The 115343-nt window shown below is 69.4% G+C and carries 93 protein-coding genes and 2 tRNA genes (1 of these 95 running past the window's edge); 66 read left to right on the top strand and 29 right to left on the bottom strand.

The annotated features are described in order from the left end of the window. From ACO0LU_RS13885 to ACO0LU_RS13855, 7 genes are all read left to right on the top strand, one after another. On the top strand, nucleotides 1-501 hold the 3' portion of the coding sequence (locus ACO0LU_RS13885) for a metal ABC transporter substrate-binding protein (RefSeq protein WP_424791940.1). It extends 477 nt beyond the left edge of the window; only the last 501 of its 978 coding nucleotides appear in the window; its start codon lies beyond the left edge, outside the window; its stop codon occupies nucleotides 499-501. Between the two features lie 10 nt (nucleotides 502-511). Continuing rightward, on the top strand, nucleotides 512-1267 hold the full coding sequence (locus ACO0LU_RS13880; protein ID WP_424791939.1) for a metal ABC transporter ATP-binding protein: 756 nt from the start codon (nucleotides 512-514) through the stop codon (nucleotides 1265-1267). Nucleotides 1268-1317: 50 nt separating this feature from the next. Then, a complete protein-coding gene (locus tag ACO0LU_RS13875; protein ID WP_424792118.1) occupies nucleotides 1318-2124 on the top strand; it encodes a metal ABC transporter permease in 807 nt (268 codons plus the stop codon). 92 nt (nucleotides 2125-2216) lie between these two features. Beyond that, entirely contained in the window at nucleotides 2217-2729 is a 513-nt protein-coding gene (locus ACO0LU_RS13870; RefSeq protein ID WP_424791938.1) for a hypothetical protein, read from the top strand. Nucleotides 2730-2811: 82 nt separating this feature from the next. Continuing rightward, the gene (locus tag ACO0LU_RS13865; protein ID WP_424791937.1) at nucleotides 2812-4011 is read left to right on the top strand and encodes a Gfo/Idh/MocA family protein; all 1200 of its coding nucleotides are present in this window, start codon (nucleotides 2812-2814) and stop codon (nucleotides 4009-4011) included. A 32-nt stretch (nucleotides 4012-4043) separates the two neighbouring features. Beyond that, on the top strand, nucleotides 4044-4454 hold the full coding sequence (locus ACO0LU_RS13860; protein ID WP_424791936.1) for a ubiquinol-cytochrome c reductase iron-sulfur subunit: 411 nt from the start codon (nucleotides 4044-4046) through the stop codon (nucleotides 4452-4454). A 146-nt stretch (nucleotides 4455-4600) separates the two neighbouring features. Continuing rightward, nucleotides 4601-5470 carry a DUF4282 domain-containing protein gene (locus ACO0LU_RS13855; RefSeq protein WP_424791935.1) on the top strand — a complete coding sequence of 290 codons (870 nt, stop codon included), beginning with the start codon at nucleotides 4601-4603 and terminating at the stop codon, nucleotides 5468-5470. Nucleotides 5471-5502: 32 nt separating this feature from the next. Here the strand turns inward: ACO0LU_RS13855 and ACO0LU_RS13850 are convergent, their stop codons facing one another. Next, on the bottom strand, nucleotides 5503-8214 hold the full coding sequence (locus ACO0LU_RS13850; protein WP_424791934.1) for an ATP-dependent DNA ligase: 2712 nt from the start codon (nucleotides 8212-8214) through the stop codon (nucleotides 5503-5505). Between the two features lie 251 nt (nucleotides 8215-8465). Between ACO0LU_RS13850 and ACO0LU_RS13845 the strand changes: the two genes are divergently transcribed. The 7 genes from ACO0LU_RS13845 (at nucleotide 8466) to ACO0LU_RS13815 (ending at nucleotide 18935) form a co-directional block, all read left to right on the top strand. Further along, complete coding sequence (locus tag ACO0LU_RS13845) at nucleotides 8466-9272, top strand: Ku protein (protein WP_424786241.1); 807 nt, start codon at nucleotides 8466-8468, stop codon at nucleotides 9270-9272. Nucleotides 9273-9366: 94 nt separating this feature from the next. Beyond that, entirely contained in the window at nucleotides 9367-11376 is a 2010-nt protein-coding gene (locus ACO0LU_RS13840) for an ABC transporter ATP-binding protein (protein ID WP_424791933.1), read from the top strand. Then, entirely contained in the window at nucleotides 11373-13232 is a 1860-nt protein-coding gene (locus ACO0LU_RS13835) for an ABC transporter ATP-binding protein (RefSeq protein WP_424791932.1), read from the top strand. Before ACO0LU_RS13840 ends, ACO0LU_RS13835 begins: the two co-directional genes overlap by 4 nt. Nucleotides 13233-13267: 35 nt before the next feature. Beyond that, entirely contained in the window at nucleotides 13268-13927 is a 660-nt protein-coding gene (locus ACO0LU_RS13830; protein WP_424791931.1) for a hypothetical protein, read from the top strand. Nucleotides 13928-14065: 138 nt separating this feature from the next. Beyond that, nucleotides 14066-16075, top strand: coding sequence for a hypothetical protein (locus ACO0LU_RS13825; RefSeq protein ID WP_424791930.1), 2010 nt, complete (start codon nucleotides 14066-14068; stop codon nucleotides 16073-16075). Between the two features lie 2 nt (nucleotides 16076-16077). Continuing rightward, nucleotides 16078-18222, top strand: a complete 2145-nt coding sequence (locus tag ACO0LU_RS13820) for a metallophosphoesterase (RefSeq protein ID WP_424791929.1) — start codon at nucleotides 16078-16080, stop codon at nucleotides 18220-18222. Between the two features lie 59 nt (nucleotides 18223-18281). Then, nucleotides 18282-18935 (top strand): vitamin K epoxide reductase family protein, encoded by a 654-nt coding sequence (locus tag ACO0LU_RS13815; RefSeq protein ID WP_424791928.1) that lies wholly within the window; start codon nucleotides 18282-18284, stop codon nucleotides 18933-18935. A 3-nt stretch (nucleotides 18936-18938) separates the two neighbouring features. On the opposite strand, the gene ACO0LU_RS13810 is transcribed toward ACO0LU_RS13815, so the two are convergent. The 4 genes from ACO0LU_RS13810 to ACO0LU_RS13795 form a co-directional block, all read right to left on the bottom strand. Continuing rightward, nucleotides 18939-20000, bottom strand: coding sequence for a hemolysin family protein (locus ACO0LU_RS13810; RefSeq protein ID WP_424791927.1), 1062 nt, complete (start codon nucleotides 19998-20000; stop codon nucleotides 18939-18941). Beyond that, complete coding sequence (locus ACO0LU_RS13805) at nucleotides 19997-21406, bottom strand: hemolysin family protein (protein ID WP_424791926.1); 1410 nt, start codon at nucleotides 21404-21406, stop codon at nucleotides 19997-19999. Before ACO0LU_RS13805 ends, ACO0LU_RS13810 begins: the two co-directional genes overlap by 4 nt. A gap of 369 nt (nucleotides 21407-21775) precedes the next feature. Continuing rightward, on the bottom strand, nucleotides 21776-23218 hold the full coding sequence (gene gndA, locus ACO0LU_RS13800) for an NADP-dependent phosphogluconate dehydrogenase (protein ID WP_424791925.1): 1443 nt from the start codon (nucleotides 23216-23218) through the stop codon (nucleotides 21776-21778). Between the two features lie 36 nt (nucleotides 23219-23254). Further along, nucleotides 23255-24082, bottom strand: coding sequence for a sugar phosphate isomerase/epimerase family protein (locus tag ACO0LU_RS13795; protein WP_424791924.1), 828 nt, complete (start codon nucleotides 24080-24082; stop codon nucleotides 23255-23257). Between the two features lie 129 nt (nucleotides 24083-24211). On the opposite strand from ACO0LU_RS13795, the gene ACO0LU_RS13790 reads away from it, so the two are divergent. The 5 genes from ACO0LU_RS13790 to ACO0LU_RS13770 all read left to right on the top strand — a co-directional run bounded on the left by ACO0LU_RS13790 (nucleotide 24212) and on the right by ACO0LU_RS13770 (nucleotide 29903). Beyond that, nucleotides 24212-25234, top strand: a complete 1023-nt coding sequence (locus ACO0LU_RS13790) for a LacI family DNA-binding transcriptional regulator (RefSeq protein WP_424791923.1) — start codon at nucleotides 24212-24214, stop codon at nucleotides 25232-25234. Between the two features lie 228 nt (nucleotides 25235-25462). Next, on the top strand, nucleotides 25463-26059 hold the full coding sequence (locus ACO0LU_RS13785; RefSeq protein ID WP_424791922.1) for a DUF6318 family protein: 597 nt from the start codon (nucleotides 25463-25465) through the stop codon (nucleotides 26057-26059). Between the two features lie 236 nt (nucleotides 26060-26295). After that, a complete protein-coding gene (locus tag ACO0LU_RS13780; RefSeq protein WP_424791921.1) occupies nucleotides 26296-26934 on the top strand; it encodes a PKD domain-containing protein in 639 nt (212 codons plus the stop codon). 171 nt (nucleotides 26935-27105) lie between these two features. Beyond that, the gene (gene uxaC / locus ACO0LU_RS13775) at nucleotides 27106-28521 is read left to right on the top strand and encodes a glucuronate isomerase (protein WP_424791920.1); all 1416 of its coding nucleotides are present in this window, start codon (nucleotides 27106-27108) and stop codon (nucleotides 28519-28521) included. After that, nucleotides 28518-29903 (top strand): mannitol dehydrogenase family protein, encoded by a 1386-nt coding sequence (locus tag ACO0LU_RS13770; RefSeq protein ID WP_424791919.1) that lies wholly within the window; start codon nucleotides 28518-28520, stop codon nucleotides 29901-29903. Before uxaC ends, ACO0LU_RS13770 begins: the two co-directional genes overlap by 4 nt. A 29-nt stretch (nucleotides 29904-29932) precedes the next feature. Here ACO0LU_RS13770 and ACO0LU_RS13765 read toward each other — a convergent pair whose 3' ends face one another. Next, nucleotides 29933-30982 carry a ketopantoate reductase family protein gene (locus ACO0LU_RS13765; protein ID WP_424791918.1) on the bottom strand — a complete coding sequence of 350 codons (1050 nt, stop codon included), beginning with the start codon at nucleotides 30980-30982 and terminating at the stop codon, nucleotides 29933-29935. 212 nt (nucleotides 30983-31194) lie between these two features. Here ACO0LU_RS13765 and ACO0LU_RS13760 point away from each other — a divergent pair, with 212 nt between their 5' ends. Both ACO0LU_RS13760 and leuS read left to right on the top strand, forming a co-directional pair. After that, nucleotides 31195-31653 carry a MarR family winged helix-turn-helix transcriptional regulator gene (locus tag ACO0LU_RS13760; RefSeq protein WP_424791917.1) on the top strand — a complete coding sequence of 153 codons (459 nt, stop codon included), beginning with the start codon at nucleotides 31195-31197 and terminating at the stop codon, nucleotides 31651-31653. A gap of 220 nt (nucleotides 31654-31873) precedes the next feature. Beyond that, nucleotides 31874-34768 carry a leucine--tRNA ligase gene (gene leuS, locus ACO0LU_RS13755; RefSeq protein WP_424791916.1) on the top strand — a complete coding sequence of 965 codons (2895 nt, stop codon included), beginning with the start codon at nucleotides 31874-31876 and terminating at the stop codon, nucleotides 34766-34768. 24 nt (nucleotides 34769-34792) lie between these two features. Here the strand turns inward: leuS and ACO0LU_RS13750 are convergent, their stop codons facing one another. Then, a complete protein-coding gene (locus ACO0LU_RS13750) occupies nucleotides 34793-35002 on the bottom strand; it encodes a CopG family transcriptional regulator (protein WP_424791915.1) in 210 nt (69 codons plus the stop codon). 216 nt (nucleotides 35003-35218) lie between these two features. Here ACO0LU_RS13750 and ACO0LU_RS13745 point away from each other — a divergent pair, with 216 nt between their 5' ends. Both ACO0LU_RS13745 and ACO0LU_RS13740 read left to right on the top strand, forming a co-directional pair. Continuing rightward, nucleotides 35219-36178, top strand: a complete 960-nt coding sequence (locus ACO0LU_RS13745) for a ComEA family DNA-binding protein (RefSeq protein ID WP_424791914.1) — start codon at nucleotides 35219-35221, stop codon at nucleotides 36176-36178. Between the two features lie 7 nt (nucleotides 36179-36185). Beyond that, complete coding sequence (locus ACO0LU_RS13740) at nucleotides 36186-37679, top strand: ComEC/Rec2 family competence protein (RefSeq protein ID WP_424791913.1); 1494 nt, start codon at nucleotides 36186-36188, stop codon at nucleotides 37677-37679. A gap of 55 nt (nucleotides 37680-37734) precedes the next feature. Here the strand turns inward: ACO0LU_RS13740 and holA are convergent, their stop codons facing one another. After that, the gene (holA, locus tag ACO0LU_RS13735) at nucleotides 37735-38754 is read right to left on the bottom strand and encodes a DNA polymerase III subunit delta (RefSeq protein ID WP_424791912.1); all 1020 of its coding nucleotides are present in this window, start codon (nucleotides 38752-38754) and stop codon (nucleotides 37735-37737) included. A gap of 115 nt (nucleotides 38755-38869) precedes the next feature. Here holA and ACO0LU_RS13730 point away from each other — a divergent pair, with 115 nt between their 5' ends. Then, nucleotides 38870-39994, top strand: coding sequence for a glycosyltransferase family 4 protein (locus tag ACO0LU_RS13730; protein WP_424791911.1), 1125 nt, complete (start codon nucleotides 38870-38872; stop codon nucleotides 39992-39994). Nucleotides 39995-40345: 351 nt separating this feature from the next. Here ACO0LU_RS13730 and rpsT read toward each other — a convergent pair whose 3' ends face one another. The 3 genes from rpsT to ACO0LU_RS13715 all read right to left on the bottom strand — a co-directional run bounded on the left by rpsT (nucleotide 40346) and on the right by ACO0LU_RS13715 (nucleotide 42990). Further along, nucleotides 40346-40606, bottom strand: a complete 261-nt coding sequence (gene rpsT / locus ACO0LU_RS13725; RefSeq protein ID WP_424791910.1) for a 30S ribosomal protein S20 — start codon at nucleotides 40604-40606, stop codon at nucleotides 40346-40348. 265 nt (nucleotides 40607-40871) lie between these two features. After that, the gene (locus ACO0LU_RS13720) at nucleotides 40872-41498 is read right to left on the bottom strand and encodes a PepSY domain-containing protein (RefSeq protein ID WP_424791909.1); all 627 of its coding nucleotides are present in this window, start codon (nucleotides 41496-41498) and stop codon (nucleotides 40872-40874) included. 106 nt (nucleotides 41499-41604) lie between these two features. Next, entirely contained in the window at nucleotides 41605-42990 is a 1386-nt protein-coding gene (locus ACO0LU_RS13715; protein WP_424791908.1) for an ROK family protein, read from the bottom strand. A gap of 133 nt (nucleotides 42991-43123) precedes the next feature. Between ACO0LU_RS13715 and xylA the strand changes: the two genes are divergently transcribed. From xylA to ACO0LU_RS13690, 5 genes are all read left to right on the top strand, one after another. After that, nucleotides 43124-44317: a xylose isomerase gene (gene xylA / locus ACO0LU_RS13710; protein WP_424791907.1), complete on the top strand. Its 1194-nt coding sequence runs from the start codon at nucleotides 43124-43126 to the stop codon at nucleotides 44315-44317. Nucleotides 44318-44324: 7 nt separating this feature from the next. Beyond that, nucleotides 44325-45749 carry a xylulokinase gene (locus tag ACO0LU_RS13705; protein WP_424791906.1) on the top strand — a complete coding sequence of 475 codons (1425 nt, stop codon included), beginning with the start codon at nucleotides 44325-44327 and terminating at the stop codon, nucleotides 45747-45749. 135 nt (nucleotides 45750-45884) lie between these two features. Continuing rightward, nucleotides 45885-47504: a circularly permuted type 2 ATP-grasp protein gene (locus ACO0LU_RS13700; protein WP_424791905.1), complete on the top strand. Its 1620-nt coding sequence runs from the start codon at nucleotides 45885-45887 to the stop codon at nucleotides 47502-47504. Continuing rightward, complete coding sequence (locus ACO0LU_RS13695; RefSeq protein ID WP_424791904.1) at nucleotides 47504-48430, top strand: alpha-E domain-containing protein; 927 nt, start codon at nucleotides 47504-47506, stop codon at nucleotides 48428-48430. The genes ACO0LU_RS13700 and ACO0LU_RS13695 overlap by 1 nt, the downstream gene beginning before the upstream one ends. After that, nucleotides 48427-49302 carry a transglutaminase family protein gene (locus tag ACO0LU_RS13690; protein WP_424791903.1) on the top strand — a complete coding sequence of 292 codons (876 nt, stop codon included), beginning with the start codon at nucleotides 48427-48429 and terminating at the stop codon, nucleotides 49300-49302. The genes ACO0LU_RS13695 and ACO0LU_RS13690 overlap by 4 nt, the downstream gene beginning before the upstream one ends. 52 nt (nucleotides 49303-49354) lie before the next feature. Here ACO0LU_RS13690 and ACO0LU_RS13685 read toward each other — a convergent pair whose 3' ends face one another. Next, entirely contained in the window at nucleotides 49355-50023 is a 669-nt protein-coding gene (locus ACO0LU_RS13685; protein ID WP_424791902.1) for a hypothetical protein, read from the bottom strand. A 143-nt stretch (nucleotides 50024-50166) separates the two neighbouring features. Here ACO0LU_RS13685 and lepA point away from each other — a divergent pair, with 143 nt between their 5' ends. The 3 genes from lepA to ACO0LU_RS13670 all read left to right on the top strand — a co-directional run bounded on the left by lepA (nucleotide 50167) and on the right by ACO0LU_RS13670 (nucleotide 54015). Beyond that, complete coding sequence (gene lepA, locus ACO0LU_RS13680) at nucleotides 50167-52020, top strand: translation elongation factor 4 (protein ID WP_424791901.1); 1854 nt, start codon at nucleotides 50167-50169, stop codon at nucleotides 52018-52020. Nucleotides 52021-52040: 20 nt separating this feature from the next. After that, nucleotides 52041-53231 carry a radical SAM family heme chaperone HemW gene (gene hemW, locus ACO0LU_RS13675; protein ID WP_424791900.1) on the top strand — a complete coding sequence of 397 codons (1191 nt, stop codon included), beginning with the start codon at nucleotides 52041-52043 and terminating at the stop codon, nucleotides 53229-53231. An 85-nt stretch (nucleotides 53232-53316) separates the two neighbouring features. Beyond that, nucleotides 53317-54015, top strand: a complete 699-nt coding sequence (locus tag ACO0LU_RS13670; RefSeq protein ID WP_424791899.1) for a hypothetical protein — start codon at nucleotides 53317-53319, stop codon at nucleotides 54013-54015. A 7-nt stretch (nucleotides 54016-54022) separates the two neighbouring features. On the opposite strand, the gene ACO0LU_RS13665 is transcribed toward ACO0LU_RS13670, so the two are convergent. Then, entirely contained in the window at nucleotides 54023-54895 is an 873-nt protein-coding gene (locus tag ACO0LU_RS13665) for a DUF3097 domain-containing protein (RefSeq protein ID WP_424791898.1), read from the bottom strand. Nucleotides 54896-55081: 186 nt separating this feature from the next. Between ACO0LU_RS13665 and hrcA the strand changes: the two genes are divergently transcribed. From hrcA to ACO0LU_RS13570, 19 genes are all read left to right on the top strand, one after another. Next, nucleotides 55082-56110 carry a heat-inducible transcriptional repressor HrcA gene (gene hrcA / locus ACO0LU_RS13660; RefSeq protein WP_424791897.1) on the top strand — a complete coding sequence of 343 codons (1029 nt, stop codon included), beginning with the start codon at nucleotides 55082-55084 and terminating at the stop codon, nucleotides 56108-56110. A gap of 24 nt (nucleotides 56111-56134) precedes the next feature. Then, on the top strand, nucleotides 56135-57253 hold the full coding sequence (gene dnaJ / locus ACO0LU_RS13655; RefSeq protein ID WP_424791896.1) for a molecular chaperone DnaJ: 1119 nt from the start codon (nucleotides 56135-56137) through the stop codon (nucleotides 57251-57253). A 113-nt stretch (nucleotides 57254-57366) separates the two neighbouring features. Next, the gene (locus ACO0LU_RS13650; RefSeq protein ID WP_424791895.1) at nucleotides 57367-58407 is read left to right on the top strand and encodes a PhoH family protein; all 1041 of its coding nucleotides are present in this window, start codon (nucleotides 57367-57369) and stop codon (nucleotides 58405-58407) included. Further along, nucleotides 58404-58889: an rRNA maturation RNase YbeY gene (ybeY, locus tag ACO0LU_RS13645; RefSeq protein ID WP_424791894.1), complete on the top strand. Its 486-nt coding sequence runs from the start codon at nucleotides 58404-58406 to the stop codon at nucleotides 58887-58889. Before ACO0LU_RS13650 ends, ybeY begins: the two co-directional genes overlap by 4 nt. After that, nucleotides 58886-59851 (top strand): GTPase Era, encoded by a 966-nt coding sequence (era, locus tag ACO0LU_RS13640; RefSeq protein ID WP_424791893.1) that lies wholly within the window; start codon nucleotides 58886-58888, stop codon nucleotides 59849-59851. The genes ybeY and era overlap by 4 nt, the downstream gene beginning before the upstream one ends. Nucleotides 59852-59875: 24 nt before the next feature. Then, complete coding sequence (locus tag ACO0LU_RS13635) at nucleotides 59876-61351, top strand: alpha/beta hydrolase family protein (protein WP_424791892.1); 1476 nt, start codon at nucleotides 59876-59878, stop codon at nucleotides 61349-61351. Between the two features lie 67 nt (nucleotides 61352-61418). Next, complete coding sequence (locus ACO0LU_RS13630) at nucleotides 61419-62330, top strand: PP2C family protein-serine/threonine phosphatase (protein WP_424791891.1); 912 nt, start codon at nucleotides 61419-61421, stop codon at nucleotides 62328-62330. Continuing rightward, entirely contained in the window at nucleotides 62327-64174 is a 1848-nt protein-coding gene (locus tag ACO0LU_RS13625; RefSeq protein WP_424791890.1) for an FHA domain-containing protein, read from the top strand. The genes ACO0LU_RS13630 and ACO0LU_RS13625 overlap by 4 nt, the downstream gene beginning before the upstream one ends. Further along, complete coding sequence (locus tag ACO0LU_RS13620) at nucleotides 64175-65710, top strand: serine/threonine-protein kinase (RefSeq protein ID WP_424791889.1); 1536 nt, start codon at nucleotides 64175-64177, stop codon at nucleotides 65708-65710. 24 nt (nucleotides 65711-65734) lie between these two features. Then, nucleotides 65735-66466, top strand: a complete 732-nt coding sequence (locus ACO0LU_RS13615; protein ID WP_424791888.1) for a hypothetical protein — start codon at nucleotides 65735-65737, stop codon at nucleotides 66464-66466. Between the two features lie 198 nt (nucleotides 66467-66664). Next, nucleotides 66665-72913 carry an Ig-like domain-containing protein gene (locus tag ACO0LU_RS13610; RefSeq protein WP_424791887.1) on the top strand — a complete coding sequence of 2083 codons (6249 nt, stop codon included), beginning with the start codon at nucleotides 66665-66667 and terminating at the stop codon, nucleotides 72911-72913. A 40-nt stretch (nucleotides 72914-72953) separates the two neighbouring features. Beyond that, on the top strand, nucleotides 72954-73940 hold the full coding sequence (locus ACO0LU_RS13605) for an AAA family ATPase (protein WP_424791886.1): 987 nt from the start codon (nucleotides 72954-72956) through the stop codon (nucleotides 73938-73940). Nucleotides 73941-73947: 7 nt separating this feature from the next. Continuing rightward, the gene (locus tag ACO0LU_RS13600; protein WP_424791885.1) at nucleotides 73948-75192 is read left to right on the top strand and encodes a DUF58 domain-containing protein; all 1245 of its coding nucleotides are present in this window, start codon (nucleotides 73948-73950) and stop codon (nucleotides 75190-75192) included. After that, nucleotides 75189-77492 carry a transglutaminaseTgpA domain-containing protein gene (locus ACO0LU_RS13595; protein ID WP_424791884.1) on the top strand — a complete coding sequence of 768 codons (2304 nt, stop codon included), beginning with the start codon at nucleotides 75189-75191 and terminating at the stop codon, nucleotides 77490-77492. The genes ACO0LU_RS13600 and ACO0LU_RS13595 overlap by 4 nt, the downstream gene beginning before the upstream one ends. A gap of 26 nt (nucleotides 77493-77518) precedes the next feature. After that, nucleotides 77519-78832 (top strand): lactate racemase domain-containing protein, encoded by a 1314-nt coding sequence (locus ACO0LU_RS13590; protein WP_424791883.1) that lies wholly within the window; start codon nucleotides 77519-77521, stop codon nucleotides 78830-78832. Nucleotides 78833-78959: 127 nt separating this feature from the next. Beyond that, complete coding sequence (locus ACO0LU_RS13585; protein ID WP_424791882.1) at nucleotides 78960-80333, top strand: FHA domain-containing protein; 1374 nt, start codon at nucleotides 78960-78962, stop codon at nucleotides 80331-80333. 185 nt (nucleotides 80334-80518) lie between these two features. After that, the gene (leuA, locus tag ACO0LU_RS13580; protein ID WP_424791881.1) at nucleotides 80519-82249 is read left to right on the top strand and encodes a 2-isopropylmalate synthase; all 1731 of its coding nucleotides are present in this window, start codon (nucleotides 80519-80521) and stop codon (nucleotides 82247-82249) included. Between the two features lie 57 nt (nucleotides 82250-82306). Beyond that, nucleotides 82307-83038: a DNA repair protein RecO gene (gene recO, locus ACO0LU_RS13575; RefSeq protein WP_424791880.1), complete on the top strand. Its 732-nt coding sequence runs from the start codon at nucleotides 82307-82309 to the stop codon at nucleotides 83036-83038. Continuing rightward, nucleotides 83035-83820: an isoprenyl transferase gene (locus ACO0LU_RS13570; RefSeq protein ID WP_424791879.1), complete on the top strand. Its 786-nt coding sequence runs from the start codon at nucleotides 83035-83037 to the stop codon at nucleotides 83818-83820. Before recO ends, ACO0LU_RS13570 begins: the two co-directional genes overlap by 4 nt. Nucleotides 83821-83856: 36 nt before the next feature. Here ACO0LU_RS13570 and ACO0LU_RS13565 read toward each other — a convergent pair whose 3' ends face one another. From ACO0LU_RS13565 to ACO0LU_RS13545, 5 genes are all read right to left on the bottom strand, one after another. Then, the gene (locus ACO0LU_RS13565; protein WP_424791878.1) at nucleotides 83857-84534 is read right to left on the bottom strand and encodes a DedA family protein; all 678 of its coding nucleotides are present in this window, start codon (nucleotides 84532-84534) and stop codon (nucleotides 83857-83859) included. Beyond that, entirely contained in the window at nucleotides 84534-84926 is a 393-nt protein-coding gene (locus ACO0LU_RS13560; protein ID WP_424786183.1) for a Fur family transcriptional regulator, read from the bottom strand. Before ACO0LU_RS13560 ends, ACO0LU_RS13565 begins: the two co-directional genes overlap by 1 nt. 13 nt (nucleotides 84927-84939) lie before the next feature. Next, nucleotides 84940-85815, bottom strand: coding sequence for a metal ABC transporter permease (locus ACO0LU_RS13555; RefSeq protein ID WP_424792117.1), 876 nt, complete (start codon nucleotides 85813-85815; stop codon nucleotides 84940-84942). 98 nt (nucleotides 85816-85913) lie between these two features. After that, the gene (locus ACO0LU_RS13550) at nucleotides 85914-86684 is read right to left on the bottom strand and encodes a metal ABC transporter ATP-binding protein (protein WP_424791877.1); all 771 of its coding nucleotides are present in this window, start codon (nucleotides 86682-86684) and stop codon (nucleotides 85914-85916) included. Then, the gene (locus tag ACO0LU_RS13545) at nucleotides 86675-87712 is read right to left on the bottom strand and encodes a metal ABC transporter substrate-binding protein (protein WP_424791876.1); all 1038 of its coding nucleotides are present in this window, start codon (nucleotides 87710-87712) and stop codon (nucleotides 86675-86677) included. The genes ACO0LU_RS13550 and ACO0LU_RS13545 overlap by 10 nt, the downstream gene beginning before the upstream one ends. A 169-nt stretch (nucleotides 87713-87881) precedes the next feature. Here ACO0LU_RS13545 and ACO0LU_RS13540 point away from each other — a divergent pair, with 169 nt between their 5' ends. Both ACO0LU_RS13540 and dusB read left to right on the top strand, forming a co-directional pair. Further along, on the top strand, nucleotides 87882-89150 hold the full coding sequence (locus ACO0LU_RS13540) for a YibE/F family protein (RefSeq protein ID WP_424791875.1): 1269 nt from the start codon (nucleotides 87882-87884) through the stop codon (nucleotides 89148-89150). A 73-nt stretch (nucleotides 89151-89223) separates the two neighbouring features. Then, complete coding sequence (gene dusB, locus ACO0LU_RS13535) at nucleotides 89224-90450, top strand: tRNA dihydrouridine synthase DusB (protein WP_424792116.1); 1227 nt, start codon at nucleotides 89224-89226, stop codon at nucleotides 90448-90450. A 48-nt stretch (nucleotides 90451-90498) separates the two neighbouring features. Here the strand turns inward: dusB and ACO0LU_RS13530 are convergent, their stop codons facing one another. The 6 genes from ACO0LU_RS13530 to ACO0LU_RS13505 form a co-directional block, all read right to left on the bottom strand. Then, a complete protein-coding gene (locus ACO0LU_RS13530) occupies nucleotides 90499-92244 on the bottom strand; it encodes a glycoside hydrolase family 13 protein (protein ID WP_424791874.1) in 1746 nt (581 codons plus the stop codon). 76 nt (nucleotides 92245-92320) lie between these two features. Beyond that, nucleotides 92321-93355 (bottom strand): ABC transporter substrate-binding protein, encoded by a 1035-nt coding sequence (locus tag ACO0LU_RS13525; RefSeq protein ID WP_424791873.1) that lies wholly within the window; start codon nucleotides 93353-93355, stop codon nucleotides 92321-92323. Between the two features lie 76 nt (nucleotides 93356-93431). After that, entirely contained in the window at nucleotides 93432-94244 is an 813-nt protein-coding gene (locus ACO0LU_RS13520; protein WP_424791872.1) for an ABC transporter ATP-binding protein, read from the bottom strand. Beyond that, a complete protein-coding gene (locus ACO0LU_RS13515) occupies nucleotides 94241-95323 on the bottom strand; it encodes a FecCD family ABC transporter permease (RefSeq protein WP_424791871.1) in 1083 nt (360 codons plus the stop codon). The genes ACO0LU_RS13520 and ACO0LU_RS13515 overlap by 4 nt, the downstream gene beginning before the upstream one ends. Continuing rightward, nucleotides 95320-96381 (bottom strand): FecCD family ABC transporter permease, encoded by a 1062-nt coding sequence (locus ACO0LU_RS13510; RefSeq protein ID WP_424791870.1) that lies wholly within the window; start codon nucleotides 96379-96381, stop codon nucleotides 95320-95322. Before ACO0LU_RS13510 ends, ACO0LU_RS13515 begins: the two co-directional genes overlap by 4 nt. A 33-nt stretch (nucleotides 96382-96414) precedes the next feature. After that, nucleotides 96415-97437, bottom strand: a complete 1023-nt coding sequence (locus tag ACO0LU_RS13505; protein ID WP_424791869.1) for a siderophore-interacting protein — start codon at nucleotides 97435-97437, stop codon at nucleotides 96415-96417. A 468-nt stretch (nucleotides 97438-97905) separates the two neighbouring features. Between ACO0LU_RS13505 and ACO0LU_RS13500 the strand changes: the two genes are divergently transcribed. The 7 genes from ACO0LU_RS13500 to ACO0LU_RS13470 all read left to right on the top strand — a co-directional run bounded on the left by ACO0LU_RS13500 (nucleotide 97906) and on the right by ACO0LU_RS13470 (nucleotide 106471). Next, on the top strand, nucleotides 97906-98874 hold the full coding sequence (locus tag ACO0LU_RS13500; RefSeq protein WP_424791868.1) for a transporter substrate-binding domain-containing protein: 969 nt from the start codon (nucleotides 97906-97908) through the stop codon (nucleotides 98872-98874). Between the two features lie 3 nt (nucleotides 98875-98877). Then, nucleotides 98878-99591: an amino acid ABC transporter permease gene (locus ACO0LU_RS13495; RefSeq protein WP_424791867.1), complete on the top strand. Its 714-nt coding sequence runs from the start codon at nucleotides 98878-98880 to the stop codon at nucleotides 99589-99591. Beyond that, a complete protein-coding gene (gene ehuD / locus ACO0LU_RS13490) occupies nucleotides 99588-100229 on the top strand; it encodes an ectoine/hydroxyectoine ABC transporter permease subunit EhuD (protein WP_424786170.1) in 642 nt (213 codons plus the stop codon). The genes ACO0LU_RS13495 and ehuD overlap by 4 nt, the downstream gene beginning before the upstream one ends. 7 nt (nucleotides 100230-100236) lie before the next feature. Beyond that, a complete protein-coding gene (ehuA, locus tag ACO0LU_RS13485; protein WP_424791866.1) occupies nucleotides 100237-100992 on the top strand; it encodes an ectoine/hydroxyectoine ABC transporter ATP-binding protein EhuA in 756 nt (251 codons plus the stop codon). 47 nt (nucleotides 100993-101039) lie between these two features. Beyond that, nucleotides 101040-102314, top strand: coding sequence for a deoxyguanosinetriphosphate triphosphohydrolase (locus ACO0LU_RS13480; RefSeq protein WP_424791865.1), 1275 nt, complete (start codon nucleotides 101040-101042; stop codon nucleotides 102312-102314). 90 nt (nucleotides 102315-102404) lie between these two features. Then, nucleotides 102405-104390, top strand: coding sequence for a DNA primase (dnaG, locus tag ACO0LU_RS13475; protein ID WP_424791864.1), 1986 nt, complete (start codon nucleotides 102405-102407; stop codon nucleotides 104388-104390). A gap of 77 nt (nucleotides 104391-104467) precedes the next feature. After that, a complete protein-coding gene (locus tag ACO0LU_RS13470; RefSeq protein WP_424791863.1) occupies nucleotides 104468-106471 on the top strand; it encodes an alpha/beta fold hydrolase in 2004 nt (667 codons plus the stop codon). Nucleotides 106472-106655: 184 nt separating this feature from the next. On the opposite strand, the gene ACO0LU_RS13465 is transcribed toward ACO0LU_RS13470, so the two are convergent. After that, a tRNA-Ile gene (locus tag ACO0LU_RS13465) sits at nucleotides 106656-106732 on the bottom strand. A gap of 71 nt (nucleotides 106733-106803) precedes the next feature. On the opposite strand from ACO0LU_RS13465, the gene ACO0LU_RS13460 reads away from it, so the two are divergent. From ACO0LU_RS13460 to ACO0LU_RS13440, 5 genes are all read left to right on the top strand, one after another. Further along, nucleotides 106804-107304 (top strand): hypothetical protein, encoded by a 501-nt coding sequence (locus ACO0LU_RS13460; RefSeq protein ID WP_424791862.1) that lies wholly within the window; start codon nucleotides 106804-106806, stop codon nucleotides 107302-107304. Nucleotides 107305-107401: 97 nt separating this feature from the next. Beyond that, nucleotides 107402-107474, top strand: a tRNA-Asn gene (locus ACO0LU_RS13455). Between the two features lie 285 nt (nucleotides 107475-107759). Next, nucleotides 107760-109052 (top strand): hypothetical protein, encoded by a 1293-nt coding sequence (locus ACO0LU_RS13450; protein ID WP_424791861.1) that lies wholly within the window; start codon nucleotides 107760-107762, stop codon nucleotides 109050-109052. A 119-nt stretch (nucleotides 109053-109171) separates the two neighbouring features. Next, nucleotides 109172-109657 (top strand): peptide deformylase, encoded by a 486-nt coding sequence (gene def, locus ACO0LU_RS13445; protein ID WP_424791860.1) that lies wholly within the window; start codon nucleotides 109172-109174, stop codon nucleotides 109655-109657. Nucleotides 109658-109816: 159 nt separating this feature from the next. Next, nucleotides 109817-110317: a DUF3145 domain-containing protein gene (locus tag ACO0LU_RS13440; protein ID WP_424786143.1), complete on the top strand. Its 501-nt coding sequence runs from the start codon at nucleotides 109817-109819 to the stop codon at nucleotides 110315-110317. 13 nt (nucleotides 110318-110330) lie between these two features. On the opposite strand, the gene ACO0LU_RS13435 is transcribed toward ACO0LU_RS13440, so the two are convergent. From ACO0LU_RS13435 to ACO0LU_RS13420, 4 genes are all read right to left on the bottom strand, one after another. Continuing rightward, complete coding sequence (locus ACO0LU_RS13435) at nucleotides 110331-111575, bottom strand: beta-ketoacyl-[acyl-carrier-protein] synthase family protein (RefSeq protein WP_424791859.1); 1245 nt, start codon at nucleotides 111573-111575, stop codon at nucleotides 110331-110333. A gap of 155 nt (nucleotides 111576-111730) precedes the next feature. Further along, on the bottom strand, nucleotides 111731-111979 hold the full coding sequence (locus ACO0LU_RS13430) for an acyl carrier protein (protein ID WP_424786141.1): 249 nt from the start codon (nucleotides 111977-111979) through the stop codon (nucleotides 111731-111733). Between the two features lie 112 nt (nucleotides 111980-112091). Next, complete coding sequence (locus ACO0LU_RS13425; protein ID WP_424791858.1) at nucleotides 112092-113135, bottom strand: beta-ketoacyl-ACP synthase III; 1044 nt, start codon at nucleotides 113133-113135, stop codon at nucleotides 112092-112094. Beyond that, nucleotides 113132-114067, bottom strand: coding sequence for an ACP S-malonyltransferase (locus ACO0LU_RS13420; RefSeq protein ID WP_424791857.1), 936 nt, complete (start codon nucleotides 114065-114067; stop codon nucleotides 113132-113134). The genes ACO0LU_RS13425 and ACO0LU_RS13420 overlap by 4 nt, the downstream gene beginning before the upstream one ends. Before the next feature lie 327 nt (nucleotides 114068-114394). On the opposite strand from ACO0LU_RS13420, the gene ACO0LU_RS13415 reads away from it, so the two are divergent. Continuing rightward, nucleotides 114395-115343: IS481 family transposase (locus tag ACO0LU_RS13415; protein ID WP_424791224.1), on the top strand; the 949-nt coding region annotated here is incomplete at its 3' end.

Below are 115343 nucleotides of genomic sequence, written 5' to 3'. Positions count from 1 at the left end.
ACCCAGGTGTACGTCGACAACATGGTGGCGGCCTTCGGCGAACTGGACCCGGACCGCGCGCAGGATTACCTCGCGAACGGCCGGGCGTATGCCGAGGAGCTCGAGGCGGTGCACACTGAACTCGTGGATGACCTCGCTGCGCTGCCACAGGATCAGAAGGCGCTGGTGACCTGCGAGGGCGCCTTCTCCTACCTGGCCCGCGATGCGGGCCTGAGCGAGCACTACCTATGGCCGGTGAACGCCGAGGGCGAGGCCACGCCCCGCCGCATCGCCGAGACGATCGCGTTGGTGAACGCTCAGCAGGTGCCGGCGGTGTTTTGTGAGTCCACGGTCTCCGACGCCGCGATGCAGCAGGTGGTCGAGGCCACCGACGCCACTTTCGGCGGGGTGCTGTACGTGGACTCCTTGTCCGAGCCGGACGGACCGGTACCAACCTACTTGGACCTGATCCGGCACGACGTGCATCTGATCCGCGCCGGCCTCACCGGTGCGGAAGGGTAGGCGGCTCCTGATGGCGGGCACCGATCGCGACGAAGCCGGCAGCACCGCAGACCCGGTCATCGAGGTGCGCGACGCCTCGGTGCGTTACGGACAGGTGCGCGCGCTGACTGCGGCTACGCTCAGTGTGGGGCCGGGGCGGATCTGCGCCCTGGTGGGGATGAACGGGTCGGGCAAGTCCACGCTGATGAAGGTGATGCTCGGCCTGGTGCGCACCCACCCGGGTCGGGTGCTGATCAACGGTGCACCGCCGTCGTCGGCCCGTCGTCGCGGACTGATCGCCTACGTGCCCCAGCGCGAGGATGTCGACTGGTCCTTCCCCACCACGGTGCGTGAAGTAGTGATGACCGGCCGGTACGCCCACCTGGGCCCCACCCGCAGGGCGCGAACGCGCGATCACCGGATCGTCGATGAGGCCCTGGGCCGAGTGGACCTGACCGAACTGGCCGGCCGGCAGATCGGGCGCCTGTCCGGGGGACAACGGAAACGGGCGTTCGTGGCCCGGGCGATCGCGCAGCAGGCCGAGGTGCTGTTGCTCGATGAGCCCTTCGCGGGGGTGGACGACCTTTCCCAACGCACGGTGAGCAGGCTGCTGCGCAGCCTCGCCGATGACGGCGCCACGATCGTCATCGCCACCCATGACCTGCCGGCGCTGCCCAGTCTGGCCGATGAGGCCGCACTGCTGGCCGGCACCGTGGTGATGCACGACTCGGTGCACCAGGTGATCCGCCCGGAGAACCTGGCCCGGGCCTTCGGGCTGGGGGAGTAGTGACCGAGGCGCTCACGGAAATCCTCATCGAACCGCTGCAGTACCCGTTCATGGTCAGGGCGCTGCTGACCGCCCTGATCGCTGGGGTGGTGTGCGCCATGTTGTCCTGCTGGTTGGTGCTGGTGGGATGGTCGCTGATGGGCGATGCCGTCTCCCACGCGGTGCTGCCGGGTGTGGTGCTGGCCTATATCGCCGGCGCCCCCTTCGCCCTGGGCGCCCTGATCTTCGGCTTCACCGCCGTGGCCCTGATCGGGTTCATCCGCGATACCTCCCAGATCAAGGAGGACGCCGCGATCGGGATCGTCTTCACCACCCTGTTCGCCTTCGGTCTGGTGCTCATCTCGGTCACACCGAGCCAGGTGGATCTGCACCACATCGTCTTCGGCAACCTACTGGGGGTCTCGTGGGTGGACCTGGCCCAGATCGCGGGTCTGGGGCTGATGGTGTTCGCGGTGCTGCTGTTCAAGCGCCGGGACCTGACCCTGTACGCCTTCGATGCCACCCACGCCTTCGCCATCGGCTTGAACCCGCGCCTCCTGGGTGCGCTGCTGTTGGGGATGATGGCGGTCACCACCGTGGTGGCGCTGCAGGCGGTGGGGGTCATCCTGGTGGTGGCGATGCTGATCATCCCCGGCGCCACCGCCTACCTGCTCACCGACAGGATGGGCGTGATGCTGCTGATCGCCCCGGCCCTGGCGGTGGCGTGCGCGGTGGGTGGGGTGTACGCGAGCTTCCACGCGGACGTCGCCACCGGTGGGTCGATCGTGCTGGCCCAGGGCGGGATGTTCGTGCTGGCCTACCTGTTCGGGCGGCAGGGTCTGCTCGTCTCCCGGGCCCGACGACGCGTTGCAGCGTAGGTGGGCCGGCGTCCGGGCAAATTGGTCGTTCGGTAGGTTACGGACCGAGACGTGCCCAGAACGTGACGAGTGAGCCAGGAGTAACGACGCTGATGACGACGGCACTGCCCATCCCGATCGAGTTCGACCTGCCCACGGGCTGGTCCGCGGTATCGCCGGAGGAGGTCGGTGCCACCCCGCTGGCCCACGTCGCCCTGCACGACCGCGCGCAGGGCCGGTTCCGGGCGAACATCACGATCGCCGGAGGCCTCCGGGCTGATAGCCAGGCGGGCCAGGCAGGACCGGCGGGACCGGCCGAGTTGGAGGAGTTGGGCGAGGCGGCCTTCGCCCGCCTCGCCCAGGGAGCCGGCGCCACCATGGTCCAGCGCCGGGCGATCAGTCCCCACGGTGCGCCGGGCCTGGCGCAGGTGGTGCAGGTCTCGACGGCGATCGAGGGCGGACCGATCGACCTGACTCAGGGCCAGGCCTACCTGCACCTCACCGATCCGCAGGAGCCGGGGAGGCAGATGATGGTCGAGATCGTCCTGACCTGCCTCGCGGAGGACTCCGGGGAACTGTTGCCTCAGTTCGAGGAGCTCGTGGCCTCGGTGCGTCCCACGCGGTAACTCCACGAGTAGGGTCGTGGGGACGGTGACGACCAGGACAGGAGTAATGGTGAGCGACGAGGCGAGGACGACCGTGGATTCGATGACGAAGGCGCGCTCGGGGGCAGTGCCGGGCAAGGTGCGGTTGGGCATCATCGGGTTGGGGGTACAGGGCACCGCCTACGCGCGGATGATCGCCGAGGGGATCGCCGGGGATCTGGTTGTCGGCGCGGTCGCCGATATCGACGACGCCGTGCGGACTCACGCGCAGGAGGTGTGCCCGGGGGCCCCCTTCTACACCGACTACCGCGAGATGATCGCCGGCGGAGACGTGGACGCGGTGGTCACCACGGTGCCGCACTACCTGCACCCGCAGATGGGTATCGAGGCGATCAAGGCCGGGGTGCACGTGCTGGTGGACAAACCCGCCGGGGTCTACACCGCTCAGGTTCGCGAACTCAACGAGGTGGCCGCGGCCCATCCGGACGTCACCTTCGCGATCATGTTCAACCAGCGCAACAACCCGCTGTACCAGCGGATCAAGGAGATCGTCGACGCCGGCGAGATCGGCGCGATCCGGCGGTCCAACTGGATCATCACCACCTGGTGGCGTCCCGACGCCTACTACGGCGCCAGCGAGTGGCGGGCGACCTGGGGCGGTGAGGGCGGGGGAGTCCTGGTGAACCAGGCCCCGCACCAACTCGACCTGTGGCAGTGGATCTGCGGGATGCCCACCTCCCTGGTTGCCAAGGCTGCGTTCGGGTTCCGGCGTGACATCGTGGTGGAGGACGAGGTGACGGTGCTGGCCGATTACGGCGACGGCGTCACCGGGGTGTTCGTGACCGCGACCCATGACCCGGCCGGCACCGACCGGCTGGAGATCCTGGGTGATCGGGGCAAGATCGTGGTAGAGGGGTCCAAGACGGCGACCCTGACCCGGTTCGCGGCCGACGAGCGGGAGTTGTCGGCCCGTCTCAGCGTGACCGAAGGGTTCAAACTCGCCGGCGGGGGCGATACCGAGGGCTTCTACACCACCGAGCAGATCGAGACCGAGTCGGCCTGGGGATCCCAGCACGCCGGCGTCCTGGCCAACTTCGCATCCGCCGTCCTGCACGGCACCGAACTGCTCGCCCCGGGTGCCGATGGTATCAACGGTGTGCGGCTGGCCAACGCCGTGCACCTGTCGGCCTGGCTTGGGCAGGAGGTAGCCCTGGACTTCGACGAAGCGGTCTACCTGCGCGAACTCAACGCCCGGATCCGCGAGGAGGGGCTGTTTCCGGAACGGCCCGATCCCGGCGCATGAGGCCGCTCGGTGCGTCCGTCGAAGGTGGAGAGATGAGCCTGTGTCCGAGCCGACGCCAGGTGCTCGCAACAGTTGGCCTGGGCGCCGGTGGCGCGATGTTGTTGAGCGCATGCGGTGCCGAGGAGCAGGACGAAGGCACGGTGTCGGCGGGGAAGACCCTGATCGGGCTGGAGGAGGTCGGCGTCGGCGATTCGGTCGCGGTGCAGACTCCGGCCGGCGCCACGTTGCTCCTGACCCGCACGGGTGAGGCCGACGTCGTCGCCCTCTCCGCGGTCTGTACTCACCAGGGCTGCACCGTCGACGTGGAGAATGAGGAGGGGCGCTGCCCCTGCCACGGCTCCCGGTTCGACCTGCGTACCGGAGAGGTCACTGCGGGCCCGGCGAAGGAGCCGCTGGCACGAATCGCCGTGGAGGTCATCGACGGGCAGATCGTCACGGCCTGACCTGACCGGGGTTCCGGGCTGCACATGTCCCTGGCTGCACATGTCCCTACATGATGCGCCGTTCCTCCAGGGTTCTAAGGTGGTGTTGACGTGATTGACACACCGGTCACCGACATGAGCGTGACTGCACCAGGAGGGGCCAGACCATGAATCCACCCGAACCGCAGGAACCATCCGGCGCCGGTCACGACGCCGACGGCCGTAGCCAGGCCCCGGCGCAACCCGGCGACACCCCTCAGAAGACCGAAGGTGGAGAGACCGGCGGGGAGGGGATCGGGTACGCACAAGGCCCCTCCGGCCCGGTGCCCCAGGCAGCGCCGCCGACCGAGCCGCCGGCCCAGTCCGGGAGCGCCGCGACGCCGGCAGTTGCGGGTGGCGCCGACGTTCAGGACGTCGGAGTTCAAAGTGGCCAGGGGGGCTATGCCGCCCCGCCCGGTGGCTACGCCCAGGCTGGTGAGGCCACGACTTACGGTGGCCAGGGCGGGTACGGCCGCCCACAGGGTGGCTATGGCGCGCCCCAGGGTGGCTATGCCGGACAGCAGGGTGGTCACGAGCACGGTGGCTACGGTGCACCGCAGGGTGGACACGGAACAGTTCAGCATGGTTACGGCGCGCCCCAGGGTGGTCCCCCGCAACCCGGATCAGGCGCCCCCCACGGGGCCCCGGGCTACCCGCAGCCCGGCACCCCGCTGACGGCTTCAGCATCCGGTCCGGGCCTGTTCGATCTCACCTTCGCAACCCCGCTCGCACCGCGCATCGCCCGACTCGGATTTATCTTGTTGTGGATCCTCGGCGGCCTGATCGCTCTGTCCGGGCTGGTCGAGTTCATCCAGGTAGCGGTGGCCATGAGCATGTACGGAGGTGGCTGGACGGTGGCCGTTTACTTCGTGAACTTGCTGGTCGCCATCGCCATCGCGCTGGCGCTGGTCGTGCTCGGCCGGATGGGTATCGAACTGGCCCTCGCGGTGGTCGCAGGCCGCGAACGGGACAAGGGGTCGCCGGAGGGGTCGTCCTAGACGCGCGGAAGCAGCGCGAGTAGGTCGGCACCTCAGGATTCCTCGGATTCGCGCTGCGCAGGATCGATGTCGCTCGGATCCTTATCGACCCGCCAGCCGCGCCAGACCGGATGACGCAGCCTGCCCTCGGTGGTCCAGTTCGAAAAGGACACCTCAGCCACGCGTACCGGCTCGACCCAGTGCGCATCCCGGGCATCGGTGGCAGGAACGCCGACGATTGCCGGCGTCGGTCTGGCATCCTCGCGCAGTTGCGCAACCCATGAGCGGGCCTCCCGCTCCGTGAAGCCGGTGCCGACCCGGCCGATGTAACGCCAGCGGCCCTCCTGCGTCGGGATCCCGAGCAGCAGCGATCCCACCGCGCCCGAACGCCCGCCCCGACCGGGCCGCCATCCGCCGACCACAACCTCCTGGGTGCGGCTGTGCCGGATCTTGATCCACGCCGAACTCCGTTGCCCGGCCCGGTAGATGCTGTCCACCCGTTTGGCCACGATCCCCTCCAAGCCCTGATCGGCACTGGTGGCCAGGGCCCCGGGGATGTCTCCCTCGAACGCGGGAGGGACCTGCACGGTGCGGGAAGGGGAGATGACCTCCTCCAGCAGGCTGCGGCGCTGGTGGTAGGTGAAGCCGGTGAGTTCGTGCCCGTCCATGGCCAGCAGATCGAAGAGCATCAGGTGCACACCCTGGCGCCGTGCCGCCGCGGCCACCTGATGACCCGTGGCCTGCATCCGCGGCTGCAACAACCCGAAGATTGGCCGCCCTTGGCCATCGAGGGCCACCACCTCCCCATCCAGCACCACCGAGGTCGCATGCACCGCGTCCAGTACCTCAGCGACCTCGGGATACTGCTCGGTGGTCTCCAGACCCGAACGGCCGAACACCCGGACCCCTCCCGTGCCCACGTGCACCAGCGCACGGACCCCGTCCCACTTCATCTCCGCGGCCCAGCCCTCGGCACCGATGTCCGCGAGGGTGCCCGCGGTGGCCAACATCGGCGGGATCGGGGTCACTGGCGCAGGATCGGCGGCTGGTGCGCTGGGATTCGCTGGTGCGTCCGGCGCTGCTTGCGCGACTGAGTTGCTCGGGGCCTCCGGTGGGCTGTGCGCGTCCGGTGGGTCCGGCGTGCTCGCAGCGTCCGGTGGGCTCGGCGCGGCCGGCGGGTTCGGGACGTCTGCCGGTTGCCGGGCCGCGAGTTCCTGCCTTCTTGCCTCAGTCGACCGGTCAGGAGCGCTGCGGGACCCCGATGGCTCAGCGGCGCTGGACGAGTCGTGGATCTCGGGCTGCTTCTTCATCAGATGGATCAGCCACTGCTCGCGCTCCCCGCCGGTGCGGATCAATGCGAAGGTACTGATCCGTCCGGGCCCCGACTGCTCCAGGCCACCGCCTTCGGCGCCGGTGAGCGTGGCAATGACCTCGGCACCCTCGCGCCACTTCTCGATCTCGTAGGTACCGTGATCCCAGATCGTGACCTCACCGGCGCCGTACTCGCCCTTGGGGATGGTGCCGGCGAACGTGGCGTACTCCAGCGGGTGGTCCTCGGTCGGCACGGCCAGGTGATTGCGGTCCGGTGAGGTGGGAACGCCGCGCGGCAGTGCCCAACTGACCAGCACGCCGTCGCGCTCCAGCCGGAAGTCCCAGTGCAACCGGGAGGCATGATGCTCCTGGATCACGAAGCGGGGCGGGGCAGGGCTTTCGCCGTCGGCACCTCCATCACCCGGGTCGTCCTCGGGCACCACCGGGGCGGTGGGCGAGAACGGTGGTGATGTCGCCACCGGAGCCGGAACCGGCTCGGGTGTGCGTGCCCCATCGCGCTTGGCGCGATAGCGCGCGAGCCGGTCCGGCACCGGCGTCGTGCCGGGGGAGGCCCCCAGCGGTGCCATCGGATCCCCGCGCTCGGCCAGCAGGTCCAGCACCTCCTCGGGTGAGAGTTGACGCAGGGCCGGATCGGCCAGTTCCTCCCACGTGCGCGGCGCGGCAACGCGGGGCAGAGCGGTGCCGCGGAGGGAGTAGGGCGCCACAGTGGTCTTCTTGGCGTTGTTCTGGGACCAGTCCAGGAACACCTTGCCCGCTCGGGCCGCCCGGGCCATCCGGGACAGCACCAGATCCGGGTGATCGGCCTCCAGGCTCCGGGCCAGTTCCCGCGCGAGCGCACTGGCCTGCTCCGAGGTCACCGTGCCCGGTAGCGGGGCGTACAGGTGGATTCCCTTGGAGCCGCTCGTGACCGGGTAGGACTCCATTCCCATGCCGGTCAGGATCTCCCGCACCAACTCGGCCACGTGGGCGACAGTGGCCAAGTCCACCCCCGGACCGGGATCCAGGTCCAGGACCAGCCGGTCCGGGTTGGCGGCGGCGCCATCGGCATCGAGTCGCCACTGCGGCACATGAACCTCCAGGGCCGCGATCTGGGCGAACCAGGTCAGCGTGGCACGGGAGTCCACCACTGGATAGGTGGAGACGTGATCGGAGTGCTGCACATCGGCTCGGACTACCCACGAGGGGGTGCCGGCGTCCAGGTCCTTGCTGAAGAAGGCATCCAGCGGGCGGCGTGCGGTGCCGACCCCCTCCACCCAGCGTTTGCGAGTGGCAGGGCGCCCCAGGCAGTGCGGCACCATGACGTCGGCGACCTGGGCGTAGTAGTGCGCCACCTCGGCCTTGGTGGTGCCGGTCTGGGGATAGAGCACCTTGTCCAGGTTGGTCATGCGCAGCCGGCGACCATCGACGTTCACGATCGTCTCCGCACGAGCCATGCTGCCTATCGTGCTGGGTGCGCGCCCTCGTGGCTAGCCGTGCCGACCTGCGGCGCCCCCGGACCACGCCGACCCCGGTCCCCGGGGGGCCGCTGGCGTGCGCCGGTGACCCTCCGCCGGCGGACGCCTGCGGAACTCGGGTGCTCCCGGCGTCGTCCATCCCGGTGCCTTGCTGCCCTTTGCGCGTGGTGACCCCTCGCCTGCGGGCACCGAGTGGTGTTGACTGGCTGGCGGGAGAAGGGAGCAGCATCATGCGGTCCATCTGGAAAGGGTCCCTGACGTTCGGGCTGGTGAACGTGCCTGTCTCGGTCTACAGCGCTACGGAGTCCCACGATGTGCGTCTGCGCCAGGTGCATGACGCCGACGGCGGGCGCATCCGGTACCAGCGCAAGTGCGAGGTATGCGAGCAGGTGGTGCCGTTCGAGAACATCGATAAGGCCTACACCGACGGTGAGAGCATGGTGGTCCTCACCGATGAGGACTTCGCCTCGCTCCCGGCGGAACGCTCGAAGGAGATCACCATCCTGGAGTTCGTGCCCAGTGATCAGGTCGACCCGATCATGTTCTCCAGCGCCTACTACCTGGCCCCGCCGGGGGAGATGAGTAAGGCGTACGCGCTGCTGCGGCGCACGCTCGCCGAGACCGACCGCACCGCCATCGTGTCCTTCACCTTGAGGCAGAAGACCCGGCTCGCCGCCCTGCGGGTGCGCGACAACGTGCTGATGCTGCAGACCCTGCTGTGGGCCGATGAGATCCGCCAGGCCGATTTCGCCGCCACCACCGAGGAAGTCAAGATCACGAAGAAGGAACTCGACATGGCCGCCAACTTGGTGGGGTCCTATGAATCCGACTTCGATCCGGAGTCCTTCACCGACGACTATCAGAAGGAATTACGCACCCTGATCGAGGCGAAACTTGAACGCGGCGAAGGCTTCGAAACCACTGAAATTGCGCAGGAAGAGGGTGCTGAGGTGGTCGACCTGATGGAGGCCCTGCGCCGGAGCGTGGCCCAGTCCAAGGAGCGCAAGGGCAAGGCTGAACGCGGCAAGTCCGCCTGAAACGGCTAGACTGCTGCGGCAGCCCAACCAGTCCGCCCTGGAGGTCGACTCCTTTCCCATGCTGTCCGTGCCAAACGCATGTGCGCGTTAACAAATGAGTGGTAAACCCGCCCTGAGCCCAGCATCGACCACTCGCGATCCCGGATCACGCAGCAATCCCGCGAACACCGATTCCCCGGTGTTGGCCACGCTTGCGCGCCTGTTCCCCTACCTCAAGCCGGCCCTCCCGCGCCTGATCGCCGGGATGATCTGTGCCCTCGGTGCCAGCCTCGCCGCCCTCGCTGTGCCGCAGGTGCTGGAGTGGGCGGTGAACGAGCCGCTGCTCGGTTCGGTCTCCAGCGGGGAGACCTCCGGCCTGTGGATCGCGGTCGCGATGGTGGCCGGCCTGGGTCTGCTGGAGGCGGTGCTGATCGCGTTGCGACGCTGGTTCATCCTGGTGCCCGGCACCCGGGTCGAGGCGAATCTGCGGATGTCGATGTTCACCCACCTGCAAGACCTCCAGGTCGCCTTCCACGACCAGTGGCCCGGGGGGCAGTTGCTGTCCCGGTCCATGTCCGACCTGAGCACGTTGCGCCGGTTCCTGAGTTTCGGGATCGTGATGCTGGTGGTCAACGCCTCCACGATCGCCGTCGGCACGTACCTGATGATCCAGCTCGGTGGCGTGCTCGGTGTGGTGTTCCTGGTCGGTGCGCTCCCGGTGATCTACCTGTCCTTCCGGTTCTCCTCCCGGTTCCGCCACATCGCCCGGCTCTCCCAGGACCAGGCCGGGGACCTGGCCACCACGGTGGAGGAGTCGGTACACGGCATCCGGGTGCTCAAGGCGTTCGGTCGGGGCCGGGAGGCTTACTACTCCTTCTCCGCGCAGGCCGATGAACTGCGTGGCACCGAGATCCGCAAGGCGCGGGCGATGTCGGCCTTCTCCTTCGCGATCACCACGATTCCGGAGGTGGTGCTGGGCATCACCGTGCTGGCCGGGATCTACCTGTACACACAGGGGGACGTCACCGTGGGTGCGCTGGTGGCCTTCTTCGCCACCGCCGCGGTGATGGCCGGGCCGGTGGAGCAGATTGGTGAGTTGATGGCGATGAGCCTGACCGCCAAGACCGCCGTGGATCGCTACTTCGAGGTGCTGGACAGCCCGAACCTGGTGACCGATCCGGCTGAGCCCAAGGAGGTCACCGACCCGCGGGGGGAGATCACCTTCGACGGCGTCCGCTTCCACTTCGCCGACGCCCCCTTGGTGGAACCGGTCCCGCAGGGCCGGCCGGACCAGCCGGTGGAGCCGGCCCGGGCCGAGGTGCTCGCCGGGGTGGACCTGAGGGTCCGCCCGGGCGAGACGATGGCCCTGGTGGGCCTGACCGGGTCGGGCAAGACCACGATGGCCTCCCTGGTCCCGCGCTTGTACGACGTGACCGGGGGCTCGGTACGCATCGACGGACTGGACGTGCGGGAGATGACGCGGCGCCACCTGCGCACCATGGTCTCGATCGCTTTCGAGGACGCGACGCTGTTCTCGGCCTCGGTGCGCGAGAACGTGCTGCTCGGCGCCCCGCCCGGACAGGACGGCGAGGAGGACCTGCAGCGTGCGCTGACCATCGCCCAGGCCCACTTCATCCGCGAGTTGCCCGAGGGTGTGGACACCGTCATCGGGGAGGAGGGGTTGAGTCTGTCCGGTGGGCAGCGCCAGCGCCTCGCGCTCGCCCGTGCGGTGGCCGCACGCCCCACCGTGCTGGTACTTGACGATCCGCTCTCCGCACTGGACGTGACAACAGAGGAAGCGGTCACCGACCACCTGCGCAAGGAACTGGCGCAAACCACCACCCTGATCGTGGCCCACCGCCCCTCCACGGTGGCGCTCGCCGACCGGGTCGCGGTGCTGCAGGAAGGCAAGATCGTCGGCATCGGAACCCACTCCGAGTTGCTGGCCGGCAACGATCACTACCGGTTCGTCATCTCCTCCCTGGTCGCCGACGAGCAGTACCAGCGTGAGCAGGAGGAGTACGACAGCCAGCAGTTGAGGTTCGACCGCAGAGCCGACGACGAGATCGACGATGGTTTCGAGGACGAGGGCGCCTACCGCGCCACCCAGGAGCACAACCGATGAGCCGCGCGACGCCGGCGCCCGCCCGTGAGAGCAACACCCGTGGCGCCGAGGAACCGCCCCAGGGCACCGCAGGGGAAGAGGACTACAACCTCGACAGACGCCGGTCCAAGGCAGTTCGGTCCCGGTCCCTACGCCTACTCGCCGACCTCCTCCGCCCGATGTGGGGACTGTTTGCGCTCACCGTCGTCGTGGTCGTGGTCTCCCAGGCCGCACGGGTGGCCGGCCCGGCGCTGGTGGCGATGGCGATCGACTACGGGCTCCCGGCTGCGGCCGAGGGGGACTGGCTGATCCCCTCGGTGATCGGAGCGACCTACATCCTCACCGCGATCGTGGCAGGAGTGTGTACTGCAGCCTTCATCAGGTTGGCGGCGAAGGTCTCCCAGGCGGTGCTGCTGGACCTGCGTCAACGGGTCTTCCGCCACACACAGCGGCTCAGCCTGGAGTTCCACGAGAACTACACCTCCGGCCGGATCATCGCCCGGCAGACCTCGGACCTGGATGCGCTGAAACAGCTGCTGGACTCCGGCATCGTCTCCCTGGCCCAGTCCATCCTGTTCATGACCTTCACCGCACTGTCGCTGTTCCTGCTGGACTGGCGCTCGGGGTTGGTGCTGGCGGTGGCGATCCTGCCGGTGTGGGCGGTGACCCGCTGGTTCCAGTTGCGCTCCCAGGTGCTCTACCGCCACCAACGGGTTGCCTCGGCGCGCCTGATCATCAGCTTCGTGGAGAACATGACCGGAATCCGGGCGGTCCAGGCCTTCCGCCGGGAACGCACGAACAACGACGCCTACGGCGACCTGACCGAGGTCTACCGGGACAACACCGCCCGCACGATGGGCTTGAACGGGATCTACGACCCGGCGCTGAAACTCATCGGCAACCTCACCGTCGCCACCGCCCTGGCCGTCGGTGGCTTCCGCGTGCTGGACGGCTCGATGGAGGTGGGAGTGCTGGTGGCCACGCTGCTGTACACCAACCGCTTCTTCCAGCCGATCACCCGGATGGCGATGTTCTACAACTCCTTCCAGTCCGCGGCGGCGGCCCTGGAGAAGATCTCCGGGCTGTTGGAGGAGGTCCCCACCGTGCGTCAGGCGGCGCACCCCGTGCCGCTTCCGCGAGCCCGTGGTGAACTGCGGTTCAACAAGGTCACCTTCGGCTACGGCGACGGACCGATGGTGCTGCCGGAGTTCGATCTGCACGTCCCACCGGGGCAGACCGTGGCCCTGGTCGGGGCCACCGGCGCGGGCAAGTCCACCGTAGCGAAACTCATCGCTCGCTTCTACGACGTGACCTCCGGTGCGCTCACCCTTGATGGCGTCGACCTCCGCGAGATCTCCACCCGGGACCTACGCCGTGCCGTGGTGATGGTGACCCAGGAGGCCTACCTCTTCTCCGGGTCGGTCCGCGACAACATCGCCCTGGCCCGCCCGGACGCCACCGACCAGGAGGTGGAGGCCGCGGCCCGGGCTGTGGGGGCACACGAGTTCATCACCGCGATGCCCGACGGCTACGACACCGACGTGAACAAGCGCGGTGGGCGGGTCAGCGCCGGGCAGCGCCAACTGATCTCCTTCGCCCGGGCCTTCCTGGCCGACCCGGCGGTGCTCATTCTCGATGAGGCCACCAGTTCCCTCGATATCCCGGGGGAGCGGCTGGTGCAGCGCGGGCTGCAGACGCTGCTGGCCGACCGCACCTCGCTGATCATCGCCCACCGCCTGTCCACCGTGGAGATCGCCGACCGGGTCCTGGTCATGGAGGGCGGGCGCGTGATCGAGGACGGGGCCCCGGCGGACCTGACGTCCGGGAACGGGCAGTTCGCGGCGCTGCACACCGCGTGGCGTGATTCGCTGGTGTGAGTGACGCCCGAGGCGGGTGCTGCCAGGATGGGCACATGACATCGCACACCGGCCCTGACAACGGCGACCGGGACGCCGGCGGGCCGACAAGCCCGGACGCGCAACTCCCAGGAGCGCACGATCGGGGCCCGGAGGGTGCCGGTCGAGCGGGTTCCGAACGCCACAGGGACCCTGCCGCGCGCAAGAACCGTTCCGATGTTCCGCCGGCCTGGTTGCGCACGTCGGCGCTGGTGACCGGCAGTGCCGTGCTCATCATCCTGCTGGTGCTGGTGGCTGCTGCCACATTGCCGTCCTGGTGGGCCTCGACGGTGGGTCGCCAGGCCGATGGTGTCTCCGCAGCCGGCATCCTGTGGGGCCTGTTCTACGGCGTCGTGTTCACCTTGGTGCCGATGGTGCTGATCCTGGTGGCGATCCGGGTGCACTGGCACTGGAAGGTTCGCCTCGGGGTGGGCGCGGGCGCGCTGCTGCTACTGCTGCCGAACCTGCTCACCCTGGCCGTTGCGCTCGGACTCTCCGAGAGCACCCGGGAGGCAAGGACCGTGCTGACCGTGCAGGCCCCCAACTTCGGTGTCGCCACGCTGATCGGGGTGCTGACGACTCTGCTGCTGGGCGGTGGGGCGGCACTGCTGATCTACCGGATGGGAGCCTCCCGCCGGGAGTTGCGCGACCTGCGCAGGCAAGCCGGCCAGAACTGACCTCGCGTACGCATCCTGCGCCGAGCCCGTGCAGGTGCGGACGATCCCGGCCGTGCCGACGGTGCCGCTGCCCGAGGGTGCGTACAGTGGACCCCGGTACGACTCGGTGAGCAGATCGGCGATCCAAGGAGTAGGTGCGTGCATAGGGCGATCCGGAGTCTCTCGGTAGCGATGGCGGCCGGCGCCCTGGTGCTCGCCGGCTGTACCGGTGGGCGGGAACTCGAACCCGAGCCCACCGGTCCGGTACCGCCGCCACCCCCGATCGCCACGACCCACGCTCCGGACGAGGTTCCGGCGTTGCTCGCCTCGCATGAACCCGAGGAGATGGCCCTGGCCGTGAGCGAGCGCTACTTCGCCTCCGCGCACGTGGTGGTGATGGCCCCTGCGGACGACGAGGCCGCAATCGCGCGGGGAGCGTCGATCTCGATGGCGGCGGGAACTCCGTTGCTGCTCACCGGAGGGCCTGGTAACGGCTTGGCGGTGGAGTCCGAACTGGTTCGGTTGAGCACCCACTCGGTCATCACCGTCGGGGCTGTGGACGTGGCGGATATCGATGTGACTGCGCTGGACATCGTGCCCGCGCCGGCCGATGCCGGTGACCTGGGTGAGATCCTCGGCCTGGACCTGACCGCCGTGGACGGATCGCACCTGGGGCCCGAGCGCGCCGAGCGGCCGGAGGAGCCGGTTCAGGACCCGGAGGACACCGACGGCGACGGCGCGAGCGAGGACGGGGCGGAAACAGACGACGCCTCGGGCGCTGACAGCACCGACGGTGCCGACGGCAATGCCGACGACGACAGCAGCAGCCCTGGTGGCGAACGTTCCGGCACGGGCGGCTCCTCCGCCACGGATGAGGATTCCGCCACCGCTGCCCACGAGGCGTCCGGGGCTCGGACCCCCGGGCACGAAGCACGCGAGGGTGAGGACGACGAGGGCGAGAACGCCGACGGCGAGGACGGTCAGGACGGCAACGGTGCGGAGGGCACCGATGCGAACGGTGGCGCCGCCGGTGCCGCCAGTTACGTCGAGGCGCTGATCAACATGGATGTGGGTGAGGTGCTCGACGTCGAACTGGCCGATGACACCACGCCGGAGCCGGTCGGCGAACTCAGCCCCACGGAACCGACCGAACGCCTGGACGGGCCGATGGTGCTGGCCGATGGTGAACCCGGACAGGCTGCCGCGATCGGGATCGCCCGTGCCGCCGGTGCCACGGTCATCCTCACCGAGCAGATCAACTCCGAGCCCGAGGTGATGGGCGAGATCTCCGGCGCCGACTCCATCCTGGGCCTGGGCACCAGCTTCGGGGACGATGCCGAGTTCACCTGGCGGGTCCTGACGGCCGCCACCGGGACCGAACTGCCTGGCGGAGGTCAGGAGGTCTTCGGCGGCAAACGGTACATCGCGTTGTACGGGCACCCCGTGACGCCGCTCCTGGGCATCTTGGGGGAGCAGGGCACGGAGGAGACGATCGACCTGGCCGCCGAGTACGCCGAGCGCTACACCGGACTGACCGAGGACCAGGTGATCCCGGCGCTGGAGATCATCGTGACCGTGGCCAGCACGGGCGCCGGTGAGGACGGCATGTACTCCAACGCCTGGCCATCGGAGACGTTCATCCCCTTGATCGAGGCTGCTGAGGAAGCCGGCCAGTACGTGGTGCTGGACTTCCAGCCCGGGCGCAACCACTTCGTGGACCAGATCCAGAGGTATGAGGACCTGCTGGCCTACCCGCACGTGGGCGTGGCACTGGACCCGGAGTGGCGGCTGCTCCCGGACCAGGTGCATCTATCGCAGATCGGGCACGTAGAGGCCGAGGAGGTCAACGAGGTGGTCGACTACCTCGCCGAGTTCGTCATCGAACACGACCTGCCGCCGAAGATGCTCATCCTGCACCAGTTCCAGATCCAGATGATCCGGGACCGGGACCAGGTGGACACTGCGCGCCCCCAGGTGGCGGTGCTCATCCACGCCGACGGTCAGGGCCCGGTGCCCAGTAAGTTCGATACGTGGAACGCGCTGCACCGGGACGCGCCGGAAGGAATCGCCTGGGGATGGAAGAATTTCATCGATGAGGACTCTCCGATGATGACCCCGGAGCAGACCTACGATGTCGAGCCCGTCCCGGAGTTCGTGAGTTACCAGTAGCCATGACCGATCAGACCAACGAGCCGCGACACGACGGCGATCGCACTGCTGAGCGCCCCGGCACCGAGGCGCAAACAGGGGCGCACCGGTTCGCGTGGTGGCACGGGTTGCGGCCACTGACCCGACGTGCGATCCGGGTGGGCACAGCGGTCCTGATGGCGCTGCTCGTCTCGATCGGATTCGCGGTCTCCACCGCCTCCTACACGGGGTCGCTCGGACCGCACGTCGCCGAGTACAGCACCCGTCTGAACGGGGAGATCCGCGTAGACATGGGGCCGCTCGGATCGCTGGTGATCGCCTCGCCGCTACCGGCCAACCTGGGCGTGAACGTGCTGGTGCGGGGGATCCCCGACCAACTCACCAGTGACGACGCCGACCCGATCGCCGGGTTGATGGCGGACCTGAACTCGTACAACCAGTTCCTGGCCAATCCCCAAGCAACGATCGACGACGCGGCCCGCGGCCTCATCGGTGACGTCGTGGGCCGGGCCGTGGTCACGCTGTCGGTGCTCCTGATGGCGATCGCCCTGAGCAGGCTCGTGGCCCACGGCGTGCTACGGGAGGCCCTCAAGAGTGCGTGGCGCCAGCCAGGAGTGCCGTTCGTGGCGCCGACCCTGGCGGTGGTCCTGGTGATCCTGCCGCTGACCGACCTGACCCGCGGTTTCGGTCCGGAGGGGCGCAGTTCCCCGGTGCTGGCCGGGACAGCGCTGGAGGACGCCCGGATCACCGGACGGTTGGCCACGATCGTCGACCACTACGGCGGCATGGTGGTACGTGCGGTGGAGGACAACACGCGCTTCTACGCCGATGTGGAGTCAAACCTCATCGCGGCCTACGAGGCGAACCCCGCGGCGCTGGCTCCACCGGTCCGGCCGGCGCCGCTGATGGAGGATGACGATGGCGATGACGAAGACACCGACAGTGGTCAGGATGCCGGTGGTGCGGGAGAGACGAACGGTGCCGAAGGCACCGACGGCGGGCAGGCCACTGACACTGGGGCCACTGACGATGGCGAAGCCACCGACGCTGAGGGTACCGAGGTCGCGGGCGGGATCGACGACGAAGGTACCGAGGGCGCGGGCGGGATCGACGACGAAGGTACCGAGGGCACCGACACCACGAATCCGGGTGACTTGGGCGATGCCGTCAGGCTGGACGAGGACGAGGTCGAGGCGCCCGCCGATGACGACGCGGAGTCGGCCCAGCCCGATCGCGCCCAGTCCCTGGCCTTCACCGACCCCGACGCCGAGTACGCCACCTTCCTGATGGTCGCGGACCTGCACTGCAACGTCGGGATGGCCCCGGTGATCGGCACCGCCGCCACCCTCGGCGAGGTCGATGCCATCCTGAACGCCGGCGACACGGTGATGAGCGGCACGTCGGTGGAGTCGTTCTGCGTGAATGCCTTCGCTGACGAGATCCCGTCCGGCCTCCCGGTGATCGTCGCGGACGGCAACCATGACTCAGTGCTCACCGGCGAGCAGGAGCGCGCCCGGGGATGGACGGTCCTGGACGGCGACGTGGTCGAGGTGGCCGGGGTGCGAATCCTGGGCGACGCCGACCCCACCCTGACCGAGATCGGCACGGGCACCCGACCCGAGCGCGATGAGACGGTGGTGGAAATGGGCGAGCGGTTGCGCGCTCAGGCGTGTGAGTTGCAGGAGGAGGAGTCCGGTGCCGACATCCTCCTGGTGCACTCCCCGCACGCGGGCCGGCAAGCCCTCGACGCCGGCTGTGTGCCGATGAACCTGTCGGGCCACATGCACACCCAGCGCGGGCCGCTGCAGTTGGGCTGGGGCGTGCAGTACATCTCCGGGTCCACCGCGGGCGCCACGCTGGGCCGGCCCACTGTCGGTCCCCTGCAGGGGACCGCGGCGATGACCATCATCCGCTGGAACCTCACCGAGGGGATCCCGGATCATTACCGGCTGATCCACGCCGAGGCCGATGCTTCGGTGAGCCTGGGTCCCTGGTTGAACTTTCCGGCCCTGCCGACCGAGCACGTCGACCCCAGCGCCCCGGAGCCGGAGCCGGAGCCGGAGATTCCCGACGGCGTCGAGGAGCCGGAGGATGTCGAGGAGGGCGACCCCAGCGCACCCGACCAGAACCTGCCCGAGGACGATGAGGCGATCCGCGAGGAGAGCTGAGGTCAACCGGCGCGCTGATCATTCATACTTGGCTGCAGGTCGCACCGAGAGGATCCCAGGTGAGCGCGAGCGGAATCGACGAAGAACAGGTCGACGTTACCGGGGCGCACGTCGCCACGGCGCATCAGCGTGCCGGCGGGGCGAGCCCAGGCTTCGGACTGCTCCTGGTGATCACCGGGGTGGTCGGTGCCCTCGCCGCCATCGCGCTGACCCTGGACTACATCAACCTGCTGCGCGATCCCACCTATGTGCCCACCTGTGACCTCAACCCGCTGGTGGGTTGCGGGGACTTCCTCGGCAGCCCGCAGGCCTCGGCGTTCGGGTTCCCCAACGTGGTGATCGGGATGATCACCTTCCCGGTGGTGGTCACGATCGGGGTGATGCTGCTCGCCGGTGGACGGGCACCACGCTGGTTCTGGCGCGCCATGGTGGCGGGCACTGCCTTCGGCGTGGTCTTCGTCAGCTGGCTGCAGTATGTGTCCTTCACCGTGATCGGGGCCCTGTGCCCGTACTGCATGGTGGTCTGGGTGGTGATGATCCCGCTGTTCGTGCACACGCTGGCCAGGGCCGCCCAGAACGGCGCCATCCCGGCGAGCACCGCGACAGCGATGTTCCTGGTGCGCTACCGCTGGGCCCTGACCGGTCTGTGGTACCTGCTCGTCGTCGCCGGGGCCATGTTCGGGCTGGGGGACCGGCTGCTGCTGATCTTCTGACGATCAGCCGTGATGCTGACGACGGGAATCATCCCGGATCACCCCGACCAGTTCCTCGATCACGTCCTCCAGGGTGACCAGGCCCAGCACCGGGGCGCGGTGGGCAGGGCCCTCGCTGTCGTGCACCAGCGCCAAGTGGGCAGAGGAGGCCTGCATCACCCCCAGCACGTGCTGCAGGGAGTCGGTGACGGTGACGGAGGGCAAATCCCGCACGATGGCCGGATCGATCGGCTGCTTGCGCTTCTCGGCATCGTTCTGCAGCAGGTCCTTCAGGTGTACGTACCCGCGCATGGTGCCATCGGGCAACTGGATCGGGAACCGGGAGAAGCTCTCGGCGCTGACCTCCTCCGCCTGGGCCGGGGTGATGTCGGGCGGGAGCGTGCGGATCGTGTCGATCGGTAGCAGCACCGAACGGGTGGAACGTTCCCCGAACCGCAGCGCACCCTGGAGCAGGCGTTCGTCGTTGAGTTCGATCAGCCCGCCGCTGCGCGATTCGGCTACCAGCTCCGAGACCTCGTTCCGGGTGAAGGCGGAGGTGACCTCCTCCTTCGGCTGGACGCGGATCGCCCGCAGCACCAGGTTGGCCAGTTCGTTCAGGGTCCACAGCACCGGGTAGGCGAGCCAGACGATCCCGACCAGGACCGGCGCCAGGATCAGCGCGGCCTTCTCCGGGCCGGCCAGCGCGATATTCTTGGGCACCATCTCCCCGAGCACCACGTGCAGGAACGTGATGAGGACCAGGGAGATCACGAACGCAATCGGGTGCGTGAGCGCGGCCGGTACCCCGATCTCCTCCAGGGGGCCGGCGATCGCTCGCTCGATCGCCGGCTCGGAGATCACCAGCAGCAGCAGTGAGCACACCGTGATGCCCATCTGCGCACCGGCCATCATCAACGAGACCCGCTCCATCGCCCGCAGGGTGATCTTGGCGCGCCGGTTACCGGCCTCCACCATGGGTTCGACCTTGGTGCGCCGCGCGGCCACCAGGGCGAACTCGGCGCCGACGAAGAAGGCATTGAACAACAGCAGGAACGCCGTGATGGCGATGGCCCAGCCTCCACTCATGACCGTGACCCCTCGTCCTCGTCTGCGTGGCTCGGCTCCCCATCGCCCTCGGGCTCGGGCGGCTCGTAGGGACCCAGAGTGCGCAGGCGCAGCCGGTCCACCCGGTGGCCGTCCATCTGCAGCACGGTCATCGCGATCAGCACCCGCTGCTGACCGGGTGTCTCGGCACTGGCGAAGGTGACTTCGTCCCCGGCCTCGGCGAGCCGGTCGAGCAGATCGGCGATCAGGCCGCCGAGGGTGTCGTATGCCTCGTCCTCGGGTAGCTCGATGCCGATCACCTCGCTGGCCTCATCCACCCGCAACAACCCGGACAGGTCCCACGAACCGTCCGGGCTGTGCACCGGGTCGGACTCGGCGTCGTGCTCGTCGCGGACCTCACCGACGATCTCCTCGACCAGGTCCTCCAGGGTCACAAGCCCATCCAGGTCGCCGAACTCATCGATCACCAGGGCCATCTGCAGACCACCGGAGCGTAGATCGTCCATCAGTTGGTCGAGTTCGAGGGATTCCGGGACCAGGGTGGCCTCGGTCAGGATGGCGCTGACCGGGGTGGTGGCACGCTGCTCGAACGGCACCTTGAGGGTGCCGCGCACGTGGACCAACCCGTCCACCCGGGTCTGGGTGTGCCCGTTGTCCTGGATGGTTTGCAGCACTGGGAAGCGGGAGTAGCCGCTGGTCTTGGCGGCGTCGACAAGATCGGCCAGGGTGTCGTCGGGACTGAGGCTGACGATCTGGGAGCGGGGCCTCATCGCCTCACTCGCGCGAAGGTCACCGAACTCCAGGGATCGTGCCACCAGTTCCGCGGTGTCCTCGGCCAGGGTGCCCGAGCGGGCGGAGTGGCGCACCAGCGCCGACAGTTCCTCGGCGCTGCGGGCGGAGGCGAGCTCCTCCTGGGGCTGCATTCCGAGCAGGCGCACGATCCTGTTCGCGGTGCCGTTGAAGAACCGGATCGGCCAGGCATTGATCGTGGTCCACACCCGCTGGTAGCCGGCGATGAAGCGGGCGGTCTGCAGCGGGCGGGCGATGGCGAGATTCTTCGGTACCAACTCAGCGAAGATCATCGTGGTGCCCGTAGCCATGATGAGCGCCAGGGTCAGGGAGAGTGGGCGGGCTCGGGAGGGGTCGATGCCCACGTTCTCCAGCACCGGCTGGAGCAACCGGCCGATCGCCGGCTCGGAGACCCAACCCAGCAGCAGATTGGTTACCGTGATGCCCAGTTGGGCGCCCGAGAGTTGGGTGGACAGGGTCCGCAGGGCCACGAGCACACCCTTGGCGCGGCGATCGCCGGTGGCGGCTTGCTTCTCCACGGCCGAGCGGGGAACGGTGATGAGCGCGAACTCCGCGGCCACGAACCCGCCGCCGCAGGCGACCAGCACCAGCGCCAGGAGAATGAGGAGGACGTCCATCTACGGCACGTCCGGGGAGATCAGGTAGGGGCTATGCCCCTCGGTACTGTCAGGGTCCGCGTCGGGATCTGCGCTCTCGCTCGGTGCAGAGGTTACGTCGGTACTGTCAGAGTCGCCGGTGGCGCCCATGATCTCCATTCCTCGGATGCGGCGGCGGACCGATGTGGCCCGACTGTGCAGCATGCTACACAAACGGCCGCGCGAACTACACTAATGCCGCGATTGTGTGCTCGCGCACCCACCCACCTGTCCGGGCCGCGTCCGTTGCGGTACCGGTCGCTCCGTCCTGCCCTCACGCGACGGAGCGCACCCACCCGGGCGAGCTGCGTCGTCGTCGGTTGTCTGCGGCTCGCGGTCCCCGGGGGGTGCTCAGGACATCCGCTGCTCGACGCGGTCCCCGGACCAGTCGGTGTGGAAGCTGCCCTCATCGTCGATGCGCTCGTAGGTGTGGGCGCCGAAGTAGTCGCGCAACCCCTGCACCAGCGATGCGGGCAGGCGGGAGGCGCGGGCGGAGTCGTAGTAGGCCAGCGCCGAGGCGAATCCCGGGATCGGTACCCCCGCGGACCCGGCCTTGGCCACCACGGAGCGCCAACCGTCCTGGGCCTCGGCCAGACCGGCGTTGATGGTCGGTGCGGCCAGCAGCGTGGGCAGGTTCTGGCCGGCGTATTCGGACCGGATCCGCTCCAGCAGCCGGGCCCGGATGATGCACCCGGCGCGCCAGATCTTGGCCACCTCGGCCACGTCCACGTTCCAGTCGTACTGCAACGATGCCGAGCGGATCAGGTCCAGGCCCTGGGCGTAGGCGATCACCTTGGCCGACCACAGCGCCTGCCGCACCGACTCCACGAACGCGGCGCGGTCGCTCACCTCGATCCCGCCGGTGGGCCCCGCGAGGGACTCCCCGGCGGCGGCACGCAGGTCGGAGTGCCCGGAGACGGAGCGCGCGAAGACCGACTCCGCGATCGTGTTCACCGGCACACCGAGTTCCAGGGCGATCTGGACCGTCCAGCGTCCGGTTCCCTTCTGGCCGGCGGAGTCGGCGATCACGTCCACCAGGCCCTGCCCGGTGCGGGCATCGATCTGGTCCAGCACCTCGGCGGTGATCTCCACGAGGTAGGAGTCCAGGTCGCCGGAGTTCCAGGTGCGGAACACGTCGGCGATCTCGGCATTGCTCATGCCGGCGACGCGCAGGATGTCATAGGCCTCGGAGATGAACTGCATGTCGGCGTACTCGATGCCGTTGTGCACCATCTTGACGAAGTGCCCCGCCCCGTCCGGGCCGATGTAGGTGCAGCACGGTTCGCCCTCGTAGACCGCGGCGATGTCCTCCAGGATCGGGCCCAGGGCTTCGTAGGCCTCCGGGGAGCCGCCGGGCATGATCGAGGGGCCCTCCAGGGCGCCCTCCTCACCACCGGAGATCCCGGCCCCCACGAAGTGCAACTTGTGCTCGCGCAGCGCCGCGTCCCGGCGCCGGGTGTCCTCGTAGTGGGCGTTGCCGCCGTCGACCACGATGTCACCCTCTTCGAGCAGCGGGATGAGGGAGTCGATGGTGGCGTCGGTCGGGCCGCCGGCCATCACCATGAGGATGATCCGGCGCGGACGCTCCAGGCTGGCGACGAAGTCTGCCAGTTCGGTGGCCGGCACGAAGGTGCCCTCGTGGCCGTGGTTCGCGATCAGGTCCTGGGTACGGCCGGGGCTGCGGTTGAACACCGCGACGACGTGGCCGCGGCGGGCGATGTTGCGGGCGAGGTTGCTGCCCATCACAGCCATACCGATGACGCCGATGCGGGCTGAGGCCTCAGTGCTGGTCATAGTGCTCTCTCCTGGTTGTGGCCTGGGGCCCGAAGGTCAGGCGTAGGGGATGGACTCTTGCTCAAGGAGGTCGGTGAACGCCTTCCACGCGGTCCGGAACAGATCCGTGCCGGTAACGTCCGCCGAGGTGGTGTGTGACTCCAGGTGGGGCTCGAGGGAGAAGAATCCCTCGAAGTCATCGGCGCGCAGGGAACGGATGGTCTCCAGGACCTCACCGTCGCCCTCGCCGGCGGGCACCACGACGCCGTCGGAGGCCCGGGCGTCCTTGATCTGCACGTACTCCAGATGCGGGCGGAGTTGTTCGTAGGCGTCGGTGTGCGGACGGATGCCCGCCTGGACGAAGTTGGCGGGGTCCCAGGCGAGTTTGAAGCGATGAGAATCCACGGCGGTGACCAGGTCCAGGCAACGCTCGGGGACGTCGCCGTAGATCTCCATCTCGTTCTCGTGCAGCAGGGTCACGCCGGCGGGCTCGGCGAGTTCGACCAGGGCGCGTATGCGCCGGATGACCTCCTCGCGAGCCTCGTCGGGGTCGATCTCGGGGCGCTGGAAGAAGGAGAAGATGCGGATGTAGGGGGCGCGGAAGTGGTGGGCCACCTCGATCGCCCGGTGCATCCGGTCCAGGTGCGCCGGGAAGTCGTCGTCGATGAAGATCTTGCCGATGGGCGAGCCGATCGCGGAGACCCCGAGGCTGTGGTCGGTGAGGATGTCGCGGGCCTGGCGCAGTTGATCGTCGGTCAGGTCCAGGACGCCGGTGTCCCAGGCACTGCGGATCTCGATGAAGTTCAGCCCGAGTTCTCGGGTGACCGTGCATTGCCGGGTGAAGTCGGCATCGATCTCGTCGGCGAATCCGGACAAGGTCCACATAAGGCGAAGGGCTCCCGCGATGGGGTTGGTCGAGTATTCCTGTCGTGCCGTTTGCAGCCTACCGGCTGCCGGGAGGTGCACGTGGCAAACGGTTGCCATCACGGGTGCCGGGATCGTAGTCTCGGAGTCGTGCACAGGACCGGCGGACGACGGTCGACGACGATCTACCACGTGGCCGAGGCCGCGGGCGTGGCGCCGTCGACGGTGTCGCGGGCATTCTCCCGACCGGGCCGGGTCAATGCCGAGACGGCAGAGCGGATCCGCACGATCGCCGCCGAACTGGGGTACCGGGCGAACCCGCAGGCCAGGGCGCTGTCCACGACCCGGACCATGATGCTGGCGGTGGTGCTGGCGGACGTGACGAACCCGGGGTTCTTCGACCTGGTGCGCGGAGCCGGGTCGGCGGCACGGGAGGCGGGTTACACGATGATGCTCGCCGAGTCCCAGGAGTCTCCTGAGCGTGAGCGCGAGATCCTCGAGGCGATGTCTGCGAGCGCGGACGGGATCGTCCTGGCCGGTGCCCGGATGTCCGACGCCGGGATCCGTCAGATCGCGAAGGTCACCCCGATCGTGCTGGTGAACCGCGACGTGACCGGGGTGCCGAGTGTGGTGGTGGATCTGGCGCGCGGGGCCCGTTCCTCGGCAGAGTACCTGCACGGTCTGGGGCATACGGAGGTGACCTATCTGTCCGGTCCGGAGGCTTCCTGGCCGGACGGGATGCGCTGGCAGGCGCTGCGTGAGGCCGGTGCGCAGTTGGGAATGCGGGTCCGCCGGTCCGGGCCCTACCGGCCGACCGTGGCCGGGGGAGTGCGCGCGGGAGTGAACTGGTGGGAGGCGTCGCGGGCGGGGACGGCCAGCAGCGCCGTGGTCGCCTACAACGACCTGCTGGCGATCGGGTTCATCCGGGCGGTGAGCAAGTCTGGTGGCAGGATTCCCGACGACGTCAGCGTGGTCGGGTTCGACAACACCACCTCCGCCGAACTCATCACGCCCGAACTCACCACGGTGGCGGCGCCGCTGCACGAGGTGGGCGTGACTGCGGCCACCAATGTGATCGCCCTGGCGCGCGGGGCGACCGCGACGCGGTCCGAGCCGGTGGTGGTGCCGACCAGGTTGGTGCAACGCGACTCCTGCGCCGCGCCGCGGCCGTGAGATAACGGCGGGAGACAGCGGCGGGAAAGTTTCGTTTGTCCACAGATTGCGCTGGAGGGCTAGTGGAGCAGGCGTGGTTGTGGAACGGTATTCGGTATGTCCAGGGGGCACACGCGAAGTAGCGGGGTGGAGATGGGGCTGACCAGCGATGGGCGCCGCCGTGGGTGGCGTCGCGGGTTGACGCCGCCCAGGGACCGACGACGGCGGTGGTGGCGCGCCGTAGCGGTGGTGGCAGGTGCGTTTCTCGTCGGCGCGGGAATGGTCGGTTGTGACGGTGCGAATGCCGATCCTGAGCCGGAGCCGCCGACCACGCAGCCCGAGGAGCCGGAAACGCCGGATTCGGAACAGACCGCTGCTGAGCCCGAGGGTGGTGAGCAGGGGCCGCAGGATTATGCCCATCCCCAGCCCGGTCCGGAGATCGAAGACGACGGTCAGGCCGGCGCGGAAGCGGCGGCAGTGTACTTCGTGGAGTTGTTCTCCTATATCCACGCCACCGGCGACTTCGAAGCCTGGGACGAACTCACCACAGAGAACTGCAACTTCTGCCGTGGGGTTCGCGAGCAGGTTTCCGGGATGTACGCCGATGGCGGGTACGCGAGCGCTCAACCACCGGTTGTCGATTCGGTTTTTCCTCATGTTTGGGACCGCATCCCTGGTGACTACTCGGTAGAGGTGGTTTTCCTCTCGCCAGAACTCGTGACGTTCGACTCCGACGGTGAGGTAATCGAGAGATTCCATGAGAGTCGAACGCGTGCATGGTTCGTGGTCGAGCACCGTGACGATGGATGGGTTGTAGTCGGTGCGGATGGCGGCGATCTCCAATGAAGATCCATGCCCTGGTGGCAATGACCCTTCTGACGAACCTTGCAGCAACGGTCGGCGCGCCTGGTCTGACTCCAAGCCCTACTGAAGGGAAGCCACCGGGAGTCTGGGATTCCTATTTCACTGAAGAGAGTGACGAGGCAACTGTGGTGGTCGACAGTACGCAGACCGCCCCCGTTCCGTCACAGAGCGCTTCGACTTCTGGCTCTATAAGTGGGACGACGGGAGGCTTGGGAGGAATGTCGCCGCCGGTGGGGTCGGGGCCGATGGTGGAGCAGGTGGCGTGGCCGGAGTTCGGGGATGTGCCCGACTGTGGCGTGACGGACGTGCGCACGTGCTACGACCCCGGCACGGGCGAGGTCACCATCGTCTGGCCCGTGGTCGACGAGGATGCCGAGACCGGGGATGGCGAGGGTGAACCGGACCTGGTGGTGACCGCGACGCAACTGGTCACGGCGGTGCGGGAATACGCGCGGGTGCGGATCGCCCCGGCGCCGTTGATCCTGCAACCCGATCAGGACTGGCACCTGGTGAATCTGCCGGTGATTGCCCGTACCGAGCCGGCGGTGCAGGAGTTCTCGGTGCTGCTGCTCGGGCTACCGGTGGAGATCCGGGCCGAGCCGGTGTCGTATTCGTGGGACTTCGGGGACGGCTCGGCGGTGCTGAACACGACTGATCCTGGGGCGGGGTACCCGGATCAGACGATCGAGCATGCCTATGAGGCTGCGGGTGAGTATCAGATCACGCTGATCACGTACTGGTCCGGCTCGTTCCGGGTGGGTGATGGGGCCTGGATCGACATCGATGGTCTTGGCGTAACGGCCTCGACCTCCCCGGTGTTGGATCTGCAGGCCCGCACCACCCGCCTGGTCGGCTGACCCGGCCGGGCTGACCTGCATGATCGCCTGATCCGGTCCCACTCACGACGGTGGGGGCAGCCCCGGCCCGTACCGTCGGGTCCGGGTTCGGTCCCAGACGTGCGCGGGCGTCGGGTGGCAATCGGTGGCAACGGGTTGCCATCCAGCGCCCGGCCCAGCAGCATGGCACGCATGAGTGCCCCTGCCATGGAACTGCATCCAGACCGGCTACTCCCCGCCGACGCCGGAGTCCGCAAGATCGCCCGGGAACTGTACGAGTCGGTCGCGGACGCCCCGATCATCTCCCCGCACGGTCATGTGCCTCCGCAGTGGTTGAGCCAGGACATCCCGTTCTCCGATCCCACGTCGCTGCTGATCACGCCCGACCACTACATCAACCGGCTGCTGCACGCCCGCGGTGTGTCGCTGGCCGATCTCGGTGTGGGCCGCGGCCCGTTGTCGGAGCAGGATGCGCGTGCGGCCTTCCGGGCGTTCTGCTCGCACTGGTCGGCCTACCGTGGCACGCCGGTGCGCTACTGGCTCGAGGAGGAACTCGTCGGGATCTTCGGAGTCAGCCAGCGCCCGAGCGCGGAGACCGCCGATGCGATCTATGACCAGATCGCGGCCAAGCTCGCCACCGCCGCCTTCCGCCCCCGGGCACTCTTCGACACGTTCAACATCTCGGTACTGGCCACCACCGATGACCCCTGCGATGACCTCAGTGCGCACCGCGCGCTCGCCGACGATCCCGGGTTCACCGGCCGGGTGATCCCCACCTTCCGCCCGGACAAGTACCTGGACCCCTCGCTGGCCACCTGGAACGACAGCATCGACGCGCTGGCCCGGGCCAGCGGCATCGACACCGGCGACTATGCCGGCTACATCGAGGCGCTGGAGAACCGCCGCGCCTACTTCAAGGCCCACGGCGCGGTCTCCTCCGACCACGGCCACCTGGACGCCGGCACCGCGATCCTGCCCGGTTCGGAGGTGAGCCGGATCTATGCCGCCGCACGCACCGGGCAGGTCAGCGATGAGGACGCACGCGCCTTCCGGTGGCACATGACCTCCGAGATGGCGCGGATGGCCTGCGACGACGGCCTGGTGATGACGCTGCACCCGGGCGTCCGCCGCAACCACCACACCCCGACCTTCGAGACCTACGGGCCCGATGTGGGCTGTGACATCCCCATCGCGATGGAGTTCACCGATTCCCTGCGTCCGCTGTTGAACGCTTACGGCACCCACCCGAACCTGAACCTGGTGCTGTTCACCATCGATGAGACCGTCTACTCCCGCGAACTCGCCCCGCTGGCCGGGTTCTACCCCTCGGTCTATGTGGGTGTGCCGTGGTGGTTCATCGACGCCCCGGAGGCGATTCAGCGTTTCCGCAGCGCCGTCACCGAGACCGTCGGGTTCTCCCGGATCTCCGGCTTCATCGACGACACGCGCGCATTCTGCTCCATCCCCGCCCGGCACGACATGTCCCGCCGCCTGGACGCCGGATACCTGGCCGGGCTGGTGGCCCAGCACCGCCTGGCACTGGACGAGGCCCACGAGACGATCACCGAGATGGTCGTCGACAACCCGACGAGGATTTTCAAACTGTGAACGAGGCGACTCCGCGGCTCACCCGCGCCCTGCTCGACCTGCCCAGTGCGCCGGTGCGGATCGTGCACCTGGGCCTGGGCAACTTCCACCGCGCACACCAGGCCTGGCACACCCATAAGGCTCCCGACGCGCACGACTGGGGGATCGCGGCCTTCACCGGCCGGCGCCCCGACATGGCCCGTGCGCTGGCCCCCCAGGACGGGCTGTACACCCTGATCACCCGGGAATCCAGCGGCGACACCTTCGACGTGGTCCGCTCGATCGTGGCCGTCCACGCCTCTGACGAGCACGAGGCGTTCCTGGGTTACCTGCGCCGGGCCGAGGTGGCGATCGTGACCATGACGCTCACCGAGCACGCCTACCTGCGCAACGAGGAGGGTGGCCTGGACTCCAGCCTTGCGGAGGTCACCGCGGACGTGGAAGCACTCAAGGACGGCCGGCCCGTGCAGACGCTACCCGGACGGCTGCTCGCCGGCCTGCTTGCCCGCCGATCCGCCGAAGCCGGCCCGATCACGCTGCTGTCCTGTGACAACCTGCCCGAGAACGGTGACGTCACCCGCCGCATCGTCACCGACCTGGCCGGTATCGCCGCGCCCGAGGCCCTGGACTGGATCAAGCAGAACGTGGACTTCGCCACCTCGATGGTGGACCGGATCACCCCGGCCACCACCGATGAGGACATCGCGCTGGTCGCGCGGGAACAGGGATACGACGACGTCAGCCCGGTCCCGACCGAGCCGTTCAGTGAATGGGTGGTCTCCGGGACGTTCCCGGCCGGGCGCCCCACCTGGGAGGCCGCCGGAGTGCAGTTGGCTCCGGACGTGGCCCCGCACGAGCGCCGCAAGTTGTGGTTGCTGAACGGCTCGCACTCGCTGCTGGCCTACACCGGCCCGCTGCTCGGGCATCGCACCATCGATGAGGCGATCGCCGACGCGCGCTGCCTGGAGTGGGTGAATGCGTTCTGGGACGAGGCGCAGCGCAACCTCGGCCTCTCCGATGATCTGGTGGGCCAGTACCGCCAGGATCTGTTGGAGCGCTATGGCAATACCGGCGTGCGGCACCACCTGGCCCAGATCGCCTACGACGGCTCACAGAAACTGCCCGTGCGCACCCTGCCCACCGTGCTCGCCGAGCGTGCGGCGGGACGGCTGCCCGCCGGAGCGGCGACGACGCTGGCCGGGTGGGTGCTGCACCTGCGCGGTCAGGGCGCGCCGGTGCAGGACGCCGGTGCCGGCGCGGCGCAGGAGGCCGCTGGGGCCCAGGACCTGGCCGAGGCGGTGGCCGGGGTGCTCAACACCCTGCGGGCCGGTCTCGGGCAGGACGCCGAACTGGTGAGCCTGGTGGTCGAGCGGGTGCAGTACCTGCAGGGGCTGGTGGCCTAGCCTCTCATTCGCCCGGTGCCCCGGCGGGTTCAACTGCGCGGCGCTCGACTCGCCAGCGGGTCCAGTCCCAACTCGGCAGCCAGGTCGGCGGCGCTGATCGCTCCCGGCCGGGCGCCGGTCCGTGCTGCCTGGCGAGCCAGCGCCGCGATGGTGGTGTTCAGTGGGGCAGCGAGCCCGTGTTCGCGGGCGATCAGCGCGATCTGCCCGTTCAGGTAGTCGGTCTCGATCGAGCCGGTGCCCCGGGCGAGCGACTGCCAGGAGGACCCGCCCATTCGATCGGGGTCGGTGCCGGGCACCTCACCCACCCCGAAGGAGACCTGCCGCACGGCCGCCTCGTCGTCGGACGTCACCTCGATGCCCGCGCCCGCGAGGACGGCGCGGGCCTCGGCCCGGGCCGCGTCGGTGAGATCGCCACTATCGGCCGCCGGGCCCAGCACGGCCTGGAAGGCGTTGCCGATGTTGGACAGGAGTTTGTGGTACTTCCACGGCATCACGTCCGCGGGCAGTTCCACCCCCAGGCCCGATTCGCTCCAGTGCGCGCTGACCTGCTCCAGCAGGTCCCGGTCGGCGGGCTCGGTCCGGATAGCCGGGTACCGGGCGATGTGCAGGATCCCTGATTGCGGGGTGCCACGGGCGATGACCTCGCCCGGATGCAGGTGCACCGCGGGCAGCCACACGCACACGCCGAAGACCCGGTCGAAGTAGCGCAGCGCCATCTGCTCGCTGCTCACCCCGTTCAGGGCGGTCAGGATCGGCAGTCGTGCACCCGCCGGGGCTGTGTGGCCGCCGTCGCGGACCGGGGCGTCGGCCCATTGGGACAGCGCGGCCACCGCCTGGTGCGTCTTGGTGGAGAGCACCAGCACGTCATCGGGGCGCAACTCGATCTCCTCGGGCCCACCGATCGCGGTGACGGGTAGGCGGGTGTCCAGGTCCGGCGTGCGCAGATGCAGCCCGTCCCGGCGCAGGGCCGACAGATGCTCGCCTCTGGCCACCAGCACCACCTGGTGCCCGCGATGAGCCAGCCGTCCTGCGATCGTCCCACCAACGGCTCCGGCGCCGATCACTACGTAACGCGTCATAGCCGCCGAGCCTACTGGGGCGCCGCGCCGGGGTGCGCGCGGAAGAGGACGGCGCGATGAGGATGACGTTCGATCGGGCCGAGCATGCGTTGGGCACATCAATACATACGCATAGACTTTGTCCAGCGCGCGGCACGCACGTCCGGCAGGGGCCGGGCCTACATCCGGTCGGTGTGGCAATGACGGCCGCATCCTGAGGGGAGGTGGTGGCGATGAGTATCCGCACTGCTGCGGCGGCGTGGGAAGCGCTCTTTCGCGCCCAGGTGAGCATGATGCTGCGATTCGAGGAGTCCAAGGACTTCCAGCCACTGCGCTCCCGGGAGTACGACGTGCTGTTCAACCTGGCCAAACTGGGTGGGCGGGCCCGGCAGTGGGAACTCAACGCGAACCTGTTGATCTCCCAACCCAGTCTGTCCCGGATGGTGGGACGGCTCCAGTCCGCCGGGTACGTGCGGCGCGAGGAGTCGCCCTCGGACGGCCGCGAGGTGCTCGTGGTGCTCACCGAGGCCGGTGCCACGCTCCAGGCCGACATCGGCCGGCGGCATGTGCGCCATATCGCCGAGATCATCGATTCGGTCCTGACCGAGGCCGACCAGGCCGAACTCGCCCGGCTTGCCGGCGCGATCCAGGAGGCCGCTGCCAGCGGCTCCTACGTGGAGGCCGAGGAGTAGTGGCACGCGCCTGCCGCGGCGCACTGACCGGCATATCGGTGTGGGCGCGCGCTGCGCTAGACTGAGCGCCATGTTCGGTACGGAGTTGCTTACCCAGCCGCGCTGACTTCAGCGGGCGCCTGCTGGCGCCGCATCAGCGCGGCCGACCTCCCCTGCTCGGGAGGTCGTTTCATGTCAGCCCCCGATGCCGCCCACGGCGGCCCCCGACAAGGAATCGCCGATGTCGCAGACGCAAGCCCAACCCGCACCCAGCGCCGAGGTGCCCCCGCACCGGTACACCGCCGCGCTGGCCGATGCCATCGAGAACCGCTGGCAGGACTACTGGGATCGAGAGGGCACCTTCCAGGCGGCCAACCCCACGGGCAACCTGGCCACCGGCGAGCCGGTCCCGGCCCAGAAGTTCTACGTGCTGGACATGTTCCCCTACCCCTCGGGCAAGGGCTTGCACGTGGGTCATCCGTTGGGGTATATCGCCACCGATGTACTGGCGCGCTACCGGCGGATGAACGGTGACAACGTCTTGCACGCCTTGGCCTACGACGCCTTCGGCCTGCCTGCAGAGCAGTTCGCGGTCCAGACCGGCCAGCATCCCCGGATCACCACCGAGGAGAACATCGCCACCATGCGCCGCCAGTTGCGGCGCCTGGGCCTGGGGCACGACCCACGCCGCACATTCGCCACCACCGACCCGGGCTACGTGCGCTGGACCCAGTGGATCTTCCTGCAGATCTTCAACTCCTGGTTCGACGCCGAGGCCACCAATCCTGACGGCACCGAGGGTGCGGCGCGCCCGATCGAGGAGTTGCGCGCGCAGTTCGCCGACGGGACCCGGGCCACCCCGGAGGGCGGGGACTGGAACCGGATGAGCCCGGCCGAGCAGGAGCAGGTGCTGGCCGGCTTCCGCCTGGCCTACGTCGATGATGTTCCGGTGAACTGGTGCCCGGGGCTGGGCACCGTGCTGGCGAACGAGGAGGTCACCGCAGAGGGTCGCTCCGAGCGCGGTAACTTCCCGGTCTTCACTCGCAACCTGCGCCAGTGGATGATGCGCATCAGCGCCTACTCCGACCGGTTGATCGATGATCTGGACCGGCTGGACTGGCCCGAGAAGATCAAGGCGATGCAACGCAACTGGATCGGGCGCTCCACCGGGGCGAACGTGCGGTTCGCGCTGCCGTCGGGGCACGTGGAGGTCTTCACCACCCGGCCCGACACCCTGTTCGGGGCGACCTTCATGGTGCTGGCCCCGGAGCACCCGGCGCTGACCGACCTGATCCCGGCGCAGTGGCCGGAGGGAACCCGGAACTCCTGGACGGGCCAGGCGCCCACCCCGGCAGCCGCCGTCGAGCAGTACCGCGCCGCTGCCGCGGCCAAGACCGACGCCGAACGACAGGACGAGGGCCGGGTCAAGACCGGGGTGTTCACCGGTGTGTACGCCACGAACCCGGTGAACGGCGCCCAGATCCCGGTCTTCATCGCCGACTACGTGCTGATGGGGTACGGCACCGGGGCGATCATGGCGGTCCCCGGCGGGGACCAGCGCGACTACGAGTTCGCGCAGGCCTACGACCTGCCCGTGATTCCCACGGTGACCGCGCCGGAGGGCTTCGAGGGCGGAGCCTGGTCGGGGGAGGGGACGGTGATCAACTCCGCCGCCGAAGGCATCGACCTGAACGGCATGGACGTGCCCACCGCCAAGGAGACCATCATCACCTGGCTGCAGAACCAGGGGATGGGCGCGGCGGCCACGACGTACCGGCTGCGGGACTGGCTGTTCTCCCGGCAGCGCTACTGGGGCGAGCCGTTCCCGGTGGTCTACGACGCCGACGGGCGGGTGATCGATCTGCCCGAATCTGCACTGCCGGTGGAGTTGCCGGAGGTGGCGGACTTCTCCCCGCGCACCTATGCCGACGACGACGCCGACTCCGAGCCGGAGGCCCCGCTGAGCCGGGCCACCGACTGGGTCGAGGTGGAGTTGGACCTGGGCGATGGGCCGCGCACCTACCGGCGCGATACGAACACGATGCCGAACTGGGCTGGTTCGTGCTGGTACGAATTGCGCTACCTGGATCCGGACAACACCGAGGCCTTCGCGGACCCGGCCAATGAGGCCTACTGGATGGGCCCGCGCACCGGCGCCGACGGCAGCCGCACCACCGGAGGGGCCGACCTGTACGTCGGGGGCGTGGAGCACGCCGTCCTGCACCTGTTGTACGCCCGGTTCTGGCACAAGGTGCTGTATGACCTGGGCCATGTGTCCTCGGCCGAGCCGTTCCACAAACTGTTCAACCAGGGCTATATCCAGGCCTACGCCTACACCGATGCCCGCGGGGTGTACGTCCCGGCCGAGGATGTCACCGAACACGTCGACGCCCAGGGGGAGACCTACTGGACCTACCAGGGCGAGACGGTGCGGCGCGAGTACGGCAAGATGGGCAAGTCCCTGAAGAACATGGTCAGCCCCGATGAGATGTACGCCGAGTACGGCGCGGACACCTTCCGGGTGTATGAGATGTCGATGGGGCCGCTGGACCTCTCCCGCCCCTGGGAGACCCGCGCGGTGGTGGGCGCCCAGCGGTTCCTGCAGCGGCTGTGGCGCAACATCGTGGATGAGCACACCGGGGAGGTCACCGTCTCCGATGCCGAGCCCGACGAGGCCACGCGCCGACTGGTGGCCCGCACCATCGCCGATGTCCGCACCGAGATGGACGCGATGCGCCCCAATACGGCCATCGCGCGGATGATCGTGCTGAACAACCACCTGACCGGCCTGGACCCGGTGGCGCGTGCCGCGGTGGAACCGTTGGTGCTGATGGTGGCCCCGGTGGCCCCGCACCTGGCCGAGGAGTTGTGGCAGCGCCTGGGGCACGCCGAATCGGTGGCCCACCACTCCTTCCCGGTGGCCGATGAGGCGCTGCTGGTGGAGGAGCAGGTGACCTGTGTGGTGCAGGTGGCTGGCAAGGTGCGCGATCGGTTGCAGGTCTCACCCGAGATCAGCGAGGAGGACCTGAAGGCCGCAGCGCTGGCCTCCGAGGCGGTGCAGCAGCACTTGGACGGGCGCGGGGTCCGCAAGGTGATCGTGCGCGCGCCCAAGTTGGTCAACGTCGTCCCGGGCTGAGTGCCCTCAGCGTTGTCCCTGCGCTCACCATGCGCCCACCTCCTCGGTACCGGTGGATGTCTGGCCGCTCCGGACGTCGTGCCCGGGTTCCGTCGCGGTGAGGTCAGTGCGGACATAGTCGGTCAGCACCTGCTCCACGAGGGCGGACAGGCTGAGGCCCTCATCGATCGCGCGGTGCTTGATCGAGCGCACCAAGTCCGGCGGCAGGTAGACGTTGAACTGAGTCTTGGCCATGATCAATAGGATGCTAGCAACGGGGCCCGAAGGCGGTCAAGCGATGGCTGGTCACGGGATGGTGATGCGGCGGTGGTGTGTGCCGAGCGTTGGTAGTTCCGGAACTCGGGGTCGCCCGTGATGGGTGTCTCCACAGGGACGCCGGCTGATCGGCGACGCCCACAGGGTGACGGGGCTCCTCGGTGGGGCGCCGGCCGGGCCTCCTAGCCTCGGTCCATGACCGATGCCAGCCGGCGGTTGCGTCTGGTGACGGAGGCCGCCCACGCCACCGGTGCCATGGCGCCGCACGAACCCGGTGCCGCGGCGGCTGCGGAGGCTGTACCGGCCGGCGCGGGCGCCGGCCCGATCGGCCTCGAAGCCATGGACGAGCAACCAGGCCGCACGGCCTGGTCCGCCCGCACCGAAGGTGCCCGCGGGAACAGATGGGGTACCCCGGTGCTGTTGTCGGTGCGGATCGGCGTGGTGGTTCTGCTGCTCGCCGTGGCCGCCACCGTCACTATCGTCCTCACCCGGCCCAGCGCGCCTGCGCACCAACCAGAGTGGGCCTGGCCGGAGCCGCCGGCGGATTGGCCGGGCGCGGGAGCACCGGGCGATGACGGTGGCGCCGGAGGGACGGCCTCCGACCGGGCGGACCCCGCTGCCTCGGCGCCCGGCGATCAATCCGAGCCGAGCGGGACGGATGCGACGAGCGGTGACACCGGTAGCCCGGGTCTGGCTCTGGTCATTGTGCACGTGGCCGGCGCCGTGCACGAGCCCGGCATCGTGGAACTGCCCGGCACGGCCCGTGTCCACGATGCGCTCACCGCGGCCGGTGGTGCCACAGCGGAGGCGGACCTGGCTGCGCTGAACCTGGCCGCGGCTGTGATCGATGGCCAACAGGTGTACGTGCCGGTGGTCGGGGAGGAGGTCAGGGCGGGTGCCGGGGGTCGCGATGCGCCACCTGTTCCAGCAGGAAGCGGTGAGCACGGTGGAGGCGAGGCGGCCCCGGTGGTGAATCTGAACTCGGCCGACTCGGCCGAGTTGCAGACGCTCCCGGGCATTGGGCCGGCGATGGCCGAACGCATCCTGGCCCACCGTGACGAGCACGGCCCGTTCGGCGGCGTGGAGGAGTTGCAGGCGGTGTCCGGGATCGGCCCGGCCACCATGGAACGCCTGCGGGACCTGGTCATCGTGTGAGCGAGCGATGAGCAGTGCGTCCTCGGCGTGGATGGACCGGGCGCCTCTCGACCTGCGGCTGCTGCCCAGTGCCCTGGTCACCTGGGTGGGCTGCTGGTGGGTGCTGGGCCAACAGCCGCTTGTTGGTGCCGTCCTGTCCGGCCTCTTGCTCCTCATGTCCCTGCTGTGCAGCGTGCGGGTGTCGCGGTCGCGACCGGGTCGGCACCGCCGGGAACGACGTGACCGGGTGACCGCCACTGTCCTGCTCACCGGTGTCGTGGCCGGGTCGGTGCTGGGCGTGGCCACGGTCCGGGCCACCGAACGCAGCGCCGTCATCGCCGGCCATCCCGCGGAGGTCACGGCGATCGTGCAACCGAGCGCCGAGCCACAACGGCTGGCAGCGGAGCGTTCCGAGCGATACCGGGTGCCCGCACGCCTGCTCGTCGTGCTCGACGATGCCGAACGTGCGCGTGACCTGCCGGTGCTGCTGCTCACCGACGCCGACTGGCGCGACGTCCCGGTGGGCACCACCTGGTGGGTTCAGGCGAGGGTGGTTCCGACCCCCGCGAACGACTCGGCTGCGGCACTGCTCGTCGTGACCTCCGGCGCCCATCAGCATGGTCCCGCCGCCTGGAGTGACCGTGCCGTGAACCGGCTGCGCGGCGGCCTGGTCTCGGTCAGCGCCGGTCTGGCCCCGCAGGCCCGCGGCCTGGTGCCGGGAATCGCTCTGGGGGACACCCGGGCGATGCCGCCGGTGCTGGGGGAGGACCTGCGCACGGTGTCCCTCACCCACATCACCGCCGTCTCCGGGATGCACGTGGCGATCGTGCTCGGGTCGGTGCTGCTGTGCCTGTGGTGGGCGCCGGTCTGGGTGCGCGTGGGTGTGGGCGGGGTCGTCCTGCTCGGCTTCGTCGCCCTGGTCTACCCCTCCGGCAGTGTGCTGCGCGCCGGCACCATGGGCGCGGTGTTGCTGCTCGGACTCGCCACCGGGCGGCCACGAGCGAGCATCCCCGCACTGCTGGCCACCGTGATCGTGCTCCTCGGCCTGGATCCCTGGCTGTCCCGGGACTTCGGATTCACCCTGTCCGTGGTGGCCACCTCCGGGCTGCTCGCCCTGGCGGCCCCGATCGCCCGCAGGCTGGGCGGGGTGTGCCCGCCCCCGGTCGCCATGGCCGCCGCTGTGCCGGCGGCTGCGCAATTGGTGTGCGCCCCGGTGATCCTGTTCCTCGCACCCGGTCTGCCCACCCACGGGGTACTGGCCAACGTGCTGGCCACCCCAGCGGTGCCCCCGGCCACCCTGCTGGGGGTGCTGGCTACGCTCTGTCATCCGCTCTGGCCCGCCGGGGCGCAGACCCTGGCCCAGGCGGCGGCGTGGTTCACCGCATGGATCGCGACCGTGGCGACCACCACGGCGGGCCTGCCGTTGGCCACCTTGCCCTGGCCGGAGGGCACCGGCGGTGCGGTGCTGGTGAGCGCCGGAGGCCTGGCTGCGACGTTGTGGTGGCGTACCCGGAGCCGGTAGTCAGCAGTCGCGCACCGTGACCCTGCGACCAGTCGTGGCTGAGCCGGACCGGTGCTCAGCCGTGGCGAGCCTGCGCCACGGTCAGGACGGCCCGCTCGACGGCGAACTCGGGATCCCGGCCGGCCCCCTTGACCTGCGCGTCGGCGTCGGCGACCGCCGCGATCGCCGTCGCCAGACCCTCCGGGGTCCAACCGCGCAACTCCCGGCGGGCACGGTCCAGTTGCCAGGGCGCCAGCCCCAGTTCCGCCGCGGTGGCACCCCGGCTCCGGCCGGCGGCCACCTTGGCCAGCGTGCGGACCTTCATCGCCAACGCCGCCACCAGCAGCACCGGATCCACCCCCGTGGACAGGGCGTGGCGCAACAGGGTCACCGCAGCGGTGCCATCGCCGGCGATCGCGGTATCGGCCACCCGGAAGCCGGTCGCCTCCACCCGCCCCCCGTAGTAACGGTCCACGACATCCGGCGTGATCGAACCGGCGGTGTCCGCGATCAGTTGACGTGCCGCCGCAGCAAGCTCGCGAAGGTCGGACCCGACCGCCTCCACCAACGTCTGTACGGCCGCCGAGGTCGCCCGGCGGCCGGCATCACGGAACTCCTCGGCCACGAAGGCGGCCTTGTCCGCATCGCGCTTGATCGGATCACACTGCACCACCGGGTAGCGCGCGGCGACGGCGTCCAGCAGTTTCTTGCCACGGTTCCCCTTGGCGTGCCGCAGCACCAGGGTGACGTCTTCGACCTGGTCACCGGCTCGGTCCAGATAGGCCAGCCCATCGGTGATGAAGGCGTCGCCGGCCGATTCCACAGCGGTGACGACGATGTGGCGCGGTTCGGCGAACAAAGAGGGTGAGGCCACCATGTCCAGTTGCCCGGACTCGTAGGTGTCCGCCTCCAGCACGGTCTGCTCCACCTGGGGGCTGCCACCGGCGGCGGCGTGCTCGCGGACTAGACCGGCGATGCGCTCCAGGGCCCGGTCGGCCAGAACCGACTCCGCGCCACGCACCAGCACCACCGGGGCCAACGGCGCCTGCTTCCAGGTGAGTGCTTCGGATGCGGATCGACGACGGGGAGGGGCCACGGCACCAGCCTGCCATGAAGCGCTGACACCGCCGAACCGGGCGGTCACCCATCCGACACCGACGCGTAAGGCTCCCGATGCCGACTGCTCACTGCACCCGGTCACGGTAGGTGTCATGAGAGTGGCTGTGGTCACCGAAACTTTCCTGCCCAGCGTCAACGGCGTCACCACCAGCGTGCAGCGGGTGTTGGAGCACCTGGGCCGGCGCGGCCACGACGCAGCGGTCTTCTGCCCCGGCCCTGCCCCGGCGCGGTACGCCGGCTTCGACGTCTTCACCATGCCCGCAGTGCACTACCGCGGGTTCCGGGCCGCCGTACCCACCCGGCGCACCACTCGGCTGTTGCTGGACTGGGCCCCCGATGTGGTGCACGCGGCCGCACCGTTCGGGATCGGCGCCCAGGCGCTGTCCCTGGCCCGTCGGCACGAGATCGCCAGCGTGGCGGTGTTCCAGACCGACGTGGCCCGCTATGCCGGCAGCTATGGGCTGTCACTGACCACGAACGCGGCGTGGCGGTGGATCCGTGCGGTGCACGAGAAGGCGGACCTGACCCTGGCGCCGGCCTCGGCCGCCATTGCGGACCTGCGCCGTGTGGGTGTGCACAACGTGGCGCGATGGGGCCGTGGTGTGGACGCCATCACATACCACCCGAACCGGCGCCGCAGGCCCGCGGTGCAGCGACTGCGGGCGGCACTAGCCCCGCGCGATCAGGTGCTGGTGGGTTACGTGGGCCGCCTGGCGCCGGAGAAGAAGGTGGAGTATCTGTCCGCGGTGACCCAGGTGTCCGGGGCCAGGCTCGTCGTCGTCGGGGACGGACCCAGCCGGGTGGACCTGCAGCGGAACCTGGTGGGGACCGATGCGGTGCTGCTGGGGGCCCTGTCCGGTGATGACCTGGCCGATGCCTACGCCGCCCTGGACGTCTTCGTGCACACCGGCACCCAGGAGACCTTCGGCCAGACACTGCAGGAGGCGATGGCGTCGGGGCTGCCGGTGATCGCCCCTGCCGTGGGCGGGCCGTTGGACATCGTGCACCCCGGGCGTACCGGGATCCTGGTCACGCCACACAGCGGCCGCGCCGTCGCCGAGGCGACCACCGCACTGGTGCGCGATCCGTCGCTGCGTGCCCGTATGGGGGAGGCCGGGCGGCGGGATGTCCTGCCGCGATCCTGGGAGCGCCTGGGCGATGATCTGATCGGGCACTACCGGCAGGTGCTGGCGGCGCGGGTGCCACAACCGGCCTGACACCGCCGCCTGAGACGGAGACGCCGCCGCGGCCGTACCCTCGGACGATCACGATGGTCTGGCACCTGTCCGAGCCCGAGCACTGGCGTGCCGCGCAGGAATCGGGCCGGTACGACCGATCCACTCGCGCCGCCACGCTCGAGGAGGTCGGCTTCGTGCCCTGCTCGCCGCCGGACCAACTCGCCGGCGTGGTCCAGGCCCTCCGGCGCGCGTCGGTCGCGCCCGGTTGCCCGTGGCCCCCGCCGGGACCGCGGAGTATGGCCGGTACGGCACCGGGTGAGGGCATGCCAACGGCGCCGCCGGCGAAGAGCCGGGCGGCGCCGTCGTTCGTCGGTGCTTGGTAGCGCCGCGTCAGAGCGCGGCGACCTGCTTGGCCAGCGCCGACTTGCGGTTCGCTGCCTGGTTGGCGTGGATGACGCCCTTGCTGGCGGCCTTGTCCAACTTCCGGCTCGCGGACTTCAGCGCGTCACCGGCAGCGTCCTTGTCGCCGTCGCTGATGGCCTGTCGAACCCGACGCACGTGCGTCTTCAGTTCGGACTTGACGGCCTTGTTGCGCAGCCGCGCCTTCTCGTTGGTGCGGTTGCGCTTGATCTGGGACTTGATGTTTGCCACGTGTTGACTCTCTTGTGCGTTCGCTCGCGCGATCTCAATCTGGTCTGTGAGGGCTTTTCATGTGCCGGCACGTCGGCGTAGGGATGCCGTGCCGTACCTGCCTGGAGTGGCGCTGCGCTGCGAGGTGTGACCACGCCACCGCTGAACCTCAGCGATCGACTGCGCCGAACTCAAGGAACCAGGTTACCGCATCGCGAGCCGATCGCACGATCCGCCCGGCTGTGCGGTGCCTCACCGCTCGGGCCGGTACCGGTCAGCTCCTCGCTCAGTCGTCCTCCACGCGCAGGATCTCGCCATCCGCGACGTTGATATACACCTCCACGTCGTCGGTGAAGGTCACCTCCCACGCGAATGTGCCGCCGTCCTCATCATCCAGTTTCACGTCGTCGATCGACCCGGTGCCGTGCTCGGCTGCGATCTCGATGGCCTCGGAGATCGTGATGGTCGCCGCCTCCAGACCTGCGCGGTCCTCGTCGTCGAGGCTGCCCTCGCGCTCGCTCTCCAGCACCTCGGTGCCGTCGGGGCTGACCAGGACCTCGATCTCATCCGACTCCGAGGCGACGTAGATCTCCCAGTTGCCACCGTCGGCGTCGTCGACTTCGAAGGCGGTGCCGCCGGTCTCGGACTCGGCCAGGTCGATCGCGGCGAGAACCCCCGAGTGGTCTCCGCCGGTGCCCGCGGTGGACTCCTCGGTCGCGGTCTCCGCGGGCTCCTCCTCGGTGCCTTCGCCCTCATCGGTGGCGTCGTCGGTGGGCTCGTCATCGGCCGGTGGAGCCTCGGTGGCGTCCACCGGATCCAGGGACTCGTCCTCGGTGTCGCCGCAACCGGCCAGGAGCAGGAGTGCCGCCGTGCCGAGGGCGAGGCCGCGGGTGATCGGTCGTCGTGCAGTCATGACGCCAGGATGCGACAGTCTCGCACGATTTGCCCGTTGAAGGAGAAGTCCCTCATCTGCGTCTCATCGTGGTCTCATCGACCAGGGAGTGCCACTGGCCTCACCTTCATCCGCGATGATCACCCAAGGGGTCGCGCAGCAACGGTTCGAACACGGCTTCGGCGGCACCGATGTGAATCCGCTCGGAGCCGAGGGTGCCGCGGCGTATCTGCACCGCTGCCAGTGGCGGCATGAGTTGATCGCGCACCATCGAGGTCAACTGGCGCGGCGCCACGTCGAACAGGGTGCCCAGGAAGCCGCCCAGGAGCACCAGATCCGGGGCGAAGGCGTTCACGCTGTTGCGGATGCCGGTGGCCAGGAAGCCGATCTGCCGCGCCACCTCGGGCAGCTCGATCCCGCCGGCCGCGTTGAGCACCTCGGCCAACTCCGAGGCCCGGGATCCCTCCGGGAGCTCCCGGCCGGGCAGGGCGCCGCGAAGGCGGGCCAGGTTCACCTCCGTCTCGAGGCACCCTACGGCCCCGCAATGGCACCGGACCCCCTCGGAGTTGACCATCAGATGACCGAGTTCGGGTAGGTAGGCGCCGCCGTCGGCCCGGGCAGCGTCCGGGGCGCCCGGTTCCACGGGCGCGCCCGCCTCACCCAGGAGATCTGCGCCGCCCCGCGCACCGGCCCTGCCCAGCCGGACTCCCGAACCGATGCCGCCGGAGCCGCCGTGCAGGTAGACCAGGGTGCCAGCGCCGCGCCCGGCGCCGAATATCGCCTCGGCGTCGGTGCCCAGGGTCGCGTCGTTGCCGGCCCAGGTGGGCAGGTCGGTGCCCGCGCGCATCAGTTCCGCGATCGGCACGTCCCGCCACGGCAGGTGCGGGGCCATGTGCACGAACCCATCCCGAGCGCGCACCAGCCCGGGAACCGCCATCCCGACGCCGAGCGGGCGCACCCGGCCCGGGTCCAGCGCGAACTCATCAATGATCTGCGCCGTCAGGGCCACCGTCTGTTCCGGGGTGGGCGGCTCCGCGACCGCGCGCCGGATGCGGTGGGTCACCTTGCCGGTCAGACTCACCACGGCCACATCGAGTGCGTCGGCGTCGGGGTACACCGTGATCGCCGCGATGCCCGGCGCGGCGTGGATGAGAGGGCTGGGCCGCCCGACCGCTCTGCCCGGGGCGGGTTTACCGGCCACCACCCGGCCGTGGTCGGACAACTCGGCCAGCAGCACCCCGACGGTGGAGCGGTTCAGGCCCGTCGCCCGGGTCAGGTCTGCCCGGGACAGGGGCCCGCGGGTGTGCACCAGGCGCATCAGGGTAGACAGGTTGATCCGGCGCACGGGCAGGCTGCCGGTGGCGCCGGGACGCCGCGCGGTGGCAGCGGTGGGGGCCGGACCGTTCGCGGACGAGGCCGGCTCGTCCGGATCCGTGCCCTGCGGCCCGTCGGTTCCGTTGCCGGATGCTCCCGACGCCTGGGCACCCGGGTGCGTGGGATCCTCGAGGGCCACGCGCACCTCCGCGTCTAGTCGGTCAGGACCTACCGGTTCGGGACCGGCCGGCCGATCTGTCGCTCAGGCTACCCGCACCGCCGCACACCTGATAGGTTGTGGTCAACAACAAAGGCCTCAGGAAGGAACCGCAATGGCGCTGCCCACCCCCACCAAAGAGGACAAGTTCTCCTTCGGACTGTGGACGATCGGATGGACCGGCACCGACCCCTTCGGGGGTCCAACCCGTCCGGACCTGGACGTGGTGGAGGCGGTGGAGAAACTCGCCTCCTACGGCGCGTACGGGATGACTTTCCATGACGATGACCTGTTCGCCTTCGGCTCCACCGACGCCGAGCGGCAGAAGCAGATCGACCGCATGAAGGAGGCGCTGGCTGCCACCGGGCTGGTGATCCCGATGGTCACCACGAACCTGTTCAGCGCCCCGGTGTTCAAGGATGGCGGCTTCACCAACAACGACCGCGAGGTGCGTCGTTACGCCCTGCGCAAGGTGCTGCGCAACATCGACCTGGCCGCCGAACTCGGCGCGCAGACCTATGTGCTGTGGGGCGGGCGCGAGGGCGCCGAGTACGACGCCGCCAAGGACGTGCAGTCGGCGATGGCGCGTTACCGGGAGGGGATGAACCTGCTGACCTCCTACGTGCAGGAGCAGGGCTATGACATCCGCTTCGCGTTGGAGCCCAAGCCGAACGAGCCTCGCGGTGACATCCTGCTGCCCACCCTGGGGCACGCGATGGCGTTTATCGCCACCCTGGAACACCCCGACCTGGTCGGGATCAACCCCGAGGTGGGTCACGAGCAGATGGCCGGCCTGAACTTCACCGCCGGTGTCGCTCAGGCCCTGGACCACGGCAAGCTCTTCCACATCGACCTCAACGGCCAGCGCAGCATCAAGTACGACCAGGACCTGGTCTTCGCCCACGGCGACCTGTACAACGCCTTCTCCCTGGTGGACCTGCTGGAGAACGGGTCGCCGGACGGGGGCCAGGCCTACACCGGGCCGCGCCACTTCGACTACAAGCCGTCCAGGACCGAGGACTACACCGGCGTGTGGGACTCGGTGCGGGCGAACATGGTCAACTACCTGATCCTGAAGGAGCGCGCCACCGCCTTCCGCGCCGACCCGGAGGTCCAGGAGGCGCTGGCGCAGGCCAAGGTCAACGAGCTGGCCACACCGACGCTGGAGCAGGGGGAGTCCGTCCAGGACCTCCTGACCGATGCCAGTGCCTGGGAGACCTTCGACGCCGACGCCTACTTCGGTGGCCGTGGCGCCGGGTTCGTGCGGCTGCAGCAACTCGTCACCGAGCACCTGCTCGGCGCGCGCTGAGGTCGTGATGAGCCGGAGCCGACTCGTGGCCGGGGTGGACTCCTCCACCCAGTCCTGCAAGGTGGTGATCCGAGACGCCGACGACGGGACCCTGGTCCGGCAGGGCCGCGCCACCCATCCCGACGGCACCGAGGTGGACCCCGAGGCCTGGTGGCAGGCGCTGTTGGCCGCGGTGACCGACGCCGGTGGGCTGGCCGACGTGGCCGCGATCTCGGTGGGTGCCCAGCAGCACGGCATGGTCGCCCTGGATGCGGGCGGCCGGGTGATCCGGGACGCGCTGCTGTGGAACGACACCCGCAGCGCCGGCGCTGCGGCCGACCTGACCGAGGAGGTCGGCGCGGCCGAGTTCGCGCGCCGCACGGGTCTGGTGCCGGTGGCCTCGTTCACCATCACCAAACTGCGCTGGCTGGCCGATGCCGAGCCCGAGAACGCCGCCCGGGTGGCGGCGGTGGCGCTGCCCCACGACTGGCTCACCTGGCGTCTGCGCGGATTCGGACCGGACAACCCGGTCCTGGACGCGCTGACCACCGACCACTCCGACGCCTCCGGCACCGGGTACGTCACCCCGGCCGGGGACTACGACCTCGACCTGCTCTCCCGCGCGCTGCGCCGGGACGCCTCCGACGTGGTACTGCCCCGGATCGCGGCGGCTGGGGCGGCGGTGGGCGTCACCGCCGGTCACGAACCGATCCCCGAGGGGCTCACCGTGGGACCCGGGTGCGGAGACAATGCCGGCTCGGCGCTGGGGCTGGGGGCTCGTACCGGTGATGTGATCGTCTCGATCGGCACCTCCGGGGTGGTCTGCGCGGTCTCGGAGACCGTGGCAGACGATGCCACCGGCACCGTGGCCGGGTTCGCCGATGCCGCCGGCGCCTACCTGCCGCTGATCGCCACGATGAACGCCGCCCGGGTGCTGGACGTGATCGCCAATTTGCTCGACGTCGGCTATGAAGACCTTGGGCGACTCGCCCTGGCGGCCCCGGCCGGCTCCCACGGCTTGGTGCTGCGCCCCTACTTCGAGGGTGAGCGCACCCCGAACCTGCCCGATGCCACGGCCACCCTGTACGGGATGACGCCGGCCTCCACCACCCGCCAGTGCATGGCCAGGGCAGCGGTGGAGGGCCTGCTGTGCGGGTTGGCCGACGGGATCGACGCCGTACGCGGCCAGGGCGTGGACGCCCGGCGGGTCAAACTCATCGGGGGCGCCGCCCAGAACCCGGCGGTGCAGGCCGTAGCCGCCCAGGTACTCGGGCTGCCGGTATCGGTACCCGAACCTGGGGAATACGTGGCCACCGGTGCCGCGGTCCAGGCGGCCTGGTCCCTGACCGGCGAGCGCCCGACCTGGCAGGTGCAGGAGGAGCAAGTCAGTGGTGTAGCGGCCGAACCGCTGATCCGGCGCCAGTACGCGGCCACCCCGGTCCAACCTCGGTGAGGGTTCCGGGCGCGGGCGCGCGCGGACCCGGATGAGTGCGCCGCCGTGGATTGGGGCGCCGGCCTGACCGGCGGCGATCCGGTGGTGGGACCGACCGGGCCGCGCGAACGGCGCGAGCGCGCTACCGTCGAAACCATGGCAGATCTGTTCGACGGCTACCCCGACGGCACGGCCTGGGATGAGATGTTCGAGGACGGCTCGCAGGTGCGTAAGCCCTACCGGCACGTGCATGACACCGTGGGTGCCCTGGACGCCGAGGAGTTGCGCCGGCGCGCCGACACCCTGGCCCGCTCCTACCTGAACCAGGGCGTCACCTTCGACGTCGGCGGTGTGGAACGGCCCTTCCCCCTGGACGCGGTGCCCCGGGTGATCGACGCCGCCGAGTGGGACCACCTGGCTCCCGGGATCGCCCAGCGGGTCCGCGCCCTGGAGGCGCTGCTGGATGACATCTACAACGATCAGCGTGCCGTCACCGACGGGGTCATCCCGCGCCGGCTGATCGTCTCCTCGGCGCACTTCCACCGCGCCGCCCGAGGGATCCAGCCGGCCAACGGAGTGCGTGTTCACGTTGCCGGCATCGACGTGGTGCGTGATGCGGCGACCGGGTGGCGGGTGCTGGAGGACAACGCCCGGGTGCCCTCCGGGGTCAGTTACGTGCTCTCCAACCGGCGCGCGATGGCACAGACCTTCCCCGAGTTGTTCGCGCGGATGCGGATCAACCAGGTGGCCGATTACCCCCGCCGGCTCCTGGCCGCGCTGTCGGCCGCCGCCCCGGCCGGGGCGGAGGACCCGGTGGTGGTGGTGCTGACCCCGGGGGTGTACAACAGCGCCTACTTCGAGCACTCCCTGCTGGCCCGCCTGATGGGTGTGGAGCTGGTGGAGGGCCGGGACCTGTACTGCGCCGGGGACAAGGTGTACATGCGCACCACCGGGGGCCGCCGGCGGGTAGATGTGATCTACCGCCGCATCGACGACGACTTCGTGGATCCGGTGACCTTCCGGCCCGACTCCATGCTGGGTGTGCCGGGGTTGATGGGCGCGGCCCGCGCCGGCAGTGTCACCATCGCCAACGCGGTGGGCACCGGGGTGGCCGACGACAAACTCGTCTACACCTACATTCCCGACCTGATCCGGTACTACCTCGGCGAAGAGGTGCTGCTGCCCAACGTGGACACCTGGCGGCTGGAGGAACCCGAGGCGCTGGCCGAGGTGCTGGACCGCCTGGAGGAGCTGGTGGTCAAACCGGTCGACGGCTCCGGCGGCAAGGGCATCCTGATCGGACCCGACGCCGACGCGGCGGAACTGGACGCCGCCCGCAGGCAATTGCAGGCCGACCCGCGCGGCTGGATCGCCCAGCCGGTGGTGCAGTTGTCCACGGTGCCCACCCTGGCAAGTGACGCCCTGCGCCCGCGTCACGTGGATCTGCGCCCGTTCGCGGTCAACGACGGGACTGACGTGTGGGTCCTGCCCGGCGGGCTCACCCGGGTGGCCCTGGCCGAAGGGCAGCTGGTGGTCAACTCCTCCCAGGGCGGTGGGTCGAAGGACACCTGGGTGCTGGGGGAGCAGCGCCCCCTGGCCCGCACCTCCGACCTGCCGGAGTGGACCCGCTCCGACTCCCAGCCTGCGCCCCCGGGGGTGGCCCGGGACGCCAATCCGACCGACGGGTTCCTGACCGCTCAGGCCCGACAGCAACAACAGACGTCGGATGCGCCCGGTGTTCGCTCGTTCCCGCTGGCGACGGAGGTGGGTGGCTGATGCTCTCCCGGATCGCTGAGTCCCTGTTCTGGATCGGGCGTTACGTCGAGCGCGCCGACGACACCTCCCGGATCGTGGACGCCTACTTGCAGCACCTGCTCGAGGACGCCTGGATCGATGACGACCTGGCGCTGCGCTCACTGCTGGGGGTGATGGGCCTGGAAGCCGGCGAGTCCCAGGTCACCCGATTCGACGTGCTCTCCACGCTGGCCTATGACCAGGCCGCACCCAGTTCCTGCGCCGGCGCCCTAGCCTCGGCCCGGGAGAATGCCCGCCGCGCCCGGGACTCCCTCTCCTCGGAGTTGTGGGAGGCGCTGAACTCCACCTGGAACTCACTCCCGCAGATGATCGGGACCTCAACCTCCCACCAGTTCTTCAGTTGGGTACGCGAGCGGGCGGCGGTGGTGGGTGGGATCACCGACGCGGCCACCCGGCGCGATGAGACCTTCCAGTTCTTCCTCCTCGGGCGCAGCATCGAACGGGCCGACATGACCGCGCGGCTGATCAGTACCCGAGCCGTGGCCGGGCCGGCCGCTCCGGACTGGACCACCCTGCTGCGTTCCTGCGGGGCCTACGAGGTGTTCCTGCGCACCTACCGGGGCCGTGACTCCGACTCCCTGGCCGCGGAGTTCCTGCTGTTGGACCGGCTCTTCCCGCGCTCGGTGCTGTACGCCCTGGAGACCGCGGAGCGGTGCCTCGCCCGGCTGGACACCAGCGAGGTGCACCACCGCAGCGAGGCCGACGCCCGCCGCACCCTGGGCCGGGTGCGCTCGGACCTGGAGTACCAGCCGCTGCTGGCGCTGCTGCACAACCTGCCCGAGCAAATGCAGCGCGTCCAGCAGGGGTGTTCGGAGGCCAGCGACGCCATCCGGGTGAAGTTCTTCCCCTCGGCAACCGACGATGAGTGGATCGGAGGGCAACTGTGAGTTCCCAGGCTCCGGCACCTACCTCGACCAGGACCACCATGGTGATCGAGCACCGCACCACGATCACGTACGAGCGGCCCGTCACCGCCTCCTACAACGAGGTGCGGATGCGCCCGCTGACCCTTCCCGGGCAGACCGTGCTGGAGACCGACATCGCGGCCGACCCGTGCACCTTCCGGTCGGAGTACCGGGACTACTTCGGCACCGCGGTGCTCAGTTTCGAGGCGCTCGCCCCGCACACCGAACTCGGGGTGCTGGCCCGGGCGCGGGTCGAACTCAGCCCCCTGCAGGGCCGCTCGGGCGGAGCCGGGTGGGAGACCTTGAGGGCACCGGACCTGCAGGACCGGATGACGGAGTTCCTGATGTCCACCCCGACTACCAGGATCCCGGAGGATCTGCAGGCTCTGGCCACCGACGCGGCCGCGACCGCCGCCCCGGCGGCGGCGGCGGAGGCGGTCTGCCTGGCGCTGCGGGAGCAGATGGAGTACGTCACCGGGGTCACCGGGGTGCACACCTGGGCCGCGGAGGCCTGGGCCGAGCGCAAGGGCGTGTGCCAGGATCTGGCGCACCTGGCCGCGGGCGCGCTGCGCCACCTGGGCATTCCCACCCGGTACGTGTCCGGCTACCTGCACCCCTCCGCCGAGACCGCTCGGGTAGGGGAGACGGTGGCCGCGGAGTCACACGCCTGGGTGGAGTACTGGTGCGGGGACTGGTTCGGGTTCGACCCCACCAACTCCATCCCCACCGGGCCCCACCACGTGATCGTGGGCCGGGGCCGGGAGTATGACGACGTGGCGCCGCTGCGTGGTGTGGTGGCCGGCGGCGGTGCCTCGCGTCAGCAGGTGCAGGTGGACATCACCATCGAGGGGTGACCCGGCCGGCGCTCCCGTGGCAGCGGTGCCCACGGGCAGGGGAGCAGCAGCGCTACTGGGTGAGCAGCACCAGGGCCAGGACGATCACGGCCAGCGCCCCGAGCGGGATCGCCAGCATCGTCCCGAACAGGGACGCCACGGTGATGCGCAGGTCGTCCTTGAGATACGGGGCGCCGGCGGTGCCACCGGCGGCGGTGAGCAGGGCCCGCTGGGCGCGGTCGATGGCGGCCAGTGCCCGGCCCACCGGGGAGAGTCGCCCGAGGCTGAAGGCACGCGTCACTCGTGCGCCGGCGCCGCGGCCCGAACCCGGAGCCCGGGACTCGTTGACGGCCTCGAAGAGGATCTGCACGTCCTCCTGCCCCGGCCGGCCGCGCATGTCCTCCGAGATCCGTTCGGTCAGATCCACCGTCGCGAGGTCGGTGGACTCGGAGGGCCCGGGCAGGATCACCTGGTGGGTGGTGCCGGCCTCGGTGGTCCGGGTGAGCCAGCGGCGCCGTCGCTGCGCGAGCAGGAGCACCGGCAGCACCAACAGCGCCCAGATCGAGACCCAGGCCACGGTGCCCGCCGTTCCGGCGTGACCGGAGGTCACGAAGACCACCACGAGCAGGCCCAGCACCACGAGCACCCCGGTGGCCATCACCATCAGGATCTTGGTCGGCAGCGCCAGCAGCTGGCCCACGCCCTTGGCCAGCATGCCCAGGTGTTCCGGCAGGGAAGACATGTCACGATGATGCCTGACCGAAGCCGGTGACAACGAGCCGAGCTCACCAAGGGCGTAACCCGGCCACACCCCGCGGACAGCCCGTACCCACCGGACGTGGGACGATAGGGCACAGCCCCACCAATCAACCGAAAGACCAGCAGGTGTCCCCGATCGCTTCCGCCGATGCATCCGCGCTGATCCAGCCGTCCACGACGGCACCGGAACTGCTGCGCAACTTCTGCATCATCGCCCACATCGACCACGGGAAGTCGACCCTGGCCGACCGGATGCTGCAGAACACCGGCGTGGTGGAGGAACGTCTGATGCGGGCCCAGTACCTGGACCGGATGGATATCGAACGCGAACGTGGCATCACCATCAAGTCCCAGGCGGTGCGGATGCCCTGGCAGGTGGGCGAACGCGCTTACGCCCTGAACATGATCGACACCCCCGGGCACGTGGACTTCTCCTACGAGGTCTCCCGTTCCCTGGCCGCCTGTGAGGGCGCGATCCTGCTGGTCGACGCGGCCCAGGGGATCGAGGCCCAGACCCTGGCGAACCTGTACATGGCGATGGAGCACGACCTGGTCATCATCCCGGTGCTGAACAAGATCGACCTGCCCGCCGCGCAGCCGGAACGCTTCGCCGAGGAACTCGCCGGCCTGATCGGCGGCGAGCCGGAGGATTGCCTGCAGGTCTCGGGCAAGACCGGTGTGGGGGTCACGGACCTGCTCGACCAGATCGTCGCCCAGGTGCCCGCCCCCCAGGGGTCCTCCGAGGCTCCCGCCCGGGCGATGATCTTCGACTCGATCTATGACACCTACCGCGGTGTGGTCACCTACGTGCGGATGGTGGACGGGCACCTGACCCCTGGCCAGAAGGTCCAGATGATGTCCACCGGGCAGTCCCATGAACTGCAGGAGATCGGCGTCATCTCCCCGGACCCGACCGTATCCAAGGGGCTGGGCGTGGGTGAGGTGGGCTACCTGATCACCGGTGCCAAGGATGTGCGCCAGGCCCGGGTGGGTGACACCGTCACCAATGCGGCCAACCCGGCCACGGAGTCCCTGGGCGGCTACCGCGACCCACGCCCGATGGTGTTCTCCGGGCTGTACCCGATCGACGGATCGGACTACCCGACGCTGCGCGATGCGCTGGACAAACTCAAACTCAACGACGCCGCGCTGGGCTACGAGCCCGAGACGTCGGTGGCCCTGGGCTTCGGGTTCCGGTGCGGATTCCTGGGCCTGTTGCACCTGGAGATCGTGCGGGAGCGGCTGGAACGCGAGTTCAACCTGGACCTGATCGCCACCACCCCGAACGTCATCTACCAGGTGACGATGGAGGACGGCACCCAGGTCGAGGTGACCAACCCCAGTGAGTTCCCGGCCGGGAAGGTCAACACCGTCACCGAACCCATGGTGGCCGCCACCGTCCTCACCCCCACCGAGTTCGTCGGAGCGGTGATGGAACTGTGCCAGGGCCGGCGCGGGGTGATGCAGGGCATGGACTACCTCTCACCCGAGCGCGTGGAACTACGGTACGAGTTGCCCCTGGGCGAGATCATCTTCGACTTCTTCGACCAGCTGAAGTCCCGGACCCGTGGCTACGCCTCCCTGGACTACGAGATGTCCGGGGAGCAGGACGCGGACCTGGTCAAGGTGGACATCCTGCTGCAGGGCGAGCAGGTCGATGCGTTCAGTGCGATCGTGCACCGCGACAAGGCCTACGCCTACGGGGTGATGATGACCGGCAAACTCAAGGAACTCATCCCGCGCCAGCAGTTCGAGGTCCCCATCCAGGCCGCGATCGGATCACGCATCATCGCGCGGGAGACCGTACGCGCGATGCGCAAGGACGTGCTCGCGAAGTGTTACGGGGGTGACATCTCCCGTAAACGCAAACTCCTCGAACGCCAGAAGGAGGGGAAGAAGCGGATGAAGAACATCGGCAGGGTGGAGATCCCGCAAGAGGCGTTCGTGGCCGCGCTCACCTCCGACGGCGGTTCGGACTGACCCCCGGTCGGGACCCGCAGGTGAGGACGGAGCGCAGCCACGAGCTGGACCTGGCCGGAGCAGCGACCGGCGCAGCCGACCGGGACTTCGGTGTGTACCTGCACATCCCGTTCTGCGCGGTGCGCTGCGGATACTGCGACTTCAACACCTACACCGCCACCGAGCTCGGCGGCGGGGCCAGCCAGGCCGCTTACGCCGGGACCGCGATCGCCGAGATCGACCTGGCCCGGGCCGCCATGGAGGCCGCCGGGATTCCCGCCCGAGAGGTCCGCACCGTCTTCTTCGGCGGGGGGACCCCCACTCTGCTACCGGCGGCCGATCTGGTGGCGATGCTGCAGGCGGTTCGGCAGGCGTGGCCCCTGGCCCCCGATGCCGAGATCACCACCGAGGCCAACCCCGACTCCGTCACCCCGCAGGCCCTGGCCGAACTCGCCGGCGCCGGGTTCACCCGCGTGTCCTTCGGGATGCAGTCCGCCGTGCCCCATGTTCTCGCCACCCTGGACCGCACCCATGACCCGGCTCGGGTGCCCGAGGCGGTGGCCTGGGCGCGCCAATCCGGGCTGTCGGTCTCACTGGACCTGATCTACGGCACGCCCGGGGAGTCGCTGGCGGACTGGGAGGAGAGCCTACGCGTCGCGATCGCCATGGCCCCGGACCACATCTCCGCCTACGCCCTGGTGGTCGAGCCCGGTACCAGGATGGCCACGCAGGTGCGGCGCGGGGAACTACCGATGCCCGACGACGACGACGAGGCGGACAAGTACGAACTCGCCTCGGCGATGCTCACCCGGGCAGGGTATGACTGGTACGAGATCTCCAACTGGTCCCGCGGTGCGTCCCAGCAGTGCCGGCACAACATCGCCTATTGGCGCTCGCAGGACTGGTGGGGGGTCGGTCCGGGTGCGCACAGCCACATCGGGGGGCAGCGGTGGTGGAACCTGAAGCACCCGCGTCCCTATGCCGCAGCGGTGGAGGCCGGACGTCTGCCTCTGGCCGGTCAGGAGCACCTGTCCGCTCCCCAGCGCCGGGCCGAGGAGGTGCTGCTGGGGGTGCGCCTGGCCCAGGGCTTCCCGGTGACCGATGCCGCGGTGCTGGAGGGGCTGGTGGCCGACGGACTCGCCCAGGAACGCCCGGCGCGCCGGGGCATGCTCGTCCTGACCGAGCAGGGCCGGCTGCTGGCCGACTCGGTGGTGCATCGGGTGCTGGGCTGAGCGGCACGCCTGGGACGAACTGCGCCGCAGTGACGCCGCCCGAGGTGGCTATCCTGGCCACGACCAGCGACGACAGGTGGGTGGGATGACTCAGGAAGCATCGACGCCGGCCGATCCGGTCGAGCCGGGCGAGGGGTCGACGACGCAGCCGGATCTGCCGCCGGCGCAGCCGCCGGCCGGGCAGCCGGCCGCGGCCACCGCACCAACCGCACCTACCCCCACCGATGCTCCACCCCGCACCGGGGAACCGGGCGAACCAGGAGGACCCCGGCCCGTGGGCGACTACGCTGCCGCCCCGCCGCTGCGCTCGGCCTACCCCACCGCCGCCGAGGGCGGTTTCCGGATCGATCCGGTGCAACCGCCCGATGCCGGCGATCCGCCCGGTCCCGGCTACGTCGGCGACGAGAAGACGTCCGCGCCCGGACCCGGCGAGACGCCGACCGGCGTCTTCGGCGCACCGTCCCGGCCCGATGACGCACCCGGTGACAAAGGCGCTGCCCAACCCTTTGGTGCGGATGAGGAACGGCCCGGTCCGGAAGTCCCGGAGCAAGCGGCGTGGATGCTGATGCCGATCCTGATCGGGCTGGTCCTGGGCCTGGCCGCGATCGTGGGGCTGGGCGCGTGGCCCCCGGTGGTCTCGGCGGCCATCGTGGTGCTGATCGCGGCGGCCGCGGTGCTGAGTTGGCAGGCCGGTGCGGTGGTACGGCGCAGCGTGCTGATTGCCGCGGCGGGCCCGGCCGGGGTGCTGATCGGCTACTGGGTGTTCACCCTGTTCCGCGGCTGAGAGCCGGTCACTGGGGACCTGCGGTGACGAAGTCGACCAGTTCCTCCACCCGGCCCAGCAGTGCCGGCTCCAGGTCCTGGTAGGACCGCACCCGGCCCAGGATGCGCTTCCAGCCGCGCGCAATATCGGCCTGAGTCTGGGCCGGCCAACCCAGTGCGGTCAGGGTGCCGACCTTGATATCGACGCCCCGTGGCACCGAGGGCCACTGGGCCAGCCCCAGCCGGGCGGGTTTGACCGCCTGCCACACGTCCACATACGGGTGCCCCAGCACCAGCAGGTTCTGCGCGCCGCATGCGCGCGTCGCCTCGGCCGCTATCCGGGACTCCTTCGATCCCGGCACCAGATGGTCCACCAGCACCCCCAGGCGCCGGTGCGGACCGGGCGCGAAGTCGGCTGCGGCGCGGGCAAGGTGATCCACGCCGTCGAGCATCTCCACGACGACTCCCTCCAGGCGCAGGTCCTCGCCCCAGACCTTCTCGATCAACTCAGCGTCGTGGCGTCCCTCCACCCAGATCCGGGAAGCCCGGGCCACCCGGGCCCGGGCGCCGGTCACGGCGCGTGAACCCGAGGCGGTGCGGGCCCGGGTATTCCGAGCACCGGCCGGTGGGAGGACCAGGTGCACCGGCTTACCGTCGACCCAGAACCCGGGCCCGAGCCGGAACGCCCGCTCCTTCTCGTGTCGGTCGGCCAGCACCACCACGACCATCCCGCCGGACTTCTCCACCCGCACCACCGCACCGGTGAAGCCTGTCTCGGCGTCCTCCACCACCAGGCCCACCTGGGCCGGGACCTTGGGTACCGGTGCGGTGACCGGGTGGGGGTCGGCGGAGAGCACGTCGGTGCCGTAACGATCGAATCCTGGATACTGCGAAGGGCTCACCCGGGTGAGGCTACGCACATCGCTGGGGTATTCGGCGCAGCGACGCGTAGAATTGGCACTCGAAACCGGTGAGTGCTGATCCGCACTGCTGCCGGTGGCGGTCGATCACGGCACCAAGGGCCCTCGAAGGCGCCGGTGCCGACCATGAGGCGCATGATGAGGGACCACGCGGAGAGGAGGCCCGGGATGAGTTCGGAACGTCAATTGGAGGTACTGCGCGCGATCGTGCAGGACTACGTGCGATCCCGTGAGCCGGTCGGGTCCCGCAACCTCGTGGAACGGCACAACCTCGGCGTGTCACCGGCGACGATCCGCAACGACATGGCGGCGCTGGAGGACGGTGGCTACATCGCCCAGCCGCACACCTCGGCCGGCCGGATCCCCACCGACAAGGGTTACCGGTTCTTCGTGGATCAGATCGCCGCGCTCAAGCCACTATCGGTGGCTGAGCGCCGAGCCATCGCCGGTTTCCTCGAGGGCGCGGTGGACCTCGACGACGTGCTGGAGCGAAGCGTGCGCCTTCTCGCCCAGTTCACTCAGCAGGTAGCCGTGGTGCAATACCCCTCGCTGCGCCGGTCGGCGCTGCGCCACGTCGAACTGATCCCGGTCTCGTCCACCCGGTTGATGGTGGTCATCATCACCGACACCGGGCGCGTGGAACAGCGCATGGTGGCGATGCCCGAGGCAATCGATGCGGCGGTGCTCGGGGAACTGCGGGCCCGGATCAACGCCCTGGGCGCCGGCCGGGAACTGCCCGGCCTGCGTAGCGCCCTGACCGATCTGGAGAACGTCTTCGACCCCGGGCAGCGGGCCATGGTCACCGAGGTGGTCGGCGCGGTGCTGGAAACCGTCGGGGAGGACGTCGAGGAACGGATCGTGATGGCGGGGACGGCGAACCTGGCCCGGTCCGACACCGACTTCACCCGCACCATCTCACCGGTTCTGGAGGCACTGGAGGAGCAGGTGGTGCTGTTGCGGTTGCTCTCGGAGATGGCCGAGGACGCCTCCGGTGCCTCGCCGGCGGTACGGATCGGTCACGAGACCTCCTCCGAGCACCTGTCCGAGACCTCCGTGGTTGCGGGGGGTTACGGTGGGACCGGGAGCCAGGCGATCGCCCAGGTGGGGGTCCTGGGCCCGACGCGCATGGATTACCCCACCACGATGGCCACGGTCCGCGCCGTAGCGCGTTACCTGTCCAGGATCCTGTCCGCCTGAGTCGATGAGTCAAGAAAGCGATCAGTGAGCGACTACTACGCCGTTCTCGGTGTCGAACGCGACGCCAGTACCGAGGAGATCAAGCGCGCCTACCGTAAGTTGGCGCGTCAGCACCATCCCGACGTGGCCGGAGCGGATGGTGCCGAGAAGTTCAAGGACATCGCCGCCGCCCACGACGTGCTGTCCAATCCGGACAAGCGTCGCCAGTACGACGCCGGCGGACTGGGTGGGATGAACGGTGGTGGCGGTGGGGACTTCCCGTTCTCCGACATCTTCGACTTCTTCTCCGCCGCTGCCGGTGGCGGCGGCCAGCGTGGCCCCACGCCACGGGCCCGACGCGGCCAGGACGCGTTGCTGCGGGTCACCGTCACGTTGGAGGAGGCCACCTTCGGGGTGACCAAGGACCTCGAGGTGGACACCGCCGTGGTCTGTCAGACCTGCCACGGCACCTGCTGTGCGCCCGGGACCGGTCCGCGCACCTGTGACATGTGCGGGGGCCGCGGTTCGGTGCAGCGGGTAGCCCGGTCCTTCCTCGGCAATGTGATGACCAGCCAGGCGTGCGCGGCCTGCCAGGGCTTCGGCTCCGTGATCGAGCACCCGTGCGCCGAGTGCTCCGGCGAGGGTCGCGTCCGGTCCCGCCGCACCATCAACATCAACATCCCCGCCGGGGTGGACGAGGGCACCCGGATCAAACTCACCGGTCAGGGTGAGACCGGTCCGGGCGGTGGACCTCCCGGTGACCTGTACGTGGAGATCCGGGAGAAGTCCCACCCGACGTTCACCCGCCGCGGCCACGATCTGCACTGCACGGTGGAACTGCCGATGACGGCCGCGGCGCTGGGCACGGTGCTGACCATCGAGACCCTCGACGGCGACCAGGACATCGACGTGCGTGCCGGCACCCAGCCCGAGGAGGTCCTGACCCTGCGCGGACTGGGCGTGGGTGTGCTCAGCAGTGGTGGCCGCCGCGGTGACCTGCATGTACACATCCAGGTCAGGGTGCCCACTGGGCTGGACGAGACCCAGGAGAGGCTGCTGAAGGACCTGGCCGCCGAGCGCGGTGAGGAACGCCCGCAGGCGCGGCTGGCCCCGGCCGGCTCCGGGATGTTCTCACGGCTGCGGGACCGCTTCTCCGGACGCTGACCCGAGGGCCAGACCTCGGCCGGATCGGTCGATCTCGTAGACTCCCCAGTGTCCGGTCCGCACGATGTGTGGACCCCGTCCGAGCAAGGAGACCCTGGGCGACGGCCCTGCCCATGACCGATCCCACCCTTGAACCGCAACCCGGCCATGTCCGCGAGGAGGTCACCGTACCGGCGCACGTCCCGATGGTGGCCCTGCTCGGTCAGCGTGATGAGGTGCTGCGTGCCGTGGAGGAGGGCTTCCCCGGGCTCGATGTGCACGTGCGCGGGAACCGGATCGCGCTCAGTGGCCCAAAGGGCGATGTGGACCTGGCCCAACGGCTCATCGATGAACTGACCCAGATCGCCTCCTCGGCACAACCTCTCACCGCCGACGCGGTGGAGCGGGCCATCACGATCCTGACCGCCGCGACCATGGAACGCCCCGCCGAGGTGCTGACCATGAACATCCTGTCCAGCCGCGGGCGCACCATCCGGCCCAAGACGCTGGGACAGAAGCAGTACGTAGAGGCCATCGACGCCAACACGGTGGTGTTCGGGATCGGGCCGGCCGGCACCGGAAAGACCTACTTGGCGATGGCCAAGGCCGTCCAGGCGCTGCAGGCCAAGCAGGTGAATCGCATCGTGCTGACCCGGCCCGCAGTGGAGGCGGGGGAGCGGCTGGGATTCCTGCCCGGCAGCCTGAACGACAAGATCGACCCGTACCTGCGCCCGCTCTACGACGCCCTGCACGACATGCTTGACCCCGAGTCCATCCCGCGGCTGATGGCGGCCGGCACCATCGAGGTGGCGCCGCTGGCCTACATGCGTGGCCGGACGTTGAACGATGCCTTCATCATCCTGGACGAGGCCCAGAACACCTCCGCCGAGCAGATGAAGATGTTCCTGACCCGCCTGGGATTCGGTTCCACGATCGTGGTCACCGGTGACGTCACCCAGGTGGACCTGCCCGATGGCACCCGCTCGGGACTGCACGTGGTGCAGGAGATCCTCGACGAGATCGACGACGTCGCCTTCTGCCGACTGTCCAGCAAGGACGTGGTGCGGCACCGGTTGGTGGCCGACATCATCGACGCCTACGGCCGTTATGACGAGGGCCTGCGCCGTAGCGAGTTGCACCGTCGCAGCGCCCACTCCCAGGAGGGACGACGATGAGCACCGAGGTCGCCAACGAGTCCTCGCACGCGGTGGATGAGTCCGAGTTCGCGGCTCTGGCCACGTTCGTGCTCGACGAGATGCATGTTCACCCCCAGGCCGAACTCGAGGTTCGCTTCGTCGACGCCGAGGTGATGACCGAGTTGAACGAGCGATGGATGGACGCCACCGGGGCCACCGACGTACTGGCCTTCCCGATGGATGAACTGCGCCCCGGTAGCCCCGGCACACCGAGTTCCGAAGGCATCCTGGGATCGGTGGTGCTGTGCCCGCAGGTGGCCATCGACCAAGCGCGCACCGCAGGACACTCCGCCGATGAGGAGATGCTGCTGCTGACCACGCACGGGATCCTGCACCTGCTCGGCTACGACCACGCCGAGCCGGAGGAGGAGAAGGAGATGTTCGCCCTGCAGCGCCGGTTACTGCTCACCTTCCTCGGTTCGCGGCCCGCGGTTCCGGGCCGCACCGAGCAGGGCTCATGACCAAGGCGGGAGAGGAGTCCGCCCGGGCGCCTCACCAGGGGCAGGGCGGGCAGAAGGCGAGTCCCGAGTACCGGGCGGGTTTCGCCTGTGTGGTGGGACGCCCGAACGCGGGCAAGTCCACGCTCACCAACGCCCTGGTGGGGCACAAGGTGGCGATCACCTCCGGACGTCCGCAGACCACCCGGCACACCATCCGCGGCATCGTGCACCGTGCGGACGGCCAACTGGTCCTGGTGGACACTCCGGGCCTGCACCGCCCTCGCACCCTGCTGGGGGAGCGTCTGAACGACCTGGTGCTGCAGACCCTGTCGCAGGTGGATCTCATCGTCTTCTGTCTACCCGCCGATCAACCGATCGGGCCCGGGGACCGGTACATCGCCGCGCAGCTCGCCGATGCCACCACCCCGGTGGTAGCCGTGGTGACCAAGACCGACGTGGTCGGCAAGCCGGCGCTGACCGAGCACCTGCTTGCCGTGGCCGACCTCGGCTCGTGGGCCGACATCGTGCCGGTCTCAGCGCTGGCCAACCACCAGCTCGACGTGCTGACCGGTGTGCTGTTCTCCCACCTGCCGCCGTCGCCCCCGTTGTACCCGGACGGGGATCTGACCGACGAGCCCGACTCGGTGATGGTCGCCGAACTGGTTCGCGAGGCCGCCCTGGACGGGGTGCGCGATGAGTTGCCACACTCCCTGGCCGTGGTGGTGGAGGAGATCGTGCAACGGGACCGCCCGGCCAAGGATGGTCGCGCCCTGCTGGATGTGCGGGTGAACCTGTTCGTGGAGCGGGACTCACAGAAGGGCATCGTGATCGGTGCCAAGGGTGCGCGCTTGCGCGAGGTGGGCACCCGGGCCAGGGCCGGGATCGAGGCGCTGCTGGGTGCCGCGGTGTTCCTGGACCTACACGTGAAGGTCGCCAAGGACTGGCAGCGTGACCCCAAGCAGTTGCAGCGTCTGGGCTTCTGAGTACCCGGGGGGCTCGCGATGGTGGTGCGCAGGTGGCTTGCGGTGCTCGGGTTGGTGCTGATCCTGGGCACGATCGGCTCGTTGGCGGGGCCTCGCTGGCACCCGGAGCTGATCCAGGACCAGGTGGAGTCCCAGACCCGGGAGACCATCATCGGCTCCGACGTCCGCACCGACCCGGTGGGCACCTACGCCACCGCCAGCGAGGACTTCGAGGTCGATCTGGGTGGGGTCAGCGTGCCGGCACGCCTGACCTATCCCGTCGATGCCGGGCCGGACCGGCCGGGCATCCTGATGATGCACGGGGCCGGAACCGGCCGGGCCACCTCCTTCGCCGACCAGGCCCGCGAGCTCGCCAGCGCCGGTCTCTACGTGCTGGTGCCGGCCAAGCGGATGGATACCTACACGGTGCGCAACCGCAATTACGTCCAGATGGCGGCCGACTACATGGTCTCCTTCGACGTGCTCGCCGATTGGCCGGGAGTGGATTCCGGTCGGACGGGTATCTACGGGGAGTCCGAAGGTGCCTACATCGCCACGGTGGCCGGTGCCGCCTACGACCAGGTCGACTTCGTGGTGCTGGTCTCCGCCCCGGTGGTCCAGCCCCGTCAGCAAGCCGCATTCGCGGCCGATGTCTACCTGCGTAACACCGGCGCTCCGGGGGCACTGCTACGGGCGATCCCACGAGCGGTGGGGATGAATATCCCCGGCGGTGGGTTCGAGTACGCCGACTTCGACGCCAGCCCCTACCAGCAGCGCCTCGATGTGCCGGTGCTGATGGTCTACGGCACCGATGATGCCTCGATGCCGGTGGTGCAGGGGGCGGTGGTGATGCGCGACGACCTGGCGGTCGCCGGTAACGACGAGTTCACGGTGCGCTACTACGACGGCGCAAACCACGGCATCCGTTCCAACGGCGATCTGGCCCCGGGGTTCACCAGGGACCTGGCGCGCTGGACCCAGGGTCTGCCGCAGACGGCCAGCGCCGTCCCCCAGGTGGCCGGGGCCGAGCCGGAACAGCGGTACGCCGCAGCCCCGGTTGCGTCACCCCGCTGGTACGCTGATGGGGACTGGGTGATGTACACCCTGCTCGGCTCCCTCGGTCTGCTGGTGCTGGGACCCGCGCTGTGGGCTGGGGCCCGGATCGCGCAGCGCGCGCGGGAGCCGATCATGCCCGCATCACTTGCCCGGTACGCCGCCGCGACCGCGCTGGCCGCGCTGGCAGCGCTGGTGATGTTCGTGGCCTACCTGACCCAGGTAGCCCAGTACGCCCTGAACTATCTGCGCAACGACCTCGTCGTCGTCGGAGGCTACTTCCTGGTGCTGGGCACCGGGGTGCTCGCCGCCGGGGTGCTGTACGCCTCGCTGGAGCGCACCCACCGGGCGCGCGCAGTGGGTGTCTGGCGCGGGCCCGGACGCCTGGTCTGGTGGCTGGTGCACCTGGGTGCGGTCTCGTTGCTGATCATCGCCGCGTACTGGGGCGTGTTCCCCTCGTTCGTGTGAGCGCCGGACCGCCGGGCCCGGGTGCGGTCGGTAGGATCGGGCCCAATCGAGGCAGGAGAGGGGGTGCGTGGTGCACACGGTCTGGGGTGCGGTCACCGACGCCGGCGGACGCCGCCGGGTCAATGAGGACGCCGTCCTTGCCGCCCCGCCCGTATTCCTGGTGGCCGACGGGATGGGCGGGCACGTCTACGGTGCCCTGGCGGCACAGTGCGTGGTGGAGGCATTCGAGGCCTTCGCCGCCGGACTGCAGCCCGGCGCACCTGTCGAGCCGGCCCAGATCCTGGCGGTGATCGACCACTCCCGGGACCTGATCCGCGCCGGGGTGAGGGCTGCACAGGGAGACCGGCCCGGATCGCGAGCCCGGCCGACCGGCGAGACGGGGGCACACGATGATCCTGGGTCGGGGGACCCCCCGCTGGCCGGGTCCACGGCGGCCGGTCTGGTCCTGACCACCCAGCAGGGGGCGCCGTACTGGCTGGCGTTCAACGTGGGGGACTCGCGCATCTACCGCTATGACGAGGACGGGCTCATCCAGGTCAGCGTGGATCACTCGGTGGTCCAGGAACTGCTCGACGCCGGCGCCATCACCGCCGGTCAGGCACGCGAGCACCCGCACCGCAACGTGATCACTCGAGCGGTGGACAGTAGCCACGATGTCGACGTCGACTTCTGGATGCTGCACGCCGGAGGACCGCAACGGTTCCTCCTGTGCAGCGACGGCCTCACCGAGGAACTCACACCTGATGAGGTGACCGCCTCCCTGGCCGCTCCGGGCGATGCCGAGCAGGCCTGTCGGGACCTGGTGGAGCGGGCCACCAGAGCCGGTGCACGCGACAACGTGTCGGCGGTGGTGGTGGATCTGCTTGCCGACGGCGCCGCGCAGTCCACTGCACCCCGGTGTGGTGGACGCCGCGCATCTTCAACTGATGCCCGCGCGGACCTTGATGACACACTTCCCCGAGCCGGTGCGATCCGATGAGAGAGGCTGATGAGGTGATGATGAGTTCCTATCGCAGCGGGACCTGGACGGGCCTGGTCGCGCCCGGGGGACTGGCGCTGCTGGCTCCGGACTTCGCTGCCGTGACCGCCCGCTCCCTCTGGGAGGCGATGGTGGCCGAGCGCCCGCTGTCGGCGTGGCTCGAGGCCATCGCTGTGGGAAGTCTCTCGGCACTCCCGGACTTCGCGCTGGTCCAGACCGAGGGCACCCTGGTCAGGGTCCTCGTGCGGGGGCAGGTCAGTGTCGATTGCGACGGAACCGAGATCCAGGCCGAGGGGATGAGCACCTGGCGCGAGCACGTGGGTCCCCTCCCGCGGCACCTGCGGGTCAGCGGGCCCGAGGACGGTGGCCAGGAGTGGCCGTTGGGTTCGGGCGTGGTGGCGGCAGCAGCGGTGCAGTCCGGGTCGGAGGACGCGGAGAGTTCCGCCCTCGCCGGGACGGTTGCCGCCAGTGAGGTCGACACCGACGGGCGGAAGCACACTCCGGAGGAGGGTGGGCCGGAGGAGGGTGTCCTGACCCCGGACGAGCCCGAGGATGCGGTAGCGCCTAGGACCCCGGCTGAGGCTGAGGACACCGGTGGGGCCGAGACGCCGGATGAGCCTGATGCGGCGGAGTCCGACGGAGGAACCGCGGGATCGGGGGCGGGCGGTGACCGTGGCCCGATCGACTCCCTGCCCTGGAACGTCCCGGCGATGAAGGCCGGGCAGACCTCGAAGGGCGAAGGCGGTGAGGCCTCGACCGGCGAGGGGGTCGCCAACACCGAGGCTTCGGTGGATGCGGAGAGCGCCGCTGCTGACAGTGCCGCCGACAGCGACGCCGACGCCGACACTGAGGTCGTCGCCGGCGAAGCCGAGGACGACGACCCGGCCGCGACGGCGGAATCCGATCACCCGGCACCCGCCGCCGAGGGCGACCACAGCTTAGCGGCGACCGTGTTCTCCGCCCCCGCGGTCGGCGGTGGCTCCAGCACCGGCGAGCACGAGTCAGATCATGTCGAGGACGCCGCCGGCGAGGAAGCCACCGAGGAGGGCGCCGGCCAGGCGAATGAGGACGACGGTGACCACGATGGCCACACCGTCCTAGTGACCCATCTGCGGGAGGCCCTGAACTCGGGCGGACAGGAGGCGGTCGGGGAGGACACGGTCCTGGCCGGCGCCGTGGCACAACCCGCGCGCGTGGTGCCGGTACTGGTGCTTTCCACCGGACAGCGGGTCGAACTTGACCGGCCCGCACTGCTCGGCCGGGCACCGGAGGCCACCCGGTTCGAGGGGCCGGTCGCACCGCACCTGGTCGCCGTGCCCAGCCCGCAGCAGGACATCTCCCGCACCCACGTCGAACTGAAGCCCGAGGGTGACCACGTGGTGGTGACCGACCTGCGCTCGACCAACGGCACGGTCGTCACGCTGCCCGGTGCCGAGGCCCGCCGCCTGCATCCCGCCGAGGCGATCCCGGTGGGCGCCGGAGCGGTGATCGACCTCGGGGACGGCGTCACCGCTGAGGTCCACAACGGCGGCGAGGAATCCGAACCGGCCCCGCGCGCCGGAACCGGCGAACCCGCGCCCGGGCAGCCCCCGGCTGCACCGGCGGCTCCGTACGGCCGGCCCGCACCCTACGGCCGGCCGAATCCGTACGGGCGACCCGGCACGCAGGCCCAGCCCGGGCACTATGGCCAACCGCCGGCCCCCGGTGCCCCGTCCCAGCCGGGTCCGTACGGCCCACCCCCGCAGGGACCCGGGGTGCCGCCACCACCGGACCGCTACGGATCCGCCGGCGGCGCGCGGCCCGTCGTGAACCCTGACGGGCCGTACCAGGGTGGTGCACGCTAGGTGGCTCCGAGCCGTCCACCCTCGCAACCCCCGCAGATCCCCGGATTCACCTACGAACGACTCCTGGGTTCGGGTGGTTTCGCCGACGTCTTCCTGTACACCCAGCAGTTACCGCGGCGTAGCGTCGCGGTGAAGGTGCTGCTCGCGCCGACCACCGACGCGGCCAGTCGTGAACAGTTCGTGGCCGAGGCCAACGTGATGGCCCAGTTGTCCGCCCATCCCTCGATCGTCACGATCTACCACGCCGACACCGCCGACGACGGACGCCCGTACCTGATGATGGAGTACTGCCCGCGGCCGAACCTGTCGGTGCGCTACCGCACCGCGCCGCTGGGCGTGGCCGAGGCGCTGCGGATCGGGGTCCGCCTGGGTGGTGCGGTGGAGACAGCCCACCGGGCCGGCATTCTGCACCGCGATATCAAGCCGGCGAACGTGCTCACCACCGACTACGGCTGGCCGGCACTGACCGACTTCGGCATATCCGTGGTCCAGCACGCCAGCGAGGAGTCCGAGGCGGTGGGGATGTCGATACCGTGGTCGGCCCCGGAATTCTTCGACGAGCACGCCGAGCGCGGCACTCCCGGGGACATCTACGCCCTGGCGGCAACGGTGTACACCCTGCTCGCCGGTCGATCCCCCTTCGAACTCCGGGAGGGGAAGAACTCCGCTCTGGATATCATCGGACGGATCGAGCGCGATCCGCTGCCGCCGCTGCTGCGAGATGACGTCCCGCCCTCCCTGGAGCAGGTGTTGCAGCGCGGCATGGTCAAGGCACCGCAGCAACGGTTCGGCACGGCCGCGGAGTTCGCCCGCGCACTCCAGCGGGTCGAACAGGAACTCCAACTGGCTCAGACCAGCCTGGACCTGCCCGATACCTCCTGGATCCAGGTGCCCGATACCGTCGGAGAGGACCTGCGCACCCGGGTGCGCTCGGTCGTGGAGATCCCGGCCGCCCCGCGCACCGGAGGGGACGCCGTAGACACCGACGCAACGCGCGTGCGCACCCCCGCCGTCGTCCCGGCTGCAGGCTCCGCCGGTGGCCCCGCACAAGCCGGCCAGGACGGCCCCCCGCACGCCGGCGTCGGCCCCGACCAGGAGGCCGGCGGTAACGAGCGCCGGGGCCGCCGGCTGCGCTGGCTGACGCTGGCGGCCTCGATCCTGGTCATCCTGGTGGTGAGCGGGGTGGTCATCTACGGCGCGGTCAACGCTCCCGACGATCCCCCACCACCCACCGACCCCACTATCGCACCCCCGGATCCGCCGGTCACCGACGCCTCCCGTCCGGGAGCGCCCGAGCAACTCACCGGGCAACGCGTGGAGGGGGAGGACGAGGTCACCTTCACCTGGAGTGCCCCGGAGTTCGATGCCGACCTCGCCTACGCCTGGCGCCAGGTCGCCGGCGCCGATACCGGGACCGAACGCATCACCGAGACCGAGATCACCCTCACCGACGTTCCGGAGCGGGTCTGCGTGGAAGTCGCCGCAATTTCGGTAGAGAGCTCTAGGCTGTCGGAATGGAGCCAGGCGTGCGCCTAGGATGGTCGGTGTTGGGGGTAGAAGATGACGTTGAAGGTGGAATTCTGCGGTGAATGGTTCGATGCCGATCGAACCAAACCGTTCACGATCGGGCGCGAGGGAGACCTGGTTGTCGATGACAACCCCTACCTGCACCGACAGTTCCTGACGATCGCCTACCAGGACGACCTGTGGTGGCTCACCAACACCGGATCCCGCCTGTCGGCCACGGTCTCCGACTCCGAGGGCAACATGCAGGCCTGGCTCGCTCCCGGTGCCCGGCTGCCGTTGGTGTTCGCCCGGACCTCGGTGCTGTTCACCGCCGGGCCCACCACCTATGAGGTCGGCATCGTGGGGGAGACGCCCACGTTCGAGTCCTCTTCTCCCGAACGTACCCAGGTGGGGGAGACCACGATCGGCCCGGTCGCCCTGACCGAGTCGCAGAAGTTGCTCATCCTGTCCCTGGCCGAAGCGGTGCTGCGCGGCCGAGGGTCCAGCGCGTCGATCCCCACGTCGGCCCAGGCCGCCGCGAAACTGGGGTGGACCATCACGCGGTTCAACCGCAAACTGGACAATGTCTGCGACAAGTTGTCCCGGCACGGCGTCCGTGGCCTGCGCGGTGGTCAGCAGAAGCTGGCGGTGAACCGGCGGGCCAGGCTGGTCGAGCACGCCGTGGCCTCGCGCCTGGTGGTGGCCGGCGATCTGGACCTGCTGGAGGAGAACTACCGGCGGGCCAGCCTGGAACGGGCCGAGGAAGAGGCCCGGACCGGTTCCTGAGTCGCGCCGGCCGTTAGGACGGCCCACGTCCACCCCGATGGGCGGGTAGAACAGCCCATGTCCACGCCCAGGTCCATCCGTTAGGATTCGGACCGGGACGGGGTCTGGCCCCCGTCAGTTGTGCCGGGGGAACCGGGGAGGAGTCTGGGAGTGCGGGCACGCACGACGATACGCCGCCGCAGGATCGCAAGTGCGACCGTGGTGTCCCTCGTGCTCGGTACCGTGGTGGCCCTGAGCCTGAACTACGAGGGCGTGGCCACCGCTGATGTCGAACTGAACGACGGCGGCGTGTGGGTCTCCAACAGCACCGAACTGGCCATGGGCCGGCTGAACTACCCGGTCCAGCAGATCGACGCCTCCCTGGCGGCGACGAGCCAGAACATCGACCTGCTGCAACGTCACGACGTGGTGTTCATGCGCGACCTGGCCTCGGGCACCATCCAACGGGTCGACACCGCGCAGGTCGCGACCTCCGGGCCGGCCACACAACTGCCCGCGAACGCCGACGTGGCCATGGGCGAGGGCACCGTGGGGGTGTTGAACTCCCGCAGCGGTGAATACCACGTGCTCGGTCTGGACGAACTCGGCGTGCTCGATGAGGGCACCGCCCCACCGCTGGCGGACCTGGGAGCACAGGCTGCCCACGTCGTGGCCGACGACGGAACCGCCTTCGGTCTGAACGGCCTCAGTGGGGAACTGCACACCGTAAGCCCCGAATTGCGGGCTGAGCGGAGCGCGGCGGCAGAGTCGATGACCGATGACGGTGCGACGGACGCGGACGCCGGCGGAACCGGGGCGCAGAACTCCGAGCCCGACGATACCGATGCCGCCGGCGAGGACGCCGACGCACCGCAGGAGGACGGCGAAGGTGAGGAGGTGGATCTCGAGGCCCTGGAGCCCGAGATCAGCCAACTCGAGGAGGCCTACTTCGATGCGAGCGTCCAGACCCAGATGACCGCCGTGGGCACCACCCCGGTGGTGCTCAGTATGCGCCAGGAAGGCCCGGACGCACCCGTTGAGGCTGTGCTTGTGCAACCACGGGAGAACGCCCTGGATCTGTCCGAGCTGGACGTGGATCTGGCTTCGGCCCGGATGCAGGCAGCCAGTCCGGGCGGGAACTCGGTGGCGATCGCCACCACCGACGCCCTGATCGAGGTCCCGCTGCGTGGCGGCGAACCCGTGGTGTGGAAGGTGGAGACGCCCGGGGAGCCGGTTCAACCGGTGCAGGTGAGCGGCTGCCTGCACGGGGCCTGGACCGGGTCGGCGCCGCTGCATCTGCGCACCTGCCGCGGCGCCGACCCGGTCGAACAGGCGATCCCCTCCGCCGGCGCCGGCGCGGACCTGGTGTTCCGGGTGAACCGGCAGCTCGCGGTGCTCAACGACATGCGCAACGGTGACTCCTGGATGTTGGAGGACACCCTGATCCTGGTGGACAACTGGGAGGACATCACCCCGCCCCAGGATCAGCAGGAGGAGGAAGAGGAGTCCCTGCAGGAGATCCGTGACGAGGTCCCCTTGGACAGGGAGGCGGAGAACCGCGACCCGAACGCCGAGCCGGACTCCTTCGGTGTGCGCGCAGGGCGCACCGTGATGCTCCCGGTCCTGGACAACGACTCCGATCCCGACGGCGACCTGCTCACCGTCTCCGAATTCGAGGATGTGCCGGAGAGTTTCGGTACCGTGGAGCACGTGCTGGGCGGACGCGCGCTGCAGATCCACGTCGCCGAGGAAGCGAGCGGCCGGCACCGCTTCGGGTACACCGCCGATGACGGCCGTGGTGGCACCGATAGCGCTCAGGTGAGCCTGGACGTGGTGCCGCCGGGACAGAACTCGCCGCCCGAGCAACTGCGCGACATCGGCGCCGAAGTGGTCTCCGGCGAGTCGGTCGAGGTCAACATCATGAACGATGTGCGCGACCCCGACGGCGATCCGATCTACGTGATCGGTGCCGAGGCGCCGGAGAGCCTGGAGGTGATCACCGCTCCGAACGGGCTGATCAGCATCACCGATCGTGGCCTCGAGGTGGGCCTGAAGCAGATCGTGGTGCTCGTGGGGGACGGTACCGATATCGGTGAGGTGCTCATCGACATCGAGGTGCTCCCGGACGGGCCCTACCCGCCGACCGCTGTGTTCGACTTCGCCACGGCGTTCGTCGGGGAGACGATCACGGTGGAGCCGCTGGTCAATGACATCGACCCGAACGGCCGCCCGCTGCGACTGTCGCACGTGGAGCAGGTGCCGAACGCACAGATCGTCACCGACAACGATGCCGGCACGTTCACCTTCACGTCCGACATCGCCGACGACTACTACATGACGTACATCGTGGCCGATGACGACGGCAGTTCGGCCACCGGGTTGGTGCGCGTCAGCGTCGTCGGCCGGGACGAGGGGGCACCGCCGGTTGCGGTGGCCGACACCGCACTCCTGCCGCCGGGTGGTTCGGTGCTGGTGGATGTGCTGGAGAATGACTCCGACCCGGCCGGCGGGGTGCTGGCGGTGCAGCAGATCGATGTGCCGCCCGGACTCGGGCTGCACGTGGCGATCGTGGACCACCGGCTGCTGCGCATCTCTTCCAACCAGACCCTGACCGAGCCGGTCACCCTGACCTACACCGTCTCCAACGGGGACCAGAGCGCCGTCGGTGAGGTGCAGGTGCTGCCCCTGGTGCACGCCGAGGCCGCCCGGCCCCCGATCGCGGTGCGCGATTCGGCCCGGGTCCGGGTGGGGGACTACGTCACCATCCCGGTGCTGGCCAACGACTCCCACCCCAACGGGCTGGAGTTCTCACTCGACACCGACCTGGTCGAGGAACCGGAGGCCGGGCTGATGTTCGTGGCCGGTGACGTGGTCCGGTACATGGCCCCCGACACCCCGCAGACCGTGACCGGGGTCTACCGCATCACCGACGAGAACGGACAGTCCCACTCGGCGCCGATCACCGTCAATGTGGTCGCCAGTGGGGACGAGTCGAACTCCCCGCCGGTACCGGAGGACGTGGTCTCCCGCGCCTTCGCCGGTGAACGGGTGCGGATCCCGATCAACACCCACGGCATCGATCCCGACGGTGACTCGGTTCGGGTACTCGGTGTGGAGTCCTCCCCGCAATTGGGCCGCATCGTGGAGCAGGGTCCGGGGTATCTGGACTATCAGCCCTACACCGACTCCCGTGGCACCGATGAGTTCCGCTACACCGTCCAGGACCGTCTCGGCGCGGTCGCCGCCGCCAGCATCACGGTCGGGGTGATCAATCCCCCGGACCGGAACCGGCCCCCGATCGCCGTGCCCGACGAGGTGACGGTGCGTCCGGACCGTGAGGTCCAGGTGGACGTGCTCGCCAACGACACCGACCCGGACGGGGACCGGCTGGTCTTCGGCGACCCCTCGATCGCCGACGACGGTGGCCTGGCCGACGTCGGCATCCGGGACGCCACCGTGCTGTTCACGTCCCCGAGCGAGCCCGGCACCTATCTGATCCAGTATCTCGTGAGCGACCGCAACGGCGGGGAGGACGTGGGCACCCTGTCGATCACCGTGGACCCGGACGCGGATCCGCAGCCACCGGTGGCGGTGGATGACCAGGTTCCCGCAGACGCGATCGCAGGCATGGAGACCATCACCGTCGGGGTGCTGGAGAACGACTACGACCCCGACGGTAGCGTCGACGCCCTGAGGTTGTCGGTTCCCGAGGGCAACCCCACCGCACGGCTGAGTGCCGACGGAAGGGAGCTGGAGGTGGATCTGACGCCGGAACGCCAGGTCATCACCTACCAGATCACCGACGAGGACGAGTTGAGTTCCTACGCGTTCGTGGAGGTTCCGGGCCTGGAGGACACCGGCCCGGTGAAGCGCTCCGATGCTCCGCCGATCGAGGTCGACTCCGGCGACCGGATCGAGATCTCCCTGGACGATCATGTGGCCTCGATGTCCGGGGACCCGGTGCAGTTGACCGACTTCTCCCTGGTTCGTGCCACCAACTCCGACGGCTCCGAACTGGTGGTCGATGAACAGACCCTGGCCTACACCTCCGCGGAGGGGTACCACGGGCCGGCCACGATCACCTTCGAGGTCACCGACTCCCTCGACCTGAACGTGGACGGGCTGCGCAGTTCGGTGATCACCCTGGACATCACCGTGCACTCGGTCGAGAACCTGGCGCCGGAGATGCGTCCCGGTTCCCTGGAACTGGAAGCGGGCGGGGACCCCGGAAGCCTGAACCTGCAGCGCCTGGCGGAGGACCCCGACGGCGAGGTGCACCTGCTCACCTACGAGGTCGTCTCGGTCCCGGCCGGGTTCGACGCCTCGATCGACGACGCGAACATCCTCACCGCCTCCGCCGGCAACGACACCACCCCCGGCACCGAGGAGGTCATGGAGGTGGAGGTCACCGATCCCGAGGGCGCCTCGGTGACCGGCGAGATCACCCTGACCGCCACCGCCAGCAACCGCCCGCTGATCGTAGCCAATGACGACGACGCCGGAGAGGTGCACCAGGGCGAGAGCGTGACCGTCAATGTGCTCGCCAACGACTCCAACCCGTTCCCGGGGGAGGCGCGCACGCTGTTGTTCGCCACCACCGAAGCCGGTGTGGCCGACGTGTCCGTCAGTGGCGACAGCGTCACCTTCAGCCCCGGGTCCGACTACGTGGGCCGGCTCTCCATCGTCTACACCGTCGTGGATGTGACCGGCGATCCGGACCGCCAGGTCCAGGCCCGGGTGAGCGCTGCGGTGATCGGGGCGCCGGAGGCCCCGGCGCCGCCCAGAGTGGAGTCGGTGGGCAGCCAGCAGGCGCAACTGTCCTGGAGCCCGCCGACCGACAACGGCTCACCGATCACCGGGTACCGGGTGGAGGGCGGCGGAGTCTCCCAGATGTGCGGGTCGACCACCTGCACCATCACGGGGCTGACGAACGGCACCGTGTACAACTTCACCGTGACTGCCATCAACGCGGTCGGGGAGTCCCCGGCCAGCGGTGCTTCCGGTGACGCCCGCCCGGACGTCAAGCCCGATGCGCCCGGGGCGCCGACCGTGGAGTTCGGTGACACCGAACTGACGTTGAACTGGAACCAGCCGAACAACGAAGGTACCCCGATTACGCACTACGACGTGCGGATCTCACCCGGCGGGGGCGGTAGCGATCAGGTGAGCGTGACCGGCACCGGCCACACCTGGACCGGCCTGACCAACGGTCAGGCCTACACCTTCCAGGTGCGCGCGGTGAACGAGGCCCCTGACCCGGGGGACTGGAGCGCCTGGTCGGCCGCGGAGATCCCCTCCGGACCGCCCTTCCAGCCGGACGCGCCCCGCGCCACCCGTGTGGACATCGCCGCCGGCGGGCAACTGCAGGTCAGCTGGACCGAGCCGAACACCAACGGTGATTCCATCGACGCCTACCACCTGTACATGTACAAGGACGGTGTGGCGCAGCCGGTGATCACCGTCGGGGGCAGCACCCGGCAGCGGACCGTGAACGTGGAGAATGCCCACGATTACACCTTCGCCGTGGTGGCGCAGAACCGTGCGGGGGAGTCCGAGGCGTCGCCGCAGTCGACCCCGGTGCGCTCCTTCGGCGCACCCGGCCGCACGCAGGGGGTCAGCGCCTCCGCGGACGGGGAGAACGGCCGGGCGACCATCTCCTACACCGCCCCCAACGACAACGGGCAACCGATCTCCCGTTATGAGTACCGCCTCAACGGCGGCAGCGTGCAGGCCCTGCCCTCGGGCGGCCGGATCAGCGGCCTGAACAACGGCAGCAGCTACACCGCACAGGTGCGTGCCTGCAACACCTACTGCGGGCAGTGGAGTGCCTCCTCCAACTCCTTCACCCCCTACGGGCCGCCGGTGGCAGGGTCGGTGAGTTCCGACGTCGATGAGCGGCGGGTGAGTTTCTCCTGGCGCTCCCCGTCCGGTAACGGCGCGAGCATCGAGCGCTCGGAGTACCGCACCCGCAGCGGAAGCAGCGGCTGGACCTCCTGGCAGCGCGGCACACCCACAGACAGCACCTCCCTGCGCGGGGACTGGAAGGAGACGCACCGGATCGAGGTCCGCTGGGTGAACAACCACGGTCAGATCTCGCCGGTCGCGGCGGAGTCCCGGCGCGCCGCGGGCCCACCGGAACCGCCACCGGTACCCCGGGCATGGGTCACCAAGGGCGACCCGCGGCCCTGCGACCGCGGGACGAACTGCCACACGTTCCGCCTGCACTGGTCGGACTGGCCCGCGGGGACTCATGACGTCAATGTGCGAGCCTCGGGCAGCCAGTGCGGCACCTTCGACACGGCCCAGCGCAACGGCCCCTACCGGATGTCCATGGGGGGTAACGGCAGCGCCATCATCACGCACCAGGGGTACACGCCACCGCACTACGGCTCCAACTGCACTGCGAGGGTGCGCCCGACGATCGCCGGGGCACCGGGCAACGCCGTGATCGAGACGCGCGACTGGTGACTGGCCGAACCTTCACAACCCCAGCTAATCAGAGGACCTCATGACCGTCACTGACCACGCCACGATGACGCCGCAGCGCGCCACCTGGTTCGCCGAGACCTTCGAGCGCCTGGTGCTGAACGTCTCCGAGGCGATCCTGGGCAAGCACCACGTGGTCCGGTTGGCCTTCACGTGTCTGCTGTCCAACGGGCACCTGCTCCTCGAGGACTTCCCCGGTACAGGGAAGACGTCGCTGGCCCGTGCGCTGGCCGCGACGGTGCAGTCCTCGCACTCCCGGATCCAGTTCACCCCGGACCTGCTGCCCTCCGACGTCACCGGCGTGACCATCTATGACCAGGAGGCCAAGGAGTGGGACTTCCACAAGGGCCCGATCTTCGCCTCGGTGGTGCTGGCCGATGAGATCAACCGGGCCTCGCCCAAGACCCAGTCGGCGTTACTGGAGGTGATGGAGGAGGGCCGGATCACGGTGGACGGTGTGCCGCACGAGGTGGGCCGCCCGTTCATCGTGCTGGCAACCCAGAACCCGATCGAACAAGCCGGCACCTACCGGCTGCCCGAGGCCCAGCTCGACCGCTTCCTGATGCGTACCTCGCTGGGCTACCCCGATGCCGAGGCCACCACCCAGATCCTGGCCGGATCGGCGGTGCGGGACCGAACCGCCTCCCTGACCCCGGTGATCACCGGCCCGGCCGTGGTCGACATGGCCGAACTGGCCGGCACGGTGTATGTGGACCCGGCGGTGCTGACCTACGTCACCGAACTCGTCGAGGCCACCCGCGCTGCTCCCGAGATCGCGCTGGGCTCCAGTGTCCGGGGGGCATTGGCACTGGTGCGGACCGCCAAGGTCTGGGCTGCCTCGCAGGGCCGCCACTACGTCATCCCCGATGACATCAAGGACCTCACCGAACCGGTGCTGGCCCACCGGATGGTGTTGGACGCCGAGGCGGAGTTCGAGGGCGCCAGCGCCGCCGGTTCCCTCGCCCGGATCCTCACCGAGGTGAACCCTCCGGCGCAACGGGCCTCCTGATTTCCTCGTGAGCACCACCCAGGCATCCACTCCCGAGACCACCCGATCGGTGACCCGGACGGTCACCCAACTGGTCGGTCAGGTGCGTCGCACCACACAGGCGCTGAGTTGGGTCTCCCGCGCCGCATGGGTGCTGCTCGCCCTCGGGGTGGTGGGCCTGGTGGCCGGGCGGATGCTCGGCTGGGTCGAACTGGTGGTGCTGGGCGCGGGCTTCACCGCGACGGTGATGGTGGCCGCGATCTTCGCGATCGGCCGCCACCCCTACGCCATCGGCCTGCGCCTGCGGGAAGGCCGGGTGGTAGTGGGGGAGCGCGCCATGGGCGGGGTGGATGTACGCAACGTCGGGGACCGCCCCGTGCTGCCGGCCCGCATCGAGCTGCCGGTGGGCGGGAGCAGAGCCAGTTTCGCTCTGCCGGCCCTGGCCCCGGCGGAGGTACACGACGAACTGTTCGTGATCCCCACCGCCCGGCGCGGGGTGATCACCGTGGGTCCGGTCTCCTCCGTTCGCGGTGACCCGCTCGGTCTGGTGCGCCGCTCGGTGCTGTGGACCGATCCGGAGGAACTCTACGTTCACCCCCGCACGGTCCGGATGGGCTCGTCCGCCGCAGGCTTCCTGCACGACCTGGAGGGCCAGGAGACCCGCGACGTCACCAACGCGGACCTGTCCTTCCACGCGCTGCGCGAGTACGGTCCCGGGGATGACCGTCGATACGTGCACTGGCGTTCCTCGGCCAGAACCGGCACCTTGATGGTGCGCCAGTTCGAGGAGACCCGGCGCTCCCACATGGTGGTGGCGATGAGTTCCCAGGAACGTGACTACGGTGACCCGGAGGAATTCGAACTGGTCATCTCCGCACTCGGTTCCCTGGGTCTGGAGGCCATCCACGCCTCGAAGGACCTGACCGCGATGGCTAGTCACGGGGTGATCTCGAGCACCACCCCACGCAGGCTCCTCGATGACCTGACCCGGCTGGAGTCGGTCCACAGCCCCAACACGCTGGTGGACCTGGCTCGTGCCGTCACCCGGGACGTCCAGCGCGCCACGGTGGTGGTGCTGTTGTGCGGCTCCGAGGTGGGGCCGCGGGAGATCCGCGCCGCCGGTGCTGTACTGCCCCTGGGCGTGCGGTCCTTGGCGATCCAGGCGCGGATCGGGGCCGAATCGACCGTGCGCCGGCTGGGACAGGTGACCACGCTGACCCTGGGCTCCCTGGAGGACCTGCCCCGGGGGTTCCGGAAACTGGAGCGCGTGTGAGCGCCCCGGCACCGGGAGCGAGGCCGCCGGAGGGCTCACCGGTCCCCGCCTCGGGCACGGCGGGCGGCGGGACCCGCCGCGACCGCGCCGGCCGAGGGTCCTGGTGGCCCGGAACCGGCTGGTTCACCACCGAGCGCGTCCTGGCGATCGCGGTGCCGGTGCTGCTGATCGCGATGGCGATGGCCCCCCTGGAACCGGTGTACCTGTCGGCGCGGCTCTTCCTCGTCGCCGGCGTCGCCCTGGTGCTCGGCACCACGATCGCGGTGCTCGGGGCGATGGTGCGCTGGCACACCCTGACCGTGCTCGCGCTGGCGCTGCCGACGTTCTTCGCCTTCGGCGGCCTGGTCGCCCCCGGCAGTGCGATCGGCGGCGTCATTCCCACCCCCACCACCTGGCAACTCATGGGCCGGGGCGTGGTGACCGTATGGAAACAGGTCCTGACCATCGCCCCGCCGCTGGGCAGCACCGGAGCGCTGCTGCTCCTGCCTTACCTGCTGGCATTCGTGGGGTCCCTGGCCGCCGTGACGATCGCGCTCCGGGCCCGGCACTACTCCCTGTCCCTGATCCTGCCGGGTGCGGTTCTGGTGGCCTCGATCCTGTTCGGCACCCGGCTCTCGGTGCTCCCCGGGGTGATCGGGGTGGCAGGGGTGTTGATCAGCCTGACCTGGGTGGCCCACCGCGCCGGACGACTGGAAATGAATCGCGTGCTGGCTGTCTCGGTGGTGCTCGGGATGGCGGCGGTAGCCGGCACCGGTGCCTCCCTGGTGCTGACCCCCAGCCAGCCCCGGATGGTGTTGCGCGACTACGTCGAGCCACCGCCGGACCCGCACGACTACACCAGCCCCCTGGCCGCCTTCCGCTACTTCGTGGACGACCTGGGCGAGGAGACCCTGCTGCGGGCCACCGGTGTGCCGGCCGGCACACCGGCCCTGCGGCTGGCCACCATGGACTCCTACGACGGGATGGTCTGGGACGTCACGCCGGGGCAGACCCCGGCCACCGGGTCCTTCACCCGGACCGGGGACCGGATCACCGTGGAGGTCCCCGAGGACCCGGCCCGGATCCAGGTGGACGTCGAGGCCCTCGGTGGGGTGTGGGTCCCCAATATCGGGATGAGCATCGACGTCACGTTCACCGGCCCCCGCGCGGGCGATCAGACCGAGGGCTTCTACTACAACACCGCCACCCACACGGGCCTGACCACGGCGGGACTGCGGGAGGGGGACTCCTATCAACTGACGGCCCATCAGCCCGAGCCCGTCCAGGACCTGGAGGCCACGCGGCTGGTGGCCGAGAGCCTCGCACTGCCCGAGCCCCGTCAGGTGCCCGATGTGGTCTCCTCACTGGCCACCCAGTTCGCCGACGGGTACACCGGGGACTACCCGCGGATCGAGGCGATCGCCTCGACGCTGTCCACCCAGGGCTTCTTCTCCCACGGTCTGGTCAACGAGGTGCCCTCCCGGCCCGGCCACGGGGCCGGGCGGATGCTGGACATGCTCGAGGCCGAGCAGATGGTGGGCGACCACGAGCAGTACGCTGCCGCGATGGCCCTGATGGTGCGGGCCTTGGGCTACCCCGCCAGGGTCGTCATGGGATTCGAGGTGGATCCCGCCGGCGGCACGGTGCAGGTTAGGGGGGAGGATGTCACCGCCTGGGTGGAGGTGCCCTTCGAGGGGCACGGCTGGTTGCCCTTCTACCCGACGCCGGATGAGGACCAGGTGCCCCAGGCCGAGGACCCCGACCCACTGGACCACCCCCAGCCCCAGGTGCTGCAGCCGCCGGACCCCCCGCAGGAACCCCCGGACGTGCCACCGGAGGACCGCGACGACGCCGAGGTCCAGGACGAGACCACCGAGGACGAGCAGGAGCAGCGAACCTGGGCGCTGATCGCCGCCGTAGCGGCGATCCCCCTGTTGCTGCTGCTCAGTCCGTTCCTGATCATCGCTGCGGTCAAGGCCCGACGGCGACGGCAGCGGCGCACCGTCGGGACACCGGACCGGCGGATCGCCGGGGGGTGGACCGAGCTGGAGGATCAGGCGATCGACCTCGGATCCGCGCGCGCCGACGGGCTCACCCGCCGGGAGACCGCTGCCGCGCTGGACTCCCGTTTCGAGGGCGCGGGCACCTCGGGGCTGGCCATCGCCGCCGACGCGGGTGTCTTCGGTCCGCGCTTGCCCGATGAGGAGGAGGCGGCCACGTTCTGGGTCGAGGTGCGGGCCGCCCGATCCCGGCTGCGCGGGAGCGTGGGTCGGCGAGCCAGGTTCCGTTCCCACTTCTCCCCGCGATCACTTCGCCGCTGAGGTACCCGCGGCGATAGGCTGGGCCCATGTGGTTCCATCACGAGGAGCGTTGGGTCAGCGAGCAGACCATCAAAGACCTGTGCGTCGAACTGATCGACCAGGCTCGTAGCCGGCTGGGGATCGCGGACCTGCGCCGGGTGCTGCTGCTCCCACCCGACATCACCCGGGCACACTCCGGCGTTGGCTGGATCACCGAGCACCTCTATCACCTGCTCACCGACGCCGGGGCGGACGTGCACCTGATCCCCACCCTGGGACAGCACGTGCCACACACCCCGGCGGACAACACCTTCATGTTCGGTTCCGTGCCGCATGAGCGCATCCACGTGCACGACTGGAAGGACGGGGTCACCCACCTCGGCACCGTGCCTGCGGAGAAGGTGGCCGAGTTCACCGGGGGCGCGGTGGACTGGGAGATCCCGATCGACGTCAACACCATGACTGTCACCGGGGACTGGGACCTGATCATCAACGTGGGACACGTGGTGCCGCACGAGGTGCTCGGGTTCGCCAACCACAACAAGAACTACTTCATCGGCCTTGGCGGGAAGCGGCTGCTGGGCGCCTCCCACATGGCCTCGGCCGTCTACGGCATCGAGAACAACCTGGGGAATCTGCTCACCCCGGTGCGCCAGGCGTTCAACTACGCCGAGGAGCACTTCCTGTCCCACCTGCCCGACGTCTATCTGCAGGTGGTGATGGACTACGACTCCGACTCCACCTTGCGTCACACCGGCGTGTACGTGGGGGACGGGTTGGAGACCTATCTGGCCGCTGCCCGCGCCAGCACCGAGCAGAACATCATTCCGTTCGATGAGCCGGTGGACAAGATCGTCGCGGTGATGCAGGCCGATGAGTTTCGCGCCACCTGGGTGGCGAACAAGGCTGTGTACCGCACCCGGATGGCGATGGCCGACGGCGGTGAACTCGTGGTCATCGCCCCCGGTGTCGAGCGGTTCGGAGAGCAACCCGAGGTCGATGCGCTGATCCGCAAGTACGGTTACCTGAGCAAGGAGGAAGTGTTGGCCCACTACGCGGTGGAGGCGGACATGCAGGACATTCCGCACGGCACCGCCCACCTCGTGCACGGCTCACCCGAAGGCCGCTTCACCATCACCTACGCCCCCGGCGGGCTGACCCGGGCCGAGGTCGAGTCCGTCGGCTACCGGTACATGGACCCCGGCGAGGCGCTTCGCCGTTACGATCCCGAGATCATGACCGACGGCTGGAACACCATGGATGACGGCGAACGCGTCTTCTACATCTCCACCCCCTCTGCCGGGTTGTGGGCCACCCGCGAGCGGCTGGCCGCCCGGTCCGCGCACGAGCGACACCACTGAGACCGCCGTCATGAGCCAGCCCCTATCCGGCCAGGCCGTGCCGGGCCGGGCCGGACCGCAGGCACCCGGACCACCGGGCCCGGGCAGGCAGGCGCCCGAGCCGGCGCCATCGCCATGGTCCCCGAGTGTGCGGTCAGCGGTCTACCTGCCCCCGGACGCCCCGTCACGACCCGGGGCGTGGCACCTGCCGCAGGTGCGCGCTCAAGCGCTGCACGCGCTGATCGAGGACGTCGCCGGGTGGCCGCGCAACATCCACGGGTTGTTCGTGCTGCTGCTAGGCATGGCCGGTGCGAGCACGCTGGTACTGGCGACCTCCGGAATGGCGCAGGGGGCGCTTTTCTGGCTCCTGGCCGCTACCGCCTCGGTGGCGCTGCTGGCATGGGTGTTGTGGGGGCTGTGGCTGGAACGCAGCGGGTGGCGGGCCATCGCTGCGGCCGGCCGGTGGCACGCTGCCTACGTACGCGGCACCGGCGCCAGTGGGCACGTCACCACACCCTCGGTGCGGGATGTCTTCACCACCGCGATGGTCGTGCGGATTGCCGTGGCCCTCGGGCTACTCGCCGGCGCTGCTTGGACGCCGGCCTACGCGGCACCGGAGACCGGCGCACGGTCCGGGCACCCGGGTGCCTACCTTGCGGTGGCAGCGGTACTGGCCATCGGCAGCCTGACCGTGCTGGCCGGCCTCGTGGCGATGCTGGTGGCGCTGCGGCGTCGTCCCTCGGCCGAGGCACGCGCTCGCGCACAGGGCCAGGACCGCACGCACGCTGCGCACCCGGAGCAGCCGCAGGTATCTACGGACGGCACCGGCGCCCCGCAGCCGGGCCACGCTGTCACGTTTGGTCCGCCGGGCCAGACGCCTTTGCCCACCGCACACCACCCCGGTTCGCCGGTGCAGCAGGTCCCCCCCGCTGCGCAGGACGTGCCGGGCGCACCGGCCGGGCCCGGACAGCCGGTGCCCTCGACGGGCTGGGCCCAGGAGCCCGGCGCACCGGCGTCGCCGGCCCGCCCTGCTGCGCCACCGCAGCGTCCGGCAGGGGCGAGGAGTGTCGCCCAGGAGACGGGGTACGCCCCGGAAGCCCCTGCCGGGGACGGGGAGGAGTTGGAGCGGACCCGCCTGGCTGCCCGGCTGGGCCCGGTCCCCTCGGAGTCACGCACCCGCGAACCCGGTGGCGTGACCGTGGTGCTCTCGGACGGGCGGCACCTGCCCGGTGAGGCAACCACCCTGATCGGTCGTGATCCGCGGGCCCGGGAGGGCGAACAGGTGGAGGCGCTGCTGCGGGTGGCGGACCAGTCGGTCTCCAAGACCCATGTGCAGATGCGGATCAGCGGCGGCCGCGTCTCCGTCACCGACCGGGCCTCGACCAATGGCACCGTACTGGTGGGCCCGGACGGCACACGGGTGGAACTTGAGCCGTGGCGGGAGACAGCAGTACGGGTCGGCTCCACGGTACGGATGGGCAGCACCGAGATCCTGGTCATGCTGCCCGAGGATGTCTCCTGACCGGCCCGCCATCGTCGACCGGAGTCACCGCGACGACGGGACCGGCCGGCTGCGCTACAGTGGGTACTGTGAGTCATCTCCTGCTCCTTCCTCGCCGCGACGAGGCCTGACCCGGCCGGATCCTCGTCGCGGGCGCTAGCGACCCCGGCTAGAAGGACAAGGACTGGGAAGGACGCAACACAACGATGAGCACTCGCACTATTCACGGCATGCCGGTGGGCAAGTACCGGCCGTTCCTGGACACGATGACGGTGGATCTGCCGAACCGGCAGTGGCCCTCACAGCGGATCGAGCAGGCACCACGGTGGCTCTCCACCGACCTGCGCGACGGGAACCAGGCCCTGATCGAACCCATGGATCCGCAGCGCAAACGGACCATGTTCGACCTGCTGGTACGGATGGGGTACAAGGAGATCGAGGTCGGGTTTCCCGCGGCCAGCAAGGCTGACTTCGACTTCGTCCGCTCCATCATCGCCGATGACGCGGTCCCGGAGGACGTGACGATCTCGGTGCTGACCCAGGCGCGCGAGGACCTGATCGAGCGCACCGTCCGCTCACTGATCGGGGCGCACCGGGCGAACGTGCACATGTACAACGCCACCGCGCCGGTGTTCCGGGAGGTGGTCTTCCGCAACGACAAGGACGGCACGAAACTGCTTGCCACCGCTGGAACCCAGCATGTGATGGACCACGCCGAGAAGTTGCTGGACCCCGATACCGAGTTCGGGTATCAGTACTCCCCGGAGATCTTCTCCGACACCGAGTTGGAGTACGCCCTGGAGGTGTGCGAGGCGGTTATGGACGTGTGGTCCCCCGGCGAGGGCCGCGAGATCATCCTGAACCTGCCCGCCACCGTGGAGCGGGCCACCCCGAACGTCTACGCCGACCAGATCGAATGGATGTCCACGAACCTGTCCCGCCGGGAGTTCGTGTCACTGAGCGTGCACCCGCACAACGACCGGGGCAGCGCGGTCGCCGCCGCCGAGTTGGCCGTGATGGCCGGGGCGGACCGGATCGAGGGTTGCCTGTTCGGTCAGGGTGAGCGCACCGGGAACGTCGACCTGGTGACCCTGGGCATGAACCTGTACAGCCAGGGTATCGATCCGCTGATCGACTTCTCCGACATCGACGCGATCCGCCGCACTGTGGAGCACTGCACCCAGATGGATGTGCACCCGCGCCACCCCTACGGCGGGGACCTGGTCTACACCGCCTTCTCCGGATCCCACCAGGACGCGATCAAGAAGGGCTTCCAGAACCGGGCGTTGCAGGTGGCCGAGCACGGCGAGGACGTGCCCTGGGACCTGCCCTACCTGCCGGTGGACCCGCGCGATGTGGGCCGGGACTACGAGGCCGTCATCCGGGTGAACTCCCAGTCCGGCAAGGGCGGGGTGTCCTATCTGCTGGCCTCCACCCGCAGTCTGGACCTGCCACGGCGGTTGCAGATCGAGTTCTCCCGCATCGTGCAGCGCCACACCGATTCCGGGGGCGGGGAGATGACCGCGGACGCGTTGTGGGCGATCTTCTCCGATGAGTACCTGCCGGCCACACCGGGTAGCGACCTGCGGCCGTGGGGGCGGTTCGAACTCGGCGCCACTCAGGTGATCTCTGCGGGTGACGGCTCCGATGACACCCTGACCGTCACCCTCACCGACGCCTCCGAGCAGGTGGAACTGACCGGGCGCGGCAACGGGCCGGTGGCGGCGTTCGTCGACCTGCTGGCCGGCCGCGACGTCATCGTGCGGGTGCTGGACTACCACGAGCACGCCCTCTCGGCCGGTGGGGACGCCGCGGCTGCGGCATACGTGGAGTGCGAGGTCGGCGACCAGGTGCTGTGGGGGGTCGGCATCGACCCGTCTATCACCACGGCGTCGTTCAAGGCGATCATCTCGGCGGTCAACCGCGCGCTGCGCTGACGGACTCACCGATGGGGCCACCGGGCCTGCCCCGGGGCGATGGTGGACAATGGGGCGGTGCGTACCTATCGGGATGAGGCGATCGTGCTGCGCACCCACAAGTTGGGTGAGGCGGACCGGATCCTGACCTTGCTCACCCGGCACACCGGGCAGGTGCGTGCCGTGGCCAAGGGAGTGCGGCGCACCTCCTCGAAGTTCGGTGCGCGCCTGGAACCGTTCAGCCTGATCGACGTCCAACTCTACTCCGGGCGTAACCTCGACATCGTCACCCAGGTGGACACCATCGCTCCGCACGGTCGGGCGATCGGCTCCGACTACGCCCTGTTCACCACCGCCACCGCGATGGTCGAGACCGCCGGGCGGCTCACCGAGATGGAACGCCAGCCGGCCACCCAGCAGTTCTTGCTGCTGGCCGGTGCGTTGCGCGCCCTCGCTGGGCGTGAGCACGCGATCACGCTGGTACTGGACTCTTACCTGCTGCGGGCTCTGGCGATCGCCGGCTGGGCCCCGAGTTTCGCATCCTGCGCCCGGTGCCAGTCCGAGGGGATCCACCGTGCGTTCTCTGCCGGCATGGGCGGGATGGTGTGCAGCAACTGCCGCCCACCCGGTGCCGCGGCACCGGCCCCGCAGACCGTGGCACTGCTGTCGGCGTTGCTCACCGGCGACTGGGACGTGGCCGACGTCTCGGAGGAGACCCACCGCAAGGAGGCCTCCGGTCTGGTGGCGGTGTACACCCAGTGGCACCTGGAGCGGCAACTACGTTCGCTGCGGATGGTGGAACGGGTGTGAGCGGCCAGGTTCAATCACCACCCGCGCATCCATCGGGAGCCCGGCCCCCGCAGTTGCCGCCCGGCCGGATACCGCGGCACGTGGCGATCGTGATGGACGGCAACGGCCGCTGGGCCAATGCTCGCGGGCTTCCCCGAACCGAGGGACACGCCGCAGGGGAGGCGGTGCTGCTGGACGTGGTGGCCGGGGCGATCGAACTCGGGATCACCCACATCAGCGCCTACGCCTTCTCCACCGAGAACTGGAAGCGCTCGCCGGCCGAGGTGCGCTTCCTGATGGGCTTCAACCGGGACGTGCTGCGCCGGCGCCGCGACGAGATGAACGACTGGGGGGTGCGGGTGCGCTGGGCCGGGCGGCGCCGGCGGCTCTGGCGCAGCGTCATCGCCGAACTCGAGGAGGCCGAGCGGCTCACCGCCAACAACACCGTGTGCACGCTGACGATGTGTGTGAATTACGGTGGCCGTGCCGAGTTGGCCGACGCCGCCGCGGCCCTGGCCCGCGATGCGGTGGCCGGGCGGGTCAATCCGGAGCGGGTCAGCGAGCGGACGTTGGCCAGGTATCTGGACGAGCCCGACCTGCCGGATGTGGATCTGTTCCTGCGCACCGGGGGAGAGCAGCGCGCGTCGAACTTCCTGATCTGGCAGGCCGCCTACGCCGAGATGATCTTCATCCACAAACCCTGGCCGGAAGTGGACCGCCGGGACCTGTGGGAGGCAGCCGCCGCCTACGCCGCGCGGGACCGGCGCTATGGGGCTGCGGTGGACAAGCCCAGCCGTTCCTGACCGGCACCTCCGCAGGCCCGCTCAGGTCCCGAGTCGTCAGGAGGAGGGGGTGATCGGTGCGTCGTCGGAGGCTTTGCGCGCGTGGGCGCACTGGCTGCCGTCCGCGCCCCCGCCGCGCAGGCCCGTGTCGCCGCCGTCAGGCCCTGCCCCGCCGTCGACGTCCCCTGGCTCGACCGGCTCGGTGCCGGTACCGGTGAGCAGAGGTGGCTCCGCGGCCGCCCGGGCACGCTTGCGCCGGATGCGTAGCGCGATCAGCGTGGCGGCCAGGGCCAGCGCCAGGGTCATGGCGATCAGGCCCGCCGGACTCCCGGCCGCTGCGGCGATGATGGCCGCCCACAACCCGAACCCGATGGTGGAGTAGATCGCGGCCCACGCCAGGGATCCGGGAATCTGGGCCAGGATGTACCACAGCAGCGGAATCCGTAGCATGCCGGCTGCGGCCTGCACCAGCGACTGGAAACCCACCGTGACGTAACAGAACGACACCACCGGCAGACCCCAGCGCTGGATGGAACGCACACCCGCATCGGCGCCACCGTCGGAGAGCCAGCGGTGGGCCCGTGCCCGCCACCCGGTGGTCGGTGCGGTCCGCTTCAGCGCCTGCTCGGTGGGGATGCGGCCGATCCAATACATCATCTGCCCGCGCGCCATCGCCATGAGGAACAACACCACGTACACCGCCCAGAAGGGCCCCGTGGTGAAGAAGTTGCCCATCAGCTCTCTCTTCCGGCGCAACTGGCGCAGATGCCGTACAACTCCGCGATGTGTTCGACCTCGACGAAATTGTACGCGCGGGCCACGCTGGCGGCCCACTGCTCGACCAGGTCCGCCCCGATCTCCTCGGTGCGCCCGCACCGCCGGCACAACAGATGGTGGTGGTGCTCGGTCCGCGCGCACCGGCGGTACATCGCCTCGCCCTCGTCATTGCGCAGCACGTCCACGTCCCCGTTGGTGACCATGGTCTGCACGGTCCGGTACACCGTGGCCAGGCCCACCGAGTGGCCCTGGTCGCGCAGCAGATCGTGCAGTTCCTGTGCGGTGCGGAACTCCTCGGACTCCGCGAGCACCTCGGCAACGGCGGCCCGCTGGCGGGTCATGCGCTGCATGGCCTCATCTCTCCTACGTGACGTTGTTCAGCCGGACATCGTCGGCCATCTCGGGGTGGGCCGACCGGTCCCGGGGGCGCCTGGCCTGGATGATCGGGCGCACGGCAGCGATCAGGGCGTACACGCCGATCGCCACCACCACGATCATCGCACCCGGGGCCAGCCGGTGGAAGAAGGTGATCGTGAGGCCCGTCACGCACACCAACGCACCGATCACCATCGCCAGCGCCATTGTGCGACGGAAGGAGGAGGTGATGAGCTGGGCGATCGCGACGGGTACGATCATCAGCGCCGAGACCAGCAACAGCCCGACCACCCGCATCGCCACCGTCACGGTCAGGGCTGCGACCACGGCGATCAGGATGGTCAGCAAGCGGACCGGCAGACCGGTGGAGCGGGCGAACTCCTCGTCCTGGCAGACGGCGAACAGCGCGGTGCGCAACCCCAGACCGACGACCAGGATCGCCGCCGACATGAGGACCGTCACGGTCAGGTCGCTGGTGGACACGGTGGCCAGCGAGCCGAACAGGTAGGCCATCAGGTTGGCGTTGGTGCCGCCGGCCAGGCCGATGATGACCACGCCTCCGGCGATGCCCCCGTAGAACAGCAGCGCGAGCGCCACGTCGCCGCTGGTGGCGCCGCGGGCACGGACCAGTTCGATCAGGACCGCACCGATCACGGCTGCGGCCATCGCGCCTGGGACAGCGTAGGCCTCCATGTCCGTGGCTCCGGTGGCGGCACCCACCAACCATCCGATCGCCACCCCGGTCAGGGCCACGTGCCCGATCCCGTCACCGAGCAGCGAGAGTCTGCGCTGCACCAGGTAGGTGCCCACCACCGGCGCAGCCACGCCCACGATCAGCGCGGCCAGCAGGGAGCGCTGCGTCATCGGGCTGGCCAGCACCGCGGCGAGTTGGTCCAGCAGGCTCGTCGAGGCCAGGTTCGCCGCCGCACTCGCCGTGGTCATCAGCGTTGCCAGGGCAGCGATCATGGCAGTGTCACCTGGAGCGGGTCGGGCGGGCCCTCGTACTCACCGTGCTCGGCGTGCACGTGCTCGTGCTCGGGATGGTCGTGGAACGGGGCGGGCTCAGGCAACTCGCCGTCGTGGACCACGCGCCCCTGTCGGATCACGACCGCTCGATCGATCAGCGGGCGCAACACCCCGAGTTCGTGCAGCACCACCACCGTGGTGACCCCCTGGCGTTTCAGGTCGGTGAGCAGTTCGGCGAAAACCTCCTGGCTCGGGTGGTCCACCCCTGCCATCGGCTCGTCCATCAGGAGCAGGTCGGGGCGTCGGACCAGGGCGCGGGCGATGCTGACGCGTTGCTGTTGCCCGCCGGAGAGGTGATGCAGTGCTTTGCCGCGCTGGTCGGCCATGCCCACTGCGCCCAGCGCGGCCTCGGTGGCGGCTCGTCCCTGCCTGCCCACCCACCAGCGCCGGCGCGACAGCAGTCCGGTGCGAACCACCTCCTCGGCCGTCGCCGGAACTCCGCTGGCCGAGCCCGGGCGTTGCGGGACGTAGCCGATCCGGTGCCACGGCGCACCGCGGCCCAGGGGTGCCCCAAGGATGCGAACCCGACCCGCCGAGATCGGCACCAGGCCCAGGCAGGCACGCATCAGTGTGGACTTACCCGAGCCGTTGGCTCCGAGCAGCGCGACCATCTCACCCTTGCCCACCTGCAGATTGGCCCGATGCAAGATCTGGGCACCGCCCAGGTGCACGTCCACGTCCGTGGCGTTCAGGGTGTTCACGGGCATGTCAGTCCCTCGCCCAAGGCTTGCACATTGGCCTCCATTACCTCGAAGTAGTCGGAGGCCGGCGGATGTAAGTTCTCCAGGGAGTCCAGCGTGAGGACCTGTAGATCGAGTTCGGTGGCCAAAGCGTCGCTGACCCGTCCGGTGGCCAGGGGGTCCACGAAGATCGTGCTCACCTCCTCGGCGTTCACCACGGCGCGGATCTCGGCGAGGCGGGCCGGGGAGGGTTCCACGTGTGGGTCCAGGCCGGCGATGCCGACCTGGGCCAGGTCATAACGCATTGCCAGGTAGCCGAAGGCGAGGTGGCTGACCAGCATCACCTCATCGGAGCAGGAGGCCAGCGTGGTGCGGTAACGCTCATCGAGGGCGTCCAGATCGTTCTGCACGTGTGCGGCGTTGGTCTCGAATGTCTCCGCGTGATCCGGCGCGGCCCGGCCGAGCGCCTCGGCGATCGCATGAGCGGCAGTGGCCATCCGCTCGGTGTCGAGCCAGAAGTGCGGATCCTCCGGACCGTGATCGTGCCCGTCGTGATCGTCCTCCTGCTGGGCCTGCTCCTCGTGCGCGTGATCGTCATGGTCGTCGTGGGCGTGGTCGTCGTGGTCGTCGTCGGAGGCGGTGCCGGAATCCGTGCCCGAGCGGACGGTGGCGGAGGTGTCCTGCAGATCGACCACCTCGGCCAGATCCAGTTCGATTGGCCCGGACACCTGCTCCATGGCCGCATCGACCGCTGGCTGGAAGCCGGACAGGTAGACCACAACGTCGGCCTGCTCGATCATCGCCACATCGACAGGGGACAACTCCAGATCGTGGGGGTCGGCGCCCGGCGGAGTAAGGTCCTCGGCGGTGACCCGGTCGCCGCCAACCTGCTCTGCGAGGAAATGCAGGGGATAGAACGCGGTGAGCACGCTCAGGCTCTCCGCCGTCGGACCGGAGGCAGGTGCCGGGTCGGGGGCGTCGGAACATGCGGCTAGGAGCAGGCCGACGCCCGCCAGGGTCGCCGTGGCTCGGATCCGCGCTGAGCGTACGAACATAGAACCATTCTCATTCCCATTGAGAACCAGTGTCAAAAGGAATGGTGTGCGCCACGCCACGCCGAGCGGACCGATCGGGCGCAATGTGAATCCTCGGGGTTTCGGCGGACGCACGTTTCGGCGGTGTCGCTGCCACCAGGTCGAGCCCATCCGGGGCACAGTGTGAACAATGACGCACGAGCACACCGATACCGAACTCGATCCGGCGGTCGCCCGGCGAACCCGGCGAATCCTGCTGGCGATCGTGCTGCCGCTGCTGCTCGCAACAATCGTGGGCCTGGCGTTCCTGTGGCCGCGGGGGGACACCCCGGTGGGTTCGCAGGAGAACCCGGTGGAGGGTCCGGGGTTCACCACTGCGGTGATCACTGAGGTCACCGGTGAGATCGGCACCGAGGCGATGGCCGAACTGCAGGACGGCACCGAGCGGATCGTGCCGATCCAGGTGCCTCCGGAGATCATCTCCGCCGGGATCGAACCCGGTGACACCATCCGGATCTTCTTCACCACCGGGGCGATGGGCTCCGGCAGCCCGTACGTGTACGTGGACGCGGTCCGGGACGTGCCGTTGTTGCTGCTCACCGGTCTGTACGTGTTGGTGGTGGTGCTGGTGGCGCGGATCCGGGGGTTGATGGCCATCGTCGGCCTGCTGGCTTCCCTGGGTGTGGTGGCGGCGTTCCTGGTGCCGGCGCTGATGTCGGGCGCCCCGGCGATGCTGACCACTCTGGTCGGTGCCAGCGCGATGATGTTCTTCGCGGTGTATCTGGCCCACGGTGTCTCGATCCGCACCACCACCGCGCTGCTGGGCACTTTCATCGGGCTGGCTGTGACGACGGGACTGGCGTGGTGGTCCACGAATGCGGCACGGCTGTCCGGGGCGGGGTCGGACAGCGCGCTGATGCTCGACGCGGTCCTGCCCGGGTTGGGCCTGCGTGACCTGTTGATGTGCGGCATCGTGATCGCCGGGTTGGGCGCGCTCAACGACGTCTCGATCACGCAGGCCTCGGCGGTGTGGGAACTGCACGCGGCGAACCCGGACGCCCCCACCCGCAGCGTGTTCGCCCGGGCGATGCGAATCGGCCGCGACCACATCGCCTCCACCGTCTACACCCTGGCCTTCGCCTACGTCGGCACCGCGATGACCACCCTGATGGTGGTGATGCTCTACGACCGTTCCATCACCAGCACACTCACCGCCGGGGAGATCGCCGAGGAGGTGGTGCGCACCCTGGTCTCCTCGATCGGCCTGGTCCTGGCCATCCCGGCGACCACCCTCATCGCGGCCATGCTGGTGCGCTCCAGCCGCCGCCGTGCGGAGCCGGTCCGGGCCGGCGGCCGGCGAAGCGCCGGGCGTCCCGGCACACCCGTGAGTGTCGAGCACCGGGATGCCGAGATCGAGTCCGACGACAACGGTGCCCATCGCCACAGTCCGGCGACGTAAGCGGTGGGGGTGGCCGGAGGTGAGCGACCGCCCGAGCAGGTCAGGTGATCCGGCTGGGCGGACCGTGGCGGGCATCACCGTGGGCACCGCCTGGCCTGGATGCGAGAATACCCACGTGAATCCCTTGCAGATCGGCTCCATCACCGTGGGCAGCCCGGTGGTGCTGGCACCGATGGCCGGTGTGACCAATGCGCCCTTCCGCGCGCTGTGCCGCCGTGCCGGCGCTGCCGGAATCCCCGAGGGTGCCGCACTGCCGGGGCCGGCACCGGCCGGGCTGTACGTGGCCGAGATGCTCACGTCCCGGGCACTGGTGGAGCGCACTCCCGAGTCGATGCGCATCATCTCCCACGACGCCGGTGAGGCGGTGCGCAGTGTCCAGCTCTACGGGGTGGATCCGGCCACCGTGGGCGTGGCGACGCGGATGCTGGTCGAGGAGGACCTTGCCGATCACATCGACCTGAACTTCGGCTGTCCGGTTCCCAAGGTGACCCGCAAGGGCGGCGGGGCGGTGCTGCCGTGGAAATCCGAACTCTTCGGGGCGATCGTCACGGCCGCCGTGCGCGCCACCGAGGGTAGCGATGTGCCGGTCACGGTGAAGATGCGGATGGGCATCGACGCCGAGCACCTGACCTACCTCGATGCCGGGCTGCGCGCCCAGGACGCCGGTGTGGCCGCGGTGGCACTGCACGGGCGCACCGCCGCCGACCACTACTCCGGCACCGCCAACTGGGACGCGATCGGTGCACTCAAGCAGGCCGTGACCGACATCCCGGTGCTGGGCAACGGCGACATCTGGTCCGCACAGGACGCCTTGGCGATGGTGGCCCACACCGGCTGCGACGGGATCGTGGTCGGGCGCGGCTGCCAGGGCCGGCCGTGGCTGTTCACCGACCTGGTGGCGGCCTTCGCCGGCTCATCGGTGCGGCGCCGCCCCGGTCTGGCCCAGGTGGCCAAGACGATCCGGGAGCACGCCGAGTTGATGGTGACGCACTTCGGTGATGAGGGTAAGGCCCTGCGGGAACTGCGCAAGCACATGGCGTGGTACCTCAAGGGGTTTGTGGTGGGAGGGCCGGTGCGGGCCGCGTTCGGACTTGTGTCCTCTCTCGCCGAACTGGACGACCGGCTCGCTGCGCTGGACCTGGACCAGCCCTATCCCGGTGCCGGGGCTGAGGGGCCGCGCGGGCGCGCCGGGACCCCGAAGGTCCCGCACCTGCCGCAGGGGTGGCTGGACTCCCGGGACCTGGATGAGGAACTGCGAGTCCTGCTGGAACAGGCCGAACTGGGCGTCTCCGGCGGCTGAGCCCCTCCGTGCTCGCCCGCCCGGGTGCGTGCTGGCTCGCGGTGCGCCTCAGTGCTGCCCGTCGTCGTCCGCCGGCCGGGGGATGACCGCCCAGACCGCCTCGTCCGGGCCCACGTGGTCCACGTCGTCGCCTCCGCCCGAAGCGAGCAGGACCTCCAGGTCCGCGGGGAGCGGAACGGCCCGCTCGCCCAGATTCACCAGGACCACCACCTCGCGGTTGGTGAAGACCAGCAGGTCACGTTCGTTCACCGGCAGACCATCCACCCAGGCCAGCGACCCCGAGCCCAATCGCCAGTCACGACGGATCCGGAGTGCGGCGCGCACCAGTTCATAGGTCGAGGACGGGTCGCCCTTCTGCGTATCGGCAGCCAACGCGGCGAAGGAGTCGGGCTGGGGCAGCCAGGTGGCGCCGGTGGGGGAGAAGCCGTACCCGGGAGCGTCGGAGCGCCAGGGCAGCGGGATCCGGCACCCGTCCCGGCCCGCGACCTGCCCATCGGTACGCGCGAAGGTGGGGTCCTGGCGCATCTCGTCGGGCAGATCGGTGTGCTCGGGAAGGCCGAACTCCTCGCCCTGGTAGAGGTAGGCCGAGCCCGGCAGCGCCAGCATCAGCAGCAGCCCGGCCCGTGCGCGCCGCAGACCGAGTTCGCCATCGGGCTGTGGGTCGCCCGCGCCGATCCCATTGGGACCCTTGCCGGTGATGGGCAACCCGAGCCGGCTGGCGGCACGGACCACGTCATGATTGGAGAGAACCCAGGTGCAGGGTGCTCCGACGGCGTCGAGTTCGAGCAACGAGGTCTGGATGCTCTGCCGCAACGCCCCGGCCCGCCAGGGGGTGATGAGGAACTGGAAGTTGAACGCCTGGTGCATCTCATCGGGGCGGACATACCGGGCCAGGGCGCGATCATCCTCGACCCAGGCCTCGGCTATCAGCACTCGCTCCGGACCGTACTCGGCCAGCACCTCGCGCCAGGTGCGGTAAATCTCGTGCACGCGCGGCTGGTCCCACATCGGAGCCTGCTTGCCGGCATGCTCGGCGCTCTCCTCGGCACTGATCATCGTGCGGTGGCCATCCCACTCCGGGAATGACTGATCTTTGATCAGACCGTGGGCCACATCCACCCGGAACCCGGCCACACCACGGTCCAGCCAGAACCGCAGCACGTCGATGAACTCGCCGCGGACCTCCTCGTGCTCCCAGTTCAAGTCCGGTTGGTGGGAGTCGAACAGGTGCAGGTACCACTGCCCCGGACTTCCGTCGGCCTCGGTGATGCGCGTCCAGCCGGGTCCGCCGAACACGCTGCCCCAGTTGTTCGGGGGCTCGGCCCCATCGGGTCCGGTGCCGTCGCGGAAGATGTACCGGTCTCGCTCCGGTGAACCCGGCGGTGCCGCCAGCGCCTCGGCGAACCAGGGGTGGGCGTCCGAGGTGTGGTTGGGCACCAGGTCCACGATCACTCGCAGGCCCAACTGGTCGGCGCGGGCGATGAGGGCGTCCATGTCCGACAGCGTGCCGAGTTGGGGGTGCACCGACCGGTAGTCGGCCACGTCGTAGCCGCCGTCGTGCTGGGGGGAGGGGTAGAAGGGTGACAGCCACACCGCGTCCACGCCGAGGCGGGCCAGGTGGTCCAGCCTGCCGGTGATCCCCGGCAGGTCCCCGACGCCGTCGCCGTCGGAGTCGGCGAAGGAACGGGGGTAGATCTGGTAGATGACGGCGTCGCGCCACCATCCCGGGGCCTGGTCGGCCCGGTGCACGAGGGTCGTGGTCGTGGCAGCGGCGACGTGCGAAGCGGTGACCATCGGCCCAGTCTCGCCCGTGGCAGGCGGTCATGCCAATCTGGGTTGCGACCTCGTGCCACCGGGAGCGGGTGCTGGGCTATTGGGCGTTCGCCGCGGCAGCGCTGATGGAGTCCACGTACTCCTCCAACCCCCAGGTCAGGGACAGGGCCGTGGGCGGGGACATCGCCGCGATCAACTGGTCACCGGTGATGTGGGCGACGGCGCCGCGCTGGACCGCCGGGATGACTTGGGCGTAGGACTGGTCCAGGAACGTCTGCACCTCCTCCTCGGTGGAGGCGTAGTTCACGAGGATGTCGGCGTCGATCGCGTCGGTGTTCTCATAGGACAGTGCGTAGACGAACGACTCCCCGCCACCGTCCAGTTCTTCCACCGACGGTGCGCTGGTCAGTCCGAGGTCGAGCAGGAAGTCCACCCGGGAGTCAGCCGGCTTGTACACGTAGAAGGTGCCGCCGACGTCCCATACCGCTGCCACGGTCAGGCCCTGCAACTCCGGGTGCTCCCGGGTGACCTCGGTTAACGTGCCGTCCAGTTCGGTCACCAGATCTGCGGCCTCGCCCGGCATGGACAGGGAGGCGCCGACGATCTCGATCACCTCGCGCCATGGGGTGGTCCAGGGCTGGTCCGGGTAGGCCACGGTCGGGGCAATCTCGGACAGGATCTGGTACTGCTCATCGGTGAGGCCCGAATAGGGAGCCAGGATCAGATCGGGGCTGAGCGCAGCAATGTCCTCATACGCCGGTTCCTCCACGTTCGCGGGCACGATCGCGGGCTCGGCGCCGAGGTGCGCGAGTTCCTCGTTCACCCAGGGCAGCAGGCCGTTGTCGTCCACGGCGTAGGTCTGGGCCTCAATACCTACCGGGACCACCCCTAGTGCGAGCGCGGCCTCGGTGGACCCCCAGCCCAGGGTGACCACATCGCCCACCCCGGCTGGAATCTCGGTGTTACCAAAGGCGTGGTCAATGCTGACCGGCGCCCCGGGGCCGTCGCTCTCGTCGGAGCCCGGGGCGTCGGCGGCTCCGCCCGCTCCGTCGCCGGTGCCGGCGGAGGAGCCGCAGGCGGACAGGGCGAGGGCGCCAGCAGCGAGAACGGCCAGGAACGAGTGTCGGACCACGAGATCTCCACATTCATCGAAAGTTAGGTGAGCCTAACCTAATGTTAGATGTGCGGCGGTGACAAGCCGGCAACGCTCACCGATGGACTCGCCCGATCGGGACCACCATCGGGGTGCCGCAGACCGGGTCCGGCACGACCCGGGCACGCAACCCGAACGCATCGGCGACCACCTCGGCGGTGAGTACCTGGTCCGGGCTGCCGATCGTGTGCACCCGCCCTGCCCGCATCACCACCAGGTTCTCGGCGTATCGGGCGGCCAGGTTCAGGTCGTGCAACACCATGACCACCGTGCCGCCTCGTTCCCGGTTCACTGCCGCCAGCAGGTCGAGCACCTCCAGTTGGTGGGTGACGTCGAGGAATGTGGTGGGTTCATCCAGTAGCAGGATGTCGGGATCCTGAGCCAGCGTCATGGCGATCCAGACGCGCTGGCGCTGCCCGCCGGACAGCTCATCCACACGGCGCCCGGCCAGCCCCTGCGTCCCGGTGGCTTCCAGTGCAGCGGTGACCACGTCGTCGTCGGCCGCGTTCGGCTGCCCGAACCATCCCTGGTGCGGATGGCGGCCCCGGGCGACGAGGTCGGCCACCACGATGCCCTCCGGGGCCGTGGGGTTCTGCGGCAGGATTCCGATCGTCCGCGCGACCAGGCGGGAGGGCAGGTCGTGCAGGGTCCTTCCGTCCAGGGTGACCGCACCGGACACCGGGCGCAGCAGTCGGGCAAGTCCGCGTAGCAGCGTGGACTTGCCGCAGCCGTTGGCGCCGACGATCGCGGTGATCGCGCCCCGGGGAATTGTCAGGTCCAGATCGGTGATCACCCGGCGGCTGTCGTAAGCAAGGCTCAGCGCATTCGCGCGCAGGTCATGGCCGCGCTTGTGCTCGGTCGTGCTCATGCGCTCCGCTCTCCGGCGTCTTCGGTGGCCAGCAGCCACAGCAGGTACGGGGCGCCGACGGCGCCGGTGACTATCCCGACGGGTGCCTCGAGGGAACCGATCAGGTGGGTGGCAGTGAACTCACCACCGAGTACGACGGTGGCCCCTACCAGCGCTGCCGCCCCCAGTGCGAGGCCACCGGAGGGTAGCAGCCGGCGCGCGATCGGAGCCGAGACGAACGCCACGAAGGCCACCGGACCGGCGAATGCGGTGGCACTGGCGGCCAAACCCACACCCACCACCAGCACGAGCAGACGTGCCGGCTCCACGCGTACCCCGAGCCCGCCCGCCATTTCATCGCCGAGTTGCAGTGCCTGCAGACCTCTCGCCGCTAGACCCACAAGCGGCAGCAGGGCGCCCACCATTACCGCCAGCACCGCGATGTCGTTCCAGCGGGGAGTGCCGATGCTGCCGACCATCCAGACCAGTGCGGTGCGAACGTCGGCGACCTCGGCGCGGGTGAGCAGGTACCCGATGCCGGAGTTGATGGCGAAGGCGAAACCGACACCGATCAGCACGAATCGGAACCCGGTCACCCCGCCACGCCAGGCGAGCAGGTAGATCGCGGCCGCCACCGTTGCGGCACCGCCGAAGGCGAACAGACCCACCGCTGCTCCGGTCAGACCCAGCGCCATGATCGCATAGGCCGCGGCCAGGCTCGCACCGCCGGAGATCCCGAGGATGTCCGGACTGGCCAGCGGGTTGCCCAGGACGGACTGGAAGAGCGCCCCGGCCAGACCGAACGCCACGCCGACCAGCACCGCCAGCACCACCCGGGGCAGCCGTAGCCGTCCGATCAGGAAGGAGGAGTCCCCGCTCCCGGCACCGACGGAGGTGGCGAGGTAGTCCAGCACCGTACCGGTGTGACCGCCCCAGGTCAGGCTGGCCCAGGCAAGGGTCAGGACGAGGGCGGCCAGGGTCGCGGTCACGATCAGGGTGCGCCGACGACGGGCCCGGCGCACACCGGCCAGCACCGTGCCGGCTGGGGCGGGGGGAGCCGGCGGGTCCGGGGTGGCGGCCGGCGCCGCAGGCGCGGTCACAATCCGGCCAACCGGGCGCGGCGGACGATGGCCACCATCACCGGAGCCCCCACGAGGGCGACCACCAGCCCGGCCTCGAGTTCCCCGGGCCCGGCAATCAGGCGCCCGAGCACGTCGGACGCCAGCAGGAGCGCAGGGCCCACCAGTAGGGCGTAGAGGAGGATCCAGCGGTAGTCCGGGCCCGTGAACGGGCGGATCAGGTGTGGTACCACCAGCCCCACGAACACGATCGGTCCGGCCAGCGCCGTGGCGCCGCCGGCCAGCAGCACCACCCCCAGCACGGCCAGTGCCCGCGCGCGCGCGATGTGCAAACCGAGGCCGCGGGCAAGGTCATCACCCATCGAGAGCAGGTTCAGCCACCGCCCGCACGTCAGGGCCAGAACTGCACCCATGGCCAGGAACGGTGCCAGGGTGGTGATGATGTCGCCTCCGGTGCCGCTGCCGCGTCCGGCCAGCGATCCCACCGCCCAGAAGCGGTAGGTGTTGGTGGCGGTGGTAGAGGACAGCAGCAGCAGGGTCAGGATCGAGGTGATGCCGGCGGTCAGGGCCACCCCGGCCAGCGCCAGGGTGACCGGGGTGGCGCCCTGGGGCCCCAGGGCGCCGATGCCATAGACCACCACGGTCGCCGTTGCCGCACCGGCGAAGGCGAACCAGAGGTAGCCAGAAGGGCTGGTGATCCCGAACAGGGTGATGGCCAGCACCACGGATAGCGAGGCCCCAGCGTTGACACCCAGCAGACCGGGATCGGCCAGCGGGTTGCGGGTGATGCCCTGCATCACGGTGCCGGCCAGCCCCAGCGCGGCCCCGACCAGCAGTCCGACGAAGGTGCGGGGCAGCCTCTGGTCCAGCACCACCGCGTGGTCGGCCGCACCGGCTACCGGGTCCAGCAGTGCCTCCCATACGGTTCCCAGCGCCACCTCCCGGGCACCCAGCGCCAGGCTCGCGGCACACACGACGAGCAACAGCACGACAGCAACGCCCAGGCCGAGGAGACGGCGGCGGGTAGGGACTGCGGTTGCGGGCGCGTGGGTGGGCGCCCCGGTCTGGGTCCTGGTCATGGCTGGTGCCGGAGCCGCGCGCTCAGCGTGCCCTCACTGGGGCTCGCTGCGTCCCTGACGCCAGTAGCCCATGAACGCCACCCGGCGCCGGCATACCCCTGCCTCGGAAACGAGCATCCGACGTAGCGTCTTGATCATCCCGGCCTCGCCGGCGAACCAGGCGTAGAAGTCCGAGCCGCAGCGCTGACCGCGCCCGCAGGAGTCGACCGGTTGGACCTGGAGCACGGGGGAGTCCCAGAGTAGTTCACTGTCGACGTCGACGTCCTCCAGTGCCTGGCCGACCACGGCACGAGCATCGTCGACGACCGCCGCGTGTGCGGCGACCCAGGAACGCACTGCCGGGATGAGGTACTCGCCGTGCTCGGCCCCGTCGCGACCGAGCCAGGTGATCTGCGCGTGCGGACCGTGGTCGACGTCCAGGATGTCCCCTTGCTCGGGCACTTCGATGAAAGCGCGGGCGCGCTTGTCCGCCCCCAGATCCTCCACGATCGAACAGATCGCCGGAGCGGCGGTCTCGTCCCCGGCGAGCAGCAGCTCGGTGGCAGTCCCTGGGGCCCAGTCCGCTCCGGCCGCATACTGGCTGGAGCGGGCGTCGGGACCGACGACGACGACGCTGTCGCCTCGCCCCGCCCGCTGCAGCCAGCGCGAAGCCGGTCCGGCGTGGCCGTGAATCACCATGTCCACATCGATCTCGGCCACGTCGGGGCGGACCGCCCGGACGGTGTAGGTGCGCAGCGGACTGCGCCGCTCCCGGGGCGCCTCGCGCCAGCGTTCGTACCAGGTCCCGGCCATGGCGATCCCTGCATCGTCGGCCCCGACGTCGGTCAGGTGACCATCGGCCAGCGGGAACAGAATCTTGATCCGCTGGTCCTGGCCGTAGGTGCCGAACCAACCCATCTGCGCACCGGTGAACGTCACCCGGCGGAAATGCGGTCCGAGCGTGCGTACGTTCGTCACCTCGGCGTCGAAGGGCCGGTACGCCGGCCGGTCGTCGCGGGTGATGATCTCCTGGATGCCGCGTGCGGTTGTTCCAGCCGTCTTTTGTAAGGCAAGCATTACCTAAGTAGACCATCGAGGCCGCGCCCCGCGCCACCCCGGCGGACCGGCGGCCGCCCGCGATGCACGTCCGGTCGATCGGCCACCGACGATGGACGCTACCAATGCCACTCAATGACCTACCCAAGTTCTGGGCAATGAGCGTCCCAGCCTGCACTAGCCAAAGGTCAACCCGTCCTCAAGTTTCCCGCTCATATGTTTCAACCCCGTAACGGTTTTGAGGTACTCTCAAGCAATGTCCTGCACATCAGTGGCGATGAGCGTGACCGCTCTATGCCGCACCAGAATGCGCCTCCGGCCACATCGGCCGAGGGGTGGAAGCCGGCGTGCCGGCGCCGAATCACACCGTTTGTGCCACCGCTGGGTGGCTCATACGGTGGGCTGCGGTTCTGACAAGTCGGTGTCGCCGGCTCCGCTTCGCACGTCTGGGTGCGTTGGGCAGGCAGGCACCACATCGAGAGGAGCACGATGAGGAACAATTCGCGCCGAATGATGGCGCTCACTGCCACTGCGGCCGCGGCCACGCTGGCCTTGGCGGCTTGCGGCAACGGCAATGGTGACGGGCTCGACGATCCGCCCCCGGTCCCCGGTCAGGAGGACGAGGGCAACGGCGACGAGAACGGCGACGCGAACGGCGATGGCGGCACGCTGGCGGAGTTGCAGGAAGCCGGCTCGATCTCCGTCGGGTTCGCCGGCGAGGAGCCCTACAGTTACACCGACGACAGCGGAGAGCTCACCGGTGCCACGATCGCGCTGCACCGCGAGGTCTTCGCTGCGATGGGCATCGAGACGGTCGATGGCACCGAGGTGGACTGGGACGCCCTCATCCCCGGCCTGAACGCAGGCCGCTTCGATGCGATCTCCGCCGGTATGTCGATCCTGCCCGAGCGGTGTGAGCAGGCCTCGTTCTCCAACCCCGAGATCATGTACACCACGGCGTTCATGGTGCCTGAGGGCAACCCGAACGATCTGCACGACATGCAGGACGTCGAGGAAGCCGGGGTCACCTTCGCCGCGATGAACGGTGCGGTCGAGGAGTCCTACGCCCAAGCCCTGGGCATCGACCTGATGACGGTGAACACCCCGCAGGACGGGATGGACGCGGTGGTCTCCGGACGCGCCGACGTCTACGCCCTCACCGGCATCTCGCTGCGCGCCATGGCCGAGAACAACCCCGACCAGCCGGTCGAGGTGACCGAGGCGTTCGAGGCCGTGGTCGACGGTGAGATCCAGGTGGGTGCCGGCGCGACGGTGTTCCGTGACGCGGACACCGATCTGCTGGATGCCTACAACGAGGCTGCCGCGGAGATCATCGGCGACCCGGCGGAGTTCGAGCGTGTACTTGGCCCGTTCGGCTTCACCGAGGCCGAGCGGCCCACCGATGAAGTCAGCACTGAGATGCTCTGCGAGGGTGATCTGCCCACCGTCGAGGAATGATCGGTGCAAGACTTTCTTGATTCGTTCGCCTCGGCGGCGCCGCGCCTCTGGGAGGGCACAGTTGTCACACTGCAGCTCTCCCTGGGCGGCGCCGTCGTGGCGTTCTTCGTTGCCTGTCTGCTGGGCGTCGCGGCGAACGCCAGGTTCATCACCGTGCGCACTCTGGTGCGGATCATCGTGGAGTTCTTCCGCGGGACCTCGCTGGTTGTGCAGATGTTCTTCCTGTTCTTCGTCCTGCCGATGCTCGGGTTCGAATGGGCCTCCCTGACCACCGGGATCATCGCCCTGGGCCTGAACTACGGGGCCTACGGTTCCGAGGTGGTGCGCGGCTCGCTCAACGCCGTTCCCAAGGGTCAGTGGGAGACCACCACCGCGCTGTCGATGTCCTGGTGGAACAAGATGCGCCGGGTCATCTGGCCGCAGGCCTGGGCACTGATGCTCCCCGGGTTCAACAACCTGCTGATCATGCTCATCAAGGGCTCGTCCCTGGCCGGGTTCATCTTCCTGCAGGACCTGTTGTTCATCACCCAGCAGGTGCGCCGCACCATGGATACCGCCACCGCATTCGGCCTGAGCCTGGTGATCTACTTCCTGATCTCGTTGGCCTGTTCGGCGGTGCTGCGGTGGATGGAACTGCGTGCCCAGCGCAAGCTCGGCCTGAAGGAGAGCAAGAAGCCGCGCACCGATAAGGCGTTGGCTGGAGGGGGAGCGGCATGATCTGGAACACCCAGTTCGCGCTGGATGTGCTCCCCCCGCTCCTGGAGGCCTTCGTCCGGGTGACCCTGGTCGTGACGGTGGTCGGTTCGCTCGCCGCTGCGGTGCTCGGTCTCATCTGGGCGATCGCCCTGCGCAGCCTTCCCTACATACCTGCCAAGATCCTGAGTTGGATCCTGGATTTCATCCGGATGACCCCACTGCCGGCGCAGTTGCTGTTCCTGTACCTGACGGTGTCCACGCTGTCGGCGATGCAGGTCGGGATCATCGTCATCGGCATCCACTACTCCACCTACATGGCCGAATCCTACCGCTCCGGGATCGAATCGGTGCCCAAGGGGCAGTGGGAGGGTGCGACGGCCTTGTCGTTGCCGCAGAGCCGTACCTGGCGCGCGGTCATCATGCCCCAGGCGATCCGGGCGACCATCCCGTCCCTGGGTAACTGGGCGATCGCGATGTTCAAGGACACACCGTTCCTGATCTTCATCGCGGCCCCGGAGATGGTCACCGTGGCACGGAACATCGGTGGGACCACCTTCCGGTACGTCGAACCCCTGACCATCGCCGGCCTGATCTTCCTGGCGGCGAGTTATCCCACGGCCATCCTCATGCGCAGACTGGAGAAGCGACTTGCGTACTAACGACCCCATGATCAGATTCGAGGACGTGGTCAAGAAGTTCGGTGACACCACCGTGCTCAGCGATCTGAACTTCGACGTGGCCAAGGGCGAGCGCGTGACGCTCATCGGTCCCAGCGGCTCGGGCAAGACCACCATCCTGCGCCTGGTGATGACCTTGGAGCACCTGACCGGGGGGTACATCTACATCGATGGTGACCCGCTGACCCATGAGGAGCGCAACGGCCGCCGGGTGGAGCGTCGACCCAAGGATATTTCCAAGATCCGGCGCCGAATCGGCATGGTCTTCCAGCAGTTCAACCTGTTCCCGAACATGCGGGTCATCGACAACATCATCGAGGCGCCGGTGCACGTGCTCGGCAAGTCCAAGGATGAGGCCATCGATCAGGCTTACGGCCTGTTGGACCAGGTGGGGCTCAAGCACCGGGCCGAGGCGCACCCCTTGCAACTCTCCGGTGGGCAGCAACAGCGGGTGGCGATCGCGCGTGCCCTGGCGATGAACCCCGAGATCCTGCTGCTGGACGAGGTCACCTCGGCGCTCGACCCCGAACTGGTGGGCGACGTGCTCGCGGTGCTGCGTGAGATCGCCGACAACACCGATATCTCGATGCTCATCGTGACCCACGAGATGCAGTTCGCCCGCGATGTGTCCCAGCGGGTGATGATGTTCGACGGCGGCAAGGTCGTGGAGGAGGGCCACCCGGACAAGATCTTCACCAACCCCGATCACGAGCGCACCAAGACCTTCCTGCAAGCAATTCTCTGAGCCTGCCCAGCGAAGCCGGGCCGGGATGCACGGCGTAGGGTGATGGCGTGTTCGATCTGCCCGTTGGCCGGTACCGGCTGTATGACCATGAGCGGTGGTACGCCGAGGCACCCAAGTCGGCGCACCGCTCGGACTTCGAGCGGGACCGCGCCCGGATCGTGCACTCCTCGGCGCTGCGACGCCTCGGTGCCAAGACCCAGGTGCTGGGGCCGGGCACCGACGACTTCGTCCGCACTCGCCTGACCCACACCCTCGAGGTCGCCCAGGTGGGCCGGGAACTGGCCTACAACCTGGGCTGCGACCCGGACGTGGTCGACGCCGCTTGCCTCTCGCACGACCTGGGGCACCCACCGTTCGGGCACAACGGGGAGAACGCCCTGCACGAGGTTGCTGCCGATATCGGGGGTTTCGAGGGCAACGCCCAGACGCTGCGACTACTGACCCGCCTGGAGCCCAAGACGTTCACGCGGGATGGGCGCGCGGTGGGGTTGAACCTGACCCGAGCGAGCCTGGATGCCTCCACCAAGTACCCCTGGTTCGCCGGCGAGGGACCGGTGGGCGAGTCGGGTGAACCCACCCGAAAGTTCGGTGCCTACGCCGATGACGCCGAGGTGTTCGCCTGGATGCGGGGGGAGTCCCCGCCCGGGCGCCGTTGCATCGAAGCCCAGGTGATGGACCTGGCCGACGACATCTCCTACTCCGTGCACGACGTGGAGGACGCGGTGGTGAACGGCCGGCACGACCTGGCCCAGTTGCGCCAGGAGGGAATGCGGGAGCGCCTGATCGACCAGATCCACGCCTGGTACGGCCGGGCCACCAGCGCCGATGACCTCTATGCCGCGATCGAATCGCTGTCGGCGATGCCGTACTGGGTGGAGACGTTCGACGGGACCCGGCGGGGCCTGGCCCGACTGAAGGACATGACCTCGCAACTGATCGGGCGGTTCGCGGTGGCGGCGGCGCGGGCCACCCGGGCCACCTTCGGCCAGGGCAACCTGGTGCGCTACGACGCCGACGTGGTGGTGCCCGACCAGGTCCTCGCCGAGATCACGGTGCTGAAAGGGATCGCGGCGATGTTCGTGATGGCCCCGCGTGAGGACGAACCGTTGTACGGGCGTCAACGCCAGATCGTCACCGACCTGGTGCAGGAGTGCTCGAGCCGCCCCGAGGCGACCCTGGAGCCACCGTTCCTCGCCGACTACCGGGAAGCCGACGACGACGCAGGGCGGTTGCGCGCGGTCGTGGATCAGGTGGCCTCCCTCACCGACGTCTCCGCCCTGGAGTGGCACGCGCGCCTGTGCGAGTCGAACAGCCGCCCGTGACCCGCACCCGGTGAGCGGGGCGCCGGGACCTCGGTCGGCCGGTGATCGTCTCGCCCGTGGTGCCGGTCGCCAGCGCCTAGACTCGGGCTCATGGCCGGCCTGATCAGACGTGAGGACATCGCGTCCGTTCGTGAGAAGGCCCGGATCGAGGAGATCGTCGGCGCTCACGTCACCCTGAAGAGCGCCGGGGTCGGGTCGATGAAGGGGTTGTGTCCCTTCCACGACGAACGCACCCCGTCCTTCCATGTGCGCCCGCAGTTGGGACTGTGGCACTGCTTCGGCTGTGACGAGGGCGGTGACGTGATCTCCTTCGTGCAGAGGATCAACCACCTTCCCTTCGGCGAGGCGGTGGAGCACCTCGCCTCGGTCACCGGGGTGGAGCTGCACTATGAGGACGACGGCGGTCCGCGCCGCCCGCGGGAGGAGCCCGGCAGGCGCCAGCGGCTGCTGGAGGTGAACCGCACCACTGAGCAGTTCTACGCCGAGCAGCTCGGCTCACCCGAGGCGGCGACCGCGCGACGGTTCCTGGCCGAGCGCGGCTTCGACCAGGCTGCTGCGGCACAGTTCGGCGTGGGGTATGCCCCTAAGGGGTGGGACAACCTGTCCCGCCACCTGCGTCAACGCGGATTCATCGAGGCTGAGTTGACCGCATCCGGGGTGGTCTCGGCCGGGCAGCGTGGCAGTTACGACCGGTTCCGGGGCCGGCTCATCTGGCCGATCCGGGACACCACCGGCGCCACGGTGGGGTTCGGCGCCCGCAAGCTCTACGACGACGACCCCGGGCCGAAGTACCTGAACACCCCCGAGACACCTTTGTACAAGAAGAACCACGTGCTCTACGGTATCGACCTGGCGAAGAAGGCTATCGCCACCCGGCGTCAGGTAGTCGTGGTGGAGGGCTACACCGACGTGATGGCGATGCACCTGGCGGGCATCGGCACCGCGGTGGCCACCTGCGGCACCGCGTTCGGCGTCGATCACATCCGCGTGGTGCGTCGGATGCTCGGCGACACCGCCGATGCCGCGGCCGGGTTGATGCTGGCCACAGGATCACGTGGGGGAGAGGTGATCTTCACCTTCGACGGCGACGAGGCCGGCCAGAAGGCAGCGCTGCGAGCCTTCGGTGAGGACCAGCGGTTCGCCTCCCAGACGTTCGTGGCGATCAGCCCGGAGGGCATGGACCCGTGCGACCTGCGCCTGGAGCGGGGTGAGGCCGCGGTGCGGGACCTGGTGGCCGAGCGTGAGCCCTTGTTCGAGTTCGCGATCCGGTCGGTGCTGCGGCGGCTGGATCTGAGCACCGCCGAGGGCCGGGTGCAGGCGTTGCGGGCCGCAGCCCCGGTGGTGGCGCGGATCCGGGACCTTGCCCTGCGTTCGGAGTACGCGCGTTCGTTGGCGGGCTGGCTCGGGATGGAGGAGACCTCGGTGCGCCGGGCGGTGACCCAGTCCCAGCGGCAGGGTGCCGGCGGTGACGGGGGTGGCACACCGGCCGAGCGCGACCCGCAGCGGCAGCGCCAACGCCCGGGCCTGGACCCCGAGGCCGCCCAGCGCACGGGCACCCGGTCAGCGCCCAGCACCGACCCGGTGGCCCGCCTGGAGCGGCAGGTACTGGAGGTGGTGCTGCAGTTGCCCCAGCACATCACCGACCTGGGCTTCGACGACCTGTCGCCGGACACGTTCGTGGTGCCGGCCCACCGGGCGGTCCACGACGCGATCCGGGCCAGTGGCGGGCTGGCCGAGTACGTCCAGGTAGCCGCCGAGGCCGGAGGAGGCGCCGACGGCGAAGCGCGGGCCGCTGCGGCGTGGGCGGAGCGGCTGCGCGAGGCCAGTGGGCCCCCGGTGGACGGACTCGTGACCGAGTTGGCGGTGTCCCCGCTGCCGGAGGACCGCCCCGGAGCGCTGGCCTCCTACGCCAGGGGCGTGGTGGTGGCGCTGTTGCGGATGGGGATGACCCGCCGCATCGCCGAGGCCCGCGGAGCCCTGCAGCGCACCGCCCCGGAGGACCCCTCCTACGCCCAGCAGTTCGCCGATCTGGTCGAGTTGGAGAACGCTCGCCGGGCTCTGGAGACTCAGGGCTGAGCACCACAGCACCGCCGCGCAAAGGTGGGCCGGGGCACCCGGTGACCTTCGCCGTCGTCCGCTGGCAGAATGGCCCGATGACCGACATCACCATAGACGCCGTCGACCTCATCTCCCGCGACGCCCTGTTCGGTAATCCCGAACGGGCCGGCGTGCAGATCAGCCCGGACGGGCGCTACCTCTCCTGGCTGGCTCCGCTGAACGGTGTGCTGAACATCTGGGTGGCCCCCGCCGATGACCTGAGCGCCGCCGAGGCCATCACCCGTGATGACACCCGCGGGATCCGCCAGTACTTCTGGACCTACCAGCCGCACACGCTGGTGTACCTGCGCGACGACGGCGGCGATGAGGACTTCCACCTGCACCGGGTGGACGTGCGCACCGGTGAGGCCACCGACCTGACGCCGTTCCCGGGGGTCACGGCGCAGGTGAGCGGGGTCAGCGACCGGATCCCGGGGGCGATCCTGGTGGGCATCAACGACCGGGACGCCCGGTGGCACGACCTGTACCGGGTGGAACTGGCCGGCGGGGACCGGGAGTTACTGGTGCGCAACACCGAGGGGTTCGCCGGGTTCCTGGCCGATCACGACTATGTGGTGCGTTATGCGATGCGTACCCGCCCGGACGGCGGCATGGACATCCTGGCTCGCGATGGGGAGGACTGGCAGGTCGCCGAGGACGTGCCGTTCGAGGACGCGATGAGCACCTACGCCGCCGGGCTGACGGCCGATGGGACCACCCTGTACCTGGTGGACTCCCGGGGCCGCAACACCTCCGGCTTGTACGCCCTGGACCTGGCCTCTGGTGCCCGATCGCTGGTGCACGCCGATGAGCGCACCGACATCGCCGGCGCGCTCGCGCATCCGATCACGGGCCGGATCCAGGCGGTGGCGGTGAATTACCTGCGCGAGGAGTGGACGGTGGTCGACCCCGAGGTCGGCCCGGACCTCGACGTCCTCGCCGGAATCGGGCCGGGGGAGATCTCGGTCACCTCCCGCACCCTGACCGACGACGTGTGGATCGCGGCGTACTCCTCGGCGACCGAACCACTGACCTACTACCGCTACGACCGCCCCCAGCGCCGCCTGACCCGCTTGTTCTCCGGGCGCCCGGCGCTGGAGGGCGCCCCATTGGTGCCGATGCACCCGGTGGAGATCACGGCCAGGGACGGGCACACCCTGGTCTCCTACCTGACCCTGCCCGCGCACCGCGCGGCCGACGACGGCGCATCCCGGGCCGGTCAGCTCGCCGCCGCGACCGGTCCGGCCCCGATGGTGCTGTTCGTGCACGGAGGACCCTGGTCCCGTGATGCCTATGGATACGACGGGTACGTCCAGTGGTTGGCCAACCGCGGGTACGCGGTGCTGCAGGTCAACTACCGTGGCTCGACCGGTTTCGGTAAGGAGTTCATCAACATCGCTGACGGGCAGTGGGGTGCGGCGATGCACGAGGACCTGCTCGACGCCGTGGACTGGGCTGTCCGGCAGGGGATCACCGCGCAGGACACCGTCGGCATCATGGGCGGCTCCTACGGGGGCTACGCCACCCTGGCCGGGCTGACGATGACCCCGACCACCTTTGCGTGCGGCGTGGACATCGTGGGCCCATCGAATCTGAACACGCTGATCGAGACGGTCCCGCCGTACTGGGCGGCGTTCTTCGAACAACTCGCCCGCCGGGTCGGGGACCCCCGCACCGAGGAGGGCAAGGCGCTCCTTGATGAGCGGTCCCCGCTGACCCATGTGGACAACATCGTGCGGCCGCTGCTGATCGGACAGGGCGCGAATGACCCACGGGTGAAGCAGGCCGAGAGCGACCAGATCGTGGAGTCGATGTCCGCCAAGGGCATTCCGGTCACCTACGTGCTCTTCCCCGACGAAGGCCACGGGTTCGCGCGGCCGGAGAACGACAAGGCGTTCAACGCCATCGCCGAGGGGTTCCTGGCCGAGCATCTGGGTGGTCGGGCCGAGCCGCTGGGTGGTGACCTGACCGGTTCCTCGGCCTCGGTGCCCACCGGCGCCGACGGCGTGGCGGGCCTGGCCGAGGCCCTGGCGAACCACGAGCCCGTCCTGCGCGCCTGACCCGCACCCTGCCGCCGGAACCGTCCAATCGGTTGGTTCGGGCGAGGCGGCACAGCGTGGGTGCGCTGGAATCGTCCAATCGGTTGGTTCGGGCGAGGCGGCACAGCGTGGGTGCGCCGGAACCGTCCAATCGGTTGGTTCGGGCGGGTTCGGACGGGGTGCCGGGCGTGACGGCGAGCCTGGATGGTGCCCCAGGTGGGGCTTGAACCCACGACCGACGGATTATGAGTCCGCTGCTCTGACCAGCTGAGCTACTGGGGCGCGGTCACCCAGCCTATCGTCGCCAGAGGCGGTCCGGTGCATTGCGCGCGAGAGCCGGGTACGGTCGGCTCATGAGGTTCGGGCGAGGGAAGAAGACCAGACTTCCCGCTGAGATGGCCGGGCTGGTCCGTGGTGAGGTGCTGGCCGCTGCGCAGCTGCGTGAGGGTGGCTGGCTGGTGCTCACCCCAGCGGCTGTTGTCGTGATCGGGACAGGCTCGGGGGACTTCGAGCGGGCCTGGCACACCGTGGACCGCGGGGAATGGAGCAGCGACGGCAACCGGATCCAACTGACCTGGGTGGATGGCCACGAACCGGTGGAGTTGCAGTTGGTCCACGATGACCGTGAACTGACCGATATCCTGCGCGGCGAGGTGGAGGCCTCCCTCGTGCACGCCGAGGTCGAGCGGCTACCAGGTGGGGGAACGTTGCGCGGCGCGATCCGTCGTGACGCGCAAGGGCAGTTGTTCTCCCAGGTCAGCGTCAGCGGTCGGGTGCGCCGCGGTGAGGACCTGGATCAACGGGTCCGGGCGATGGAGGGCCGGGTGCGCGCTCAGGTGGGTCTGCCCCAGTAGCCGCGGGTGACCGGGACCCCATCGATGTGTCCGGGCCCACGTATCCGAGGCGGCGAGCACCGGGCGAACGGTGCTAAAGTCGTCTGGGCCAATACGATCCCTCGTAGCTCAATAGGCAGAGCATCCGACTGTTAATCGGACGGTTGTTGGTTCGAGTCCAACCGAGGGAGCCCATAACCTCCGCTGGGTGCAACCTGGCGGGGGTTTCTGCGTTCCAGGAATGCGGCCCGGAGGTCGTGGGCGAGGAAGTAGCGGATGGTGCGAATCCGGCCGGCATCCCCGGCCGTCGCGTTTGCCACCCTCGCACCATTACAGGGAGAACACCCGGGTCCACGGTCTGCCCGGGCAACAACCGGGTCATTGAGATCGCCTCGGGAACGCCCTGCTATTGCCCCCGTTCCCCGTAGGATGGGCCCGGTAGGCGGGCGCTAGGGGAAACGGCGCCGATCATCCACATGAACGAGGAGCGCCCAGTGGGCTACCGCTACAACTCTCCACCTGGCTGGCCACCGCCCCCGGAAGGCTGGAGCCCACCACCGGGCTGGCAGCCCGACCCCTCCTGGCCACCGGCACCTGAGGGTTGGGAGTTCTGGTTGCCCGATCCCGGCGCCACCGCACCCGCGGCTGGAGCGGCGGCAGAGGAGACCTCTCAACCCGGCGTACCCGAGTCGCACACCGGCTCGGACGCACCGACACAGGCGTTCGGTGACCAAGGTTCGACGCAGGCCTTCGGAGCCGCCTCCGGTGCCGGAGCAGGTGTCCCGCCCTACTCCGGGCAGCCGGACTATGGCGGGCAGCAGCCGCCGGCTGGTGCCGCGGGTGCCGGGGCGACTGCCTCGTACCAGTACCAGCCGAGCGGCCATCTGGACCAGCCGGCGGAGTCGCCTTACGACACCGGATTCCTGCGGTCGGGCCAGCCCTCCCAGGGGCAGGGACAGCCCGACTACCAGCAGGGTGGCTACCCAGCGACGCAGGGCGGCTACCCGGGGGGCCCGCAGGGGGGATACGCCGGTGGCGCAGCACCAGGGCAGGGCGCGCCGGGGGAGGGTAATAAGAGCAACACCGGGATCCTCATCGCGGCCATCGTTGCGGGCGTCCTGGTGCTCGGTCTGCTGATCTGGGGCGGGATCGCCTTGTTCGGCGGTGATGACGACCCGGAGGAGATCCCCACCACCTCCGCTCCCGACCCCACGGAGGAGCCGACCGAGGATCCGGACGAAACCGAGGAGCCGACCGAGGAACCCACTGACGAACCAACCGACGAACCAACCGATGACCCCACCGACGACAACGGTCCCGTCGGCCCCGACGATGGCGAAGCCATGGTCCTGGAACTGGGTGAGGCCGCGGTGATCCAGGGCACCGAGTCCGACCCGGAGGTGACCCTGGCGGTGCTGAGCGTGGAGGAGTGGGAAGCGGAGTCCGGCGCGTTCTTCTGCACAGAGCCCGAACTCGATGGGTACATCGAGTTCGCCGTGGAGGTCACCACCTACGATCTCGACGAACCCTACGACTTCTCGCCGATCAACTTCGGCGTCGCCGACTCCGATCAGAACACCATGGACGAAGTGAACCCGTTCATGGGCCTGCTGTGCGACAACCCGGACATGATCGAGTCGGAGATGTCGGCCAACGAGACCTACACCGGAACGATCATCCTCGACGTGCCCAGCGACGGCAGTTACATCGTCTGGGAGGAACTGTTCGACTTCACCGGTGAGGCCGTGCCCTACCTGTGGGGCTACTGACCCACTCCGACCGAGCAGCAACCGGGGGGTATCGCACGTCGGGGTTCGCCCAACACGCAGCATCCCGCCGGGCACGGCATCACGCCGGGCCCGGCGGGTGCACGAATAAGGACGACACGATGAGACGCACGATCCGCATCTATCCCGACCCCGTGCTGCGCAGCCCGTGTGATCCGATCAAGGTCATGGACGAGCGGGTGCGCGGGCTGGTCCAGGACCTGCTGGACACCGTGCACAGCGACGACCGCGCCGGCGTGGCCGCGAACCAGATCGGGGTGGGGCTGCAAGCCTTCTCCTGGCACATCGACGGTGAGGTCGGGTACGTTCTCAATCCCGAACTGGTCGAGACCTCCACCCAGACCCAGCACGGGGACGAGGGCTGCCTGTCCGTTCCCGGACTGTACTTCCCGACGACCAGAGCCGCTTACGCGAAGGTGCGTGGGGTGGATCTGGAGGGCAATGAGGTGATCCTGGAGGGTGAGGGGCTGATGGCACGCGCCCTGCAGCACGAGGTGGACCATCTGCGGGGCATGATCTTCCTGCAGCGCCTGGACCCGGAGGTGCGTAAGGAGGCGATGCGCCAGGTGCGCAGCCGCATCTCCTGACGGCTGCAGTAGGACTTCAGCGGGGATCGAAACGCCCCAAAGGTGCACAAAGCGGTGCGGATGGGGCATGATGGGAACCACGAAGCCGCGATGCGGGTTCAACCGGAAGGTTCCGAGAGCGTTGGGGAAGACGTATCTCGACCGGATGGAGGGACCAACATGTCAGGTGTCAACACCCGCGGTGTCCTTTTCGTGCACTCTGCGCCGCGCGCATTGTGCCCGCATATCGAGTGGGCCGCCGGGTCGGTGCTGGATATCCGAGCCACGTTCAACTGGACCGAGCAGCCCGCGGCACCGGGTCTGCTGCGGGCCGAGTTGTCGTGGACCGGTCCGGCCGGCAGTGGAGCGCGGCTGGCCTCAGCGCTGCGTGGGTGGACCCACCTGCGCTATGAGGTCACCGAGGAGGCTTCCCGGGGCTCCGACGGCGCCCGCTGGAGCCACACCCCCGATCTGGGCATCTTCCATGCCCAGACGGATGTGCACGGCAACGTGGTGGTCCCCGAGGACCGGATCCGGGCTGCTGTGGCTCACATCGGCGATCCCTTGACGCTCCGGCGGGAACTGGATCTGGCGCTGGGGCAGGCCTGGGACGACGAACTCGAGCCGTTCCGCTATGCCGGCGCCGGTGTGCCGGTGCGCTGGCTGCACCGGGTCGGCTGACCAGGGGCCGCGCTCAGACCGAAGTGACCACAAGGGTGACGTTGTGGCCGCCGAAGCCGAAGGCGTTGTTCAGCGCCGCGATGTCACCGGCGGGAAGGCCGCGGGGGTGGTCGCGCACCACATCGATGTCAATCGCGGGATCGACTTCGTTGATGTTGATCGTCGGCGGTGCCTGCCGGTGCTTGACCGCCAGGATCGTGAATATCGACTCCAGTGCGCCGGCGCCACCGAGCAGGTGCCCGGTCATGGACTTGGTGCCGGAGACGGCGACATGGTCGGTGTGATCGCCAAGCACGCGGCGGATGGCAGCGGCCTCGACGCCGTCCCCGGCTGGGGTGGAGGTGGCGTGGGCGTTGACGTGGACCACCTGGGCGGCTTGGACATCGGCGTCGGCCAGGCCGAGTTCGGTGGCGCGTGCCTGCCCGGCGCCGGTGGGGTCGGGCGGAGCGATGTCATAGGCATCGGCCGTCATGCCGACCCCGGCGATGCGCGCATACACCTTGGCCCCCCGGGCGCGGGCGTGCTCGGCGCTCTCCAGCACGAGCACCCCGGCGCCCTCACCGAGCACGAAGCCGTCCCGGTCGGTGTCATAGGGGCGCGAGGCTCCTGCCGGGTCGTCGTTACGGGTGGAGAGGGCCTGCATCTTGGCGAATGCCGCGATCGGCAGCGGGTGGATGGCCGCTTCGGTGCCACCGACGACGACGACGTCTGCCCGGCCCGTGCGGATCATGTTCAGCCCGTAACCGATCGCCTCGGCACCGGAAGCGCAGGCAGAGACGGGCGTGTGCGCGCCGGCCCGGGCGCCCAGTTCCAAGGAGACGTAGGCGGCGGGGGAGTTGGGCATCAGCATCGGCACGGTCAGCGGCAGCACCCGGCGCACACCCTTCTCCTTCAGGGTGTCCCAGGCGCTGAGCAGGGTCCACACCCCACCGATCCCGGAGGCGATGACCGTACCAAGCCGCTCTCCGGGCACTTCGGGGGTGCCGGCGTCGGCCCATGCCTCCCGCGCCGCAATGAGGGCGTACTGCGCGCTGGGGTCCATTCGCCGGATCTGCGGGCGGGGAAGCACCTCCTGGGCCGGGACGGCCAGTTGGCCGGCGAATGTGACCGGCAACTCCAGTTCGCCGACCCAGTCCTGCTCGAGGGTGCGCACGCCGGATCGTCCGGCCAGGGCCGCCTCCCAGGTACTGGGTACGTCTCCGCCCAGTGGGGTGGTGGCGCCCAATCCGGTGACGACGACCTCGGTCTGCTCGCTCACTGGTACTCCCCTTCACGCTGCCGGTGGTTCATCTGGAACTGTGAGGTGCTGCCGCCGGGCGCATATGGATCGATGCGCCCGGCGGAGGTGGTGCGACGTCGGCGTGGTGCCGATCGGGCCCCGGAGGACCTGCACCGGGTCCGACCCGGTCGGGGTCAGCCCTGGTTGGCGCTGATGTACTTGACCGCGTCACCGACCGTGGTCAGGTTCTTGACCTCCTCGTCGGGGATGCGTACCTCGAACTTCTCCTCAGCCAGGGTGACGATCGTCATCATGGACAGCGAGTCGATGTCGAGGTCGTCGGTGAAGGACTTGTCCGGCTGCACCGCGTCGGTGTCCAGGCCGGTCTCCTCGTTCACGATCTCGGCCAGACCGGCCAGGATGTCCTCTTCGCTGTGCGCCATTGTTTCTCCTTCTACCTCGGTTGTGTGACGTTGGTTGTGCAGTGATGAAGTCTGGTGCAGTGCGCACCGATCGGTGTGGACCCGCGCCCGGCGTTGCTCCGGCCGCTGCTGCTCAGGGTAGAACCACGACCTGGGCGGCGTATACCAGGCCGGCACCGAAGCCGATCTGCAGAGCGACGTCCCCGCTCCTGGCCCGGCCTTCGCGGAGCAGCCGTTCGGTGGCCAGCGGGATGGAGGCCGCGGAGGTGTTGCCGGTGTCGGCAATGTCGCGACCCACCACCACGTCCTCGCGCAATTTCAGCAACTTCAGCAGTTGGTCGGTGATGCGCATGTTGGCCTGATGCGGCACGAACACATCGATGTCGGCCAGTTCCAGCCCGGCGGCCTCCACGGCCCGGCGAGCGATTCCGGGCATCGTGGAGATCACCCACTTGAACACGGTGGGCCCCTGCTGGCGCAGCGTCGGGCTCTCCATGGTGGAGACCTCCTCGGCCGTCTCAGCGGTTTCGGGGACCTCCTGGCCCATCTCGGCGCGCCGGTAGTCCAGCCAGGAGTGAGTCTGGTAGATCGCCGAGGCCTGACCGCCGTCGCTGCCCCAGATCGTCGGACCGATCTTGGCGGCCTCGGAGGGACCGACGATCGCTGCGCCCGCCCCGTCGCCGAGCAGGAACGAGATGGTTCGGTCGGTGGGGTCGATGAAGTCGCTCATCTTCTCCACTCCCACCACCAGCACGTGGCGGGCGGTTCCGGCCCGCACCAGGGCGTCGGCCTGGGCGATGCCGTAGCAGTACCCGGCGCAGGCCGCGGAGATGTCGAACGCGGGGGCGGGCGCGGCGCCGATCCGGCTGGCCAGCAGGGCGGCCAGGGACGGGGTCTGCTCGAAGTGCGTCACGGTGGAGACCAGCACGGTGTCGATGTCGGCCCCACTCATCCCCGCTTTGGTCAGGACGTCCCCGGCAGCCTCGTGGGCCAGGTCCAGCACGCTGTTGCTGGCGTAGACGCGCGAGGCGATGCCGGTGCGCTGACGGATCCACTCGTCGGAGGAGTTGATCGGACCGATGATCTCCTCGTTCGGAACCACCCGGTCGCCGCGGGCGCCGCCCACGGCCAGGATCTGGGTGGCGGTCACCGGCGCGGACTGCAGCATCGTGGTCATCGACTCTCCTTGACGGACTGCACCGCGGCCACGGCGGCCTCGATGTCATCGGGGGTCTTGATCGCCACGGTCTGCACGCCGGGAAGCGTGCGCCGGGCCAGTCCGGTGAGGACACCGCCGGGGGCCAACTCGATCACCAGACGCACCCCCGCCTCACGCAGATAGCCCTGGCACAGGTCCCACCGCACCGGGGCGGTGATCTGTGTGACGAGGCGGGCAAGGGCATCGCGTCCCTCGGTCACCGGCTGCCCGTCGGCGTTGGACAGCAGCGTGATCTCGGGGTCCTCGGGCCGGAGTCCGTCGATGGCGGCGCCGACCGGTGCGGTTGCGCCGGCCATGTGCTCGGTATGGAATGCCCCGGCGACGGCAAGGGGAATCACCCGCGCTCCGGCCGGAGGACTCTGCTGCAACTTCGTGATCGCCTCGGTGGTGCCGGCTGCCACGACCTGCCCACCGCCATTGATGTTGGCTCCCACGAGTCCCGCGCCGGCCAGGGCGGTGCTGACGTCCTCGGGCGTCCCGCCCACCACCGCGGCCATCCCGGTGGGCCGCTGGGCAGCGGCCTCGGCCATCGCCCGCCCGCGGGTGGCGACCAGGCGGACGGCTTCGGCGGGCTCGAGCACGCCGGCAGCGGCGACCGCCGTGAACTCCCCGACCGAGTGACCGGCTACCGCATCGGCCCACTGGGCCACTGGCCCCAGAGCCTGGGTGAGCCGATCCAGGGCCAGCAGGGACGCGGCCACGATCAGCGGTTGCGCGAGCGCGGTGTCCTTGATGGTCTCGGCATCGGCGGTGCTCCCCAGCGTCGCCAGATCCACGTTGCTGGTGGTGCTGAACTCCGCCAGGAGGTCCGCAGTCGCCTCGGTCTGCACCCAGGGGGTGAGCATGCCGGGCTTCTGGGCTCCTTGGCCAGGACACAGGAGTGCGATCACTTCTCACACCTTTCCCTCGCGGACCCGGTGGTGCGGACGATGGAACGCACCAACCTCATCAGTCGTGTTTGTCGCATTGCGACAAACCTAGCGGACCTGTGCGCCAACGCAGTGTCGTGCGGCACATCCGGCTGTGGGACGTGGCACATGTACGTGTACTGAAATAAGAATGCGCGTTGTACGAGTTGAGTCCTCGTACATGAAAGGACGCCTCCGATGACCGCTAGGTGTACTTCCTCGACACGTTGTGATCGGTCCGTGAGTTAGAAGGAGACCTCCGATATCGATGGGTGTACCAACCATTTCATCGAACGTTCGGAGGTCTCCGTGACTCACCGTAATGCACCCCTGACACCTGAAGGTAGAGCCCGGATGGTTGCCCTGGTCGTTGAGGCCGGCTGGTCCCAGCGCCGGGTTGGCGAACGGTTCCAGGTCTCACCGGCTACCGTGTCCCGGTGGGTGGCCCGCCACCGAAGAGGGGCCGGATTCGAAGACCGATCCAGCCGCCCGCATCGGTGCCCGTCCCGGCTGCCGCTGCGCGCCGAGCGGCGCATCATCTCCCTGCGATTCAACAAGCGGTGGGGCCCGCACCGCATCGGCTACCACCTGGGGATTGCCCGCTCGACTGTGGGTCGGGTGCTGGCCCGGTACCGAATGCCCAGGCTGGAGTGCATCGATCAAGCTACCGGCCTGCCGGTGCGCCGGCCCCAGCCTCACCGGTACGAAGTTGATCGGCCCGGCCAGTTGGTCCACGTCGACGTCAAGAAACTGGGCCGGATTCCCGACGGCGGCGGCTGGCGGGCTCACGGCCGCGGTTCATCACAGGATCGGCGCGCCGGTTCAACACGCGACAAGGCAGCCAGAGCTGGCGCGTCGCCCTCACGCGGGTACCGGTACCTGCACCACGCCGTCGATGACCACTCCCGCCTGGTCTACTCCGAAATCCTCGATGACGAGAAGAAACACACCGCCGCCGCGTTCTGGAACCGCGCCAACGCCTTCTTCGACGGGATCGGCGTGACCGTGGCGGCAGTGATGACCGACAACGGTTCCTGCTACCGGTCCGGGGACTTCAAGCACGCGCTGGGCCCGCAGGTCAAGCACAAGCGCACCAAACCCCGCCGCCCGCAGACGAACGGGAAAGCCGAGAGGTTCAATCGGACCCTGATAGTCGAGTGGGCCTACGCCAGGCCCTACTCCAGTGAGACCGAACGTGAAGCCTCCTACGAGGCATTCCTCCACGACTACAATCATCATCGAGCCCACACCGCTATCG

The sequence above is a fragment of the Pseudactinotalea sp. Z1748 genome (assembly GCF_049725185.1).
Lineage (GTDB): Bacteria > Actinomycetota > Actinomycetes > Actinomycetales > Beutenbergiaceae > CALKWS01.
The sequence above is the reverse complement of the archived record's forward strand: the minus strand, read 5'-3'. Positions and strand labels throughout refer to the sequence as shown.

Bases quoted from the DNA above. Each gene is read 5' to 3' on its own strand.
- ACO0LU_RS13685 (WP_424791902.1), bottom strand. From the start codon at position 50,023: ATGTCTTCCCTGCCGGAACACCTGGGCATGCTGGCCAAGGGCGTGGGC.
- ACO0LU_RS13460 (WP_424791862.1), top strand. From the start codon at position 106,804: ATGAGGTTCGGGCGAGGGAAGAAGACCAGACTTCCCGCTGAGATGGCC.
- ACO0LU_RS13500 (WP_424791868.1), top strand. From the start codon at position 97,906: ATGAGGAACAATTCGCGCCGAATGATGGCGCTCACTGCCACTGCGGCC.
- ACO0LU_RS13760 (WP_424791917.1), top strand. From the start codon at position 31,195: ATGAGTATCCGCACTGCTGCGGCGGCGTGGGAAGCGCTCTTTCGCGCC.
- ACO0LU_RS13650 (WP_424791895.1), top strand. From the start codon at position 57,367: ATGACCGATCCCACCCTTGAACCGCAACCCGGCCATGTCCGCGAGGAG.
- ACO0LU_RS13860 (WP_424791936.1), top strand. From the start codon at position 4,044: ATGAGCCTGTGTCCGAGCCGACGCCAGGTGCTCGCAACAGTTGGCCTG.
- xylA (WP_424791907.1), top strand. From the start codon at position 43,124: ATGGCGCTGCCCACCCCCACCAAAGAGGACAAGTTCTCCTTCGGACTG.
- hrcA (WP_424791897.1), top strand. From the start codon at position 55,082: ATGAGTTCGGAACGTCAATTGGAGGTACTGCGCGCGATCGTGCAGGAC.
- ACO0LU_RS13540 (WP_424791875.1), top strand. From the start codon at position 87,882: ATGACGCACGAGCACACCGATACCGAACTCGATCCGGCGGTCGCCCGG.
- ACO0LU_RS13425 (WP_424791858.1), bottom strand. From the start codon at position 113,135: ATGACCACGATGCTGCAGTCCGCGCCGGTGACCGCCACCCAGATCCTG.
- ACO0LU_RS13450 (WP_424791861.1), top strand. From the start codon at position 107,760: ATGAACGAGGAGCGCCCAGTGGGCTACCGCTACAACTCTCCACCTGGC.
- ACO0LU_RS13850 (WP_424791934.1), bottom strand. From the start codon at position 8,214: ATGGCTCGTGCGGAGACGATCGTGAACGTCGATGGTCGCCGGCTGCGC.
- era (WP_424791893.1), top strand. From the start codon at position 58,886: ATGACCAAGGCGGGAGAGGAGTCCGCCCGGGCGCCTCACCAGGGGCAG.
- ACO0LU_RS13765 (WP_424791918.1), bottom strand. From the start codon at position 30,982: ATGACGCGTTACGTAGTGATCGGCGCCGGAGCCGTTGGTGGGACGATC.
- ACO0LU_RS13745 (WP_424791914.1), top strand. From the start codon at position 35,219: ATGACCGATGCCAGCCGGCGGTTGCGTCTGGTGACGGAGGCCGCCCAC.
- leuA (WP_424791881.1), top strand. From the start codon at position 80,519: ATGAGCACTCGCACTATTCACGGCATGCCGGTGGGCAAGTACCGGCCG.
- ACO0LU_RS13855 (WP_424791935.1), top strand. From the start codon at position 4,601: ATGAATCCACCCGAACCGCAGGAACCATCCGGCGCCGGTCACGACGCC.
- ACO0LU_RS13870 (WP_424791938.1), top strand. From the start codon at position 2,217: ATGACGACGGCACTGCCCATCCCGATCGAGTTCGACCTGCCCACGGGC.
- ACO0LU_RS13430 (WP_424786141.1), bottom strand. From the start codon at position 111,979: ATGGCGCACAGCGAAGAGGACATCCTGGCCGGTCTGGCCGAGATCGTG.
- ACO0LU_RS13695 (WP_424791904.1), top strand. From the start codon at position 47,504: ATGCTCTCCCGGATCGCTGAGTCCCTGTTCTGGATCGGGCGTTACGTC.
- ACO0LU_RS13565 (WP_424791878.1), bottom strand. From the start codon at position 84,534: ATGGGCAACTTCTTCACCACGGGGCCCTTCTGGGCGGTGTACGTGGTG.
- ACO0LU_RS13845 (WP_424786241.1), top strand. From the start codon at position 8,466: ATGCGGTCCATCTGGAAAGGGTCCCTGACGTTCGGGCTGGTGAACGTG.
- ACO0LU_RS13880 (WP_424791939.1), top strand. From the start codon at position 512: ATGGCGGGCACCGATCGCGACGAAGCCGGCAGCACCGCAGACCCGGTC.
- ACO0LU_RS13720 (WP_424791909.1), bottom strand. From the start codon at position 41,498: ATGACTGCACGACGACCGATCACCCGCGGCCTCGCCCTCGGCACGGCG.
- ACO0LU_RS13670 (WP_424791899.1), top strand. From the start codon at position 53,317: ATGACTCAGGAAGCATCGACGCCGGCCGATCCGGTCGAGCCGGGCGAG.
- ACO0LU_RS13555 (WP_424792117.1), bottom strand. From the start codon at position 85,815: ATGACGCAGCGCTCCCTGCTGGCCGCGCTGATCGTGGGCGTGGCTGCG.
- ACO0LU_RS13470 (WP_424791863.1), top strand. From the start codon at position 104,468: ATGACCGACATCACCATAGACGCCGTCGACCTCATCTCCCGCGACGCC.
- ACO0LU_RS13865 (WP_424791937.1), top strand. From the start codon at position 2,812: ATGACGAAGGCGCGCTCGGGGGCAGTGCCGGGCAAGGTGCGGTTGGGC.
- dnaG (WP_424791864.1), top strand. From the start codon at position 102,405: ATGGCCGGCCTGATCAGACGTGAGGACATCGCGTCCGTTCGTGAGAAG.
- ACO0LU_RS13530 (WP_424791874.1), bottom strand. From the start codon at position 92,244: ATGGTCACCGCTTCGCACGTCGCCGCTGCCACGACCACGACCCTCGTG.
- ACO0LU_RS13840 (WP_424791933.1), top strand. From the start codon at position 9,367: ATGAGTGGTAAACCCGCCCTGAGCCCAGCATCGACCACTCGCGATCCC.
- ACO0LU_RS13750 (WP_424791915.1), bottom strand. From the start codon at position 35,002: ATGGCCAAGACTCAGTTCAACGTCTACCTGCCGCCGGACTTGGTGCGC.
- ACO0LU_RS13875 (WP_424792118.1), top strand. From the start codon at position 1,318: ATGGTCAGGGCGCTGCTGACCGCCCTGATCGCTGGGGTGGTGTGCGCC.
- ACO0LU_RS13730 (WP_424791911.1), top strand. From the start codon at position 38,870: ATGAGAGTGGCTGTGGTCACCGAAACTTTCCTGCCCAGCGTCAACGGC.
- ACO0LU_RS13805 (WP_424791926.1), bottom strand. From the start codon at position 21,406: ATGGACGTCCTCCTCATTCTCCTGGCGCTGGTGCTGGTCGCCTGCGGC.
- ACO0LU_RS13830 (WP_424791931.1), top strand. From the start codon at position 13,268: ATGACATCGCACACCGGCCCTGACAACGGCGACCGGGACGCCGGCGGG.
- ACO0LU_RS13605 (WP_424791886.1), top strand. From the start codon at position 72,954: ATGACCGTCACTGACCACGCCACGATGACGCCGCAGCGCGCCACCTGG.
- ACO0LU_RS13810 (WP_424791927.1), bottom strand. From the start codon at position 20,000: ATGAGTGGAGGCTGGGCCATCGCCATCACGGCGTTCCTGCTGTTGTTC.
- ACO0LU_RS13505 (WP_424791869.1), bottom strand. From the start codon at position 97,437: ATGCTTGCCTTACAAAAGACGGCTGGAACAACCGCACGCGGCATCCAG.
- ACO0LU_RS13510 (WP_424791870.1), bottom strand. From the start codon at position 96,381: ATGACCAGGACCCAGACCGGGGCGCCCACCCACGCGCCCGCAACCGCA.
- ACO0LU_RS13440 (WP_424786143.1), top strand. From the start codon at position 109,817: ATGTCAGGTGTCAACACCCGCGGTGTCCTTTTCGTGCACTCTGCGCCG.
- ACO0LU_RS13615 (WP_424791888.1), top strand. From the start codon at position 65,735: ATGACGTTGAAGGTGGAATTCTGCGGTGAATGGTTCGATGCCGATCGA.
- uxaC (WP_424791920.1), top strand. From the start codon at position 27,106: ATGAGTGCCCCTGCCATGGAACTGCATCCAGACCGGCTACTCCCCGCC.
- ACO0LU_RS13520 (WP_424791872.1), bottom strand. From the start codon at position 94,244: ATGAGCACGACCGAGCACAAGCGCGGCCATGACCTGCGCGCGAATGCG.
- ACO0LU_RS13795 (WP_424791924.1), bottom strand. From the start codon at position 24,082: ATGTGGACCTTGTCCGGATTCGCCGACGAGATCGATGCCGACTTCACC.
- ACO0LU_RS13545 (WP_424791876.1), bottom strand. From the start codon at position 87,712: ATGTTCGTACGCTCAGCGCGGATCCGAGCCACGGCGACCCTGGCGGGC.
- ACO0LU_RS13780 (WP_424791921.1), top strand. From the start codon at position 26,296: ATGTCGCCGCCGGTGGGGTCGGGGCCGATGGTGGAGCAGGTGGCGTGG.
- ACO0LU_RS13820 (WP_424791929.1), top strand. From the start codon at position 16,078: ATGACCGATCAGACCAACGAGCCGCGACACGACGGCGATCGCACTGCT.
- ehuA (WP_424791866.1), top strand. From the start codon at position 100,237: ATGATCAGATTCGAGGACGTGGTCAAGAAGTTCGGTGACACCACCGTG.
- ACO0LU_RS13740 (WP_424791913.1), top strand. From the start codon at position 36,186: ATGAGCAGTGCGTCCTCGGCGTGGATGGACCGGGCGCCTCTCGACCTG.
- ACO0LU_RS13700 (WP_424791905.1), top strand. From the start codon at position 45,885: ATGGCAGATCTGTTCGACGGCTACCCCGACGGCACGGCCTGGGATGAG.
- ACO0LU_RS13625 (WP_424791890.1), top strand. From the start codon at position 62,327: ATGAGAGAGGCTGATGAGGTGATGATGAGTTCCTATCGCAGCGGGACC.
- ACO0LU_RS13835 (WP_424791932.1), top strand. From the start codon at position 11,373: ATGAGCCGCGCGACGCCGGCGCCCGCCCGTGAGAGCAACACCCGTGGC.
- ehuD (WP_424786170.1), top strand. From the start codon at position 99,588: ATGATCTGGAACACCCAGTTCGCGCTGGATGTGCTCCCCCCGCTCCTG.
- leuS (WP_424791916.1), top strand. From the start codon at position 31,874: ATGTCGCAGACGCAAGCCCAACCCGCACCCAGCGCCGAGGTGCCCCCG.
- def (WP_424791860.1), top strand. From the start codon at position 109,172: ATGAGACGCACGATCCGCATCTATCCCGACCCCGTGCTGCGCAGCCCG.
- ybeY (WP_424791894.1), top strand. From the start codon at position 58,404: ATGAGCACCGAGGTCGCCAACGAGTCCTCGCACGCGGTGGATGAGTCC.
- ACO0LU_RS13560 (WP_424786183.1), bottom strand. From the start codon at position 84,926: ATGCAGCGCATGACCCGCCAGCGGGCCGCCGTTGCCGAGGTGCTCGCG.
- ACO0LU_RS13550 (WP_424791877.1), bottom strand. From the start codon at position 86,684: ATGCCCGTGAACACCCTGAACGCCACGGACGTGGACGTGCACCTGGGC.
- gndA (WP_424791925.1), bottom strand. From the start codon at position 23,218: ATGACCAGCACTGAGGCCTCAGCCCGCATCGGCGTCATCGGTATGGCT.
- ACO0LU_RS13705 (WP_424791906.1), top strand. From the start codon at position 44,325: ATGAGCCGGAGCCGACTCGTGGCCGGGGTGGACTCCTCCACCCAGTCC.
- ACO0LU_RS13590 (WP_424791883.1), top strand. From the start codon at position 77,519: ATGTGGTTCCATCACGAGGAGCGTTGGGTCAGCGAGCAGACCATCAAA.